117 protein-coding genes, 4 tRNA genes and 1 pseudogene (2 of these 122 cut by a window edge) are annotated in these 113341 nt (G+C 56.9%); 89 read left to right on the top strand and 33 right to left on the bottom strand.

The genetic code is table 11. The features are described from left to right. The 49 genes from birA to bfr form a co-directional block, all read left to right on the top strand. Positions 1–755, top strand: partial view of a bifunctional biotin--[acetyl-CoA-carboxylase] ligase/biotin operon repressor BirA gene (birA, locus tag PspS35_RS26875; protein WP_159937467.1) — the 3' portion only. 205 nt of this gene lie to the left of the window's left edge; the window shows 755 of its 960 coding nt (coding positions 206–960); its start codon lies off the left edge, out of view; it ends in the stop codon at positions 753–755. Beyond that, positions 745–1494, top strand: a complete 750-nt coding sequence (locus PspS35_RS26870; protein WP_159937466.1) for a pantothenate kinase — start codon at positions 745–747, stop codon at positions 1492–1494. The genes birA and PspS35_RS26870 overlap by 11 nt, the downstream gene beginning before the upstream one ends. A 7-nt stretch (positions 1495–1501) precedes the next feature. Continuing rightward, on the top strand, positions 1502–1948 hold the full coding sequence (locus PspS35_RS26865) for a hypothetical protein (RefSeq protein WP_159937465.1): 447 nt from the start codon (positions 1502–1504) through the stop codon (positions 1946–1948). A 142-nt stretch (positions 1949–2090) separates the two neighbouring features. Next, positions 2091–2175: transfer RNA gene (locus PspS35_RS26860), tRNA-Tyr, on the top strand. Positions 2176–2199: 24 nt separating this feature from the next. Next, positions 2200–2273: transfer RNA gene (locus PspS35_RS26855), tRNA-Gly, on the top strand. 26 nt (positions 2274–2299) lie between these two features. Next, positions 2300–2375: transfer RNA gene (locus PspS35_RS26850), tRNA-Thr, on the top strand. Positions 2376–2537: 162 nt separating this feature from the next. After that, positions 2538–2613, top strand: a tRNA-Trp gene (locus PspS35_RS26845). 45 nt (positions 2614–2658) lie between these two features. Further along, on the top strand, positions 2659–3027 hold the full coding sequence (secE, locus tag PspS35_RS26840; protein ID WP_003194658.1) for a preprotein translocase subunit SecE: 369 nt from the start codon (positions 2659–2661) through the stop codon (positions 3025–3027). Between the two features lie 9 nt (positions 3028–3036). Continuing rightward, positions 3037–3570 carry a transcription termination/antitermination protein NusG gene (gene nusG, locus PspS35_RS26835; protein WP_003176436.1) on the top strand — a complete coding sequence of 178 codons (534 nt, stop codon included), beginning with the start codon at positions 3037–3039 and terminating at the stop codon, positions 3568–3570. Positions 3571–3687: 117 nt separating this feature from the next. After that, a complete protein-coding gene (gene rplK, locus PspS35_RS26830; protein ID WP_003176435.1) occupies positions 3688–4119 on the top strand; it encodes a 50S ribosomal protein L11 in 432 nt (143 codons plus the stop codon). Next, a complete protein-coding gene (rplA, locus tag PspS35_RS26825; RefSeq protein ID WP_003176434.1) occupies positions 4119–4814 on the top strand; it encodes a 50S ribosomal protein L1 in 696 nt (231 codons plus the stop codon). The genes rplK and rplA overlap by 1 nt, the downstream gene beginning before the upstream one ends. Before the next feature lie 200 nt (positions 4815–5014). After that, positions 5015–5515, top strand: a complete 501-nt coding sequence (gene rplJ / locus PspS35_RS26820) for a 50S ribosomal protein L10 (RefSeq protein WP_003232405.1) — start codon at positions 5015–5017, stop codon at positions 5513–5515. A 78-nt stretch (positions 5516–5593) separates the two neighbouring features. After that, positions 5594–5959, top strand: a complete 366-nt coding sequence (gene rplL / locus PspS35_RS26815) for a 50S ribosomal protein L7/L12 (RefSeq protein ID WP_053138313.1) — start codon at positions 5594–5596, stop codon at positions 5957–5959. A 219-nt stretch (positions 5960–6178) separates the two neighbouring features. Beyond that, complete coding sequence (rpoB, locus tag PspS35_RS26810; RefSeq protein WP_116629462.1) at positions 6179–10252, top strand: DNA-directed RNA polymerase subunit beta; 4074 nt, start codon at positions 6179–6181, stop codon at positions 10250–10252. Positions 10253–10316: 64 nt separating this feature from the next. Further along, complete coding sequence (gene rpoC / locus PspS35_RS26805) at positions 10317–14516, top strand: DNA-directed RNA polymerase subunit beta' (protein ID WP_065924112.1); 4200 nt, start codon at positions 10317–10319, stop codon at positions 14514–14516. A gap of 216 nt (positions 14517–14732) precedes the next feature. After that, a complete protein-coding gene (gene rpsL, locus PspS35_RS26800; protein WP_002555494.1) occupies positions 14733–15104 on the top strand; it encodes a 30S ribosomal protein S12 in 372 nt (123 codons plus the stop codon). A 118-nt stretch (positions 15105–15222) separates the two neighbouring features. Then, the gene (gene rpsG / locus PspS35_RS26795) at positions 15223–15693 is read left to right on the top strand and encodes a 30S ribosomal protein S7 (RefSeq protein WP_002555493.1); all 471 of its coding nucleotides are present in this window, start codon (positions 15223–15225) and stop codon (positions 15691–15693) included. 30 nt (positions 15694–15723) lie between these two features. Beyond that, the gene (gene fusA / locus PspS35_RS26790) at positions 15724–17829 is read left to right on the top strand and encodes an elongation factor G (RefSeq protein WP_122307023.1); all 2106 of its coding nucleotides are present in this window, start codon (positions 15724–15726) and stop codon (positions 17827–17829) included. Positions 17830–17859: 30 nt separating this feature from the next. Beyond that, a complete protein-coding gene (tuf, locus tag PspS35_RS26785) occupies positions 17860–19053 on the top strand; it encodes an elongation factor Tu (protein WP_057010371.1) in 1194 nt (397 codons plus the stop codon). A 157-nt stretch (positions 19054–19210) separates the two neighbouring features. Then, positions 19211–19522, top strand: a complete 312-nt coding sequence (rpsJ, locus tag PspS35_RS26780; RefSeq protein WP_003186070.1) for a 30S ribosomal protein S10 — start codon at positions 19211–19213, stop codon at positions 19520–19522. A gap of 81 nt (positions 19523–19603) precedes the next feature. Beyond that, a complete protein-coding gene (rplC, locus tag PspS35_RS26775) occupies positions 19604–20239 on the top strand; it encodes a 50S ribosomal protein L3 (RefSeq protein ID WP_003194649.1) in 636 nt (211 codons plus the stop codon). A 12-nt stretch (positions 20240–20251) separates the two neighbouring features. Beyond that, positions 20252–20854: a 50S ribosomal protein L4 gene (gene rplD / locus PspS35_RS26770; protein ID WP_003176424.1), complete on the top strand. Its 603-nt coding sequence runs from the start codon at positions 20252–20254 to the stop codon at positions 20852–20854. Further along, complete coding sequence (rplW, locus tag PspS35_RS26765; protein ID WP_002555488.1) at positions 20851–21150, top strand: 50S ribosomal protein L23; 300 nt, start codon at positions 20851–20853, stop codon at positions 21148–21150. The genes rplD and rplW overlap by 4 nt, the downstream gene beginning before the upstream one ends. Positions 21151–21164: 14 nt before the next feature. Then, positions 21165–21989 (top strand): 50S ribosomal protein L2, encoded by an 825-nt coding sequence (gene rplB / locus PspS35_RS26760; RefSeq protein ID WP_003176423.1) that lies wholly within the window; start codon positions 21165–21167, stop codon positions 21987–21989. A gap of 16 nt (positions 21990–22005) precedes the next feature. Continuing rightward, on the top strand, positions 22006–22281 hold the full coding sequence (gene rpsS / locus PspS35_RS26755) for a 30S ribosomal protein S19 (RefSeq protein WP_003232420.1): 276 nt from the start codon (positions 22006–22008) through the stop codon (positions 22279–22281). Between the two features lie 11 nt (positions 22282–22292). After that, on the top strand, positions 22293–22625 hold the full coding sequence (rplV, locus tag PspS35_RS26750) for a 50S ribosomal protein L22 (RefSeq protein ID WP_003103908.1): 333 nt from the start codon (positions 22293–22295) through the stop codon (positions 22623–22625). A 13-nt stretch (positions 22626–22638) separates the two neighbouring features. Beyond that, positions 22639–23325, top strand: coding sequence for a 30S ribosomal protein S3 (rpsC, locus tag PspS35_RS26745; RefSeq protein WP_003176422.1), 687 nt, complete (start codon positions 22639–22641; stop codon positions 23323–23325). 12 nt (positions 23326–23337) lie between these two features. After that, complete coding sequence (rplP, locus tag PspS35_RS26740) at positions 23338–23751, top strand: 50S ribosomal protein L16 (protein WP_003232424.1); 414 nt, start codon at positions 23338–23340, stop codon at positions 23749–23751. Next, positions 23751–23942 (top strand): 50S ribosomal protein L29, encoded by a 192-nt coding sequence (gene rpmC, locus PspS35_RS26735; RefSeq protein WP_002555481.1) that lies wholly within the window; start codon positions 23751–23753, stop codon positions 23940–23942. Before rplP ends, rpmC begins: the two co-directional genes overlap by 1 nt. 2 nt (positions 23943–23944) lie before the next feature. Further along, complete coding sequence (gene rpsQ, locus PspS35_RS26730) at positions 23945–24211, top strand: 30S ribosomal protein S17 (protein WP_003176419.1); 267 nt, start codon at positions 23945–23947, stop codon at positions 24209–24211. Positions 24212–24234: 23 nt separating this feature from the next. Continuing rightward, entirely contained in the window at positions 24235–24603 is a 369-nt protein-coding gene (rplN, locus tag PspS35_RS26725) for a 50S ribosomal protein L14 (protein WP_002555479.1), read from the top strand. Positions 24604–24614: 11 nt separating this feature from the next. Then, positions 24615–24929 carry a 50S ribosomal protein L24 gene (gene rplX / locus PspS35_RS26720; protein ID WP_003176416.1) on the top strand — a complete coding sequence of 105 codons (315 nt, stop codon included), beginning with the start codon at positions 24615–24617 and terminating at the stop codon, positions 24927–24929. Positions 24930–24949: 20 nt separating this feature from the next. After that, positions 24950–25489 carry a 50S ribosomal protein L5 gene (gene rplE / locus PspS35_RS26715; protein WP_003176415.1) on the top strand — a complete coding sequence of 180 codons (540 nt, stop codon included), beginning with the start codon at positions 24950–24952 and terminating at the stop codon, positions 25487–25489. A 13-nt stretch (positions 25490–25502) separates the two neighbouring features. Further along, positions 25503–25808 (top strand): 30S ribosomal protein S14, encoded by a 306-nt coding sequence (gene rpsN / locus PspS35_RS26710; RefSeq protein WP_003176414.1) that lies wholly within the window; start codon positions 25503–25505, stop codon positions 25806–25808. Positions 25809–26015: 207 nt separating this feature from the next. Further along, positions 26016–26408, top strand: coding sequence for a 30S ribosomal protein S8 (gene rpsH, locus PspS35_RS26705; RefSeq protein ID WP_003176413.1), 393 nt, complete (start codon positions 26016–26018; stop codon positions 26406–26408). A 12-nt stretch (positions 26409–26420) separates the two neighbouring features. Next, positions 26421–26954, top strand: coding sequence for a 50S ribosomal protein L6 (rplF, locus tag PspS35_RS26700; RefSeq protein WP_003176412.1), 534 nt, complete (start codon positions 26421–26423; stop codon positions 26952–26954). Positions 26955–26964: 10 nt separating this feature from the next. After that, positions 26965–27315, top strand: a complete 351-nt coding sequence (gene rplR / locus PspS35_RS26695; protein WP_017135964.1) for a 50S ribosomal protein L18 — start codon at positions 26965–26967, stop codon at positions 27313–27315. 3 nt (positions 27316–27318) lie between these two features. Beyond that, positions 27319–27819, top strand: a complete 501-nt coding sequence (gene rpsE, locus PspS35_RS26690; RefSeq protein ID WP_003186035.1) for a 30S ribosomal protein S5 — start codon at positions 27319–27321, stop codon at positions 27817–27819. 2 nt (positions 27820–27821) lie between these two features. After that, complete coding sequence (gene rpmD, locus PspS35_RS26685; RefSeq protein WP_003176408.1) at positions 27822–27998, top strand: 50S ribosomal protein L30; 177 nt, start codon at positions 27822–27824, stop codon at positions 27996–27998. A 3-nt stretch (positions 27999–28001) separates the two neighbouring features. Further along, positions 28002–28439, top strand: a complete 438-nt coding sequence (rplO, locus tag PspS35_RS26680; protein ID WP_003176407.1) for a 50S ribosomal protein L15 — start codon at positions 28002–28004, stop codon at positions 28437–28439. Beyond that, complete coding sequence (secY, locus tag PspS35_RS26675) at positions 28440–29768, top strand: preprotein translocase subunit SecY (protein WP_003194637.1); 1329 nt, start codon at positions 28440–28442, stop codon at positions 29766–29768. A gap of 28 nt (positions 29769–29796) precedes the next feature. Further along, positions 29797–29913: a 50S ribosomal protein L36 gene (rpmJ, locus tag PspS35_RS26670; RefSeq protein WP_002555468.1), complete on the top strand. Its 117-nt coding sequence runs from the start codon at positions 29797–29799 to the stop codon at positions 29911–29913. Between the two features lie 129 nt (positions 29914–30042). Further along, positions 30043–30399, top strand: coding sequence for a 30S ribosomal protein S13 (gene rpsM / locus PspS35_RS26665; protein ID WP_003210063.1), 357 nt, complete (start codon positions 30043–30045; stop codon positions 30397–30399). Between the two features lie 30 nt (positions 30400–30429). Further along, entirely contained in the window at positions 30430–30819 is a 390-nt protein-coding gene (gene rpsK / locus PspS35_RS26660) for a 30S ribosomal protein S11 (protein ID WP_002555466.1), read from the top strand. 18 nt (positions 30820–30837) lie between these two features. Then, complete coding sequence (gene rpsD / locus PspS35_RS26655; RefSeq protein ID WP_003210056.1) at positions 30838–31458, top strand: 30S ribosomal protein S4; 621 nt, start codon at positions 30838–30840, stop codon at positions 31456–31458. Between the two features lie 22 nt (positions 31459–31480). Beyond that, entirely contained in the window at positions 31481–32482 is a 1002-nt protein-coding gene (gene rpoA / locus PspS35_RS26650; protein WP_003176403.1) for a DNA-directed RNA polymerase subunit alpha, read from the top strand. Between the two features lie 41 nt (positions 32483–32523). Continuing rightward, complete coding sequence (gene rplQ, locus PspS35_RS26645; protein ID WP_003176402.1) at positions 32524–32910, top strand: 50S ribosomal protein L17; 387 nt, start codon at positions 32524–32526, stop codon at positions 32908–32910. Positions 32911–33147: 237 nt separating this feature from the next. After that, a complete protein-coding gene (locus tag PspS35_RS26640) occupies positions 33148–34596 on the top strand; it encodes a catalase (protein ID WP_159937464.1) in 1449 nt (482 codons plus the stop codon). Between the two features lie 155 nt (positions 34597–34751). Further along, on the top strand, positions 34752–35216 hold the full coding sequence (gene bfr, locus PspS35_RS26635) for a bacterioferritin (RefSeq protein ID WP_017525959.1): 465 nt from the start codon (positions 34752–34754) through the stop codon (positions 35214–35216). A 65-nt stretch (positions 35217–35281) separates the two neighbouring features. On the opposite strand, the gene uvrA is transcribed toward bfr, so the two are convergent. Next, positions 35282–38116 carry an excinuclease ABC subunit UvrA gene (gene uvrA, locus PspS35_RS26630; protein WP_159937463.1) on the bottom strand — a complete coding sequence of 945 codons (2835 nt, stop codon included), beginning with the start codon at positions 38114–38116 and terminating at the stop codon, positions 35282–35284. A gap of 178 nt (positions 38117–38294) precedes the next feature. Between uvrA and PspS35_RS26625 the strand changes: the two genes are divergently transcribed. From PspS35_RS26625 to PspS35_RS26590, 8 genes are all read left to right on the top strand, one after another. Next, positions 38295–39689 carry an MFS transporter gene (locus tag PspS35_RS26625; protein ID WP_159937462.1) on the top strand — a complete coding sequence of 465 codons (1395 nt, stop codon included), beginning with the start codon at positions 38295–38297 and terminating at the stop codon, positions 39687–39689. 9 nt (positions 39690–39698) lie between these two features. Next, on the top strand, positions 39699–40214 hold the full coding sequence (locus tag PspS35_RS26620; RefSeq protein WP_003232445.1) for a single-stranded DNA-binding protein: 516 nt from the start codon (positions 39699–39701) through the stop codon (positions 40212–40214). A 132-nt stretch (positions 40215–40346) separates the two neighbouring features. Further along, on the top strand, positions 40347–41633 hold the full coding sequence (locus PspS35_RS26615) for a site-specific integrase (RefSeq protein WP_159937461.1): 1287 nt from the start codon (positions 40347–40349) through the stop codon (positions 41631–41633). Further along, the gene (locus PspS35_RS26610; protein WP_159937460.1) at positions 41626–43191 is read left to right on the top strand and encodes a site-specific integrase; all 1566 of its coding nucleotides are present in this window, start codon (positions 41626–41628) and stop codon (positions 43189–43191) included. Before PspS35_RS26615 ends, PspS35_RS26610 begins: the two co-directional genes overlap by 8 nt. Continuing rightward, complete coding sequence (locus PspS35_RS26605) at positions 43181–45247, top strand: integrase (protein ID WP_159937459.1); 2067 nt, start codon at positions 43181–43183, stop codon at positions 45245–45247. The genes PspS35_RS26610 and PspS35_RS26605 overlap by 11 nt, the downstream gene beginning before the upstream one ends. Beyond that, entirely contained in the window at positions 45240–45680 is a 441-nt protein-coding gene (locus PspS35_RS26600; protein WP_159937458.1) for a hypothetical protein, read from the top strand. The genes PspS35_RS26605 and PspS35_RS26600 overlap by 8 nt, the downstream gene beginning before the upstream one ends. Before the next feature lie 35 nt (positions 45681–45715). After that, complete coding sequence (locus PspS35_RS26595) at positions 45716–46327, top strand: GNAT family N-acetyltransferase (RefSeq protein ID WP_159937457.1); 612 nt, start codon at positions 45716–45718, stop codon at positions 46325–46327. A 180-nt stretch (positions 46328–46507) separates the two neighbouring features. Beyond that, entirely contained in the window at positions 46508–46789 is a 282-nt protein-coding gene (locus PspS35_RS26590) for a hypothetical protein (RefSeq protein ID WP_159937456.1), read from the top strand. A 38-nt stretch (positions 46790–46827) separates the two neighbouring features. Here the strand turns inward: PspS35_RS26590 and PspS35_RS26585 are convergent, their stop codons facing one another. Next, positions 46828–47232 carry a hypothetical protein gene (locus tag PspS35_RS26585; RefSeq protein ID WP_159937455.1) on the bottom strand — a complete coding sequence of 135 codons (405 nt, stop codon included), beginning with the start codon at positions 47230–47232 and terminating at the stop codon, positions 46828–46830. Positions 47233–47516: 284 nt separating this feature from the next. After that, entirely contained in the window at positions 47517–48902 is a 1386-nt protein-coding gene (locus tag PspS35_RS26580) for an ATP-binding protein (RefSeq protein WP_159937454.1), read from the bottom strand. A gap of 319 nt (positions 48903–49221) precedes the next feature. On the opposite strand from PspS35_RS26580, the gene PspS35_RS26575 reads away from it, so the two are divergent. From PspS35_RS26575 to PspS35_RS26560, 4 genes are all read left to right on the top strand, one after another. After that, the gene (locus tag PspS35_RS26575; RefSeq protein WP_159937453.1) at positions 49222–50133 is read left to right on the top strand and encodes a hypothetical protein; all 912 of its coding nucleotides are present in this window, start codon (positions 49222–49224) and stop codon (positions 50131–50133) included. A gap of 202 nt (positions 50134–50335) precedes the next feature. Continuing rightward, the gene (locus tag PspS35_RS26570) at positions 50336–52762 is read left to right on the top strand and encodes a DEAD/DEAH box helicase (RefSeq protein WP_159937452.1); all 2427 of its coding nucleotides are present in this window, start codon (positions 50336–50338) and stop codon (positions 52760–52762) included. A gap of 226 nt (positions 52763–52988) precedes the next feature. After that, positions 52989–55298: an AAA family ATPase gene (locus PspS35_RS26565; protein ID WP_159937451.1), complete on the top strand. Its 2310-nt coding sequence runs from the start codon at positions 52989–52991 to the stop codon at positions 55296–55298. After that, positions 55295–57169 (top strand): UvrD-helicase domain-containing protein, encoded by a 1875-nt coding sequence (locus tag PspS35_RS26560; RefSeq protein ID WP_159937450.1) that lies wholly within the window; start codon positions 55295–55297, stop codon positions 57167–57169. Before PspS35_RS26565 ends, PspS35_RS26560 begins: the two co-directional genes overlap by 4 nt. A 21-nt stretch (positions 57170–57190) precedes the next feature. Here PspS35_RS26560 and PspS35_RS26555 read toward each other — a convergent pair. Then, positions 57191–57463, bottom strand: a pseudogene (locus PspS35_RS26555) (DDE-type integrase/transposase/recombinase); the annotation flags it as partial. A 439-nt stretch (positions 57464–57902) separates the two neighbouring features. Here PspS35_RS26555 and PspS35_RS26550 point away from each other — a divergent pair. Both PspS35_RS26550 and PspS35_RS26545 read left to right on the top strand, forming a co-directional pair. Next, positions 57903–59126: an ATP-binding protein gene (locus tag PspS35_RS26550; protein WP_159937449.1), complete on the top strand. Its 1224-nt coding sequence runs from the start codon at positions 57903–57905 to the stop codon at positions 59124–59126. A gap of 3 nt (positions 59127–59129) precedes the next feature. After that, positions 59130–59858, top strand: a complete 729-nt coding sequence (locus PspS35_RS26545) for a hypothetical protein (RefSeq protein ID WP_159937448.1) — start codon at positions 59130–59132, stop codon at positions 59856–59858. A 621-nt stretch (positions 59859–60479) separates the two neighbouring features. Here the strand turns inward: PspS35_RS26545 and PspS35_RS26540 are convergent. Both PspS35_RS26540 and PspS35_RS26535 read right to left on the bottom strand, forming a co-directional pair. Next, positions 60480–61034, bottom strand: a complete 555-nt coding sequence (locus PspS35_RS26540) for a hypothetical protein (RefSeq protein WP_159937447.1) — start codon at positions 61032–61034, stop codon at positions 60480–60482. After that, entirely contained in the window at positions 61027–62145 is a 1119-nt protein-coding gene (locus PspS35_RS26535; protein ID WP_159937446.1) for a hypothetical protein, read from the bottom strand. The genes PspS35_RS26540 and PspS35_RS26535 overlap by 8 nt, the downstream gene beginning before the upstream one ends. A gap of 929 nt (positions 62146–63074) precedes the next feature. Here PspS35_RS26535 and tam point away from each other — a divergent pair. Next, a complete protein-coding gene (gene tam, locus PspS35_RS26530; RefSeq protein ID WP_159937445.1) occupies positions 63075–63836 on the top strand; it encodes a trans-aconitate 2-methyltransferase in 762 nt (253 codons plus the stop codon). Between the two features lie 21 nt (positions 63837–63857). Here the strand turns inward: tam and PspS35_RS26525 are convergent, their stop codons facing one another. Beyond that, positions 63858–64421 (bottom strand): cysteine hydrolase family protein, encoded by a 564-nt coding sequence (locus PspS35_RS26525; protein ID WP_159937444.1) that lies wholly within the window; start codon positions 64419–64421, stop codon positions 63858–63860. 96 nt (positions 64422–64517) lie between these two features. Between PspS35_RS26525 and PspS35_RS26520 the strand changes: the two genes are divergently transcribed. The 3 genes from PspS35_RS26520 to PspS35_RS26510 all read left to right on the top strand — a co-directional run bounded on the left by PspS35_RS26520 (position 64518) and on the right by PspS35_RS26510 (position 67503). Next, a complete protein-coding gene (locus PspS35_RS26520) occupies positions 64518–65477 on the top strand; it encodes a GlxA family transcriptional regulator (RefSeq protein ID WP_159937443.1) in 960 nt (319 codons plus the stop codon). A 171-nt stretch (positions 65478–65648) separates the two neighbouring features. Further along, a complete protein-coding gene (locus tag PspS35_RS26515; RefSeq protein WP_159937442.1) occupies positions 65649–66758 on the top strand; it encodes a DUF3182 family protein in 1110 nt (369 codons plus the stop codon). Next, complete coding sequence (locus PspS35_RS26510) at positions 66748–67503, top strand: alpha/beta fold hydrolase (RefSeq protein WP_159937441.1); 756 nt, start codon at positions 66748–66750, stop codon at positions 67501–67503. Before PspS35_RS26515 ends, PspS35_RS26510 begins: the two co-directional genes overlap by 11 nt. Before the next feature lie 5 nt (positions 67504–67508). Here the strand turns inward: PspS35_RS26510 and PspS35_RS26505 are convergent, their stop codons facing one another. Genes PspS35_RS26505 through PspS35_RS26495 form a run of 3 tightly spaced genes read right to left on the bottom strand, consistent with a single transcriptional unit; the run spans position 67509 to position 70487 of the window. Next, positions 67509–68453, bottom strand: a complete 945-nt coding sequence (locus PspS35_RS26505) for a lysylphosphatidylglycerol synthase domain-containing protein (RefSeq protein WP_159937440.1) — start codon at positions 68451–68453, stop codon at positions 67509–67511. Further along, a complete protein-coding gene (clsB, locus tag PspS35_RS26500; protein ID WP_159937439.1) occupies positions 68443–69711 on the bottom strand; it encodes a cardiolipin synthase ClsB in 1269 nt (422 codons plus the stop codon). Before clsB ends, PspS35_RS26505 begins: the two co-directional genes overlap by 11 nt. Beyond that, entirely contained in the window at positions 69708–70487 is a 780-nt protein-coding gene (locus PspS35_RS26495; RefSeq protein WP_159937438.1) for an endonuclease/exonuclease/phosphatase family protein, read from the bottom strand. The genes clsB and PspS35_RS26495 overlap by 4 nt, the downstream gene beginning before the upstream one ends. 287 nt (positions 70488–70774) lie before the next feature. Here PspS35_RS26495 and PspS35_RS26490 point away from each other — a divergent pair, with 287 nt between their 5' ends. From PspS35_RS26490 to PspS35_RS26470, 5 genes are all read left to right on the top strand, one after another. Continuing rightward, positions 70775–72217, top strand: coding sequence for an OmpA family protein (locus PspS35_RS26490; RefSeq protein ID WP_159937437.1), 1443 nt, complete (start codon positions 70775–70777; stop codon positions 72215–72217). Between the two features lie 17 nt (positions 72218–72234). After that, positions 72235–73776: a hypothetical protein gene (locus tag PspS35_RS26485; protein ID WP_159937436.1), complete on the top strand. Its 1542-nt coding sequence runs from the start codon at positions 72235–72237 to the stop codon at positions 73774–73776. Continuing rightward, the gene (locus PspS35_RS26480) at positions 73777–74607 is read left to right on the top strand and encodes a hypothetical protein (RefSeq protein WP_159937435.1); all 831 of its coding nucleotides are present in this window, start codon (positions 73777–73779) and stop codon (positions 74605–74607) included. A 59-nt stretch (positions 74608–74666) separates the two neighbouring features. Then, positions 74667–76748: a mechanosensitive ion channel domain-containing protein gene (locus PspS35_RS26475; RefSeq protein WP_159937434.1), complete on the top strand. Its 2082-nt coding sequence runs from the start codon at positions 74667–74669 to the stop codon at positions 76746–76748. A gap of 112 nt (positions 76749–76860) precedes the next feature. Continuing rightward, the gene (locus tag PspS35_RS26470) at positions 76861–77745 is read left to right on the top strand and encodes a sugar nucleotide-binding protein (RefSeq protein WP_159937433.1); all 885 of its coding nucleotides are present in this window, start codon (positions 76861–76863) and stop codon (positions 77743–77745) included. A 75-nt stretch (positions 77746–77820) separates the two neighbouring features. Here PspS35_RS26470 and PspS35_RS26465 read toward each other — a convergent pair whose 3' ends face one another. The 5 genes from PspS35_RS26465 to PspS35_RS26445 all read right to left on the bottom strand — a co-directional run bounded on the left by PspS35_RS26465 (position 77821) and on the right by PspS35_RS26445 (position 81736). Further along, positions 77821–78519, bottom strand: coding sequence for an OmpW family outer membrane protein (locus PspS35_RS26465; protein ID WP_071489849.1), 699 nt, complete (start codon positions 78517–78519; stop codon positions 77821–77823). A 94-nt stretch (positions 78520–78613) separates the two neighbouring features. Beyond that, a complete protein-coding gene (locus tag PspS35_RS26460) occupies positions 78614–79135 on the bottom strand; it encodes a DUF3299 domain-containing protein (protein ID WP_159937432.1) in 522 nt (173 codons plus the stop codon). A gap of 11 nt (positions 79136–79146) precedes the next feature. Next, complete coding sequence (locus PspS35_RS26455; protein ID WP_159937431.1) at positions 79147–80412, bottom strand: ABC transporter permease; 1266 nt, start codon at positions 80410–80412, stop codon at positions 79147–79149. Position 80413: 1 nt separating this feature from the next. Then, complete coding sequence (locus PspS35_RS26450) at positions 80414–81124, bottom strand: ABC transporter ATP-binding protein (protein WP_122681791.1); 711 nt, start codon at positions 81122–81124, stop codon at positions 80414–80416. Between the two features lie 6 nt (positions 81125–81130). Continuing rightward, positions 81131–81736 carry a DUF2796 domain-containing protein gene (locus tag PspS35_RS26445; protein WP_159937430.1) on the bottom strand — a complete coding sequence of 202 codons (606 nt, stop codon included), beginning with the start codon at positions 81734–81736 and terminating at the stop codon, positions 81131–81133. A 133-nt stretch (positions 81737–81869) separates the two neighbouring features. Here PspS35_RS26445 and PspS35_RS26440 point away from each other — a divergent pair, with 133 nt between their 5' ends. After that, positions 81870–82217 (top strand): hypothetical protein, encoded by a 348-nt coding sequence (locus PspS35_RS26440; protein WP_159937429.1) that lies wholly within the window; start codon positions 81870–81872, stop codon positions 82215–82217. On the opposite strand, the gene trxA is transcribed toward PspS35_RS26440, so the two are convergent. Genes trxA through PspS35_RS26425 form a run of 3 tightly spaced genes read right to left on the bottom strand, consistent with a single transcriptional unit; the run spans position 82214 to position 84233 of the window. Continuing rightward, positions 82214–83086 (bottom strand): thioredoxin, encoded by an 873-nt coding sequence (gene trxA, locus PspS35_RS26435; RefSeq protein WP_159937428.1) that lies wholly within the window; start codon positions 83084–83086, stop codon positions 82214–82216. The genes PspS35_RS26440 and trxA overlap by 4 nt on opposite strands. A gap of 32 nt (positions 83087–83118) precedes the next feature. Further along, positions 83119–83781: a 50S ribosomal protein L11 methyltransferase gene (locus PspS35_RS26430; protein ID WP_159937427.1), complete on the bottom strand. Its 663-nt coding sequence runs from the start codon at positions 83779–83781 to the stop codon at positions 83119–83121. After that, positions 83778–84233: a YbaY family lipoprotein gene (locus PspS35_RS26425; RefSeq protein ID WP_159937426.1), complete on the bottom strand. Its 456-nt coding sequence runs from the start codon at positions 84231–84233 to the stop codon at positions 83778–83780. The genes PspS35_RS26430 and PspS35_RS26425 overlap by 4 nt, the downstream gene beginning before the upstream one ends. A 139-nt stretch (positions 84234–84372) precedes the next feature. On the opposite strand from PspS35_RS26425, the gene nrdR reads away from it, so the two are divergent. The 11 genes from nrdR (at position 84373) to PspS35_RS26370 (ending at position 92576) form a co-directional block, all read left to right on the top strand. Then, positions 84373–84843 (top strand): transcriptional regulator NrdR, encoded by a 471-nt coding sequence (nrdR, locus tag PspS35_RS26420; RefSeq protein ID WP_160385008.1) that lies wholly within the window; start codon positions 84373–84375, stop codon positions 84841–84843. Continuing rightward, positions 84840–85976 carry a bifunctional diaminohydroxyphosphoribosylaminopyrimidine deaminase/5-amino-6-(5-phosphoribosylamino)uracil reductase RibD gene (gene ribD / locus PspS35_RS26415; protein ID WP_159937424.1) on the top strand — a complete coding sequence of 379 codons (1137 nt, stop codon included), beginning with the start codon at positions 84840–84842 and terminating at the stop codon, positions 85974–85976. The genes nrdR and ribD overlap by 4 nt, the downstream gene beginning before the upstream one ends. Positions 85977–86024: 48 nt before the next feature. Then, positions 86025–86687: a riboflavin synthase gene (locus PspS35_RS26410; protein WP_032861639.1), complete on the top strand. Its 663-nt coding sequence runs from the start codon at positions 86025–86027 to the stop codon at positions 86685–86687. A gap of 15 nt (positions 86688–86702) precedes the next feature. Then, on the top strand, positions 86703–87794 hold the full coding sequence (gene ribBA / locus PspS35_RS26405; protein WP_159937423.1) for a bifunctional 3,4-dihydroxy-2-butanone-4-phosphate synthase/GTP cyclohydrolase II: 1092 nt from the start codon (positions 86703–86705) through the stop codon (positions 87792–87794). Positions 87795–87882: 88 nt separating this feature from the next. Beyond that, positions 87883–88359, top strand: coding sequence for a 6,7-dimethyl-8-ribityllumazine synthase (ribE, locus tag PspS35_RS26400; RefSeq protein ID WP_003176356.1), 477 nt, complete (start codon positions 87883–87885; stop codon positions 88357–88359). Next, positions 88356–88856 (top strand): transcription antitermination factor NusB, encoded by a 501-nt coding sequence (gene nusB / locus PspS35_RS26395; protein ID WP_159937422.1) that lies wholly within the window; start codon positions 88356–88358, stop codon positions 88854–88856. The genes ribE and nusB overlap by 4 nt, the downstream gene beginning before the upstream one ends. 18 nt (positions 88857–88874) lie before the next feature. Further along, complete coding sequence (thiL, locus tag PspS35_RS26390) at positions 88875–89840, top strand: thiamine-phosphate kinase (RefSeq protein ID WP_159937421.1); 966 nt, start codon at positions 88875–88877, stop codon at positions 89838–89840. Between the two features lie 66 nt (positions 89841–89906). Further along, positions 89907–90635 (top strand): transporter substrate-binding domain-containing protein, encoded by a 729-nt coding sequence (locus tag PspS35_RS26385; protein WP_159937420.1) that lies wholly within the window; start codon positions 89907–89909, stop codon positions 90633–90635. 128 nt (positions 90636–90763) lie between these two features. Then, positions 90764–91381 (top strand): GTP cyclohydrolase II, encoded by a 618-nt coding sequence (gene ribA, locus PspS35_RS26380; RefSeq protein WP_016978544.1) that lies wholly within the window; start codon positions 90764–90766, stop codon positions 91379–91381. Next, positions 91378–91794 (top strand): MFS transporter, encoded by a 417-nt coding sequence (locus PspS35_RS26375; protein ID WP_159937419.1) that lies wholly within the window; start codon positions 91378–91380, stop codon positions 91792–91794. The genes ribA and PspS35_RS26375 overlap by 4 nt, the downstream gene beginning before the upstream one ends. Next, on the top strand, positions 91791–92576 hold the full coding sequence (locus tag PspS35_RS26370) for a cobalamin-binding protein (protein WP_159937418.1): 786 nt from the start codon (positions 91791–91793) through the stop codon (positions 92574–92576). The genes PspS35_RS26375 and PspS35_RS26370 overlap by 4 nt, the downstream gene beginning before the upstream one ends. A gap of 59 nt (positions 92577–92635) precedes the next feature. Here PspS35_RS26370 and dxs read toward each other — a convergent pair whose 3' ends face one another. The 6 genes from dxs to ycaC form a co-directional block, all read right to left on the bottom strand. Next, positions 92636–94534 carry a 1-deoxy-D-xylulose-5-phosphate synthase gene (gene dxs / locus PspS35_RS26365; RefSeq protein WP_159937417.1) on the bottom strand — a complete coding sequence of 633 codons (1899 nt, stop codon included), beginning with the start codon at positions 94532–94534 and terminating at the stop codon, positions 92636–92638. A 111-nt stretch (positions 94535–94645) separates the two neighbouring features. Further along, a complete protein-coding gene (ispA, locus tag PspS35_RS26360) occupies positions 94646–95533 on the bottom strand; it encodes a (2E,6E)-farnesyl diphosphate synthase (RefSeq protein WP_159937416.1) in 888 nt (295 codons plus the stop codon). Then, a complete protein-coding gene (locus tag PspS35_RS26355) occupies positions 95530–95772 on the bottom strand; it encodes an exodeoxyribonuclease VII small subunit (RefSeq protein WP_003176346.1) in 243 nt (80 codons plus the stop codon). Before PspS35_RS26355 ends, ispA begins: the two co-directional genes overlap by 4 nt. A gap of 74 nt (positions 95773–95846) precedes the next feature. After that, a complete protein-coding gene (locus tag PspS35_RS26350; RefSeq protein WP_159937415.1) occupies positions 95847–96281 on the bottom strand; it encodes a MerR family transcriptional regulator in 435 nt (144 codons plus the stop codon). Then, a complete protein-coding gene (locus tag PspS35_RS26345) occupies positions 96220–96864 on the bottom strand; it encodes an NAD(P)H-dependent oxidoreductase (protein ID WP_159937414.1) in 645 nt (214 codons plus the stop codon). The genes PspS35_RS26350 and PspS35_RS26345 overlap by 62 nt, the downstream gene beginning before the upstream one ends. A gap of 143 nt (positions 96865–97007) precedes the next feature. Beyond that, positions 97008–97640, bottom strand: coding sequence for an isochorismate family cysteine hydrolase YcaC (gene ycaC, locus PspS35_RS26340; protein ID WP_159937413.1), 633 nt, complete (start codon positions 97638–97640; stop codon positions 97008–97010). Positions 97641–98089: 449 nt separating this feature from the next. Here ycaC and PspS35_RS26335 point away from each other — a divergent pair, with 449 nt between their 5' ends. Next, positions 98090–98326 (top strand): hypothetical protein, encoded by a 237-nt coding sequence (locus PspS35_RS26335; RefSeq protein WP_159937412.1) that lies wholly within the window; start codon positions 98090–98092, stop codon positions 98324–98326. A gap of 139 nt (positions 98327–98465) precedes the next feature. Continuing rightward, on the top strand, positions 98466–99569 hold the full coding sequence (locus PspS35_RS26330; RefSeq protein ID WP_159938120.1) for a nuclease: 1104 nt from the start codon (positions 98466–98468) through the stop codon (positions 99567–99569). 242 nt (positions 99570–99811) lie between these two features. Here PspS35_RS26330 and PspS35_RS26325 read toward each other — a convergent pair whose 3' ends face one another. The 9 genes from PspS35_RS26325 to PspS35_RS26285 form a co-directional block, all read right to left on the bottom strand. Beyond that, positions 99812–100588: a S24 family peptidase gene (locus tag PspS35_RS26325; protein WP_159937411.1), complete on the bottom strand. Its 777-nt coding sequence runs from the start codon at positions 100586–100588 to the stop codon at positions 99812–99814. A gap of 214 nt (positions 100589–100802) precedes the next feature. After that, a complete protein-coding gene (ppa, locus tag PspS35_RS26320; RefSeq protein ID WP_049711351.1) occupies positions 100803–101330 on the bottom strand; it encodes an inorganic diphosphatase in 528 nt (175 codons plus the stop codon). 108 nt (positions 101331–101438) lie between these two features. Continuing rightward, positions 101439–102254, bottom strand: coding sequence for a M90 family metallopeptidase (locus PspS35_RS26315; RefSeq protein ID WP_159937410.1), 816 nt, complete (start codon positions 102252–102254; stop codon positions 101439–101441). A gap of 6 nt (positions 102255–102260) precedes the next feature. After that, complete coding sequence (locus PspS35_RS26310; protein ID WP_159937409.1) at positions 102261–102917, bottom strand: DedA family protein; 657 nt, start codon at positions 102915–102917, stop codon at positions 102261–102263. A gap of 332 nt (positions 102918–103249) precedes the next feature. Next, positions 103250–103708 carry a GNAT family N-acetyltransferase gene (locus PspS35_RS26305; RefSeq protein WP_017528964.1) on the bottom strand — a complete coding sequence of 153 codons (459 nt, stop codon included), beginning with the start codon at positions 103706–103708 and terminating at the stop codon, positions 103250–103252. Between the two features lie 92 nt (positions 103709–103800). Then, entirely contained in the window at positions 103801–104634 is an 834-nt protein-coding gene (gene eutC / locus PspS35_RS26300; protein WP_159937408.1) for an ethanolamine ammonia-lyase subunit EutC, read from the bottom strand. Beyond that, positions 104631–106025: an ethanolamine ammonia-lyase subunit EutB gene (locus PspS35_RS26295; protein WP_159937407.1), complete on the bottom strand. Its 1395-nt coding sequence runs from the start codon at positions 106023–106025 to the stop codon at positions 104631–104633. Before PspS35_RS26295 ends, eutC begins: the two co-directional genes overlap by 4 nt. Before the next feature lie 52 nt (positions 106026–106077). After that, positions 106078–107511 (bottom strand): ethanolamine permease, encoded by a 1434-nt coding sequence (gene eat, locus PspS35_RS26290; RefSeq protein WP_159937406.1) that lies wholly within the window; start codon positions 107509–107511, stop codon positions 106078–106080. A 208-nt stretch (positions 107512–107719) separates the two neighbouring features. Further along, positions 107720–109240: an aldehyde dehydrogenase family protein gene (locus PspS35_RS26285; RefSeq protein ID WP_159937405.1), complete on the bottom strand. Its 1521-nt coding sequence runs from the start codon at positions 109238–109240 to the stop codon at positions 107720–107722. Between the two features lie 272 nt (positions 109241–109512). Between PspS35_RS26285 and PspS35_RS26280 the strand changes: the two genes are divergently transcribed. The 3 genes from PspS35_RS26280 to ubiX form a co-directional block, all read left to right on the top strand. Continuing rightward, on the top strand, positions 109513–111408 hold the full coding sequence (locus PspS35_RS26280; protein WP_159937404.1) for a sigma-54-dependent Fis family transcriptional regulator: 1896 nt from the start codon (positions 109513–109515) through the stop codon (positions 111406–111408). A gap of 86 nt (positions 111409–111494) precedes the next feature. Beyond that, positions 111495–112844: a UDP-N-acetylmuramate:L-alanyl-gamma-D-glutamyl-meso-diaminopimelate ligase gene (gene mpl, locus PspS35_RS26275; protein WP_159937403.1), complete on the top strand. Its 1350-nt coding sequence runs from the start codon at positions 111495–111497 to the stop codon at positions 112842–112844. Beyond that, positions 112841–113341, top strand: the 5' portion of a protein-coding gene (ubiX, locus tag PspS35_RS26270; protein WP_159937402.1) for a flavin prenyltransferase UbiX. 129 nt of this gene lie beyond the right edge of the window; only the first 501 of its 630 coding nucleotides appear in the window; its start codon is at positions 112841–112843; its stop codon lies off the right edge, out of view. The genes mpl and ubiX overlap by 4 nt, the downstream gene beginning before the upstream one ends.

Genomic DNA, 113341 nt, shown 5'->3' with positions numbered 1-113341 from the left:
TAAACGCGCCTACACAGGCATGGCCTGTTCACATCTCTGATTCCATTGACTCAACTAATGCTGAGGCGCTGCGTCTTGTTGGCGCGGGTGCGGCGGCGCCGTTCCTGGTGCTTGCAGAGCAGCAAACAGCGGGAAGGGGAAGGCGCGGTCGCAAGTGGGTCAGTCCGTTCGCGCAGAATGTGTATTACAGCCTTGTGTTACGCATCGAGGATGGCCTTCGACAGTTGGAGGGCTTAAGCCTTGTGGTTGGCTTGGCGGTCATGCAGGCGCTGCATGAGTCGGGTGTGCGCGGGGCGGCCTTGAAGTGGCCAAACGACGTCCTGGTGGGGCAAAAGAAAATTGCCGGAATTTTGCTGGAGCTCGTAGGCGACCCTGCGGATATTTGTCACGTTGTCCTTGGAATAGGTATCAACGTGAACATGCAAAAGGCTTCAGAGGTTGATCAGCAATGGACTTCTGTGCAACTTGAGACGGGGTCGCCTATGGATCGCAACGCTTTGGTCGCGCAGTTGGGCTTGCAGTTGCAGAGCTACCTTGATCGACATCGGGTGGCTGGTTTTTCGGGGCTTCGCCAGGAGTGGGAGAAAAGCCATGCCTGGCAAGGCCGATCTGTATCTCTCATCGCAGGCATAAATCAGGTTAACGGCGTGGTGCTGGGTGTCGACTGTCAAGGCGCGTTGCGTTTAAGTGTTGATGGCGTTGAGAGAACATACAGTGGTGGCGAGCTAAGCCTGAGGTTGCGTGATGATTCTTGAGCTCGACTGTGGGAATAGCTTTATCAAATGGCGCGTCCTTGATTCAGGCAAGCTGAAGGCGGGCGCAGAGGGTGTTGCAGGCTCGAACGAAGCCTTGATTGACAGTCTTCTGGCGCTGCCTGGCGTGCTGCTCACGCGCTGCAGGTTGGTGAGTGTTCGCGCGCAGGAAGAAACGAACAAGCTGGTCGAGGCGCTTGTCGAGGTCTTTGGCGTTGCCGTTTCCTGCGCGACTTCCTCCCGGGAGATGGGCGGGGTGCGCAACGGCTACGAGGAATTCGACCGTCTTGGTCTTGATCGTTGGCTGGCGATGCTCGGCGGTTTTAAATTAGCGTCGGGCGCCTGTCTGGTCCTTGATTTTGGTACGGCGGCAACTGCTGATTTCATTGCGGTCGATGGCGAGCACCTGGGCGGTTTTATTTGTCCCGGGATGCCTCTCATGCGGAGCCAGCTGCGAACGCACACGCGCAGGATAAGGTATGGCGATGCGGCGGCTGAACGGGCCCTGGAGCTTCTGTCGCCAGGTAGAACGACCGTAGAGGCGGTCGAGCGCGGCTGTATGTTGATGCTCAGGGGGTTTGTCTTAACCCAGCTTGATCTGGCTCGCAGCTACTGGGGGGATGACTTCACTGTCTTCCTGACTGGCGGGGACGCTGATTTGGTGTCGGATGCTGTGCCGCAGGCTCAGCTCGTTCCGGATTTGGTTTTCGTTGGGTTGGCGATGGCGTGCCCTTTGTCCTGAGGTATTTATGCGTTGGCTTTTCTTGCTTTTACTGATCCTTAACGTTTTCTACTACATTTGGCATCAACAAGAGGCGCCGTTGCGCGCTAAAGACGTTACGCCTCTGAGCCTATACCGTGGCGCCCAGCAGGATATTCGCCTGTTGAGCGAGTCCACTGATGCTGTGGCTCGGAGCGAGCGGGCAAAGGGGGGGGAGGCGCAGAGTACCTGCTTGTACATTGGCGGGTTTACGGACCAGAGCCAGGCGCAATCGGTCGAGCAGCGCCTCACTAGCCTGGATATAAAGGTCAAGGTTCAGTTGCTCAATGCTCCTGATGCATCGGGTTACTGGCTTCGCGTGGCCCCTGAAAGCCGGCGCCTGGCTGACGATCTGCCCTTTGAAAACCTTGCTAAGGAATTCAATGAGTTAAAACATAAAATAATGTTGTGCGAAGGCGTTGCAACTCTCGAATAGTTTGCATAGAATGGCGCCCGCTTCGCAGTGAAGACCTTTAAGGGGATTTGATGCGAAGCAACGTCAATGCAGCTAACCTCATAATTTAAATGAGAAAATGCTTGACAGAAGGTCGGCGTGATGTAAAATGCCGGCTCGCTTAGGAGGGGTTCCCGAGCGGCCAAAGGGATCAGACTGTAAATCTGACGTCTACGACTTCGAAGGTTCGAATCCTTCCCCCTCCACCATTTTTAGCGTGAGCTGCAAGCTCCGCGGGTATAGTTTAGTGGTAGAACCTCAGCCTTCCAAGCTGATGATGCGGGTTCGATTCCCGCTACCCGCTCCAAGTTTGCAGGTTGTGCAATGTGTTTTGCTCTTGTAGCTCAGTTGGTAGAGCACACCCTTGGTAAGGGTGAGGTCAGCGGTTCAAATCCGCTCAAGAGCTCCATATAACAAGGCAGATATGAAAATATCTGCCTTTGTTTTAACGGCTGCCTCGGCTTGAGTGTGTTGTATCTGGCTTTTATTGTCAGGTGATTTCAGGTCTATTGGGGTTGGTTGTTGTAAAGTCTTTTTCAGGCCTGCATAATGGTCGGCCTGATTTTGTTTTAGGTCAGTAGCTCAATTGGCAGAGCGACGGTCTCCAAAACCGTAGGTTGGGGGTTCGATTCCCTCCTGACCTGCCAGATTCACATGGTGTGTCTGGCTTTCTTTTCACAGGATCTTCATAGATGACTCCTAAGGCTGAAGCTCAAAGCTCTCGTTTCGATCTCGTCAAGTGGCTCGCTGTGGTCGCATTGGTGGTCGTTGGCGTTGTTGGCAATCAGTACTATTCTGCTTCGCCGATCCTGTACCGTGTACTCGCTTTGCTTGCCCTTGCTGCTGTAGCTGCCTTTGTAGGCCTGCAGACTGCTAAAGGCAAGTCTTTCGCGGTCCTGGTAAAGGAAGCTCGCACCGAAATTCGTAAAGTCGTTTGGCCGACTCGCCAAGAAACCACGCAGACCACGTTGATTGTTGTGGCTGTTGTTCTGGTTATGGCGTTGCTGTTGTGGGGGCTTGATTCCCTGCTCGGCTGGCTTGTTTCCTTGATTGTTGGCTAAGGGTGTCCCGTGGCTAAGCGTTGGTACGTTGTGCATGCTTACTCGGGTTACGAGAAGCATGTTATGCGCTCTTTGCTGGAGCGCGTAAAGCTGGCAGGCATGGAAGATGGCTTCGGCGAAATTCTGGTTCCCACTGAAGAAGTGGTTGAAATGCGGAATGGTCAGAAGCGCAAAAGCGAACGTAAGTTCTTCCCTGGCTACGTGCTGGTGCAGATGGACATGAATGAAGGTACTTGGCACTTGGTCAAGGATACCCCTCGTGTCATGGGCTTTATCGGCGGTACTGCTGACAAGCCTGCTCCGATCACTGACAAAGAGGCAGAAGCAATTCTGCGTCGCGTTGCTGACGGTAGCGACAAGCCCAAGCCGAAGACCTTGTTCGAGCCGGGTGAGGTTGTTCGTGTCACAGATGGTCCGTTCGCTGATTTCAACGGCACCGTCGAAGAAGTTAACTACGAAAAGAGCCGGATCCAAGTGGCAGTGCTCATTTTCGGTCGCTCTACTCCGGTAGAGTTGGAGTTCAGCCAGGTCGAAAAGGTCTAGCTGGGCAAGCATCCCAACCCCGCAGCCCTAGGCTGTGGGGTTTTGTCGTCACTGGGATAAACGCGCAAGTAACCGGGGAGCCTTTCGAGGCGTTTGAACCCGTAATTGGAGTGCCTCATGGCCAAGAAGATTACCGCTTACATCAAGCTGCAAGTGAAGGCCGCTCAGGCCAACCCAAGTCCACCCGTAGGCCCGGCTCTGGGTCAGCACGGCGTGAACATCATGGAATTCTGCAAGGCCTTCAACGCCCGTACTCAGGGTCTTGAGCCAGGTCTGCCGACTCCAGTGATCATCACTGTATACAGCGACCGTAGCTTCACTTTCGAAACCAAGTCGACCCCGGCTTCGGTTCTGCTGAAGAAAGCTGCTGGTCTGACTAGCGGTTCCGCTCGTCCTAACACCGTTAAGGTTGGCACCGTCACTCGTGCTCAGCTGGAAGAAATCGCGAAAACCAAAAACGCGGATCTGACTGCAGCTGATATGGATGCAGCCGTGCGTACCATCGCCGGTTCTGCTCGTAGCATGGGCCTTAACGTGGAGGGTGTGTAATGGCTAAGCTGACCAAGCGCCAAAAGGCTATCGCCGGCAAAATCGAAGCGGGCAAGTCCTACAATTTTGTAGATGCTGCTGCTCTGCTGACCGAGCTGTCGACTGTCAAGTTCAGCGAGTCTGTTGACGTTGCTGTAAACCTGGGTGTTGACCCACGTAAATCCGACCAGGTCGTTCGTAGCGCTACTGTGCTGCCACACGGTACTGGCAAGACTGTACGTGTAGCCGTCTTCACCCAAGGTCCAGCTGCTGAAGCAGCTCTGGCTGCTGGCGCTGATCGCGTTGGTATGGACGACCTGGCTGCCGAAATGAAAGGCGGCGACCTGAACTACGACGTAGTTATTGCTTCCCCGGATGCAATGCGCGTTGTAGGTCAGTTGGGTCAGATCCTGGGCCCGCGCGGCCTGATGCCTAACCCTAAAGTCGGCACCGTAACCCCAGACGTAGCTACCGCGGTTAAAAACGCCAAGGCTGGTCAGGTTCGTTATCGCACCGACAAAAACGGCATCATTCACACCTCCGTTGGCAAAGTCGGCTTTGATGCCGTCAAGCTGAAGGAAAACGTTGAAGCCCTGATCGCTGATCTGAAGCGTATCAAGCCAGCTTCCTCGAAAGGTATCTACGTCAAGCGCGTTACCCTGAGCACCACTATGGGCCCAGGTCTGGTCATCGACCAAGGCTCGCTGGACGTATAAGACACAAATTGGCGCAAGCGATTGCGCCAATTGGAAAAAATTGGGGTCCCTGCCTGGCGGGGGCTATCCAAGACCGTAGGCGACGCAAGTCTTAAACCAAAAGCCTACGCAGATGGTGCTCCCGGTTCCTTACCGAATCAGACACCAAAACGACATCCGGCTCCGGCCAGATGAAACGGTAACAAGCAGGAGTTAAACCCGTGGCAATTAATCTCGAAGACAAGAAGGCCATCGTCGCTGAAGTCAACGAGGCTGCCAAAGCTGCTCTGTCCGCTGTCGTGGCTGATGCCCGTGGTGTGACAGTAGGCGCTATGACCGGACTCCGTAAAGAGGCTCGTGAAGCTGGCGTATACGTACGTGTTGTACGTAACACCCTGCTCAAGCGCGCTGTTGCTGACACTGAATACAGTGTTCTCAACGACGTGTTCACTGGCCCGACTCTGATCGCGTTCTCCAAGGATCATCCAGGCGCTGCTGCCCGTTTGTTCAAGGAATTCGCCAAGAGTCAGGATAAGTTCGAGATCAAGGCAGCTGCGTTCGAGGGCAAGTTCCTCGCAGCTAACCAAATCGACGTACTGGCAACACTGCCGACCCGCGACGAAGCCATTTCGCAGCTGATGAGCGTGATTCAAGGCGCTACCAGCAAGCTGGCTCGTACTCTGGCTGCAGTTCGCGAGCAAAAAGAAGCTGCCGCAGCCTAAGGCTGAGCATTTTCTCTCGCGTATTTTTGTTTATTTCGATGGCCGCGTAGGCCGTCCCCCAATTCAGGAAATACAGCAATGTCTATCTCCCAAGACGATATCCTCAACGCCGTAGCTGAAATGTCGGTTCTGCAGGTTGTTGAGCTGATCAAAGCTTTCGAAGAAAAATTCGGCGTTTCCGCTGCCGCTGCTTCCGCTGGCCCAGCTGCTGCTGCTGCCGTTGTTGAAGAGCAAACCGAATTCAACGTCATGCTGCTGGAAGCTGGCGAGAAGAAAGTAAACGTGATCAAGGCAGTACGTGAACTGACCGGTCTGGGCCTGAAAGAAGCCAAGGCTGTAGTTGACGGCGCTCCTGCTATGGTCCTGGAAGCAGTGACCAAAGATGCAGGCGACAAAGCCAAGGCAACTCTGGAAGAAGCAGGCGCTAAAGTCGAGCTGAAGTAAGCATCGACATTGCGTCTCCAGCCCAAGCGTTAAGCTGAAGGCTGATGGCTGGTGGCTCTTGCCACCGGCCTTTTTCCGTTCTTGGCTGCCGACTCGGTCGCCGCCATGAACGCGCTGTAGCCACCCGATGCGGTGGTGCAAACCAAGGGGTTTGCAAGATTTTCTGGCTGCTCCCGTCGGAGGGGCCAAACAAGCAGGTGACCAAGCTGGGGAACGCTGATGGCTTACTCATATACTGAGAAAAAACGTATCCGCAAGGACTTTAGCAAGTTGCCGGACGTCATGGATGTCCCGTACCTTCTGGCTATCCAGCTGGATTCGTATCGTGAATTCTTGCAGGCGGGAGCGACCAAAGATCAGTTCCGCGACGTGGGCCTGCATGCGGCCTTCAAATCCGTTTTCCCGATCATCAGCTACTCCGGCAATGCTGCGCTGGAGTACGTCGGTTATCGCCTGGGCGAACCGGCATTTGATGTCAAAGAATGCGTGTTGCGCGGTGTTACGTACGCCGTACCTTTGCGGGTAAAAGTCCGCCTGATCATTTTCGACAAAGAATCGTCGAACAAAGCGATCAAGGACATCAAAGAGCAAGAAGTCTACATGGGCGAAATCCCACTGATGACTGAGAACGGTACCTTCGTTATCAACGGTACCGAACGTGTAATCGTTTCCCAGCTGCACCGTTCCCCTGGCGTGTTCTTCGACCACGACCGCGGCAAGACGCACAGCTCCGGTAAACTGCTGTACTCCGCGCGGATCATCCCGTACCGCGGTTCGTGGTTGGACTTCGAGTTCGACCCGAAAGACTGCGTGTTCGTGCGTATCGACCGTCGTCGCAAGCTGCCGGCCTCGGTACTGCTGCGCGCGCTCGGTTACACCACTGAGCAAGTGCTGGACGCTTTCTATACCACCAACGTATTCAGCCTGAAGGATGAAACCCTCAGCCTGGAGCTGATTGCTTCGCGTCTGCGTGGTGAAATTGCCGTTCTGGATATCCAGGATGAGAAGGGCAAGGTCATTGTTGAAGCGGGTCGTCGTATTACTGCGCGCCACATCAACCAGATCGAAAAAGCCGGTATCAAGTCGTTGGACGTGCCTCTGGACTACGTCCTGGGTCGCACCACCGCCAAGGCCATCGTTCACCCAGCCACAGGCGAGATCCTGGCTGAGTGCAACACCGAGCTGAACACCGAGATCCTGGCAAAAATCGCCAAGGCCCAGGTTGTTCGTCTCGAGACCTTGTACACCAACGATATCGACTGTGGTCCGTTCGTCTCCGACACGCTGAAGATCGACTCCACCAGCAACCAATTGGAAGCGCTGGTCGAGATCTATCGCATGATGCGTCCTGGCGAGCCACCAACCAAAGACGCTGCCGAAACCCTGTTCAACAACCTGTTCTTCAGCCCTGAGCGTTATGACCTGTCTGCGGTCGGCCGGATGAAGTTCAACCGTCGTATCGGTCGTACCGAGATCGAAGGTTCGGGCGTGCTGTGCAAGGAAGATATCGTTGCGGTCCTGAAGACCCTGGTCGACATCCGTAACGGCAAAGGCATCGTCGATGACATCGACCACCTGGGTAACCGTCGTGTTCGCTGCGTAGGCGAAATGGCCGAAAACCAGTTCCGCGTTGGCCTGGTACGTGTTGAGCGTGCGGTCAAAGAGCGTCTGTCGATGGCTGAAAGCGAAGGCCTGATGCCGCAAGACCTGATCAACGCCAAGCCAGTGGCTGCGGCGGTGAAGGAGTTCTTCGGTTCCAGCCAGCTCTCGCAGTTCATGGACCAGAACAACCCGCTCTCCGAGATCACCCACAAGCGCCGTGTTTCCGCACTGGGCCCGGGCGGTCTGACCCGTGAGCGTGCAGGCTTTGAAGTTCGTGACGTACACCCGACGCACTACGGTCGCGTATGCCCGATCGAAACGCCGGAAGGTCCGAACATCGGTCTGATCAACTCCCTGGCCGCTTATGCGCGCACCAACCAGTACGGCTTCCTTGAGAGCCCGTACCGTGTGGTGAAAGACGCTCTGGTCACCGACGAGATCGTTTTCCTGTCCGCCATCGAAGAAGCTGATCACGTGATCGCTCAGGCTTCGGCCACGATGAACGACAAGAAAGTCCTGATCGACGAGCTGGTAGCTGTTCGTCACTTGAACGAGTTCACCGTCAAGGCGCCGGAAGACGTCACCTTGATGGACGTATCGCCGAAGCAGGTAGTTTCGGTTGCTGCGTCGCTGATCCCGTTCCTGGAACACGATGACGCCAACCGTGCGTTGATGGGTTCCAACATGCAGCGTCAAGCTGTACCAACCCTGCGCGCTGACAAGCCGCTGGTAGGTACCGGCATGGAGCGTAACGTAGCCCGTGACTCCGGCGTTTGCGTCGTGGCTCGTCGTGGCGGCGTGATCGACTCCGTTGATGCCAGCCGTATCGTGGTTCGTGTTGCCGATGACGAAGTTGAAACTGGCGAAGCCGGTGTCGACATCTACAACCTGACCAAATACACCCGCTCGAACCAGAACACCTGCATCAACCAGCGTCCGCTGGTGAGCAAGGGTGATCGCGTTCAGCGTAGCGACATCATGGCCGACGGCCCGTCCACCGACATGGGTGAACTGGCACTGGGTCAGAACATGCGCATCGCGTTCATGGCATGGAACGGCTTCAACTTCGAAGACTCCATCTGCCTGTCCGAGCGTGTTGTTCAAGAAGACCGCTTCACCACGATCCACATCCAAGAACTGACCTGCGTGGCACGTGACACCAAGCTTGGGCCTGAAGAGATCACTGCAGACATCCCGAACGTGGGTGAAGCTGCACTGAACAAGCTGGACGAAGCCGGTATCGTTTACGTAGGTGCTGAAGTAGGCGCAGGCGACATCCTGGTCGGTAAGGTCACTCCGAAAGGCGAGACCCAACTGACTCCGGAAGAAAAACTGCTGCGTGCCATCTTCGGTGAAAAAGCCAGCGACGTTAAAGACACTTCCCTGCGTGTACCTACCGGTACCAAAGGTACTGTCATCGACGTACAGGTCTTCACCCGTGACGGCGTTGAGCGTGATGCTCGTGCACTGTCCATCGAGAAGACTCAGCTCGACGAGATCCGCAAGGACCTGAACGAAGAGTTCCGTATCGTTGAAGGCGCGACCTTCGAACGTCTGCGTTCCGCTCTGGTAGGCCACAAGGCTGAAGGCGGCGCAGGTCTGAAGAAAGGTCAGGACATCACCGACGAAATTCTCGACGGTCTTGAGCACGGCCAGTGGTTCAAACTGCGCATGGCTGAAGATGCTCTGAACGAGCAACTCGAGAAGGCTCAGGCCTACATCGTTGATCGCCGCCGTCTGCTGGACGACAAGTTCGAAGACAAGAAGCGCAAACTGCAGCAGGGCGATGACCTGGCTCCAGGCGTGCTGAAAATCGTCAAGGTTTACCTGGCAATCCGTCGCCGCATCCAGCCGGGCGACAAGATGGCCGGCCGTCACGGTAACAAAGGTGTGGTCTCCGTGATCATGCCGGTTGAAGACATGCCGCACGATGCCAATGGCACCCCGGTCGACGTTGTCCTCAACCCGTTGGGCGTACCTTCGCGTATGAACGTTGGTCAGATCCTTGAAACCCACCTGGGCCTCGCGGCCAAAGGTCTGGGCGAGAAGATCAACCGTATGATCGAAGAGCAGCGCAAGGTCGCTGACCTGCGTAAGTTCCTGCACGAGATCTACAACGAGATCGGCGGTCGCAACGAAGAGCTGGACACCTTCTCCGACCAGGAAATCCTGGATCTGGCGAAGAACCTGCGCGGCGGCGTTCCAATGGCTACCCCGGTGTTCGACGGTGCCAAGGAAAGCGAAATCAAGGCCATGCTGAAACTGGCAGACCTGCCAGAAAGCGGCCAGATGCAGCTGTTCGACGGCCGTACCGGCAACAAGTTTGAGCGCCCGGTTACTGTTGGCTACATGTACATGCTGAAGCTGAACCACTTGGTAGACGACAAGATGCACGCTCGTTCTACCGGTTCGTACAGCCTGGTTACCCAGCAGCCGCTGGGTGGTAAGGCTCAGTTCGGTGGTCAGCGTTTCGGGGAGATGGAGGTCTGGGCACTGGAAGCATACGGTGCTGCATACACTCTGCAAGAAATGCTCACAGTGAAGTCGGACGATGTGAACGGTCGTACCAAGATGTACAAAAACATCGTGGACGGCGATCACCGTATGGAGCCGGGCATGCCCGAGTCCTTCAACGTGTTGATCAAAGAAATTCGTTCCCTCGGCATCGATATCGATCTGGAAACCGAATAACACGTGACGCGAATCGAGAGCGGGGCTGCTTAGCCCGCTCTCTGCTCCGCCAGGAGGAAAGGCCTTGAAAGACCTACTGAATTTGCTGAAAAACCAGGGTCAAGTCGAAGAGTTCGACGCCATCCGTATTGGATTGGCATCGCCTGAGATGATCCGTTCGTGGTCGTTCGGTGAAGTTAAAAAGCCGGAAACCATCAACTACCGTACGTTCAAACCTGAGCGTGACGGCCTGTTCTGCGCCAAGATCTTTGGCCCGGTAAAGGATTACGAGTGCCTGTGCGGTAAGTACAAGCGCTTGAAGCACCGCGGTGTGATCTGCGAGAAGTGCGGCGTTGAAGTCGCGCTGGCCAAGGTTCGTCGTGAGCGCATGGCGCACATCGAGCTGGCTTCGCCGGTTGCCCACATCTGGTTCCTGAAATCGCTGCCGTCCCGTATCGGCTTGCTGATGGACATGACCCTGCGTGATATCGAACGCGTTCTCTACTTCGAGAGCTATGTCGTTATCGATCCAGGCATGACCACCCTTGAAAAAGGTCAGTTGCTGAACGACGAGCAGTACTTCGAAGCGCTGGAAGAGTTCGGCGACGATTTCGATGCCCGCATGGGTGCCGAAGCTGTCCGTGAGCTGCTGCACGCTATCGACCTGGAGCACGAGATTGGTCGTCTGCGCGAAGAGATTCCGCAAACCAACTCCGAAACCAAGATCAAGAAGCTGTCCAAGCGTCTGAAGTTGATGGAAGCCTTCCAGGGTTCCGGCAACTTGCCAGAGTGGATGGTGCTGACCGTTCTGCCGGTTCTGCCGCCAGACCTGCGTCCGCTGGTACCGTTGGACGGTGGTCGTTTCGCGACGTCCGACCTCAACGACCTGTACCGCCGCGTGATCAACCGTAACAACCGCTTGAAGCGCCTGCTTGATCTGTCCGCTCCGGACATCATCGTGCGCAACGAAAAGCGTATGTTGCAGGAAGCTGTCGATGCCCTGCTCGACAACGGTCGTCGTGGCCGCGCTATCACCGGTTCCAACAAGCGTCCTCTGAAATCCCTGGCTGACATGATCAAGGGTAAGCAGGGTCGTTTCCGTCAGAACTTGCTCGGTAAGCGTGTTGACTACTCGGGTCGTTCGGTAATTACCGTAGGCCCGACCCTGCGTCTGCACCAGTGCGGTCTGCCTAAGAAGATGGCACTTGAGCTGTTCAAGCCGTTCATCTTCGGCAAGCTGGAAATGCGCGGTCTCGCGACCACCATCAAAGCGGCCAAGAAAATGGTCGAGCGCGAACTGCCAGAGGTTTGGGACGTTCTCGCTGAGGTGATTCGCGAACACCCGGTTCTCCTCAACCGTGCACCGACCCTTCACCGTCTGGGTATCCAGGCTTTTGAACCGGTACTGATCGAAGGTAAGGCTATCCAGCTGCACCCTCTGGTCTGTGCTGCGTACAACGCCGACTTCGACGGCGACCAAATGGCCGTGCACGTACCGCTGACACTGGAAGCCCAGTTGGAAGCGCGTGCGTTGATGATGTCGACCAACAACATCCTGTCGCCAGCCAACGGTGAGCCAATCATCGTTCCGTCGCAGGACGTTGTACTGGGTCTGTACTACATGACCCGTGAAGCGATCAACGCCAAAGGCGAAGGTCGAGTATTCGCTGACTTGCAAGAAGTTGACCGTGTGTTCCGTGCCGGCGAAGCCGCACTGCACGCCAAGGTCAAAGTGCGGATCAACGAAACCGTCAACGACCGTGACGGCGGCAGCGTGAGCGGCACCCGTATCGTCGACACCACTGTCGGCCGTGCGCTGCTGTATCAGGTTGTGCCAAAAGGTCTGTCGTACGACGTCGTCAACTTGCCGATGAAGAAAAAGGCGATCTCCAAGCTGATCAACCAGTGCTACCGCGTGGTTGGTTTGAAAGAGACCGTGATCTTCGCTGACCAGTTGATGTACACCGGTTTTGCTTATTCGACCATTTCCGGCGTTTCCATCGGTGTTAACGACTTTGTTATCCCGGATGAAAAAGCCCGCATCATCAGTGCTGCCACTGATGAAGTGAAAGAGATCGAAAGCCAGTACGCCTCGGGCCTGGTAACACAGGGCGAGAAGTACAACAAAGTGATCGACCTTTGGTCCAAGGCCAACGACGAAGTTTCCAAGGCAATGATGGCCAACCTCTCGAAAGAGAAAGTCATCGACCGTCATGGCGACGAAGTTGACCAAGAATCCTTCAACTCGATGTACATGATGGCCGACTCGGGCGCACGGGGTTCTGCTGCGCAGATCCGTCAGCTCGCCGGTATGCGTGGCCTGATGGCCAAGCCGGACGGTTCCATCATCGAAACGCCGATTACTGCGAACTTCCGTGAAGGTTTGAGCGTACTTCAGTACTTCATCTCCACTCACGGTGCTCGTAAGGGTCTTGCGGATACCGCGTTGAAAACCGCTAACTCCGGTTACCTGACTCGTCGTCTGGTAGACGTCGCACAAGATCTGGTTGTAACCGAGATCGATTGCGGCACCGAGCACGGCCTGCTGATGACACCGCACATTGAAGGCGGTGACGTTGTAGAGCCACTGGGTGAGCGCGTATTGGGTCGTGTTATTGCCCGTGACGTATTCAAGCCAGGTACCGAGGAAGTTATCGTTCCTGCCGGCACTCTGGTTGACGAGAAGTGGGTCGAGTTCATCGAGCTCAACAGCATCGACGAAGTGATTGTTCGCTCGCCGATCAGCTGCGAAACCCGCTACGGCATTTGCGCCAAGTGCTACGGCCGTGACTTGGCTCGTGGTCACCAGGTGAACATCGGTGAAGCGGTCGGCGTTATCGCTGCCCAGTCCATCGGTGAGCCGGGTACCCAGCTGACCATGCGTACGTTCCACATCGGTGGTGCGGCAAGCCGGACCTCCGCAGCCGACAGCGTTCAGGTGAAGAACGGCGGTACTGTCCGCCTTCACAACCTCAAGCACGTTGAGCGAGTGGATGGTCACCTGGTTGCTGTGTCCCGTTCCGGTGAGCTGGCAATCGCTGATGACTACGGTCGTGAGCGTGAGCGCTACAAGCTGCCGTACGGTGCTGTGATTTCGGTTAAAGAAGGTGACAAGGTCGACGCTGGCGCAATCGTGGCCAAGTGGGATCCGCACACTCACCCAATCGTTACCGAAATGAAAGGTACCGTGACCTACGTGGGCATGGAAGAAGGCATCACGATCAAGCGTCAGACTGACGAATTGACCGGTATGACCAACATTGAAGTACTCGACGCGAAAGATCGTCCGGCTGCCGGTAAAGACATCCGTCCTGCCGTGAAGATGGTTGATGACAACGGCAAGGATCTGTTGCTGCCAGGCACTGACGTAATCGCTCAGTACTTCCTGCCAGCCAACGCCCTGGTCGGTGTAGCGGATGGTGCGAAGATCGCGATCGGTGATGTTATCGCGCGTATTCCGCAAGAAACTTCGAAGACTCGAGACATCACCGGTGGTCTGCCGCGTGTTGCCGACTTGTTCGAAGCTCGTCGTCCGAAAGAAGCGTCGATTCTGGCTGAAGTCAGCGGCACCATCGCGTTCGGTAAAGAGACCAAGGGCAAGCGCCGTCTGGTTATTACCCCGAACGACGGTACCGATCCGTACGAAGAGCTGATTCCGAAGTGGCGTCACCTGAACGTGTTCGAAGGCGAACAGGTAAACCGCGGCGAAGTTATCTCCGACGGTCCGAGCGATCCACACGACATCCTGCGTCTGCTGGGTGTGAGTGCGCTGGCCAAGTACATCGTTAACGAAATCCAGGACGTTTACCGTCTGCAGGGCGTGAAGATCAACGATAAGCACATCGAGACCATCCTGCGTCAGATGTTGCGTAAAGTTGAAATCGCTGAATCCGGCGATTCGAGTTTCATCAAGGGCGACCAGATGGAACTGACTCACGTACTGGTAGAGAACGAGCGTCTGGCGGGTGACGAGAAATTCGTTTCCAAGTTCACGCGCGTTCTGCTGGGTATCACCAAGGCGTCGTTGTCCACTGAATCGTTCATCTCGGCGGCCTCCTTCCAGGAGACCACTCGCGTACTGACCGAAGCAGCGGTAACCGGCAAGCGCGACTACTTGCGCGGCCTGAAGGAAAACGTGGTTGTGGGTCGTCTGATCCCGGCCGGTACCGGTTTGGCTTACCACAGCGAGCGCAAGCGCCGCCGTGATGCTGACAAGCCGTTGCGCGTAAGCGCCAGTGAAGTGGAAGCTGCACTGACCGAAGCGCTGAACTCAAGCGGTAACTGAGTTCTGCGGTAGATAAGACTGGGCCCTGGCACCCCCGTTCGTCGGATCAAGGCAATTTTGCTGCGGTTGGACGAGAGGGGAGGTCGGGGCCTTGCCTTGACTGGGGGCAAGATCCTCTTTAGACTCTTGTACCCCTAAATTTGGCGGGAATTCGTTCCTGCCATTTTGCTTTTCTTGCAAGACAATAGCGTCGCAAGACAACAGTGGAGCTAGTAGATGGCAACTATCAACCAGCTGGTACGTCAGCCGCGTAAGCGTATCGTCGAGAAATCCGACGTGCCTGCGCTGCAGAACTGCCCGCAACGTCGTGGCGTATGCACCCGTGTGTATACCACCACGCCGAAAAAACCTAACTCGGCACTGCGTAAAGTATGCCGTGTGCGTCTGACCAACGGTTTCGAGGTTTCCTCGTACATCGGCGGTGAAGGCCACAACCTGCAAGAGCACAGCGTGGTACTGATCCGCGGCGGTCGTGTAAAAGACTTGCCAGGTGTTCGTTACCACACCGTACGCGGATCCTTGGATACTTCCGGCGTTAAAGGTCGTAACCAGGGTCGTTCGAAGTACGGTACCAAGAAGCCTAAGTAGTAGCGGCTTTTTGTAAAACTGAATCATCTTATTTTCTGAGTCGATAAGAGTAAGGTCGGAGGCGTCCCGAAAGGGCACCGATTCCGAGCGAACCTGAAGACCGTTTGAGGGCTTATCCATGCCAAGAAGACGCGTAGCAGCCAAGCGCGAAGTGCTTGACGATCCAAAATACGGAAGCCAAATCCTGGCCAAGTTCATGAACCACGTGATGGAAAGCGGCAAGAAAGCCGTTGCCGAGCGTATCGTTTATGGCGCGCTGGAAAAGGTTAAAGAACGCAAGAACAGCGACCCCCTGGAAATCTTCGAGAAAGCTCTCGACGCCATCGCTCCGCTGGTCGAAGTGAAGTCGCGCCGTGTAGGCGGTGCTACTTACCAGGTTCCGGTCGAAGTTCGTCCGTCCCGTCGTAACGCTCTGGCAATGCGCTGGTTGGTAGACTTCGCCCGTAAGCGTGGCGAGAAGTCTATGGCTCTGCGTTTGGCCGGCGAACTGTTGGACGCTGCTGAAGGTAAAGGTGCTGCTGTTAAGAAGCGTGAAGACGTGCACCGTATGGCTGAAGCTAACAAAGCTTTCTCGCACTACCGCTTCTAATCTTAGCTTCACTAATTTTGCGAGGGCTTTATGGCTCGTACTACTCCGATTAGCCGCTACCGTAACATCGGTATCGTTGCTCACGTGGATGCTGGTAAAACCACCACCACCGAGCGCGTACTGTTTTACACCGGCAAAAGTCACAAGATGGGCGAGGTGCATGATGGCGCCGCGACCACAGACTGGATGGTTCAGGAGCAGGAGCGTGGTATTACCATTACTTCTGCTGCTATTACCGCCTTCTGGAAAGGTTCCGAGAAGCAGTACAAAGATGAGCACCGCTTCAACGTAATCGATACTCCGGGCCACGTTGACTTCACCATTGAAGTTGAACGTTCCCTGCGCGTACTCGACGGCGCTGTCGTTGTGTTCTGCGGTACCTCGGGTGTTGAGCCTCAGTCGGAAACCGTATGGCGTCAAGCCAACAAATACGGCGTTCCACGTCTTGTTTACGTAAACAAGATGGACCGTGCTGGTGCCAACTTCCTGCGCGTGATCGGTCAGATCAAGCAGCGTCTGGGTCACACCCCGGTTCCAATCCAGTTGGCTATCGGTTCCGAAGACAACTTCCAAGGCCAGATCGATCTGCTGACCATGGAAGCTGTTTACTGGAACGATGCTGACAAAGGTATGGTTCCTGTTCGTAAGCCAATCCCTGCTGAATTGCAGGAGCTGGCTGATGAGTGGCGCAACAACATGGTTGAGGCTGCTGCCGAAGCCAATGAAGATCTGATGAACAAGTACCTCGAAGGTGAAGAACTCACCAACGTGGAGATCAAGGCTGCTCTGCGTCAGCGTACTATCGCTGGCGAAATCGTCTTGGCTGTTTGCGGTTCTTCCTTCAAGAACAAGGGTGTTCCTCTGGTTCTCGATGCTGTGATCGACTACCTGCCGGCGCCAGTTGATATTCCTGCCATCAAGGGTACTGACCCGGATGACGAGACTATCGAGCTGGAGCGTCATGCAGACGACGCAGAACCGTTCTCCGCTCTGGCATTTAAAATTGCCACTGACCCATTCGTGGGTACCTTGACCTTCGTCCGTGTTTACTCGGGCGTGTTGAACTCCGGCGACGGCGTGATCAACTCGGTTAAAGGTAAGAAAGAGCGTGTGGGTCGTATGGTGCAAATGCACGCAAACGCCCGTGAAGAGATCAAGGAAGTGCGCGCTGGTGACATCGCGGCCCTGATCGGCATGAAGGACGTCACCACTGGTGAGACTTTGTGCAATGCTGACAAGCCAATCATCCTGGTTCGCATGGACTTCCCGGAGCCGGTTATTTCGGTTGCCGTAGAGCCTAAGACCAAGGATGACCAGGAAAAAATGGGTATCGCTCTGGGCAAGCTTGCTCAGGAAGATCCATCTTTCCGCGTCAAAACTGATGAAGAGACTGGTCAAACGATCATCTCCGGCATGGGCGAGTTGCACCTGGACATCCTGGTTGACCGGATGCGCCGTGAGTTCAACGTCGAAGCCAACATCGGTAAGCCTCAGGTTTCCTATCGTGAGCGCATCACGAAGAACTGTGAAATCGAAGGCAAGTTCGTTCGTCAGTCCGGCGGTCGTGGTCAGTTCGGTCACTGCTGGATCCGTTTTGCTCCTGCTGACGAAGGTCAGGAAGGTCTGCAATTCGTGAACGAAGTAGTAGGTGGTGTTGTTCCTAAGGAATACATCCCTGCTATCCAGAAGGGTATCGAAGAGCAGATGAAGAACGGTGTTGTTGCCGGCTATCCGCTGATCGGCCTGAAAGCAACCGTTTTTGACGGTTCTTACCACGACGTCGACTCCAACGAGATGGCGTTTAAGGTGGCTGCTTCCATGGCAACCAAGCAACTGGCCCAAAAGGGCGGTGGTGAGTTGCTTGAGCCAATCATGGCGGTAGAAGTTGTTACACCTGAAGACTATATGGGTGATGTCATGGGCGACCTTAACCGTCGTCGCGGCATGATCTTGGGTATGGAAGACACGGTTTCCGGCAAAGTGATTCGCGCCGAGGTTCCGTTGGGTGAGATGTTCGGTTATGCGACCGACGTTCGCTCCATGTCCCAGGGTCGCGCAAGCTACTCTATGGAATTCAAAAAATACAACACAGCTCCGGCGCACATCGCTGAAACTGTATCCAAAAAACAAGGCTGATTCAGTCCTTTAGGCAAGGAGTTAATTGTCGTGGCTAAAGAAAAATTTGATCGTTCCCTACCGCACGTCAACGTTGGCACTATCGGTCACGTTGACCACGGTAAAACCACTCTGACCGCAGCTCTGACTCGCGTCTGCTCCGAAGTTTTCGGTTCCGCAGTCGTTGATTTCGATAAAATCGACAGCGCTCCAGAAGAAAAAGCTCGTGGTATCACCATCAACACCGCGCACGTAGAGTACAACTCTTCGATTCGTCACTACGCTCACGTTGACTGCCCAGGTCACGCTGACTACGTGAAGAACATGATCACTGGTGCTGCCCAGATGGACGGCGCGATCCTGGTTTGCTCGGCCGCTGATGGTCCGATGCCACAAACCCGTGAGCACATCCTGCTGTCCCGTCAGGTAGGCGTTCCGTACATCGTGGTCTTCCTGAACAAGGCTGACCTGGTAGACGACGCTGAGCTGCTGGAACTGGTTGAGATGGAAGTGCGCGATCTGCTGAGCACTTACGACTTCCCAGGCGACGACACTCCGATCATCATCGGTTCTGCTCGTATGGCGCTGGAAGGCAAAGACGACAACGAAATGGGCACTACCGCTGTTAAGAAGCTGGTAGAGACTCTGGACAGCTACATCCCAGAACCAGTTCGTCTGACCGACAAGCCATTCCTGATGCCAATCGAAGACGTATTCTCGATCTCCGGTCGTGGTACTGTTGTTACCGGTCGTATCGAGCGCGGTATCGTTCGCGTTCAAGATGCTCTGGAAATCGTTGGTCTGCGTGACACCACCAACACCGTCTGCACTGGTGTTGAAATGTTCCGCAAGCTGCTCGACGAAGGTCGTGCTGGCGAGAACTGCGGCGTTCTGCTGCGTGGTACCAAGCGTGACGACGTTGAGCGTGGCCAGGTTCTGGTTAAGCCGGGTTCGGTTAAGCCGCACACCAAGTTCACCGCTGAAGTCTACGTTCTGAGCAAAGAAGAAGGCGGTCGTCATACTCCTTTCTTCAAAGGCTACCGTCCACAGTTCTACTTCCGCACTACTGACGTGACTGGTAACTGCCAGCTGCCAGAAGGCGTTGAAATGGTAATGCCAGGTGATAACATCCAAATGGAAGTTACCCTGATCAAAACCATCGCAATGGAAGACGGTCTGCGCTTCGCAATTCGTGAAGGCGGCCGTACTGTTGGCGCTGGTGTTGTAGCTAAAATCATCGAGTAAGCATCTCTTTTGAGATAGCTTCGATGCTTTGAAAAGCCCCCGCTCAGCGGGGGCTTTTTTATTGGGTTGACACCTATCTGGGGCGTCTATAGAATTGCGCCTCCTTTTAACGGGCGTATTGCGCTCGCTGGGAATAGCAGCCGGAGTCTGAAATCCAATGCAAAATCAGCAAATCCGTATCAGGTTGAAGGCTTTTGACCATCGCCTGATCGACCAATCCACCCAGGAAATCGTGGAAACCGCGAAACGTACTGGTGCTCAAGTGCGTGGTCCAATTCCACTGCCTACCCGTAAAGAGCGGTTCACCGTTCTGGTCTCCCCGCACGTCAACAAAGACGCGCGTGACCAGTACGAGATCCGTACTCATAAGCGCGTTCTGGACATCGTCCAGCCAACGGATAAAACCGTTGATGCACTTATGAAGCTTGATCTGGCGGCCGGTGTGGAAGTACAGATCAGCCTCGGCTAAGACTTGGGTCTTAGTCGTGTAACGCTCTGAAATGGGCGGCCATAGCGGGTGAAAGCCCCGTACACTCATGAGGTTTACAACATGACTATTGGTGTAGTCGGTCGTAAATGCGGTATGACCCGTATTTTCACCGAAGAAGGTGTCTCCATTCCGGTTACGGTCATTGAGATCGAACCGAATCGCGTCACCCAGTTCAAAACTGAAGAAACCGATGGCTATCGTGCAGTGCAAGTCACTGTCGGCGAGCGTCGTGCTTCGCGCGTGACTGCTGCTCAAGCAGGTCACTTCGCTAAAGCAAACGTTGCAGCTGGTCGTACTGTCATGGAGTTCCGTCTTGAAGATGGTGACTACCAGGCTGGCGATCTGATCAACGCTGAAATCTTCGCCGCTGGTCAACTGGTTGATGTAACCGGTCAGTCCAAGGGTAAAGGCTTCCAGGGTACGATCAAGCGTTGGAATTTCCGTGGTCAAGACAACACTCACGGTAACTCCGTTTCCCACCGCGTCCCGGGCTCTATTGGCCAGTGCCAGACTCCTGGTCGTGTATTCAAGGGCAAAAAAATGTCCGGTCATATGGGCGCTGAGCGCGTGACCGTGCAGTCCCTCGAAGTAGTGCGCGTCGACGCTGAACGCAATCTGTTGTTGGTCAAGGGTGCTGTTCCTGGCGCTACTGGCGGCAACCTGGTTGTACGTCCAGCGGCCAAGGCTCGCGGTTAAGGGGAAGCTGACATGCAATTAAATGTAAATGACGCTCAAGCGATCGAAGTTTCCGAACTGACATTTGGCGGCGAATTCAACGAGACGCTCGTTCACCAAGCAGTCGTGGCCTACATGGCCGGCGGCCGTCAAGGTAGCAAGCAGCAAAAGACCCGTTCCGACGTACGTGGTGGCGGTAAGCGCCCTTGGCGTCAGAAAGGTACTGGCCGTGCTCGTGCCGGTACTATCCGTAGCCCAATCTGGCGTGGCGGTGGTACCACTTTCGCAGCTCGTCCACAGGATCACTCTCAGAAGCTCAACAAGAAGATGTATCGCGCAGCACTGCGCTCCATCCTTGCTGAACTCGTGCGTACTGATCGTCTGGTCGTGGTTCAGGACTTCGCTGTTGAAAGTCCAAAAACCAAAGATCTGCTGGGCAAACTGAACAACATGAGCCTGACCGACGTTTTGATCGTGTCCGAAGCTGTTGATCAGAACCTGTACCTGGCTGCTCGCAACCTGCCGCACGTTGATGTACGTGACGTGCAAGGTTCCGATCCAGTTAGTCTGATCGCATACGACAAGGTGTTGATCACCGTGTCGGCCGTGAAGAAATTCGAGGAGCTGCTGGGATGAACCAGGAACGCGTATTTAAAGTTCTGCTTGGCCCGCACGTTTCCGAAAAGGCTACGGTTCTGGCTGACAAGAAAGGCCAGTTCGTTTTCAAGGTTGCAACTGACGCAACCAAGCTGGAAATCAAGAAGGCCGTCGAAAGCCTGTTCAGCGTGAAAGTTGAGCGTGTTACTACCCTGAATGTTCTGGGTAAGAGCAAGCGCACTGCTCGCGGTCTGGGCAAGCGTAATGACTGGAAGAAGGCAGTTATCTCCCTTCAGCCAGGCCAAGATCTCGATTTCAGCAGCAGTGCTGAGTAAGGAAGGGGTGCATCATGGCAATCGTTAAATGCAAACCGACTTCCCCTGGCCGCCGTTTTGTGGTCAAGGTGGTCAACCAGGAGCTGCATAAAGGCGCTCCTCACGCACCGCTGCTCGAGAAGAAATCGAAGACTGGTGGTCGTAACAACAATGGTCGCATTACCACTCGTCACATCGGTGGTGGCCATAAGCAGCATTATCGTCTGGTCGACTTCCGTCGCAACGACAAAGATGGCATCTCTGCCACTGTCGAGCGTATCGAATACGATCCAAACCGTACTGCTCACATCGCTCTGCTGCTGTACGCAGATGGCGAGCGTCGCTACATCATCGCCCCTAAAGGCGTGAGTGCTGGTGACCAGCTGATCGCAGGTGCTTTGGCGCCGATCAAGCCGGGCAACGCTCTGCAACTGCGTAACATTCCAGTTGGTAGCACCGTACACGGCATCGAATTGAAGCCAGGTAAAGGCGCGCAAATCGCTCGTTCCGCTGGTGCTTCGGCTCAGCTGATCGCTCGTGAAGGTGTCTACGTGACCCTGCGTCTGCGTTCTGGTGAGATGCGTAAAGTGCTGGCTGAATGCCGCGCGACCCTGGGTGAAGTCTCGAACTCCGAGCACAGCCTGCGTTCGCTGGGTAAAGCTGGTGCCAAACGCTGGCGTGGCGTTCGCCCAACCGTTCGTGGTGTTGCCATGAACCCGGTTGACCACCCACACGGTGGTGGTGAAGGTCGTACCTCTGGTGGTCGTCATCCGGTATCGCCATGGGGCTTCCCGACTAAGGGCGCGAAGACTCGTGGTAATAAGCGTACCGACAAAATGATCGTCCGTCGTCGCAAGTAAATAGAGGGATACGACAGTGCCACGTTCTCTGAAAAAAGGTCCTTTTATTGATCTTCACCTACTGAAGAAGATCGAAGTGGCGGCGGAAAAGAACGATCGCAAACCAGTTAAGACCTGGTCGCGTCGTTCGATGATCCTGCCACAAATGGTCGGTTTGACCATCGCTGTACACAACGGTCGTCTGCACGTCCCAGTTCTCGTGAACGAAGACATGGTTGGCCACAAACTGGGCGAGTTTGCCGGTACCCGCACTTATCGTGGGCACGTGGCAGACAAGAAAGCCAAGCGTTAAGGGGTTAGGAAATGGAAGTAGCCGCTAAGTTGTCGGGCGCTCGAATCTCCGCCCAGAAAGCCCGCTTGGTCGCCGACCAGATCCGCGGGAAGAAGGTGGGCGAAGCGCTCAACCTGTTGGCTTTCAGCAGTAAGAAAGCCGCCGAGATCATGAAGAAAGTGCTGGAGTCGGCCGTAGCCAACGCCGAGCATAACGAAGGCGCAGACGTTGATGACCTGAAGGTCAGCACCGTTTTCGTCAACGAAGGGCGTTCGCTGAAGCGCATCATGCCACGTGCCAAAGGCCGTGCTGATCGCATCGTCAAGCGGTCTTGCCATATCACTGTCAAGGTTGCTGACAAGTAACGGAGTCGAAGAGATGGGTCAGAAAGTACATCCCATTGGCATTCGCCTGGGAATCGTCAAGGAGCACACCTCCGTCTGGTACGCAGACGGTCGGACTTATGCGGACTATTTGTTCGCTGATCTGAAGGTGCGTGAGTATCTCCAAGACAAACTAAAAAGCGCGTCCGTAAGCCGTATCGATATCCATCGTCCGGCCCAAACTGCACGTATCACCATCCACACCGCTCGTCCAGGTATCGTTATCGGGAAGAAAGGTGAAGATGTTGAGAAACTGCGTCAGGACCTGACCAAGCAAATGGGTGTGCCTGTGCACATCAATATCGAAGAGATCCGCAAGCCGGAGCTCGACGGTATGCTGGTTGCGCAGAGCGTAGCTCAGCAGCTGGAGCGTCGCGTAATGTTCCGTCGCGCTATGAAGCGCGCCGTACAGAACGCCATGCGCATTGGTGCCAAAGGCATCAAAATCCAAGTGAGCGGTCGTCTCGGCGGTGCTGAAATCGCACGTACTGAATGGTATCGCGAAGGTCGTGTGCCATTGCACACCCTGCGTGCCGACATCGACTATGCCAACTACGAAGCTCACACCACTTACGGTGTGATCGGTGTAAAGGTTTGGATCTTCAAGGGCGAAGTAATTGGTGGTCGCCAAGAAGAACTGAAACCACAAGCACCAGCGCCTCGTAAAAAAGCTGCTAAGTAAGGGGTACGCCAAATGTTGCAACCTAAGCGTACGAAGTTCCGCAAGCAGATGACAGGCCACAACCGTGGTCTGGCTCAGCGCGGTAGCAAAGTCAGCTTCGGCGAGTTCGCGCTGAAGTCTGTAGCTCGTGGTCGTCTCACCGCTCGTCAGATCGAGTCAGCGCGTCGTGCACTGACCCGTCACGTTAAACGTGGCGGCAAGATCTGGATCCGTGTATTCCCGGACAAGCCGATCTCCAAAAAACCTCTCGAGGTTCGGATGGGTAAAGGTAAGGGTAACGTGGAATACTGGGTAGCCCAGATTCAGCCAGGCAAAGTCCTGTATGAAATCGAGGGTGTAACTGAAGAGCTGGCGCGTGAGGCTTTTGCCCTGGCTGCTGCAAAGCTGCCGCTCGCCACCGCCTTTGTTAAACGGACGGTGATGTGATGAAAGCGAATGAACTTCGTGAAAAATCCGCACAGCAGCTGAACGAGCAACTGCTCGGCTTGCTGCGCGACCAGTTCAATCTGCGTATGCAGAAAGCAACTGGCCAGTTGGGGCAGTCTCATCTGCTCTCGCAAGTTAAGCGTGACATCGCTCGCGTGAAGACTGTGCTCAACCAGCAGGCAGGTAAGTGATCATGGCTGAAGCCGAAAAGACTGTCCGTACGCTGACTGGCCGTGTTGTCAGCGACAAGATGGACAAAACCATCACCGTTTTGATCGAGCGTCGCGTTAAGCACCCGATCTACGGTAAATATGTTAAGCGTTCGACTAAGCTGCACGCGCACGACGAAACCAATCAGTGCCACATCGGCGACAAAGTCACTATTCGTGAAACTCGTCCGCTGGCCAAGACCAAGTCTTGGGCACTGGTTGATGTTCTCGAACGCGCTGTGGAAGTCTAAGGACTAGGGGTCGGAGAAATTATATGATTCAGACTCAATCCATGCTCGATGTGGCCGATAACAGCGGCGCTCGCCGTGTTATGTGCATCAAGGTGCTGGGTGGCTCCCATCGTCGTTACGCTGGTATCGGTGACATCATCAAAGTTACCGTCAAGGAAGCAATTCCTCGCGGTAAAGTGAAAAAAGGCCAAGTGATGACTGCTGTTGTAGTCCGCACTCGTCACGGCGTACGTCGTGCTGATGGCTCCATTATCCGCTTTGATGGCAACGCTGCTGTTCTTCTGAACAACAAGCAAGAGCCGATCGGCACCCGTATCTTTGGGCCAGTGACCCGTGAACTTCGTACTGAGAAGTTCATGAAGATCGTCTCGCTCGCCCCAGAAGTGCTGTAAGGAGATCCGACATGCAAAAGATTCGTCGTGACGACGAGATCATCGTGATCGCCGGCAAAGACAAAGGTAAGCGCGGTAAGGTGCTTAAGGTTCTCGCCAATAACCGTCTGGTTATCGGTGGTCTGAACCTGGTCAAGCGTCATACCAAGCCTAACCCGATGTCGGGCGTGCAGGGCGGTATCGTCGAGAAAGAAGCTCCGCTGGATGCTTCTAACGTCGCCATTTTCAACGGCGAAACCAACAAGGCTGACCGCGTTGGTTTTAAAGTAGAAGACGGCAAGAAAATTCGTGTCTTCAAGTCGACCCAAAAAGCGGTTGATGCTTGAACACTGCTAGGTAGAAGACCATGGCACGACTAAAAGAGATTTACTGGAAAGAAATCGCACCGAAACTTAAGGAAGAACTTAAGCTTTCGAACGTGATGGAAGTTCCACGCGTTACCAAAATCACCCTGAACATGGGTCTGGGCGAAGCTGTCGGCGACAAAAAAGTCATCGAGCATGCTGTTGCTGACCTGGAAAAGATCACCGGCCAGAAAGTCGTTGTGACCTACGCTCGGAAATCCATCGCTGGCTTTAAAGTCCGTGAAGGTTGGCCGATCGGCGTCAAAGTGACCCTGCGCCGTGAGCGTATGTATGAATTCCTGGATCGTCTGCTGTCGATCTCCCTGCCTCGGGTTCGCGACTTCCGCGGCCTGAATGCCAAGTCCTTCGATGGTCGTGGTAACTACAGCATGGGCGTGAAAGAGCAGATCATCTTCCCGGAAATCGACTACGACAAGATCGATGCTCTCCGCGGTCTGGACATCACCCTGACCACCACTGCCAAGAACGATGATGAAGGCCGCGCTCTGCTGCGTGCTTTCAAATTCCCGTTCCGCAACTGATTGGAGTAGGACCATGGCCAAGATGAGCATGAAAAACCGCGAGCTGAAGCGTCAGCTCACGGTTGCCAAGTACGCCAAGAAGCGTGCAGCACTGAAAGCAATCATCGTTGATCTGAACGCAAGTCCAGAAGCGCGTTGGGAAGCAACAGTTGCTCTGCAGAAGCAGCCACGTGACGCAAGCGCTTCGCGCATGCGTAACCGCTGCCGCCTGACCGGTCGTCCACACGGCGTTTACCGCAAGTTCGGCCTCGGCCGTAACAAACTGCGTGAAGCGGCAATGCGTGGTGACGTACCTGGTCTGGTTAAAGCCAGCTGGTAAGTACTTTCAACGTCCGGGCGGCCGGAATCGCAAGATACTGACCGCCGGTGACCTTGAATCTGGAACAAGCCCCTTTTGGGGCTTGTTTCATTTCCGGAGTGTGTCTAAAATACGCGGCTCGCCTGAGCCCGTGTTTTTTTACCCGGAGATTCTCGGCGACATATGTAGCCGCAAGGCTAATTTTTTTGTATTAGGAGCGTCTAGCCCATGAGTATGCAGGACCCGTTAGCGGACATGCTAACTCGTATCCGTAATGCCCAGATGGCTGAAAAGTCCGTCGTAAGCATGCCATCTTCCAAGTTGAAGGTAGCTGTTGCCAAAGTCCTGAAAGACGAAGGCTACATTGCGGGTTATCAGATCAGCAGCGAAATCAAACCACTGCTGTCCATCGAGCTGAAGTACTTCGAAGGCCGTTCGGTCATCGAAGAAGTGAAGCGCGTTAGCCGTCCAGGCCTGCGTCAGTACAAGTCCGCTGAAGATCTGCCGAAAGTTCGTGGCGGTCTGGGCGTGTCTATCGTCTCCACCAACAAAGGTGTGATGACGGATCGTGCTGCGCGCGCTGCCGGTGTCGGCGGCGAAGTTCTTTGCACTGTGTTCTAAGGGGGGATAAGCATGTCTCGCGTCGCTAAGAACCCCGTTAAGCTGCCAGCCGGTGTCGAAGTCAAATTCGCAGGCCAACAGCTTTCGGTGAAGGGTGCCAAGGGCACTCTTGAACTGAACATCCATTCGTCCGTTGAGATCGTTGAAGAAGCTGGTGAGCTGCGTTTCGCTGCTCGCAATGGCGATCAACAAACTCGCGCAATGGCAGGTACCACGCGTGCGTTGGTAAACAACATGGTCCAGGGCGTAAGCCAAGGCTTCGAGCGTAAGCTCCAGCTGGTCGGTGTTGGTTACAAAGCGCAAGCAAAAGGCACGGTTTTGAACCTGGCCCTTGGCTTCTCGCACCCAGTGGATTACGAACTGCCGGAAGGCATCACCGCTGAGACCCCTAGCCAGACCGATATCCTGATCAAGGGCATCGATAAGCAGCTGGTAGGTCAGGTGGCCGCTGAGATCCGCGACTTCCGTCCACCAGAGCCGTACAAAGGCAAAGGTGTGCGCTACGCGGACGAAGTCGTCCGTCGTAAAGAAGCCAAGAAGAAGTAGGGCATAGCAAATGACCGACAAAAAAGTTACTCGACTGCGTCGCGCTCGCAAAGCACGCCTGAAAATGCACGAACTAGAAGTCGTGCGTCTCTGCGTGTACCGCTCGTCGCAGCACATCTACGCCCAGGTCATCTCGGCCGACGGCAACAAAGTCCTGGCAAGCGCCTCGACTTTGGATAAAGAACTGCGTGATGGTGCCACTGGCAACATCGACGCGGCCACAAAGGTTGGCCAGCTGGTCGCTACACGTGCTAAGGCCGTGGGCGTCTCGCAAGTGGCTTTCGACCGCTCTGGCTTCAAGTACCACGGCCGCGTTAAAGCGCTGGCTGATGCTGCTCGTGAAGCTGGGCTGGAGTTCTAAGTTATGTCAAATAACGACCAAAAGCGCGACGAAGGCTACATTGAGAAGCTGGTTCAAGTTAACCGCGTAGCCAAAACCGTTAAAGGCGGCCGTATCTTCACTTTCACCGCGTTGACCGTGGTAGGTGATGGTAAAGGGCGTGTTGGCTTCGGCCGTGGCAAGTCACGTGAAGTGCCTGCTGCGATCCAGAAGGCGATGGAAGCTGCTCGTCGCAACATGATCCAAGTTGATCTGAACGGCACCACGCTGCAGTACGCTATGAAGTCCGCTCACGGCGCTTCGAAGGTGTACATGCAGCCTGCTTCTGAAGGTACCGGTATCATCGCTGGCGGCGCTATGCGTGCTGTCCTCGAAGTTGCTGGCGTTCAGAACGTTCTGGCCAAGTGCTACGGTTCGACTAACCCGGTAAACGTGGTTCACGCCACTTTCAAAGGTTTGAAAGCTATGCAGTCTCCTGAATCCATTGCCGCCAAGCGTGGCAAAAGTGTCAAGGAGATCTTCTGATCATGGCTACCGTTAAAGTAACGCTGATCAAAAGCATGACCGGCCGCATTCCTAACCACAAACTGTGCGTTAAGGGTCTGGGTCTGCGTCGCATCGGTCACACTGTAGAAGTCCAGGATACTCCCGAGAATCGCGGGATGATCAACAAGGCTTACTACATGCTGCGTGTAGAGGGTTAATCGATGAAACTCAATGATCTGAGTCCAGCGCCGGGTTCCCGTCGCGAAAAGCATCGTCCGGGCCGTGGTATCGGTAGCGGTTTGGGTAAGACTGGTGGCCGTGGCCACAAAGGTCAAACCTCCCGCTCCGGTGGCACCATTGCTCCAGGCTTTGAAGGCGGTCAACAGCCGCTGCATCGTCGCCTGCCTAAGTTCGGTTTCGTATCCCTGAAAGCCATGGATCGCGCAGAAGTGCGTTTGTCCGAGCTGGCCAAAGTGGAAGGCGACATCGTTACTGTGCAGACCCTGAAAGATGCCAACGTGATCAACGTCAACGTACAGCGTGTGAAAATCATGCTGTCCGGTGAAGTGACTCGCGCTGTCACTATCGGCAAGGGAATCGGCGCCACCAAAGGTGCGCGTTCGGCTATCGAAGCAGCTGGCGGCAAGTTCGAGGAATAAATGGCTAAGCAAGGTGCTCTCTCAGCGCTCGGCAAAGGCGGTATGTCTGAACTTTGGGCTCGTCTGCGTTTTCTGTTCCTGGCGATTATCGTCTACCGAATAGGCGCACACATCCCGGTTCCAGGTATCAACCCGGACCGACTCGCAGACCTGTTTCGACAGAATGAGGGGACCATTCTTAGCTTGTTCAACATGTTTTCCGGCGGCGCGCTGGAACGGATGAGCATCTTTGCACTGGGGATCATGCCGTACATTTCGGCATCGATCATCATGCAACTGATGACCGCCGTCAGCCCGCAGTTGGAGCAGTTGAAGAAGGAAGGTGAAGCTGGCCGTCGCAAGATTAGCCAGTACACCCGCTACGGCACTGTCGTCCTTGCCCTGGTTCAAGCTATCGGCATGTCCGTTGGTCTGGCCGGGCAGGGCGTTGCGTTCACTGGTGACTTTGGCTTCCATTTCGTCGCGGTATCCACGTTTGTGGCTGGTGCGATGTTCATGATGTGGCTGGGTGAGCAGATTACTGAGCGTGGTGTTGGTAACGGTATCTCGATGTTGATTTTCGCAGGTATCGTCGCCGGTCTTCCGAGAGCAATCGGGCAGTCTTTCGAGTCTGCACGTCAGGGTGATATCAACATTTTTGCCCTGGTTGCCATCGGTTTGCTGGCAGTAGCGATTATCGGTTTTGTGGTGTTCATTGAGCGTGGCCAGCGTCGTATTGCTGTTCACTACGCCAAGCGTCAGCAGGGCCGTAAGGTATTTGCTGCGCAGACCAGCCACTTGCCGCTGAAAGTGAATATGGCCGGTGTTATTCCGGCAATTTTCGCGAGCAGCATTTTGCTGTTTCCGGCTTCGTTGGGTACCTGGTTTGGTCAGTCTGAAAATATGGGCTGGCTGCAGGACCTCTCTCAGTCGATCGCTCCTGGTCAGCCGTTGAATATTCTGCTGTTTAGTGCAGGGATTATTTTCTTCTGCTTCTTCTATACGGCGTTGATGTTCAATCCGAAAGACGTAGCGGAAAACCTGAAGAAGTCCGGTGCCTTTATTCCGGGCATCCGTCCAGGTGAGCAGTCTGCACGCTACATTGATGGCGTTCTGACTCGTTTGACCCTGTTCGGTGCTCTATATATGACGGCCGTATGCTTGTTGCCCCAGTTCCTGGTGGTTGCAGCAAACGTTCCGTTCTACCTTGGCGGGACCTCGTTGCTGATCGTCGTCGTGGTTGTGATGGACTTCATGTCCCAAGTACAATCGCACCTCGTTTCGCACCAGTACGAATCCCTGATGAAGAAAGCCAACCTGAAGGGCTACGGCAGCGGCATGTTGCGCTGAGTACCCCATAAGGTTCGAGGAGTTGGTGATGAAAGTTCGTGCATCGGTGAAAAAGCTGTGCCGTAACTGCAAGATTATTCGCCGCGAAGGTGTTGTTCGAGTAATTTGCAGCGCGGAACCGCGTCACAAACAGCGCCAAGGCTGAGTGTGATCCGCTTGAAGCCCGGCAGCTAGTGCGCTGCCGGGTTGATTATTTGTTATTACAGCGATATTATCTCGCGCCCTATTTCTTGGCTTCCGGGGCGTAGGTAGCTGTCAATTGGAGTCCCACTGAATGGCCCGTATTGCAGGCGTTAACATTCCAGATAACAAGCACACTGTTATCTCGCTGACCTACATCTATGGTGTTGGTCGCACTACTGCGCAGAAGATTTGTGCAGACACTGGGGTAAACCCAGCCGCAAAGATCAAAGATCTGAGCGACGAGCAGATTGAGCTGTTGCGTGGCGAAGTGGCGAAGTTCACCACTGAAGGTGACCTGCGTCGCGAAATCAACATGAAAATCAAGCGTTTGATGGACCTCGGTTGCTACCGTGGTCTGCGTCATCGTCGTGGTCTTCCAGTACGCGGTCAGCGTACCAAGACTAACGCGCGTACCCGTAAAGGTCCGCGTAAGCCGATCCGCAAGTAATCGCCCACGCGAATCGACAGGAAAATTATCATGGCAAAACCTGCTGCTCGTCCTCGTAAAAAAGTTAAAAAGACAGTGGTTGATGGCATCGCCCACATCCATGCATCTTTTAACAACACAATCGTGACCATCACCGACCGTCAAGGTAACGCGCTTTCTTGGGCTACCTCCGGTGGTTCGGGTTTCCGCGGTTCCCGCAAGTCCACCCCGTTTGCTGCTCAAGTAGCTGCTGAACGTGCTGGTCAAGCTGCGCTGGAATATGGCCTGAAAAACCTCGACGTTAACGTCAAGGGTCCAGGTCCAGGTCGTGAGTCTGCTGTCCGTGCTTTGAACGGCTGTGGCTATAAGATCGCCAGCATCACCGACGTGACGCCAATCCCGCACAACGGGTGCCGTCCGCCGAAGAAGCGCCGCGTGTAATCCAGGAGATTGTAAAGAATGGCTCGTTACATTGGTCCAAAATGCAAACTCGCTCGTCGTGAAGGCACCGATCTCTTCTTGAAGAGCGGCGTGCGCGCGATCGAATCGAAGTGCAACATTGAAGCAGCACCTGGTATCCACGGCCAACGCCGCGGTCGCCAGTCCGATTACGGCACCCAACTGCGTGAAAAGCAGAAGGTCCGTCGTATCTACGGCGTTCTCGAGCGTCAGTTCAGCGGCTACTACAAAGAAGCTGCTGGCAAGAAAGGTGCAACCGGTGAAAACCTGCTGCAACTGCTCGAATGCCGTCTGGACAACGTTGTATACCGTATGGGCTTTGGTTCGACTCGTGCCGAATCCCGTCAGCTGGTATCGCACAAATCCGTAAGCGTGAACGGCCAAACCGTTAACGTCCCGTCCTACCAGGTTCGTGCTGGTGACGTGGTCGCGATTCGCGAGAAAGCAAAAAACCAACTTCGCATTGTCCAAGCTCTCGATCTGTGTGCCCAACGTGGCCGCGTAGAATGGGTAGAAGTAGACACTGAGAAGAAGTCGGGCGTTTTCAAGAACGTTCCTGCTCGCAGTGATCTGTCCGCCGACATCAACGAAAGCCTGATTGTCGAGCTCTACTCCAAGTAAGGGCTAGAAAATAGGTGCATCCATGCAGATTTCGGTAAATGAGTTCCTGACACCCCGCCACATTGATGTGCAGGTTGTCAGTCCAACCCGCGCCAAGATCACTCTCGAGCCTCTCGAGCGTGGTTTTGGCCACACCCTGGGCAACGCGCTGCGCCGCATCCTGTTGTCCTCAATGCCCGGCTGTGCAGTAGTCGAGGCCGAGATTGACGGTGTGCTCCACGAGTACAGCGCCATCGAAGGTGTACAGGAAGACGTAATTGAAATCCTGTTGAACCTTAAAGGTCTGGCTATCAAGCTGCACGGCCGTGACGAAGTTACGCTGACCTTGTCGAAGAAGGGTTCGGGGGTGGTTACCGCTGCCGATATTCAGCTGGATCATGATGTCGAGATCGTTAACCCCGATCACGTAATCGCTAACCTGGCGTCTAACGGCGCCCTGAACATGAAGCTCACTGTAGCTCGTGGTCGTGGTTATGAACCGGCCGACTCGCGTCAGAGCGATGAAGACGAAAGCCGCAGCATTGGTCGCTTGCAGCTTGACTCTTCGTTCAGCCCGGTTCGCCGTATCGCATACGTGGTGGAAAACGCCCGTGTCGAGCAGCGTACTAACCTGGACAAGCTGGTTATTGATCTGGAAACCAACGGTACTCTGGATCCTGAAGAGGCTATCCGCCGCGCTGCAACCATTCTGCAACAGCAGTTGGCTGCGTTCGTCGACCTCAAAGGTGACAGCGAACCAGTGGTAATCGAGCAGGAAGACGAGATCGATCCGATCCTGCTTCGCCCGGTTGACGATCTGGAACTGACTGTACGTTCGGCTAACTGCCTTAAGGCGGAAAACATTTACTACATCGGCGACCTGATTCAGCGTACCGAAGTAGAACTGTTGAAGACTCCGAACCTGGGCAAGAAATCCTTGACTGAAATCAAGGACGTTCTGGCCTCCCGCGGTCTGTCCCTCGGCATGCGCCTCGACAACTGGCCGCCTGCAAGTCTTAAGAAGGACGACAAGGCGACTGCCTGATCGTCGTAATCACCGAACGTGAGTTTGGTAAGGAATGAACCATGCGTCATCGTAAAAGTGGTCGTCACCTGAGCCGTACCAGCTCGCACCGCAAGGCCATGTTTCAAAACATGGCGGTGTCGCTGTTCGAGCACGAGCTGATCAAAACTACACTGCCGAAAGCTAAAGAACTGCGTCGCGTTGCTGAGCCGCTGATCACTTTGGCCAAGACAGACAGCCTGGCTAACCGCCGTCTGGCTTTCGACCGTACTCGCTCGAAAGCTATCGTTGGTAAGCTCTTCAACGACCTGGGCAAGCGTTACGCTACCCGTGAGGGTGGCTACCTGCGCATCCTCAAGTGCGGTTTCCGCGCTGGCGACAACGCGCCTATGGCGTACGTCGAGTTGGTTGATCGTGCTACTGCCGGCGAAGCTGTAAGCGCCGAGTAAGACGACAAGCTGTAACGAAGAACCGGGCCTAGTGCCCGGTTTTTTGTGCGCGTAATAAAAGCGCGATCTGTACAAGCTTCCGCAGGCAGTGCTGGTCACTATAGTGACAAGGGTTGTATTAGTTATTTTCTATCGAAGCCTGCAATTTAATGAATTTGTAGGCGTCATGTTGATGATCAATACTGCCTCCAAGCCGATTAGCCGGCAGTTCCAAGTCCGACCTGAGGAAAATTGAGCATGAGCCAGAATAAAATCCTTACCACCGCCAGCGGCGCTCCCGTTGCGGATAACCAGAATTCCCGTTCCGCCGGCCCGCGCGGTCCGTTGCTGCTCGACGATTTTCACCTGATCGAGAAGCTTGCTCACTTCAACCGTGAAAACATCCCGGAGCGTCGAGTACACGCCAAAGGTTCGGGTGCTTACGGTACGTTCACTGTTACCCAGGACATTACCCAGTACACCAGCGCAAAGCTGTTTGATGCCGTTGGCAAGCAAACCCCAACCTTCCTCCGGTTTTCCACTGTTGGTGGTGAGCGCGGTTCGGCCGACACCGAGCGCGACCCGCGGGGCTTCGCTTTGAAGTTCTACACCGAAGAAGGCAACTGGGACATCGTCGGTAACAACACCCCGGTGTTCTTCATTCGTGACCCGCTGAAATTCCCGGACTTCATCCACACCCAAAAGCGCCTGCCGCAAAGTAACCTCAAAAGCGCGCAGATGATGTGGGACTTCTGGTCGCACTCCCCAGAGGCATTGCACCAGGTCACCATCCTGTTCTCGGACCGTGGCATCCCGGATGGCTATCGTCACATGCACGGCTTCGGTAGCCACACCTACAGCCTGATCAACGCCAAGGGCGAACGGCATTGGGTGAAATGGCACTACAAGACCAAGCAGGGCATCAAAAACCTGGCGCCGGCCGACGCCGCTCGCTTGGCGGGTACTGACCCTGATTACGCCCAGCGTGATCTGTTCGGTGCAATCGAACGTGGCGATTTCCCGAAATGGCGTGTCTGCATCCAGATCATGACCGAGGCCCAGGCCAACGCTCACTACGAGAATCCGTTCGACGTGACCAAAACCTGGTCGCAGAAGGAATTCCCGCTGATCGAAGTCGGTGAGCTGGAGCTCAATCGCAACCCGCAGAACTACTTCGCTGAAGTGGAACAGGCGGCATTCGGTCCGAGCAACATGGTGCCCGGTGTTGGCCTGTCGCCCGACCGCATGCTGCAGGGTCGTGTTTTTGCCTACGCTGATGCCCATCGCTACCGTGTCGGCACCAACCACCAGCAACTGCCGGTGAATGCCCCGCGCAGTCCAGTCAATAGTTACCAGCGCGACGGCTCGATGGCTTTTGGCAGCAATGGTGGTGCTACGCCTAATTACGAGCCAAACAGCTACGCCGAAGCACCGAAGCAAGCGCCGCAGTACGCCGAGCCAGCCCTGGCGCTGAGCGGCAACGCTGATCGTTACGATCACCGCGAAGACACGGACTACTACAGCCACGCCGGTGCGCTGTTCCGTCTGATGAACGATGAGCAGAAAGCTCTGCTCACCAATAACATCGCCGGTGCAATGGCCGGGGTTTCCAGTGATGTGGTTCAGCGCCAACTGGCGCACTTCTACAAGGCAGATGGTGCTTATGGAGAAGCAATCGCAAAGGCACTGGGTGTATCGCTTAACTGACTCTAAACGATAAGCAGAACCGCCCTCATTTGGGCGGTTTTTGCGTTATTTCAGCTACTTTTCTCCGCAAATCTGCATTTTTATGCCGTTGATCCCGTGACCTCCGAGTCATGATGGTTCAAACTACAGTCTTTCAAGCAGGGAGATGTAGGGCGATGCAAGGTCACCCCGACGTAATCGATTACCTCAACACGTTGCTGACGGGCGAACTGGCAGCTCGTGACCAATATTTCATCCACTCGCGTATGTACGAGGACTGGGGCTTTACCGAGCTCTACGAGCGTATCAACCACGAAATGGAAGAAGAGGCACAGCACGCCGACGCACTGATGCGCCGTATCCTGATGCTCGAAGGCACGCCACGTATGCGTCCTGACGATCTGGATGTGGGCACCAGCGTACCTGACATGCTCGCAGCCGATCTTCGTCTCGAATACAAGGTACGTGCCGCACTCTGCAAGGGCATCGAGTTGTGCGAGCAGCACAGCGACTTCGTCACGCGGGAAATCCTGCGGGTGCAGTTGAACGACACCGAAGAAGATCACACCTACTGGCTGGAAAAGCAGTTGGGTCTGATCAAGCTCATTGGCCTGGAAAACTACCTGCAATCGCAGTTCTGATTTCCGGTTACAAAAAAGCCCCTGTCACCGCAAAGTGACAGGGGCTTTTTGTTGAGCCCGAAAACTCAGGCCCGATCGCGTTCCAGCAGCGGTTTCAAATAGTAACCGGTATGCGATTGTGGCATTTCGGAGACCTGCTCCGGCGTGCCCACCGCGATGATCTGCCCGCCCTTGGAGCCACCTTCTGGCCCAAGGTCTACCAACCAGTCGGCAGTCTTGATCACATCAAGGTTGTGCTCAATCACCACCACCGTATTGCCGTGGTCGCGCAGGCGATGCAGTACATCCAGCAACTGCTGGATGTCCGCGAAGTGCAGGCCCGTGGTTGGCTCGTCGAGGATGTACAGGGTTTTGCCGGTGTCGCGCTTTGACAGCTCGCGAGACAGCTTCACCCGCTGCGCCTCACCACCGGACAGCGTGGTCGCTGACTGCCCCAGCTTGATATACGACAGGCCTACATCCATCAACGTTTGCAGCTTGCGCGCCAACGCCGGAACGGCATCGAAGAACACCCGCGCTTCCTCGATGGTCATTTCCAGGGTTTCGTGGATGCTCTTGCCCTTGTACTTGATCTCCAGGGTTTCGCGGTTATAGCGCTTGCTCTTGCACACATCGCACGGCACGTAGATATCTGGCAGGAAGTGCATCTCCACCTTGATCAAACCGTCGCCCTGGCATGCTTCGCAGCGCCCGCCCTTGACGTTGAACGAGAACCGGCCAGGCCCGTAGCCACGCGAGCGAGACTCCGGTACGCCGGCGAACAGCTCGCGAATCGGTGTAAACAACCCGGTATAGGTTGCCGGGTTGGAACGCGGCGTACGGCCAATCGGGCTTTGGTCGATATCGACCACTTTGTCCAGATGCTCCAGGCCCTTGATGCTGTCATGCGCAGCGGCTTCCAGGGTTGTCGCGCCGTTCAGGGCTGTCGCACTCAGGGGGAACAGCGTGTTGTTGATCAGCGTCGATTTGCCAGAGCCCGAGACACCGGTCACGCACGTCAGCAGGCCCAGCGGAATCTCCAGGTCGACATTGCGCAGGTTGTTTCCGCGCGCGCCCTTGAGATGCAATGCCAGTTTCTTGTTGCGCGGCGTACGCTTGGCCGGCACTTCGATTTTTACGCGACCGGACAGGTATTTGCCGGTCAAGGAGTCCGGATGAGCCATGACTTCGGCTGGCGTACCTTCGGCGACAATATGCCCGCCATGCACGCCGGCGCCCGGGCCGATATCGACCACGTAATCCGCCAGGCGAATCGCGTCTTCATCGTGCTCGACCACGATCACCGTGTTACCGATATCCCGCAGGTGTTTCAAGGTGCCCAGCAGGCGGTCGTTGTCCCGTTGGTGCAAGCCAATGGACGGCTCATCAAGGATGTACAGCACGCCCACCAGGCCGGCGCCAATCTGGCTGGCCAGGCGAATCCGCTGGGCTTCACCACCGGACAGAGTGTCGGCACTGCGGTCCAGCGAAAGATAATCCAGGCCCACGTTAACCAGGAACTGCAACCGCTCGCGAATCTCCTTGAGGATCTTGTCGGCGATTTCCCCACGACGTCCGGTCAGCTTGAGCACACCAAAGTATTCACAGGCATCGCCGATGGGCAGGTTGGTCACGGCCGGCAAGGTTTTCTCGCCAACCCACACATGTCGGGCCTCGCGACGCAAGCGAGTGCCGCGGCAATCCGGGCACGGCTGGGTGCTGAGGAATTTCGCCAGTTCTTCGCGCACGCTCGCCGATTCGGTCTCGCGGTAGCGTCGCTCCAGGTTCGGTACGATGCCTTCGAATGGATGGGAGCGTTTGACGATATCGCCGCGGTCGTTCAAATACTTGAAGTCGACGTTCTGCGAACCACTGCCATTGAGGATGACCTTCTGCTGATCCGCCGGCAGTTGGTTGAATGGCACTTCCAGGCTGAACTTGTAGTGGGACGCCAACGACCCCAGCATCTGGAAGTAGTAGACGTTACGCCTGTCCCACCCGCGTATCGCGCCCTCCGCCAGCGTCAACTCGCCATTCACCAGGCGCTTGATGTCGAAGAACTGCTTCACGCCCAGGCCATCGCATGTCGGGCAGGCGCCAGCCGGGTTGTTGAAGGAAAACAGCTTGGGTTCGAGCTCGCTGATGGCATGGCCACAGATCGGGCAGGCAAAACGTGCCGAGAAGATGATCTCCTCGCCCGGCTCGTCATCCATCGGTGCCACCAGGGCAATGCCGTCCGCCAGCTTCAGCGCAGTCTCGAACGATTCTGCCAGGCGCTGCTGCAGGTCGGCGCGTACCTTGAAGCGGTCGACCACGACATCGATGGAGTGCTTCTTCTGCTTGTCGAGTTTCGGCGCTTCATCCAGCTCATACAGCTTGCCGTTGATGCGCGCGCGCACAAAACCCTGTGCCCGCAATTCTTCGAAGACAGAAAGGTGTTCGCCCTTGCGCTCACGAATCACCGGGGCCAGCAGCATCAGCTTGGCGCCTTCGGGTTGGGCCAGCACCAGGTCGACCATCTGGCTGACGGTCTGGGCTTCCAGCGGGATGTCATGGTCCGGGCAGCGCGGAATACCGACCCGTGCATACAGCAGGCGCAGGTAGTCGTAGATTTCGGTAATGGTGCCCACGGTGGAGCGTGGGTTATGGGAGGTCGACTTCTGTTCGATGGAGATCGCCGGCGACAGCCCTTCGATGGTGTCGACGTCCGGCTTTTCCATCATCGACAGGAACTGGCGGGCATAGGCCGATAGCGATTCCACGTAGCGGCGCTGACCTTCGGCATACAGCGTGTCGAACGCCAGGGACGATTTGCCGGAGCCGGACAAGCCGGTGATGACGATCAGCTTGTCCCGGGGCAGGGTCAGGTCGATGTTCTTCAGGTTGTGGGTTCTAGCCCCACGAATCAGGATCTTGTCCAAGATGGCCTCGCACGGCGGGCGTAAATAATGCGGGAGTATACGACGGAAGACTGGATGAATATACACTGTCAAAGTGCCGGGTGCAGCCTTACATGAAAGCTGCGCGGCAAAGCGCCGCATATACCCTCTCAATCGATGGGACTGGTAGAATCGCCGCCGGTTCACACGAGGTTTTTCCATGCACGATCCCCACAGCGAACGCATGAGTAGCGGCGAGACCCGAGCAGCAAGCGGTCTGGCCCTGGTGTTCGCCTTCCGTATGCTGGGCATGTTCATGGTGTTGCCGGTGCTGGCGACCTATGGCATGGACCTCGCCGGCGCGACCCCAGCACTGATCGGCCTGGCGATTGGCGCCTATGGCCTGACCCAGGCGATTTTTCAGATTCCGTTCGGGATCATTTCCGATCGCATCGGCCGTCGCCCGGTGATTTACCTGGGGTTGATCGTCTTTGCCTTGGGCAGTGTGCTTGCGGCCCAGTCCGATTCGATCTGGGGCGTGATCGCCGGGCGCATCCTGCAAGGTGCCGGCGCGATTTCTGCCGCCGTGATGGCGCTGCTCTCGGACCTGACCCGCGAGCAACACCGCACCAAGGCCATGGCCATGATCGGCATGACCATCGGGCTGTCATTTGCCGTGGCCATGGTGGTCGGCCCCTTGCTGACGCGTGCGTTTGGCCTGCACGGTTTGTTCCTGGCCACCGGCGGCATGGCGTTGTTCGGCATCGTGATCGTGGCCTTTATGGTGCCGCGCTCCACCGGTACGCTGCAGCACCGCGAGTCAGGCGTCGCGCGCAAGGCGCTATTGCCGACGCTCAGGCATCCGGACCTGCTGCGCCTGGATTTGGGTATCTTCGTATTACACGCGATGCTGATGTGCAGCTTCGTCGCCTTGCCCTTGGCGCTGGTGGAAAAAGCCGGCCTGCCCAAGGAGCAGCACTGGTGGGTCTACCTGACCGCGCTGTTGATTTCATTCTTCGCCATGATCCCGTTCATCATCTACGGCGAGAAAAAACGCAAAATGAAACGAGTTCTGCTGGGCGCCGTCGCGACATTGATGCTCACTGAACTATTCTTCTGGCAGTTCGGCGACAGCCTACGGGCGCTGGTAATCGGCACGGTGGTGTTTTTCACTGCGTTCAACCTGCTGGAGGCTTCATTGCCTTCGCTGATCAGTAAAGTTTCACCGGCCGGTGGCAAGGGCACTGCAATGGGGGTGTATTCCACCAGCCAGTTCCTGGGTTCTGCGTTGGGCGGCATCATGGGCGGCTGGATGTTCCAGCATGGCGGTTTGTCGGTTGTGTTCCTCGGATGCGCCGGGCTGGCTGCACTTTGGCTGGCCTTTGCTGTTACCATGCGCGAACCTCCGTACGTCACAAGCCTGCGCCTGCCGTTGTCGCCCGAAGCAATTCGTGAAGCTGGCCTGGTAGAGCGCCTAAAGGCTGTCGCTGGGGTAACGGATGCCGTGGTTATTGCTGAAGAAGCCGCCATCTACATCAAATTGGACACCGAATTATTGGATCGCGCGACGCTCGAGCAACTGGTCAACCCAGTGCCGACAGCGCGCCCAGCTTAGGAGAACGTTATGGCCCGTGGGGTTAACAAAGTCATATTGGTCGGTACATGCGGCCAGGATCCCGAAGTTCGCTACTTGCCTAACGGTAACGCCGTGACCAACCTGAGTCTGGCGACCAGCGAACAGTGGACCGACAAGCAAACCGGTCAGAAAGTCGAAAAAACCGAATGGCACCGTGTGTCGATGTTCGGCAAAGTCGCAGAGATCGCCGGTGAATACCTGCGCAAAGGTTCGCAGGTCTACATCGAAGGCAAACTGCAAACCCGCGAGTGGGAAAAAGACGGTATCAAGCGTTACACCACTGAAATCGTGGTCGACATGCAAGGCACCATGCAACTGCTGGGCGGCCGTCCACAGGGCGACCAACAGGGCCAAGGCGGCATGTCCAACTCGGCGCCACGTCCACAGCAGTCGCGTCCACAGCCAAGCCAGCAGCCACAGCGTGAGTCGCGTCCAGCGCCCCAGCAGGCCGCTCCGCAGCCGGCTCCGGACTTCGACAGCTTTGATGACGATATCCCGTTCTGAAAAACAGCTAGATAAGAAGTGACAACGTCTGAAGCGAAGCCATTGATTTGGCTTCGCTTTTTTATTGGTTACAGATTTTTTCGGAGTTAGAGCTACATTTGTTAAGCGTTTACCTTGCGTAGGTGTAAACAAATGGCTCTGAACCCGTATGCGGTAAAGAAGATTGTCTTGAGCTCAGGCGAGCGCTTGCCAGTGCTGATTGCACTTGCTACCGGCGCGCCCTTGTTCGAACCCTCTGTCTACGTGCTCAGTGAAATTCGAGCTACTAACAGAGCGAGCAATACGATTGACCAGGTATTGAGGTCAATCATGATATTGCAGCTATTCCTTGACTCGAGTCAGATTGATATTGAACAGCGGATTCGAGAGGGAAGTGTTTTTCGTCTGAGCGAGTTGGATGAGCTCGTTCGACACTGTAGGCGACCTGTCGCTGATCAACTGAAGTGCAATTTAATTCCTCCTTCCCATAAATCCACTCGTAGAAGCGCCGCTGAAAGTGTGCGCCTTGTTCAACGACAATTTGCACCAACTGAAGTGGCGGGTCATACCGCAGCTAACCGTATTCGGGTCATCAGGAACTATCTTGATTGGCTCGTGAGATACCGCATGACTCGCTATCACTCGGGTGCAACTGATGGCGAGCGACTTTGGAGTGAATGGACGTGTTGCAAGGATTCTCTGGATGCGCGACTTCCGCGTCACAAGGGCCGTAACACGATTGGACAGCGGGAAGGGCTTCCCCCTGAGGTGGCCGAGAAACTCCTAAGTGTCACGTCGCCAGAGTCACCTGAGAACCCCTGGGATGGGGAAGGCACGCGTGTTCGGAATTCCGTTCTGATTCGTTGGTTTTACGAACTCGGGCTACGTCGCGGCGAACTTCTGAACGTAAAAATTCCCGATATCAACTTCCAGTCGGAAGAGCTGACTGTTGCCAGACGGGCAGATGACCCGGAGGACCCCCGAAAAAACCAACCATTGGTGAAGACGCGCGACCGAAAGATCCCGCTATCCCCAGGTCTTTGTAGGCTGACGCATGAATATATAACCAATACACGCCGAAGCACTGAAGGTGCAAGGCGGCACCCATTTCTGTTCGTCGCCATGGGCACAGGGGCACCCCTGTCGCTAAGTGCCGTGAATGCTGTTTTCGCCTCACTTCGGGATGCCTTCCAAGGAGAGTTCAATGCTGTGACTCCACATGTTCTGCGCCACACGTGGAATGATCGTTTCTCGGAAACGATGGATAGCGTAAAGGTTTCTGGCTCCGAAGAAGAGCGTATGCGCTCGTTCTTGATGGGGTGGTCGCCGACCTCGAAAACCGCTGGGCAATACACTCGGCGACACGTTCGACTAAAAGCTCAACAGGTGTCTCTAGAAATGCAGGCTAAGCAGACAGAAGGTTGGGGGAATAATGACTGAAGAAGCTGTCTTACCCTCCCGTCTTCCTGGCCACCACAGGCTTCCGCCCATCGTGAATACTCTAAGCGGGGCAATCTTCGATCCAAGTGGAAAACGCTGGACGTTCCACGATGGCCTCAGTGCAATTTGCGTGAACTTCAGCAGATTGAATGAGTATGCAACAGAGGGGTTTGTTGAGGCTGTAAAGATCCCCTTGATCTGGTACGCCGAGAACACTGAAGCAGCGACCGTCGCAGCCATATTCGAAAACCTGAGGGTTTTATTGGCGTCGATAGCTACTGGTCGGAAGCGATTGGTAGATGAAATTGACGCACCAATTCTTGTTACTTATAGAGCATCGTTGAGCTCCGATAGCGAGTGGAAGTTGGGGGGCTTGAGGGCTTTCCTCAAGAAGTGGTACCGCCTTGGAGCGCCAGGTGTAACGGGCGACGCCGTTCGTTTCCTAAATAGCGTTCGCCTTAAAGGAGTCCGCAAAGGAACTGCCGTCCTGACCATGGACCCTCTTAAAGGACCTCTTACGGACGTTGAACGTTCTGCTGTGCACGCGGCACTAAATGATGCCTTTGCCGTTGGCAGGATTCCTCTCGATGACTACCTTTTAGCTTGGCTCTGTTTGCTCTTGGGGCAGAGGAACATTCAGTTTGCAATGCTCAAGGTTTGTGATGTAAGTGAAATAGATAAGTCCGATGGGCGCCAGGAATACGTGCTGAGAGTTCCACGGGTTAAACAAGCCACTGCCGGGGCACGGCGGGAGCAGTTCAAGGACCGTTTGATAACGCCAAGCATAGGGAAGCTCCTAGTTTCCCATGCGAGCAGTATCTTGGAGATATTCAAGGATAAAAGAGGGTTCCTGGATACCCCGTCGCAAGCTCCTTTGTTTCCCAAAAAGAACTCAATGAGTTGTGCTCGTCCAAATTTCCATCATCATTCATCACCTGAGGCGATCGGACGCAGAGTTAAGTCAGTGTTCAGTGCGCTGCAGGTGCACTCTGAACGCACAGGGGAACTGATTAAGGTCACATCAAAAAGGCTACGACATACGGTTGCTACATCCGCTGCACGGGAAGGGCACGGGGAGCTCATCATCGCTGAACTGCTCGACCACAGTGATACGCAGAATGTTGGTGTTTATGTGAAAGCAACGCCGGAGATCGTTGAGCGACTTGACCAAGCTATAGCGCTTCACATGGCACCCCTGGCTCATGCTTTTGCCGGCGTCATCATCAGTGACGAGTCGGTGGCAATCCGTGGCGATGACCCTAGAAGTCGCATAGTTGACCCCAGTTTCGACGCAAGCATGAAGCCAATGGGTAACTGCAGTCGCTGTGGTTCGTGCGGTTTTATGGCCCCAATTGCTTGCTACACCTGTAAGAGCTTTCAAGCGTGGATTGATGGCCCTCACGAAGCGGTACTGGAGTACCTAGTTTCCGAGCGTGATCGGTTAATGTCGGAAGTCGATACTCGAATTGCAACCATAAATGATCGAACGATTCTTGCCGTTGCTGAGGTGGTAAGACAAATTCGGGAAACTCGGAAGGAGGATGGTGATGTCTGTTGATATCGCAGTATTCACGCCAAAGGCCGAGATAAATGCTTCAGCGAACTTAGCCGCGTTCGTCACTATGTGCAGATCGCAGCTCACCATTTTCGGTGCCGATCTGAATTTTGATGATATGGCTTGGGACGTAACCAACACGACGCAGTTGAAGGGGCATGGGAAGAAGCGGGTCCGCGTCTACTTCTCTACTCAAGATACGGTAGACGACATACTACCAACTCAGATGGCTGAGCCGTTTGTTTCGTTTGCCAAGGCTTACGTCCGATACATGCAAGGTATGCGACCGACGAAGAATCCTGCTTTTCGCGTCACTGCGCTGCGCGCTCTTTATGCTGCCCTTAGGACTAGCGGTCACTTGGTTCCTGTGATGGTGGATGGCGATACGTTTAATCGAGCTGCGCGATCTATCGCTGAGCGGCTTTCAGAATCTACGGCCTATCGGGTTGGTTCTCAGCTTGAGTTAATTGCTAAGTTCATGTCAGAACATCGTCTGATAGCAATTCCACTGTTGTGGCGTAGCCCTATCAAACGTCCGCTCGATACCGTCCGTGTGGGGCGGGAGTTTGACAAGCGCCGTAACGAAAAAATGCCATCGCAGGCCGCATTGGAAGCGCTTCCTGAGACGTTTCGCATCGCAACCCACCCAAAAGACGTACTGTTTTCGTCGATTGCCGCCATTCTCTGTTCTGCTCCGGATCGCATCAATGAGGTGTTACTACTTGCCGAGAACTGTGAGGTTCGTGACAAAACTTCAGGAGGTAACGATGCCTACGGCCTGCGGTGGCAATCGGCTAAGGGGGCCGATCCAATGGTTAAGTGGATTATTCCCTCGATGGCTCCCGTTGTCGCTGAGGCAATCGCCAAAATTAGGTGTTTGACGGAACCTGCTCGTCGTATTGCTCAATGGTACGAGCTGAATCCTGAAAGGCTGTATTTACTCCAGGATTTGGAGCACCTTAGAAGCCAAGAGCTGCTGACAATGGATGAAGTTCAACAAGTGATTTTGCTTGATCACGGAGCGGATTCATTTGCGAGGCTATGGTGCTCCGCAAATAATGTGTTGTTAGTTAAGAACGATAGCGGCGTTTGTGCGCGATTTTCTGATGTCGAAAAAGCCGCAATAGCGCAGCTTCCATCTGGGTTTCCCTTGTTGAACGCGGAGGTGGGGCTCAAGTACTCGGACGCGCTCATCGTGGTGCGGCGTAACGAACTTCACTCTGCAAAAGGCACATTTGGCTGTGTCATAGAGCCGGTCGGTATCAATCAGGTGAATACCGCACTCGGTACCAGAAGTCAGCATGGCTTTGAGTCGATGTTTGAGCGCCTTGGTTTCGTTGAGCCAGACGGCAGTCAAATTCGAGTATCTACCCATCAGTTCCGTCACTACCTGAATACCCTGGCGCAGGCGGGGGGCATGAGTCAGTTGGACATTGCGAAGTGGTCAGGGCGCTTAGACGTCCGTCAGAATGAGGTTTATGATCATGTGAGCGCAGATCAAATGGTGGCGAGGATTCGCGAGTCCGTTGGCGACGAGCACCTTATGCTCGGCCCTCTGGCAAAGCTGCCGATGAATATCCCGATTTCACGAGATGAGTTTGCACGGCTTAAAATTCCAACAGCTCATACGACGGACTTTGGATTCTGCGTCCATGACTACACGATGATGCCTTGCGACAGACATGCTGACTGCATCAACTGCAACGAGCATGTATGCGTGAAGGGAGACGAAATTAAATCCAAGAAGGTAAGGCGTCGGTTACAGGATGCTCAGCAATTGCTAGCGCATTCTGAAGAGGCCGTGATTAAAGGTTATTACGGCGCTGACCGTTGGATGGAGCACCACAAGAAGACTGTACAACGTCTTACGCAGCTAACAGATATTCTTGATAACCCAGCTGTCCCAGCTGGCTCTGTCATTCAGCTAGCCGATATCCCCGTTGTTTCATGGGGCATTGAGCAAGCGCTAGAAGACAGGGGCGCGGTGGACCGCCAATCGGCGACAGACCTTGTGGGAAATGTCGACCGCCCTAGTTTGAAAGGGAGGGAGAATGACTAAAACGCGGGGAAAGAACCTCGATGATGATGCCATTGCCCTCATCGTGGGTATGTTGGATGGCTGGTCAGGCAAGCTTACTTGGGATCTACTGATTGAAGCAATTCAGAAACGATTACGTGTGCGCTACACGCGGCAGGCCCTCGATAAGCGAGCGCGTATAAAAATAGCGTACCAGGTTACCAAGGCGCGTATTAGTAAGATAAGCACCTCTAAGTATCGTCGAAAACTGTCTGCTGCAGAGCTTGACGCCTTTATACAGCGTACTAATCGGTTAGAGGCTGAAAATGTTCGTTTGAGGGCCGAGAACGAAAGGCTTCTTGAACAGTATGTGACCTGGGCCTACAACGCTTACTTAAAGGGACTGACAAAAGAGTATCTGAATACCCCACTTGCTGGGGTAGACCGTGAAATCACTAAATTTTATTTGCTTTAGCTTTGATAGCGATTAAATTGATAAATGTTCGGTGAGTGGGTGAGCTTCTGAAAAGTCATATGCAAATGCTCAGGGCGGTAGCTGTAAGATGGTTTAATGCGTGCTTTAGGATGGGAGCCAAGGATTCTATGTCAAAAAAAATGAATCAAGTCGACGTTATTGTTCCGGCTAATGGGTTTAGTTTTAGAAATGCGGAAGAAAAGGATCTGGATTTTATATACAGGTTGATAATTTCCGGCTCGGAGCGTGGACATTTTTCTGAGGCGTTTCTTACTCCGGAAGGCTCCAAAGGTCTTAAGTTAAATTTGCGTTCGATTTTAACAAAAAAACAGCGTCTAGATGCACGCAAGCCAGCGTATGGTGTTGTCTATCATAACGAAGGAACTCCTGTCGGATTCTTGATTAATAGCTCAATTTATGAATCCAAGGGTACGGAAATTTGGATGATGGCTATATCCGAAGACTTTCAAGGCCATGGACATGGTTCAGCTTTGCTAGATGAGGTTTTGAGGAATTTTGCGGATTACCGTGGACTTTTGATGGCAAGGTGTCATACGGCCTCGGAGGTGATGTTTAAAATGTTTATTAAACGCGGCTTTACCCATAAGGATACCGGCGATGAGGGTACAAGAATTCTCATAAGATAAAATTATTCCAAGGTGAAAGCTCTCTTGATAGTTTAATTTGAGGTGGGCTGATTTGAACGTATTGAAACAGATCATGCGAGAGGGTAGGTGCACACTTGCAAAAATGCCCGATTGAATATTCTATTTCCACTCTTGCAGGCTTTAAGTTTTCGGTAGTTATTTTTTTATGAGGGGCATAATATGTCGTTGAATCAAGAGTTTGAATCTGTTTGGGATGCTATTGAGCCTACTGCCGGAGCCGCGTCAGTAATGAAGATTCGCTATATGATTATGTCTGCCATGATTAAAAAGTGCCGAGCTTTTAAGGTTTCGCGTAGTGTTGCGTCGAAAACGCTTAATATTGATATTCTTCGTTACGACCAGCTACTTGCGGGTGATATAGCGAGTTTTAATATTGATGAACTGGTCGAGCTGAGTTTAAGGATCGGCCTAAATGTACACGTAGAGGTTCTAGGTGCTTAATGTTTTTAGCGGGTAGAGTCCCGAAGTTGGTTTTGGGCTTATGTGCTGCCTGGTTGGGGATCAGCTAATCCTTCCGTAGCGGCTGAGACTATGGTTTCAATTTTACTGATGGACTTTAAAATAGCACGAAAGTCCGACTCCAGTATCTCTGATGTGAAATTGGTTTCTTTTGTTAGTAGGTACAACGCGGTTAGTGCCATAGTTTGCATTATTGAGTCTTTCTCATTTATTTGAGACTTCTGTTTAAGGTTTGAGCCAATGAAGCGGCATATGTCGGTGATTTTTGTTATGTGGCATGGTATCTTTAAAAATAAACTAATTGCGTGATGGTCCGGAGTTATCGTGCTTTCGTGGTGCACTTCTGTTTTTAGATGGCTACGGTTTATATTGTTTTTTTTCTTTTTGAGCTTTTCTCGCTTGGTGCGCTTCAGTTGATTACTCATTTTCTCAATTCCTTATGAAATTTGGCATTGCTTGCCGCTGAATCGTCCCGCTTAATTTCGGGAGTGAACTAAACGTCGCGTCCGGGACTAGTTGATCACTACACCTCTGCAGATACGCGATCTAAAGTCACGGTGGTGAATACCTGTCGCGCTCTAAGACGTTTTTACACAGCCTCGGCTGCTTGCAGCCTTTCTCGATAGACAACAATCGGCCAGAAGCCTGTTCCGAATATTATCTAATGGCCTTTCATCAGCTTCAATGGCTGGCAGCACCTGTAAACACTTCAATCTTCTTCATGTAACTCTTCCTCTCCCCTGAATTTTATACGAGGAGTATTGTCTTTTCCCGCAGAAGTGGGTCGCTTAGCTTTTGCCATTGCAGTTGGTGCTTTAGGGGCGTCCGGTATATTTCCTTGCAGTTCCACCCCTCCTTCAAGAGCCTTCATAGCTATAAAGCCTCGCAGTATATTTTCCCTATAGGTGTAAATTCCTTTTCTGTCTAGTGCGTTCTCAATTATCTCGCCATACTGTTTCTTCTTCAAGTCGCGTAATTTTGTAAGAAAGCTTGACTGGGATAATGGGCGATATTCTACCGACGGATTTTTTCCGTGCAGCTTTTCATGTATGCGGATATATGACAAAAAGATACTCTCGCCATATCTGATAATATCCTCCGAGTCACTTGTCGCCCAAAGTATTTCGGTGTAGTCAGGAGATCTGTGAGATGTTGCTTGTTCGTAGGGCCGTTTGAGATGAGCGCCGATACTTAAAATCGCATCTTCAAGTGCTTTTTCAAAAGTCGCGCCGTCCAAGCGGCTGATATAAGACTCTTCGTTAAATGCGAGCCAGAGAAGTTTTTCCGTAATTAGATGTGCATAATATGGAAAGCCGTTAGAGATTTTAGCAATTTTGAAACACACGTCGTCATCTACCAAAAGCGAGAACGCAGCGGCAGCATCTCGGACGATATCCTCACGCGCTGACCATCCTAGACGCTCAAGTCCAATGGTGTGCAACTGTCGGAAGCTCGACTCGTGTGAACCTAAGAGTTTTTCTAGTGATGTAGATACCCCAGTAAAAATAAATTTTACATTCACTCCTCTATCCCCTAGATCTTTAAGGAACGTAGCGAATAATTTTCTTTCGACCTCCGAATCTATCTGATCGAATTCATCGATGATTACAACAGGGTTCTCAGAGTGATATTTTGCAATCTCTTCAGTGGCGTTCACCGCTGAGTACATTGAGTCTACCTTAGAAATTTCAACTTTTTTGGCAGTGTTCTTCCAGCTAATAGAGTAAATCTTGATGTTAATGGTTTGGCTTATTACATGGTCGTATTTTCCGGCAAGCGATTTCATCACCCTGTCGACTAAATTCTCAATGGTTTCATAGAACTTAGTATCAGGCCCGCAACCTATTTGTATAGGTGAGTTGTCGGGAGACTGATACTGAGCGGCAGCGGCGGCTGCTAGTGAGGATTTCCCTACACCCCGATCTCCATAAATAAAGACATGACGTCCATTGGCATATAGAGCCTCTTCTATCAAAGATAACTCTTTTTCGCGGCCGAAAAGCTGTTGTATACTCTTAACTGGGCCTGACGCTGAAATATGCTCGTTCAGCTTTGTAGTAAAGTCGGTTTTATTCTCAAAGCCTGCAATCGACATAAGACCCCTTTCAGCACATGATTGGCGATTCTAGATTCACAGGTTAGCAGCTTGGAACTTGGGCGCACAATCACTCAAAGCAGTTGGAGGGGGCCGAGACTGCTGCCAGTCTAAGATAGACTGTCTGCTCGTCCGTGTTGAGGCGTTCCTTGCCTCTCGCGATGGGTCGAAATTGGCCAAAATAAGCCAGTCAGTTGTATCGGTGATACCATGCTCTGCTAGATTTTCTAGGGATTGCGCTCATGCTATGAGTGAATGCGTCGATACCGTATGGGACAGCTTTAAAAGGCTACTACTCCCACGTCACAGATATGAGCTGATGAAAACAGTTATTTCCTCTCTTGAGTCCACTACTGAAAGTCTTTTGAAGTTAACCGGTGCTGCACTGAAGTTCAGTATCGCCTTAGGCAGTGCCTGCGTGATCATTTATGCACTTAGGGTTGGTCATTTCCCCCAGGGCTTGACGCTGGGGGACGGACTACTGTTCCTACTGGCCGCGAGTTGTTTTGGTGTTGTATACGCAATGTTCGTCGTTTGCCTAGTGTCGCTCGGAATTTTTTTGTCGATTGTAACGCGACCTGTTTTCAACTTCGTATTTAAGCGTATACATAAGAAAGTTAATCCGAAAAAAGAAATAGCACATGAAATGGCGCTATTTCATTGGGGGGCGACTCCTTTCGCAGTGGTGGCTATAGTACTGATCTGGGCATTTGGACAACGTGACATCGTGGCCTACTGGAATTTGCCGTTGCTCTCGATAGCGCTCTACATCTTCTATTCGATAGCGAAGTCAGCAGGAGCCCAGTACCGTCGTCATGAGCGGATGCTCAACTCTGTTATCGTCACTCCCGAGAAGGATGAGCTCCTGAGTTCTGGTGCAGCTGGAAAACAGAAAAGTGCTTATTTGGTAAGCATTACCGTCGTCATGCTGCTGCCATTAGTGCTGGGTGGTGTTTCAGGTCTACTCATGGATGGGGCGATGCGTATGGCCCAGGTTCGCATTGAGCACGCCGTTGTGTACGTAAAAGCACCTTATAACGCTTTAATGCCAGATGCGCTGGTAGCCAAAGAAGTTAAGGTACCAGAAGGCTACAGGGCTTATGCTGGTGTGACCGTGCAATTCAAGGGTTTTGGCAATACAACCGTTATTGCTTTCAAGGATGGCGGACTTTCACGTCAGCTGGATGTTCCAAATGCTCAAATTATTGTGGAGAAGAAGACCAGTGAATGAGAGAGCGTTGTTGGCTGGATCGCGTGTTTCCAGCATGGCAGAGCAGAACAAATAATCGTTAATGATGAAATGCAACCCAACGATCATGAGCGACTGAAGCTCAACGACGACTGCGAGGTAAACAAGGATGGTGGACTTCAACAAACTCAGATCGCAGTCTCAGCGACCTGCACCGATAGATCCCCTGGAAATTTTCAGGCGCATGCCCAAGCCTCAGGGCATCAATGATCTGTACACCAGTCAAGCTGAGGTGCTGGAGGCATGGTTCGAGCGAAAGGATGAGCGTGACACGGTGGTCAAGCTCCACACTGGGGGCGGGAAGACTCTGGTTGGTCTGCTGATTGCTCAGTCGACCCTGAATGACCTCAAAGAGCCCGTTCTGTATCTGGCTCCGACCACGCAGTTAGTCAAACAGACCTTGGAGAAAGCGAAATCGTTGGGGATTCTTGCTGTCCCATACACCCGAGGTCAGCCCCTGCACGACGACTTTGTGAACGGCAAGGCGGTTATGGTCGCCTCGTACAAAGCTTTGTTCAACGGCCATAGTAAGTTTGGGGTTCGTGGGCAAAAAATGCCCATCAGAGTGGGTGCAGTCATCCTCGATGACGCCCACGTAGCATTCTCCGTGGTGCGCGAGTCGTTCACCCTTGAGGTTTCCTCTGAGGATGACAACGAAACGTACAAGGCGCTGTGCACCTTGTTCCGAACTGCTTTTCGAGACATCGATCGGCTAGGCACCTTTGACGATACCGTTTCAGGGCTGAATAACGGCGTCGTGGAAGTCCCTTATTGGGCCTGGAATGAGCAGTTGGATACCGTAAGAGGAATGTTGCGAGGCGACGGTGTGAACGTTCCCTTTGCTTGGCCATTGTTGCGAGACAATCTGCATCTGTGCCATGCGCTGATCAGTAGCAAAGCCTTCACCATTACGAGCGTTCTGCCCCAGGTCAACAATTTCCCCACATTTGCTGATGCCCCTCGGCGTATCTATATGTCGGCAACCATCGCTGACGATAGCGAAATTGTCCGTACATTCGACGCCGATCCTCAGCTTGTGAACAACGCTTTAACCTCTAGGTCTCTCGCGGGGATCAGTGAACGGATGATCCTGATCCCTAGCCTGATGCCGTTTGATTTCGACCCGCAACAGGTCGCCAAGTCAACTCTTAAGCAAGTGGCTGGAATGAACCTGGGGGCTGTTGCGTTGGTGCATGCCAACTATGCCGCGCAGGCATGGACTGACACTGCGCAGTTCGCCGAAGGCTCAGACCAGGTGGAGAATGCGATCGAGGCGTTGCAATCGCGTAGAACCAATGGGCCGTTCGTATTTGCCAACCGATACGATGGAATCGATCTACCAGGTGACTCTTGCAGAGTCCTGGTGATGGAAGGGCTTCCCTCCGGCACGTCTGATTATGAGCTTTTACGTGCTGCGACCCTCTACGGTGGAGCTACCATCAGTCGCATGCTCGCTCAGCGCATAGAGCAGGGGATCGGACGCGGAGCACGTGGGGCTGGCGACCATTGCGTAGTGCTGCTTCTTGGCTCGGATTTAGCCGGCTGGATTGCCAAGGACGCGAACTTTAGGCTGCTCACGAGCGCAACTCGGGCACAGCTCGAAATGGGGTCGACAGTCAGCAAGGAAGTCAGTGACGTCAACGATCTGACAAATACAATTGCGCTTAGCATCAATCGGGACATCGGATGGATTGAGTACCATGCTGCTACCCTCGCGGAGAACGTGGGGCCAGAGGCGCCAGACCCGAAGCGGTTCAATACGGCCTCAACAGAACGCAAGGCCTTCAACCTGTGGGCCGATGGATTTTATGACAAGGCGATCGCGCGCCTGGATCAGGTAGCAGGCTCTCAGGACGCGGTGGATGACCAGACGCGCGGTTGGCTGTACCAATTGGCAGGCCGTATCGCGGATAACTGGGGACAAGCCGAGCGCAGTGACGAGCTTCAACGATCGGCATTTTCCGCAAACCGTAACCTTTTACGCCCGCGCACCTCTCCTCCCTACCGCCCTCTGCCGTCTCCCGGTGCGCAAGGCGCAGCGATTGCCGCTCAGCTCCGTGGATACCGTATCAGACGTGGTCTGCTTCAACGCTTCGAGGAGGTGGTATCCAGGTTACACGGCAACGCTTCTGCTAATCAGTTCGAGCAGGCGCTTGCAGACCTTGGTAGCTTGATAGGGCTTACTACAGAGCGCCATGACGTCGGCGGGGAAGGGCCTGATGTTCTATGGCTTTTACCCAACAAGGCTGCCCTGATTCTGGAAGCAAAAAGTCGCAAAAAGGACAAAAATCCGTTGACCAAGGAGGAGCATGGTCAGCTTCTGGTCGCAGAACAGTGGTTTGTTCAAAACTACCCCGGCTACTCGAGTCACCGTGTGGTTGTGCACCCCACTAACAAGGCAACCGCTGCAGCGTCAGCGCACGAGAGCTATGCGCTCACGCTTGATCGGTTGAATCAACTGGTTGCCGAATCTCGGGTATTGCTGAGAGAGCTATGTGAGTCTCAATTAACCGACATCGAGCTTGAAGGGCAGTGTCAGCATTCAATCGAGCACTCGCCGATACGGGCGGACAGGTTGGTCAACTACCTGGTGCCTTTCGTGGAGGGGTAGTAGAGACCCAGGCAAAGCGCGTCTGACATCAGTGTACGGCGGGCGCAAGGTGCGTCAGCCGTGCATGTGCGCGCTTATTGAACCTGGCTCGTGATCACTGCCGTCCTCTTACCACAACGCAGTGGCGGAAACTCACTACGTCTATTGGAGCGCTGCAGGTACTGGGCTAGAGTTTCAGAATTCATCAGCCCGGCGAATTACCTTCAGCCGTTACAAGGAAGAGGCTATGCAGATCCAGTATTTGGAGATCGCGAATTTCCGCAAGCTCCTGTCCGTTCGAATCGACCTGGCGAGCACCACCACCCTGTTGGTCGGGGCCAACAACAGTGGTAAGTCCTCCGCAATGTTGGCGTTGCGTAAATTCCTGCTCTCGAAAGCGACTGCTTTTCGCCTCCAGGATTTAACGCTTGCTCACCTCACGACCATTAATGACATTGGTGCCGAGTGGGAAGAGGCTGACGAAACCTTCGAGATACCAGCGGCAAACCATTGGACGCATTGGTTACCCACTCTCGATCTATGGGTGGAAGCCTCGAAAGGGGAGTTGCACTACATCAAGGATCTGATTCCCAATTTTGCCTGGAAAGGTGGCTGCGTCGGGATGCGTTTTCGACTTGAGCCCAAGGACATGGCCAAACTCTTCACCGATTACCGGAAAGAGCGTAACCGGGTCAAAACGTTGTTGCAGGAGATCTTGAGCAAGACCGAGGAAGGAAAAAAACCGCCCACGCTGTCACTTTGGCCGCAAACCCTGCATGACTACCTTAACCGGCGCTTGGGAGCGATGTTCACCATACGCTGGTATCGTCTCGACCCGGCGCAGCTCTGCGACCCAGATCCCGAGACACGTCACGCCAGCCTGCAAGCACTGTCTGCGAATGCACTTCCGCTGGAGAGCAATCCGCTGACCGATCTTATACGCGTGCACGAGATCAATGCGCAGCGCGGCTTCGGTGATAGCGCCGAGGAGTCCATCACTGAGGGGCGAGGTGGTTCAGGGAAAAAACTGACTGAGCAATTGCGTGCTTACTACAGTCGGCATCTCGATCCTGGTGACAGCCCTGATATTTCGGACTTGGAGGCGCTGACAGCCATTCAAGCTGCACAGTCGGCTTTCGATTCCCGACTAACCTCCAGTTTCGCTCCTGCACTTGCGGAGGTCGCAGGCCTGGGCTATCCGAACACTACTGATCCGGCGATTAGGGTAGAAACCCGGCTTTCCCCTACGGACGGCATGAACCATGAAGCTGCGGTGCTGTTCGAGTTGGATTCAGTCGCAGGCGCACCTGGTGCTCCTCCCATGCGGCTCCCCGAAACATCCAACGGCCTCGGTTATCAGAACCTGATCTCGATGATTTTCCAGTTGATGGCATTTCGGGATGAGTGGCTGAGGAAGTACAAAAATATCGAGGAGCAGTCCGACGCCGGCATCGAACCGATCCACCTTGTGCTGGTTGAGGAGCCTGAGGCTCATCTCCATGTCCAAGTGCAGCAGGCCTTCATCAAGCACGCGTATCACGTCCTATGTAATGAGCCGCTTCTCAAGAAATACCCGAGGCTCAAAACACAGCTGGTGGTCAGCTCCCACTCCAGCCATGTTGCTCACGAGACGGATTATGCAAACCTTCGGTATTTCCGAAGGTTACCCGCAGGAATGGCCTGTGTACCCATCCCGGTGTCCACCGTTTCTAACTTGAGCACAGTGTTCGGTGACAAAAACAGTCACAGGCAAACTAAGGAGTTCGTGACTCGTTACCTGCGGGCGCAGCATGCAGATCTCTTCTTCGCTGACGCGGTGATCTTGGTTGAGGGCGCTGCGGAACGAATGATGTTGCCGCATTTCTTACGCAGTCAATTTCCGTTCCTTGATCGTTGCTACATCACCATCCTGGATATTGGAGGTAGTCACGCACATCGCCTAAGGCCATTAGTCGATGCGCTGGGAATTGTGACCCTGGTGATCACGGATTTGGACGCCGGACTGAAGAAATCAGCGGTACCCGTCAAGCGCAAGGCCAAACAAGAAACCAACAACCCCACCCTGCGTAGTTGGGTGACCGCGCTGGGAATAGGGCACGATGTCGACACACTGCTGGATCTGGATGGGGAGCAAAAATCGCAGCAGATAGACCACTTGTTTGCAATCCGCATTGCGTATCAGACCCCCATCAACATTGTTCTGCCTAAGACTAAAGGTGAAGCCCAGGCGCTGCCCAACACGTTTGAGGACAGTCTGGTGCTGAGCAACGTGCAGCACTTTGCAACCAAGCAGGGGCGGGGTCTGACCAAGGCTTTCGCCAAAGCGCTGCGTGATTGTGCAACTGCAGACGACCTAGGTAAGGCTTTGTTCGACGCGCTCAGGTCGGGTGACAAGGCGGAATTCGCGCTACAGGTGCTTGGAGATCCCGACTTCGCCAAGGTTGCTGTTCCAGAGTACATCCGGGAAGGGCTCGTCTGGTTAGAGGAAAAGCTGCAAAAGAAGAGTAAGGAGCTCTTGATTATCCCGACGGCCAGTGTCGAGGTGACTCCCGAATGAGTACCATAAAGGATGTCGCCGATGAAGTTACGCTGAATGCGGATGACGTTATCCAGGAATGCCTGAACCTGGAGACGCCACGTAGCTTCTTCCTATACGCCGGTGCCGGCTCAGGTAAGACCCACTCACTCGTCGTAGCCGTGAAATCACTCAAGGAACGTGAGCGTCAGCGCCTCACCTTTGAGGGGCGGCAAATAGCGATCATCACGTACACCAACGCAGCCTGTGAGGAAATCGCACGTCGCCTTGAGCACGATCCGCTGGTTGAGGTTTCAACCATTCATGCTTTCTCTTGGAAGATGATCAAGGGCTTCAACGACGATATTCGTGAATGGTTACGTATCAAACTTGCGAGCGACGTCGCTGAATTGGACGACAGGCTCGGTCGGGCGAGAACAGTGAACAAGACTTCCCAAGCTAACCAGGCGAGCCGGGATAGCAAAGCTCGTCGTTTGGCGGCCCTAGATGAAATTCCTGAATTTACCTACAGTCCGACGGGAGATAACGTAAGTAGGCAATCGCTGAACCACAGTGAAGTCATCCAGATGGCTGCAGCGTTTTTACCCCAGCCGCCTTTACTCGATGTTATGGCGGATCGGCACCCGGTGCTGCTCATTGATGAAAGCCAAGATACGAATGGCGCGCTCATGGATGCATTTCTGAAAGCTCAGGCAGCGATTCCTGGGAGATTTTGCTTAGGACTGCTCGGCGACACGATGCAGCGTATCTATAACGACGGGAAGCCAGGGCTTGATGAGGCGATACCACCAGATTGGGCCAAGCCTGAAAAACGTATCAATCGCCGTTGTCCGATTCGAGTTGTCAAATTGATCAACGATATCCGCGCCGGCGCCGATGATCATCTGCAGATACCAAAGCCGGAAGCTGCCCAAGGTTCCGTACGTATGTTCTGCACCCGGCAAGCGCCCGGGCTGGATTTCAGCTTGGAAGACCAGATCGCTGAGCAAATGGTAGAGATTACGGGTGATGCTCAGTGGGCCACCGGCAGGGATGGCCGCAAGACGCTGATCCTAGAGCACAAGATGGCTGCCCGTCGGATGGGGTTTGAAGGCGTGTTCGCTCCGCTCTATGCAGTTGCACATCTGAATACCGCGCTGATGGACGGTACGCTACCCATCCTCAAGGTTTTCTTCGATGGGGTCGCTCCAATCGTCGCCGCAGCCCGTTCGGATGATTTCACGCTCATGGAGGCGGTGCGGCTGCGCTCTCCTTTGCTTGATCCTAAGCACCTGGAGGCGGCTGGCAACAATCAATTCGAGCTGCTGGAGTCTGTTGGAGTAGCGACCCATGCACTCTGCGAGATGCTCAAAGATAACAATCCCTTGATTGAAGAGGTGGCTCAAATCCTCCAGAGTTCGGGTTTGCTTGCGCTGCCTGATCGACTCGTTGCTGCAATGGCTCAAGGTGCCACTGCAGACCGAGCACCAGAAACGTCCGATCGTGAGGCGCTTGAAATCCATGCTTATCGGGTTGTCCTGGGGCGTCGTTACTCAGAGATGGCGGCGTTCGCAGGCTACGCAAATGGTCTCTCGCCCTACGGTACCCACCAGGGAGTCAAAGGCCTGGAGTTTCCCCGGGTGATGGTCATCCTGAACGACGAAGAAGCCGGTGGCTTTCTGTTTAGCTATGAGAAATTGCTCGGTGTTACACCTGCCTCCGCCACAGATATGAAGAATCAGAGCGAGGGCAAAGACACGTCGCTGTCACGCACACGTAGGCTCCTGTACGTCACCTGCAGTCGTGCAGAGGAGAGCTTGGCCATCGTGGTCTACAGCGCCCAGCCAGAGGTTGCGAGGGATAGAGTCATTGACGCTGGCTGGTTGACAGCCGAAGAGGTCGTAGTGCTTTAAAGCCGCTCTTGAGGGAGCAGGTACGGCGTTGTCGTGGCAATTACCTCGACGGCTCATGCTGGCGATAAGGTTGTTGGCGTTTAAAAAGCTGCGCCAGTCAGAGTTGCTGTAATGGCTGCCCTGATCAGAGTGAACTATTACCTACTGCTTCGGCTTACGCCTCCACACTGCCATCAGCAGTGCATCAATGGCCAAGTCGCTAGTCATTTGTGACTTCATTGACCAGCCAACGACTTGGCGTGAAAACAGATCGAGCACCACGGCCAAGTACAGCCAGCCTTCATAGGTTTGGATGTCTACGAAACTAGGGGCGATTCAGCCTTTGTCGCCGCTGGTGCTTCGAGGCTCAGGCATACCGTATGGATTAGTCACTTATTTGCTGCCGTTCGCGCATCAATTCTGGGCCAAAGTGACCGCAGGTACCTACATTCCGTCTATGATTGGTGCTCATCGTTGCTTCGATAAGAGAGCGACGCTTAGTCACGATGCTGATCTGATGCCCTGGGGTGCCGGTCACGAAAGCCCGACAACCGCAAGGGGCGCAGGCTGCGCATCGTCATTTGCGGAGCAAGCCCATCTGTTTTCTGGCGAGGGCTCGACGTACGAATTGAAGAAGCGCACGATTCAGCAATCGAAGCATCATAGGAATAGGAGATCAGTGGATGGTTAACCTAAACGAATAACCTAAGGAATTTAAGGTTTTTTTCATTCCTGTCACACTAAGAATTAATTAATGCCCATGATTAAAAAGCTAGAAATCAAAGGATTTAAATCTATATCTCAAGATACTTTGGATTTAGGTCGGTTGAATGTTTTTATCGGTACTAATGGTGCTGGTAAGAGCAACCTGCTTGAGGCAATAGCAATGCTTTCTTCTTCACTAGAGGGAGGGGTTGACTATGAAAAATTACAGCGTCGCGGTGCGCGTCTTTCATCTTCCGCAATTTTTCGTAGCGCATTCAAAAATAAAGAAAGAAACAAGACTTTTAAGCTCTCGGCTGACTTCGGTTCTGTCAAGTATACCACAGAGATAAACGCTGAAGGTGGATTCCATTACCTTACCGAGTCGATCAAGCGGAAAAATAAATCTATCGCTGAGAGGACGTTGGAAGACTCTTCAGTATATGGAAATGTATTTTCTTCGAAAATCGATAAATCTAAAAGTATTTATCCTTATGTAGAGGCGTTTGGGAAGTTTAATACTGGTGAGGGGATTGGAGACGTTCTGGCGCCACTCAACTCACTCATAAACTACGCAATTTTTTCGCCTACTACTCCCATTCTGCGCGGTGTCGAAAATGATTCGAGCGCGAAAGCCCCACTTGGGCTATATGGAGGTCGACTGGCCGATGCTCTTAGTGAAGTCATTGAAGACTACTATCGCGATGGTAACAAGGGGCTACTCGCGTTCTTCCAGTTAATGAACTGGGTGCATAGTTTTACTACGACCGAAGAAACTGACTCTGAACTGCTATCTGGGCAGTTGAATATAGCAGGTCGTAAAATTTGCTATCATGACAGATTCATGCCTGATGACTTCAACAAGCTTTATGCTTATGATGTCAGCGAAGGGGCATTGTATGTTATATTTTTCTTGGTTTTACTGATTCATAAAGAGTCTCCTGATATATTCGCGCTAGATAATATTGATACGGCTTTAAATCCAGGATTGGTCCGTGATCTTATGGCTCAAGTATCTAGTTTGTTGCGAAAAATGCCTCAAAAGCAGGTTTTTTTAACTACTCACAATCCAAGTGCATTAGATGCTCTTGATCTGTTTGACCCTGATCATAGATTATTTGTGGTTGAGCGCGATAAGCTTGGACGCACTAAGAGTCGTAGGATTTCCCCTCCTGAAGATATGACCAAGAAGGATTGGGAAAATAAATATTTCGGAATGAAGTTGTCTGAAATTTGGCTGTCAGGCGCTATTGGTGGACTCCCGGTAGGCTTTTGAAAGATGAAGAAAAAATTTTTGCTGGTCTCGGAAGGCCCCACTGATCACGTGATAATCAAGGAAGTGGCAAAGACAATATCTTCTGCTACGGGAAAGGAGATCGAGGTGATTGAGTTGTCGCCTCAGCGTGATGCCACAAGCGGCACATATCCTGGCCATGGCTGGAATGGAATTCAAGCTTGGTGTAAAAAATTTAGCAAAAAAACTCCTGAGTCCCTTTCTCATCTGCCGCCTACGGCTCAACAATATTTGATGAGACAAAACTGGCGTGCACTTCTCGCCTTTGATTCTGCTGATGGTTTAATAATTCAATTGGATACCGATATTGCGGAGCAACTCACCGAACTGAAAAATATCCAGCCGGGGGAGTGTAGGAAAACGCATTGTTCAGAATCTGTCTTGGCTTGGCTAAATGAAAGTTCAATCAGCACAGAGCTGTATCTGGCGCTGACTTCACATTCAATTGAGACATGGATACTGGCTACCCATGCCCCGTCAGATGATGTATTTAAAGATCTTTCTGCGAATTTTAATTACGAAGAAATAACAGATGTTGAAGATAGACTGTTATCTATGGGGTATGCCTCTAAATTCAAACGGGGGAGGAATCGCATTCGTAAAACTCCGTATCATATCTATATCCCCTATGCACAATCGATTGCTGAAAATATGAGTGCGGTTAGGCAAAGATGCGAATCCGCAGACAACCTCTGCAAGCATTTCGAATCATAGCAACTTGTAAGTTAGGCAGTTTGATAGTCGAGAGATTATGCGATGTGTAGGAGGGGACATTTCGTAACTCCCAGGTCGTGCAAAAAACGAACAAAGCACGTCGCAATTTCTCTTATATCCGAGCGATGAAGAGGATCCCACTGCTCGCGGCGATGAAGGTGAGTGCTTCAAGTCGATTCGGATCAAAGTGGCTTAGGCGATTCATCCAGCCCTTTTAGCCCCGGCTTAGGACTAGCGGAGCGACGTGCAGAATTAGGAAAAAGAAAAAACTGCGTTGTTGACGTTTTTTAGATAAATAGAACCGTTTAGTCCGTAGCTTTTTCAATACTGTAAAAACTAGAGCGAAGTCATTGATTTCGCTCCACTTTTTTATTGGTTGCAGATTTTTACGGAGTGGGGGGCTATATTTGTTAATCGTTTACCTTCAAAAGGCGTAAACAAATGGCCCTCAATCTCTACTCCCTACGCTGTTCTCTGTGTCAAAGCGCGGATACTCCGCTTAGGCCGCTCCGAAGGAGGTAGTTGAGCGCCTGTAAATCCGCTCAGCGCTATTTCTGTGACCTGGGCGATGGGGTAGATGAAATGTCCATCTTTCTTTATTAGTAGCAATGTCCTGCCGACCTAGTTTTGTTTTTTTGGGAGCTCCTGCCTTTCAAGTCCTTCAGAGGCACTCCTATGTATTATCTTTTCAGCATAAGAGAAAAAAACCCTTAATGTGGTTTTAGCCGCCCATATCGCACAAAAGCATTGAATAACATAGCATATCGATAAAGGATAAAGAGAGTAATAGCCAACCTGATTCTTAAGATCCACTACTCCTGAAAGTCCATAGGCATACGAAATCACGAGCAATATTATCAGGACGATTAGACTAAGAACTGCAGTTGTGGATATGTCCTTGAAAGCTACAACTTCATCGTTTGAAACGATATCCTTTACATTGCTTCTTGTAAGGGATTTCAATGCGCGTGGAAAAACTAGCGCAATCCACGCTCCGCTAATCCCGAATAAAATCATTGCGATATTGATTAGCGAGTTCGTCAGATTCACAATGTCAATGTCCTTTTTTTCAAAGGTCATCAAAACTTCTGTTTTGTATTGGTATATAAAAATGCATAAAACCGCAGCGATAATAACGTGAATAATTATTGCCGCGGCTGTGCTTTTTTTAAGCATTATATGCCTCTATTTCATTCTCTGAAATTTGAGTTTTGGGTAAAGCGGCAGCTGAATCACTAATTTCTGACTTTTGCGTAGTGGCTCCAAGTGGATTGCGTGACATCTCTATAAATTCTTCAATTTTGTTATTCTTGTTGAAAAATGAGACCAAGTCATGTGCTTTGTATGGCCACTCCTTGCCGTTCAAATCAATAGAGGACGCTTTGCGCGCTTGAGTGCCATTCAGGTAGTAAATATGTTGCGATGTGTCAGTTGTGGTTCTTTTCGTTACCTTGAATCCAACGGTGTCTTGTTTGCCATTTAGCTTTACGCATTCAATGTATTCGTCAACTTCACTCAAGCTTGTGAAATTTACTGGGACACTTATGCTAACAGTGCTCGATTTTCTCACTTCGCCAACGGTTTTCCGCACCCATGGACGCAACGCGTTGAAAACAGGACCTAGATCCCTGGTTACGGTTTCAGTAGCTGTAATTTTATCTTTCATTACCACGCATGAGATTGCCGAAAAATTCATTCTCAAGTATTCTTCAATCGTCTTGCTCGTAAATTTATTAATGCTGAAAGAGAAGTAGCAAGGTTTATCCTCTTCATTCGCAGGGTCGGCTTTCAGTACAATTTCTTTATCTTTTTTAACGCCGTGCCCAGAAAAGTTATGAATGAAATCTGATAAATAGTTTGTTAGCAATGACGAGTCGCCAGAAGCGCCGGGAAATTCCATTACCACAACTGAGTTGGTTTGAGCGGAGATATAAAAATAGGAAGGCATGCCGATTATTCCAGAAGCGTCGCCTTTTGCTTGCTTCAAGTCGCAGCCAATAACTCCATTTTTTGGTAGAGATAAAATCTTCCTGCTTCCATAACTTGTGACTCCAAGCCACAATATTACAATAAAATCGCCATTTGCCAGTTTTTCAATGTCGTAACAATATACTTCTTCCTTTCGCGCCGAACTCATGCGACTATTTTTTGCCGTCCTCCCCTTGATAAATGAGTTCAGTAGGTCTAGGAAATACGAAATGTTTGTTATTTTTGGCGTGTGCGTATAGTCAAACAAACCTATCTTTTCAATTTCAAAAAGCTTTAATTTACACTCGCTCAATTTCATTCTCGTCCGTGATGGTAAAAGGCCATATAAGCACATTTTTTTTATTCGGACTAGATAATTTCCTCGATAGAATTTGCTGACCCAGCGGCAGCGAGGTAAGTCACTGTGCCAGGATCGTCCATCGAACGAAACGTCTTGGAGAATCTCGCGCTAATGGTGAAGTTCATGCAGCGAAATACCGGTGATTAGGCAGCTAGCTAGAGTCTTGGCATCCCCTCAAGGGCCACTGTTCATTTCGCTCCACATGGCAGCTTCGCAACCTCGCGATGAGTCACGGGGATCTAGAGCCACACCGCGTGCATGACCATAGGTCTCATTGCGCCGCTGTCCTGTCTTGTAGGGGGGAACGCTACCTATAGAGGCCTGACCGTAATGCCGGTCAAGCCAGCAACCTATGATCAGGCGCTGTTGGGACAATCTGCCTGCAGCTGAGATGGTCATTACCGAACGGGCGTGAGCGAGTTTTTTATGTCGTCGAGGACAGCCCGGGCTTGACAATCCCGATCCGGCCGAGGGGTAGCGAGTTAGGTGCTGAATCAGGAAAAATGTAAACAACCCGTGCCTCCAATCCTGTTGTGTTTACGGTTTTTTGGAAGCAGCCACGCTTATGATGTCTATGGCCTTGATCTCAAAGATAATCCGCGTTGTTGACAGTTTTCAGGTGAATAGAACCTTTCTAGGATATAGCTCGGAGCAATCCGTAAAGCGGTGCCGAAAAGCCTCGTGAGCCTTGCTCCCGGGGCTTTTTTTTGGCGATCAGGCACGACTTTGAAGCCGCCGACGAAGTTGATCTGGTGTGCGAACGCTACCCGCCGCTCATGATAGACAGCAGCGATTTTAAGGCCCCCGTATGTGCCGCTCCTGGCATTTGTCCTCGTGGGTCACAAGATTTAGGCTGTAGCCAACCTCTAAAAAGAAGGAAAGCCACGATGACCTGGTCTGCCAAGCAGTACACGATGTTCGAGCAACAGCGCACCCGTGCGGTGCGTGATCTGGTTGCCGCTATTCCCAATAGTGAGGTGAGCACTGCCGTCGACTTGGGTTGCGGCCCTGGCAATTCCACGCAAGTGTTGGCTGAGCGCTTCCCTCAAGCGCATGTCACCGGTATGGACAGCTCTGATGACATGCTGACCGATGCCCGCCAACGCTTGCCGAAACTGAGCTTTGAACTGGCAGACATCGGCGCCTGGAACCCCGCGCAATCATTCGATGTGATCCTCGCCAACGCCTCCCTGCAATGGCTGCCGGACCACGCCACGCTCTATCCACACTTGGTCAAGCAACTGAACCCCGGCGGTACGCTAGCGGTGCAAACCCCGGACAATCTCGACGAGCCTGCACACCGGCTGGCTCGCGAAGTGGCGGCACACGGGCCGTGGGCGGCCAGGATCGGTGCGGTCAAACACAATGAGCGCCACCCCGCGAGCTACTACTACGAACTGCTGAGCAAACACTGCAGCACCGTGGATGTATGGCGCACCACCTACCAGCACCCGCTGGCGGATCACGCTGCGGTGGTCGAGTGGTTTAAAGGGACCGGGTTGCGGCCATTTCTCGCGCCGCTATCCGATAGCGAAAAAGTCGCCTTCCTACAGGAGTATCAGGCACGGATTACCCAGGCATATCCAGCCCTGGCGGATGGCACCGTATTACTGCCATTCCCGCGCCTGTTTATCGTCGCGACCCGCTGATCGCACAGAGGCAAGCAGTGGTCAGGCTGCCGCTGCTTGCGCCTTCAAATACTCATCCGCCGACACCACACCGGCATAACCAAACGCCAGCGACGCCATGTATGCGGCATGCACCTGCGCGGCCGGAATCACCTGGCCATTGAATTCCAGATCGCGGGTGGCACAGGCGTCATGAATCACCGTGACCGTGTAGCCCAGGTCTGCCGCCGCCCGCACCACGGCATCGACGCACATGTGGCTCATGCTGCCGACCACCACTAACTCGGTGATGCTGCGTTGTTCCAGCAGGGCACGTAGATTGGTTTCGCGAAACGAATTCACGAAGTGTTTAAGCACCACGGGTTCATTGCTTTCGTTCAGTACCTTCGGATGCAAATGGGCGCCTTGCGACCCTGGCGTGAAGAACGGTGCATCCTCGGACGTGAACTCATGGCGCACATGAATCACCGCATCGCCCGCCTGGCGAAAAGCCTGGAGCACTTGTACCGCCTTGTCTGCCGCCGCTTCCACGCCATCAAGCGGCCACTTGCCCTGAGGGAAGTAGTCGTTCTGGATATCGATTAGGATGAGCGCTTGCTTGGCCATGAGTATTGCCTCGTGATGGGTTGATGGGCCCAGTATCTTAGCTGGCGCCGACGCCGGGCATTGGCTGCGCCGACAATAACAGGGGGAAAACTGACAATGGCCGTGGTTGAGCTAGGGGTGTTGATCTACCAGGGGGCGCAGTTGGCGGCCGTGCATGGCCTGACCGATCTGTTTGGGGTGGCCAACCGGATCGCCGCCGAGCATCAATCTGCACAACTGCCGCTGCTGCGGATCAGTCATTGGCAGGTGGATGCCGCTGGCAATCCGACGCGAGTCTTCGACAGCCACCCAGGCCCCGACCAGCCAATGATGGCCGTGCTGGTGCCACCGTCGATTGGCGAATTCACCGAAGAACAAACGCCGCCTGCGCTGTTGGAATGGATTCGCCAGCAACACGCGGCCGGCACGGTGCTCGGCGGGGTGTGCATTGGTTCGATCATGCTGGCGCGCAGCGGTCTGCTGGATGGGCGCAGCGCCACGACCCACTGGTCCTCCGCCCAGTCCTTTGCCGCGCGTTACCCGGCCGTGCGCCTGGAGGCGGACAAACCCATCGTCGATGACGGCGACCTGATTACCACGGCCGGGCTGATGGCCTGGTCGGAGCTGGGCCTGCGCCTGGTCGATCGGCTGATGGGGCCGAGCATCGCTGCCGACACGGCACGCTTTCTGGTGATCGAACACAGCGACAGTGCCAGCCAATGTGGCAGTAACTTCGCGCCGATCCTCGGGCATGGCGACGGGGCCATCCTCAAGGTTCAGCACTGGTTACAGGCCAGCGGCGCGGTGGATGTGTCCGTCACGTCGATGGCGCAGGAGGCGGGGCTGGAGCAGCGCACCTTCCTACGGCGTTTTCGCGGCGCCACAGGCCTGAAACCCACCGAATACTGCCAACACCTGCGCGTGGGCAAAGCACGGCAAATGCTGGAGTTCACCAACGGCACCATCGACTATATCGCCTGGACGGTGGGCTACCAGGACCCCAGCGCCTTTCGCGCCACCTTCAAGAAAATCACCGGTCTGGCGCCTAGCGAGTACCGCAGCCGTTTTGGGGTGTGAATCGTGCAGAACACCGTGCAGCCGCCGGCCTGTCGTGCAGAATAAAACAGGCCAACTGCCATCGGTTTTTCAGTAACTGATTGATTTCAAAACGCTCCCACCCACACCTGTTTTGGCCTGATCCCTGCAGCCTTCCTGATACACACATGGCGGGAAGGCCAAGGGGGACGCATGACCCCGACACAACGCAAGCAATGGGTGGTCGCTCACTCCACGCGAGAGGGCGCGCCCCAGCATGAGGTCGACACCAACCACGCCCTGGCCCGCTGGCTGGCGCATATTCTCGGGCTTAAATTCGGTGGCCACTACAACCCGCAAAAACATGCGGGTCGTGAGCTTTACCTGCTGCCCACGCAAACCCTGGTGGGGCCGGCGCACGCCCGTGCACTTAACATCAAAGGCCCCGAAGACTTGTGGGGCGGCTATGTCGATCACGACTTCATCTGCACCAAAGCTATCAGCCACGGTGTGCTGAGCTCTGAGGCCACAGCGCCAGAGGGCTGGTCACCGTTGTTCTGCGAGCGGGTGAGGAACGTCGTGTTGGACGGCCTCAGTGTATTCGCGCTTGAAGACGCACTCCCTGCCGCCGCCCATTTGCTCGACGACGGGCCGATCCGCTTGAAACCGGTACACGCCTGCGCCGGCCGTGGCCAGGAAGTTATCCACAGCCTTGACGCCTTCAAGGTCGTGCTGGCCCGACCCGAAGCTGCGCAGCTGTTCAATGAAGGCGTGGTGCTGGAACAAGACCTGCACGATGTGGTCACCCATAGCGTGGGCCAGAGCTTTATTGGCGATCACGTATTCAGCTACTGCGGCCAGCAATACCTGACCAAGGACGGGCAGGGCGAAGGCGTCTATGGCGGCTCCGACCTGCTGATCGTGCCGGGTTATTACGAAGATTTGCTAAAGCTCGATCTGCCCGACGACGTACGCCTGGCCATTGAGCAAGCCCAAGTCTTCGATGCGGCGGCGGACGAAGCCTACCCTGGCTTCTATGCCTCGCGGCGGAACTACGACATCGCCCAAGGCCTCGATCACCACGGCCAGCGCCGCAGTGGCGTGCTCGAACAATCCTGGCGCATGGGCGGCGCCAGCAGCGCGGAGGTCGCGGCGCTGCAGAGCTTCGTCAACAATCCGGGCCTTAACGCCATTCATGTGTCTTCGGTAGAAACCTACGTGGACCAGGCGCTGCCAGCGGATGCCATTGAGGTGTACCGCGGCCCGGCCGAGAACAGCGACTTTCTTCTCAAGTACGTGACGGTTAAATCTTATGACGGCTAGAAGCGAAAGCATTGCGATCGACATCGACGACGAGCAAATGAGCGGCACCTTCCTGAGCCCCAAATCCAAAGTGCCGGGCGTGTTGTTCGTGCACGGCTGGGGAGGTAGCCAAGAGCGGGACCTGGAGCGCGCCAAGGGCATCGCCGGCCTCGGCTGTGTGTGCCTGACCTTCGACCTGCGCGGCCACGCCGGCACCGGCATTCCATTGAACCGCGTCACCCGCGAAGACAACCTGCGTGACCTGTTGGCGGCCTATGACCGGCTGCTCGCCCACCCGGCCATCGACACCTCGGCGGTGGCGGTGGTGGGTACCAGTTACGGCGGTTACCTGGCCGCAATCCTCACCTCACTGCGTCCGGTGCGCTGGCTGGCGTTGCGCGTACCGGCGCTGTACCGCGATCAGGAATGGCTCAAGCCCAAGCGCGACCTGGATAAGATCGATCTGATGGATTACCGCAACACCCTGGTGCATGCCCAGACCAATCGCGCCTTACACGCCTGCGCAGCGTTTACCGGTGATGTGCTGATTGTCGAATCGGAAACCGACGACCACGTGCCCCACGCCACCATCATGAGCTACCGCGCGGCGTGCCAGCAGACGCATTCCCTGACTCACCGCATCATCGATGGCGCTGACCATTCCCTCAGCGACCCGGTGTCCCAGCAGGCCTACACCTCGATCCTGGTGGACTGGATCACCGAAATGGTGGTCGGCGAGCGGTTGAGCATCATCCAATCCCGGTAGTGCGTTCAGGCGGGTGTTTTTTTCACCCGCAACGCCTTGGCCTTGGCTTCCACGCCCAGGTACATCACCAAGGCGATCAGCAGCGGGCAGATGAAGTAGATCGCCCGGTACGCAATCAACCCGGCCAACAAGCTGCCTCGCGATGCCTCATGCTGTAACAACCCGATAAACACTGCCTCCAGCACCCCCAGCCCGGCGGGGATGTGCGTTATCACCCCGGCAATCGCGCTGATCAGCAACACGCCAAGGACCAGCGGGTAGTCCAATTTGGCCGGCAGCAGGGTAAAAATCACCGCAGCCATCAGTGACCAATTCAAGGCGCCCAAGGCCAGTTGCAAGCACGCCATGCGCAGCGACGGCAGGTTGATCTCGATGCCGCGAATCGACCATGCACGCTTGGTCGAAAACTGGCACGCCGCCAGATAACCCAGGCTGGCCAACACCAGCACCACGCCCACCCCTTGCAACGCGCCGCTGCTCAGTTTCCAGCCCGGCGGCATGGTCACCAGCCCGCTGCTGAACACCACGCCGGCCAATGCCATGTAGCCAAACCAATTAGTCGCCAGGCTCAGGCCGAGGATCTTGGCGATATTGCCGTTGCTCACCCCCAGGCGCGAATACAGGCGGTAGCGCATGGCGATGCCGCCGACCCACGCGCTGAGGTTGAGGTTGAACGCGTAGCTGATGATCCCCACCGGCAGGATCTGCTTGCAGCGCAACGGCTGGCGGATGTAGGTGCGGCCGATCAGATCGAAGCAGGCGTAGACGATAAAGCTGCACAGGGTCAGCGCGCCTGCGATCAGCAAGGTGCGCAGTTTGAACTCACCCAGTGTCTGGACCACCTCGCTCCAGTCGATCCGGCGCGCAAGCAAGGTGAACAGCACGATCAGCAGCAGGAAGAAGGCGAGGGTCAGTGGTTTTTTCCAGCGCTTGAAACGCTCAGCTGTCATGGGGCTGACCCTCGTGCACAAAGGGTTTCAAACGCGGCTTGTGTGCGGGCAACCAGCCGGTCAGCGCGGGGAAATGGCGCATCACATGAAACACCAGGAAACCTACGGTCAATCGCCACAACCACAGGCGGGGCTTGCGGTTTTCCGGCATGGTCTGGCAGTGATTTTTACTGAGCACTTCAAGGCGCTCGTACAGGTGCTGATTGAACCCTCGATCGCGGATCAACACGTTGGCTTCCAGGTTCAGCGCCAGGCTCAGCGGGTCAAGGTTGCTCGAACCCACCGTGCTCCACTCGTCATCCACCAGCGCGACCTTGCCGTGTAGCGGGCGCTGGCAGTATTCGTGAATCACCACGCCGTCCTTGAGCAGGTAGTCGTAGAGCATGCGCGCCGCCAGCTTGGCCAGCAGCACGTCGGGTTGGCCCTGCATGATCAATTGCACCTGCACGCCACGGCGCGCCGCGTTGCGGATTTCCCGCAACAGGCGGTAGCCGGGGAAGAAATACGCGTTGGCGATCACTGCGCGGTGTTGGGCCTTGCTCAAGGCATGGATATACGCCTCTTCGATATCGTCGCGGTGTTGCAGGTTGTCGCGGTAGATCAGCCGCACCAAGCCGTCGCCGCTCTCGCTCGACCACGCGCAAGGCCGTTGCTGGCGCCGCCGCCAACCGCGCCGCTTGCGCACCTGGCGACCACTTTGCGCCAGGGCGAAATGATGCAGGTCGGCCACCGCCGGGCCAACGACCTGCACCGCATAATCCTGTTTGGCCTCGGGGCCGAAATCCGCCAAGTGGTCGGCAGAGAAATTGATCCCGCCGATAAACCCCACGCTGGCGTCCACCACCACGATCTTGCGGTGCAGCCGGCGAAACCAGTTGGTGCGCATCCCCAAGGTCTTGGACGCCGGGTCGAACATCTGCACCGTTACCCCGGCCTCGGCCAGTTCACCGAGAAACCCCGGGCTCAACTCGCCGCAGCCAAACCCATCCAGGCTGACCACCACCTTCACCCCACGCTGCGCTGCCTCGATCAGGATGCGTTGCAGCGCATGGCCGACCTTGTCTTCGAAGAGAATAAAGGTCTCCAGCAGGATCTCACTCCGGGCCTGGCGCAGGGCTTCGAAGACCTTGGGGAAGTAGGCTTCGCCGTTCTCCAGCAACTCGATTTGATTACCGCTTTGCCAGCCGTAATCCAGGTCGCGGGCCTTGGCTTCGTCCGGCGGCTGGTCGGTGGAAATATGCTCGACCACAACGTTCATAGCTCGATCTCCACCGACAGCGGTACGTGGTCTGACAGATGGGACCACGGCCGAGTGGTCAGTACCCTAGGGTTGTGCACCTTCACGTTGCGCACATAAATGCGGTCCAGCGGTAGCAACGGCAGGCGCGCCGGGAAGGTGCGCGCCGGTTTGCCCAGGGTGTGCACGAACACCTCGGTAAGACCGCTTTGGTTCAAGTCGGCACGCTGGCGCCAGTCGTTGAAATCGCCGGCGACCACCAGCGGCGCATCGGCGGGAATCTCGCGGATGCGTTGCTCCAGCAGGCGCAACTGCTGCTGGCGATGCACCTCGCGCAAGCCTAGGTGAATACAGATCGCGTGCACCTCCTGCCCAGTCCCTGGCAGGCGCAACACGCAATGCAGCAGGCCACGGTTTTCATGGCCGCTTTGGGAGATGTCGAGGTTGTCGTAGCGCACGATCTGGAATTTCGACAGCAGCGCGTTGCCGTGGTCGCCGTGGGGGTAGACCGCATTGCGCCCGTAAGCGAACTGCGGCCAGATGCTGTCGGCGAGAAACTCGTACTGCGGCATGTTCGGCCAATCGCTGTAGCGCTGTGGATGGCGCTCGTGGGTGCCGTGGATTTCCTGCAGGAACACCATGTCCGCGCCCACACTGCGCACCGCTTCGCGCAGTTCGGGCAGGATGAAGCGTCGGTTCAGGGCAGTGAAACCCTTGTGGATATTGACCGTCAGTACCGTAAATCGGCTGATGGCGACGCTGGGGGTTACGGGCACCCAGTCGGGAATCGCAGTCATGAGTACTCCTCTTCAGCGTGGCAAGGCGTCTTACATGGCTGACTGCGCACAGCGTGGGAAAGTTTCGAGCGTCCTACAGGCGGCGTGGGTGCGGGATGACAAGTCCGCTTTGTAATAAACAAAGAGTTACACTTGGTGTTGAAATGCCATCAGTGACGTGATCAAATTCCGCGCGATTCACTCTTTTCAACGATTTTGCAGGGCCTGTTCATGGATGATGCCGCTGACGCCGTTCTAGCGTTGGCAGTGGGGTCGGCGGCTCTTTTTATGAAGGCCGGACCCATCACGTGAATACTTCCCTTACCCGAAAGATCAGCCTGCTGGCCGGCGCCATCGCGCTCAGTGGCTGCGCGACGCTCAACGATGCGGGCAAAAACTACGGCACGGCCATTGGCTGCGCCGGTGGTGCACTGCTTGGTGCCGGCCTGACCTACGCGATCACCGGTGATGCAAAAAAAGCCATCATCGGCGGCGGAGTGGGCGGTGCCGCGGGCTGTGTGGCGGGCAACCTGTGGCAGAACCGTTTGCAGGAACTGGAGCGCGTCGCCAAGGAAGAGAACCTGAATATCCAGGTGCAAACCTTGCAAAGCCAGGAAGTCGCCACCGGTACCGCACGGGCGCCTGCGCCGACCGAAGCGGGCATCGTTGCCCAGGTGCAGGACGAAGGCATGTTCGCCACCGGCAGCGCGCAATTGAGCACCAACGGCCAGCGCCAGGTGCGCAAGTTGGCCGCCGCGTTCGCGCCCAAGCAGGGCCAGAACAGCCAGGCGGCGATTCTGGTCGTCGGCCACACCGACGCCACCGGCAGCGCCGCCACCAATCAACGGTTGTCCGAGCAGCGTGCCCGCGCCGTGGCGTCGATCCTCGCCGAGCAAGGCATCGCGCCGCAGCGCATGTTCTTCCAGGGAGCGGGGGCTTCGCGGCCGATCGCCGACAACAGCGACGTGCAGCAACGCGGCAAGAACCGTCGGGTTGAGATCGTTGAAGTGACCGACCGCAACATGCTGGTCAAACGGGTCAATGCCGAACAAAACAACAGCAAGTACCTGGCGCACGGCACCTCGACCGAGCCCACGCGTACTGTCGCCAGTGCACCGAAAAACAAGCCCGCTGCCACAACCAAGCCGGCTGCCGAGAGCAAACCCGCTGACGCCGGCACCGCGCTGGTCGACTTCGGCGGCCAGCCGGCCAGCGATGCGCGCTGGACCCTGGCCCAAGGCATCGCGCCGAAAAAAGCCGGGTTTGCCCTGGTCAGCAGCGCACACGCCAACGACCTGCCCAACAGCAGTTGCGAGGCCGACCGCCCGCGTGAAACCGGCAAAGTGTTCAACCTCGCCAGCGGCAAGGCACTCGACACCCAAGTCACCACCGAATACCTGCCGGGCTACAACAACCGCGTGTGGGCCAATTTGGTCAATGGTCACCTGGTGACCTTGTCGCCGGTTTCGATCCTGCGCGATGGCGCCAGCGTCGACCGCCAACCCTTCATCGAAGTGGTCAAGGGTTACAGCGAAGGCAATCGCAAGTCGATCAAGAGCAAGGCCGTGGCCAACACCTATGAAGGTGAGGACCTAGTGCTCTATCGGGTGTTCATCCAGGACCCCAAGGCACCGGTGTCGTGTATCGACGTGGTGTTCAGCAAGAAAAATTCCGAAGCCACTGACGGTGCGTTGTTCTACCCCCGCAGCCGTGAAGCCTTCACCACCCGTTTCGTGCCGATTCGCGCATAAGTCTCAAGGAATACACCATGGAAGAGTTCAGCTTCAATGCGCTGACGGCCCTGCTCTGGGCCAACAAGTTGATCACCGGGCTGGTGATTTCCACCCTGCTGGCCGCCATCCTGATTCAGGCGTACTGGGACAAGGTGGGCTATTTCGTCATGCGCGTGTGGCATGGCGTGCCGGTGATCGGCAAGGTTGCGCGCTTGTCCAAGCAAAGCCTGATGCTCGACGCTCACGGCTGGCCTAAATCCGAAAGCGAACTGTGCGATGCCTACTATTCGCGCTACGAAAAGATTGGCGCGGCAAACGTCGATTTCTTCAACAAAAGCGAATCCTACCTGCGCACCATCGGTGAGCGTGGCCGCCGCGAGCGGCCGTTCTGGGTATTTGCCCTGATCTTCATGCTGATCATGTTCGAGGCCGTGGGTTTCGCCTACGTGCTGGTGCCGTTCATCAACCAGAACCTGTCGGCCAACGACCAAAGCTGGATGGGTTGGTTGTTTGCCTTCCTGCTGGCGGTCGCCTCGGCGATCCTGGCGGAAGTCACCGGCCGCGCCGCCCACAAGAACGCGCTGATCAGCAAGGCCCGCCACTGGTGGGAAAACGACAGCGACAGCGATCGCCCAAACCAGCTCAAAGAGTTGCCGGGCATCGGTATCAAAGACACCGACAGCGACAAGGACGGCAAGGATTACAACCGCATCCTGGCGCGCATCAACACCAACCACACCGTGACGCCGAGCCGTGGCTGGATGATCACCACCGGTATCTGGATTGCGATTATCGCGGTCGCGGCGTTCGGTATCCGCACCATGCAGCTCAAGAGCATCGAGACCGAAATGGTCGGCAGCCCCCATGCCTTCGCCCAGCAGAATTACGACTCGGCCAGCCCGTTCGAGCTGCCGGCCGATTCGGCGGCGATCAACGATCAGGCCGACAAGCAAACCCTGACCGACAAGATGGACGCGATCCGCAAAGCCTCGCTGATCACCTTCATCGTGCTGTCGGTGATCTACATCGCGATTCAGATCACCAGCATCTGGCTGGCCTCGATCTTCGGGTTTGCCGGGGTTGAATCCAAGACCGCCTGGGAGCACACCCACAAGTTCTCCAGCGGCGAAGCCCTGGAAAACTGGATGCAAAGCCAGCGCGTGGAAATCGCCTCCCATGCCGATCACAAACTGAGCAAGTTGCAGCTCAAGCTCGCCGGGCGCACCACCACCAACGCCCAGCAGCAGGCAGCGTTGACCACCGCACACAATCGCAGCTTCGAGACCTTCGTGGCGCGCAAGCAGGCGTTGCCGGCCAATCCGCAACCGGTGGCCAAACCCGCCAGTGTTCCGGTGGCCCCGGTGGTCGCGGAAGTCGCGGCACCAGCACCAGCACCTGTGCAGGTACCTGTCGCGTCGTCGGAAGGTCTCGATGCCCTTCGCGGCAAAGACCTGACGGCCTACAGCGAAGAACAACTGGCAACCATCAGCCGCGCCAAAGGCCACGCCCTGGAAGATGTGCTGGCGCTGCGTGCTGAACAACAGTTGCTCAAAGACTTTGACGCCACAGGTGCCTGAATGATGATCCCGCGCTTTTTCTGTGCCCTGTTGCTGGCGCCTTTGATGGCGGTGGCCGGCGAACGCAACGACATCCCGGATTGCTACCCGTACGCCAAGGTCACTGAGTTTCGTCCGGTTGCTGCTGGCCGCGAGTTGACGGTGATCATTGATCAAACGATCCCGATGCCCGAGGTGATCCAAAAGGCCACCTGGGCCCAGGTGCAGCGCTTTGTACAGCCGGGCGACAAGGTTCGGCTGTACAGCTTCTCGGCGTTTTTGCCGGGGCAATTCATGCAATTGCGCTTTGCCGGTGAGCTCAACCAGGGCATTGACGAAAAAGTCCGCGAGCGGGTCGGCATGCAATCGCTGCGCACCTTCGACACCTGCCTTGCCGAGCAGCGTGGTTTTTTCAACAAGACCTTTGGCAAGGTGTTCGTGACCACGCTGCGCGAAGCCTCCGAAGATATTGCGCGCAGTGAGATCTTCCAGTCGCTGCGTGATATCGGCAACGACCTGGGCCAGCAACCGGCCCAGGAGCGTGTGGTGCTGTTGATCTCCGACATGCTGGAAAACAGCGACTTCGGCAGCTTCTACGCCAACAACCGGATTCGTGACCTGCAACCCGACGCCGAGCTCAAGCGCATCGCGGACAAGGGCCTGTTCGCCGACCTGCAAGGTGCGCGGGTCTACGTGGCCGGTGCGGCGCTGGTGACCAAGGACGTCAAGCAGGCCTATCGCTCCGGTAAGACCATTCAAGCGCTGGAAGGCTTCTGGAAAGGCTATTTCGCCGGCTCCAACGCACAGTTGGTGGCGTTTGGCGCGCCGAGCCTGAATGTCGACCTGAAGTGAACGATCCCCGCTGAAACCCGTCAGTTCCTTACAGACCCTGCTGTAAGGAACCCGGTGTTTTGCTGAATCTAAAAACTGCATTACTGCTCGGCGCGCTGCTGTTTTGCGGCAGCAGCGCACTCTACGCGGCGGCGGCGCCCGAACCCGAGGCGCCGGCCAAGCCGGAGCTGCTGGTGGAGGGCGGCCTGCTCGGGGCGATCAGTTCGAGCATCGATGATGTGCAGGACAAGCTCGATCTCAATCAAAACCTCGTCGACGCCTGGCGCCTGCGTGCGGACCGGGCGGCGGATGAAGTAGGGCGGTTGGTCGACCAAACGTCAGCACGTTCGCCGTGGAGCGTCGCCGGGGATTTCTTGTTGCTGTCCGGGGTGTGGGTTGGCGCGTTTACGCTGTTGACCTTGCTGGCGCGGTTTTTCGTGCGGCGCTTGAGCCGCCGCCGTTTTTTTGAACAGCGCGCACGTCTGCAAGCGGTGCTGGGCTATGTATTGCCCTACACGCTACCGGCACTGGTCTGCCTGCCACTGACGCTCTATGTCAGCCACTTCCTTGCCACCTCGGTCGGCCGGGCGCTGGCGCTGTGTTTTGCCTACGCGACCAGCAGCGGTATTTTTTCCACCTCGATGTTGTTGTGCGTCATCGTCATGTTCAACGTCGGCCACAAACGTCCGGCGGTGCAGATCATCCGCGATTACTGCCCCAAGCCGCTGTTCCTGATCGGCTTCCTCGCCGCCCTCAGCGATGCCCTGACCAGCCCGCAGATCGCCCGCCAGATCGGCGGCAATATCACCAGCAGCATCGCAGTGTTTACCGGGCTGTTCGCGGCGGTGATCTTCGGTGTGCTGGTGGTGCGTTTGCGTCGCCCGGTCGCGCATTTGATCCGTAATCGACCGCTGGCCCAGCGCCTTAAACACCCTGCGTTGCAGCAATCGCTGCGGGTGTTTTCCGGGCTGTGGTATTGGCCGATTCTGTTGATGGTGCTGGTCTCGGCGATCAACCTGATCGGCGCCGGTGACGATAACCAGAAAGCCCTGCGCTGCGCGTTGTTCACCACGATTCTGCTGATCGGCACCGTGTTCCTGAGTACCGTGCTGCAACACCTGTTCAAGTCGCCCAGCCAGGTGGCGATCCAGCGCAGCAGCGCCTACAAGGAGCGCTTTCTCAGCTTGTTGCACGCGATCCTGCGCATCGTCATGGCCATCGCGTTTATTGAAATCCTCGGGCGGATCTGGGGTGTGTCGCTGTTCGAGTTTGCCCAGCGCAACTCGGTAGGGCGGGCGATCAGCGACTCCTTGAGCAGTATCGGCCTGATCCTGCTGATGACCTGGCTATTCTGGGTGGTGCTCGACACGGCGATCCAGGAAGCGCTGAAACCGCCGGTCAACAAGCGCTCCAGCCGCCAACCGAGCACACGGGTGAAAACCATCCTGCCGCTCCTGCGCAATGCGGTGAAAATTATTCTGGTGGTGATCTGTGCAATTACCACGATGGCCAACCTGGGCATCAACGTCGCGCCGCTGCTGGCCGGTGCCGGGGTGGTCGGCCTGGCGATCGGTTTCGGTTCCCAGCAGTTGGTGCAGGACGTAATCACCGGGCTGTTCATCATCATTGAAGACACGCTGTCCATCGGCGACTGGGTGGTGCTCGACTCCGGCCACGCCGGCACCGTCGAAGGCCTGACCATCCGTACCTTGCGCCTGCGCGACGGCAAGGGGTTTGTGCATTCGGTGCCGTTTGGGCAGATCAAGGCCGTCACCAACCAGTCGCGGCAATTTGCCTATGCGTTCTTCTCGGTGCAGTTCACCTACGACACCGATGTGGACAAGGCGGTGGAGTTGATTCGCGAGGCGGGGCAGTCGATCCGCGACGATGTCTTCCTCAAATACAACCTGCAAGGCCCGCTTGAAGTGTTTGGCGTCGACAAGATGGACCTCAATGGCGTGGTGCTTACCGCGCAGTTCCGTACGGTATCGGGTGGGCAATATGCGGTGAGTCGCGCGTTTAACCAGCGCTTGAAAAAGCTTGTGGATAACTGTGCCGAGGTGCACTTCGCACAAACTTATCCACAGCAGGTCATGGTGCCCCAGCGTGCAGCGCTGGAGCATGAGCCCGCAGAGCCCGGTGCCAAGACACTTAATCCGTGACGGTTGCGCTACAAACCCGCAAAATGCAACGATTCTGGCAAATGCCAGCGGCAAGGCCCACGGGCCTGTCGACCATAGCCATCGTTCCAAACAGACCGGGCCTGCTCAATCTATGCGAATGCGCCTTATGTTACTGGGCGGCGGGAATGCCCTCGGGCAGGCGCTGATTCGCCTCGGTGCAGAGGAAGACATCGGTTTCCTCGCCCCCAAACCGCCCCAAGACGGCTGGGATGCCGCGAGCCTCACCCAATTGCTCGACGACACCCGTCCCGATGCCTTGATCAACCTCGCCTACTACTTCGACTGGTTCCAGGCCGAAGCCGTCAGCGAAACCCGTCTGGCCGCCCAGGAGTTCGCCATCGAACGCCTGGCCGAACTGTGCCAGCACCACAACATCACCTTGCTGCAACCGTCCAGCTACCGCGTTTTCGATGGCTCCCGCGCCACCGCCTACAGCGAAAAGGATGAGCCGGTGCCCCTGGGCTTGCGTGGCCAGGCGTTGTGGCGGATCGAACAGAGTGTGCGCGCCACCTGCCCGCAACACGTGCTGCTGCGTTTTGGCTGGCTGCTCGATGACAGTGTTGACGGTACCCTCGGGCGCTTTCTGGCCCGGGCCGAGAAACCCGATGAATTGCTGATGGCGGATGACCGGCGTGGCAACCCTACGCCGGTGGATGATGCGGCGCGGGTGATCATCTCGGTGCTCAAGCAACTCGATTGCGCGGCGCCGCTGTGGGGCACTTACCATTACGCTGGCCAGGAGGCGACCACGCCGTTGGCGCTGGGTCAGGCGATTCTTACCGAGGCGCGCAATTTCCACCCGTTGCCCATTGAATCACCCACCGCCCAGGCCCACGCGGCCCGGCCGGACGCGGCGGATGAACCGCAACACGCGGTGCTGGCCTGCAAGAAAATCCTGCATACCTTTGGCATCAAGCCACGGGCGTGGCGGGCGGGGCTTCCGGCACTGTTGGATCGGTTCTACCGCCACAGCTGACACACCACAAAACCCAATGTGGGAGGGGGCTTGCCCCCTCCCACATTGGGTTTTGTGGTGTTTGTGAAATGTGGCTTAGAACTTGTAGCCGATACCCACCATGTAGACCATCGGGTCCACGTCCACATTGACCTTGGCGCGAGTGCCCGGCGCCACGGCGTTGTTTTCCACTGTGGCCTTGGTGCTGATATCGATGTAGCGCGCCTGGGCGTTGATCATCCACTTGTCGTTGATCATATAGTCCGCACCGATCTGCGCGGCCCAACCCCAGGAGTTCTCGGCCTTGAAGTTGCTGAAGCCTGCGCCCTGGGCACGGCTGCCGACGTGTTCGTCGTAGATCCAGGTGTAGTTGATGCCGGCGCCAACATACGGTTGGAAGGCGGACTTGTTGTCCAGTGGGTAGTACACGACGCTCAGGGTCGGCGGCAGGTGTTTCAGGGTGCCGAGCTTGCCGTTGGCAGCGCCGAGTGCGGTGCCCTTGATCTTCACGTCATGCTCGAACGGCGTGGCCGCCAGCAACTCGATACCAACGTGGTTGGTCAGCATGTAGGCGAAGTTCAAGCCCAACTGGGTGTCGCTGCTCATGGTCGCCTTGCCGCCCAGGTTGGCACCGGCCAAGGGGCCCTGGTCGACCTTTACGTGGCCACTGTCGGCCTTCGGGTTCACGGTGATTGCACCGGCACGAACCAGAATGTCGCCGGCTTCGTGAGCATGGGCAACGGGGGCGACGAGGGCGAGCGCGAAGAGGGACGCGCCGAGCAGAGACTTGTTCATGGGAGCTCCAAAGGACGTTTAAAAGTTGTACGTCCAATGGTAAAGATCGTTCCGTTCGGTCTGTTGACTCAGCTCAATGAAAGGGCGATCAGCGTTATTCCGGCAGTTCGTAGATGTAAATCTTCTCGGCATCCATCTGGTAGCCGGCGTCGGCCAACTCGCTGGTAGACGGTTTGACCTGCATCGCACCTTCGATCCAATACGGCTGATACAACTCATCGAGCTTCACGCCGATTTCGCTTTTCACATGCACGATCTGGTTCGACGGCGGTGGCGGTACGTGGATGCACGCGCCGAAATACGGCACCAGCAAAAACTCGGTGGTGCGGCCTTCCTCGCTGACTTCCAACGGCACGATATAACCTGGCAGGCGAATGTGCTGGCCATCGAGGCTCTGCACCACCGGGGCGTTGGGCAGGTCCTGTTTGGCCGCAGGCGCGGCTTCGACGGACAGGGCGTCAGCCATGTTCGACAGGTCGTGCAGCGGTTTCATATTGGGAACTTCCGGCGGCGCGTCCGCTGGGATCATCTCCTGCCAGGACAGATCCTTGGGCTGCTCTTCGGCCCAGGCGGGCACCGCCATCAGCAGCAACAGGGCAAACAGGGCACGACGCATGGGAGCCTTCCTCATAAACGTATGGACAGGCCATCGGCCAAGGATTGTCGATAGGCACGCCACGCAGGCACGCTGCCCATCAACAGCGCAGCGGCCAGGATACCGGCGAGCAAGGTCCATTCATATTCGCTCGGCCAGGACATCGGCAGGTCCAGCCCATAATTGGCTTGCAAATACCCGCGCGAGGCGCCGATGCACACGTACAGCAAGCCGACGCCGGCGATCACGCCGGACAAAGCCAGGGCGAACGCTTCGAAGATCAGCAATGTCGCGATATGCCACGGCCGTGCACCCACCGAGCGCAGGATCGCCATTTCGCGCCGCCGCTCGTTGAGGCTGGTGAGGATGGCGGTGAGCATGCCAATCAAACCGGTCAGCACCACGAACAGCGAGATCACGAACAGCGCTTTTTCGGCGGTGCCCATCATGCTCCACAGCTCTTGCAACGCCACGCCCGGCAGGATCGCGAGCATCGGCTCACCGCGAAATTCGTTGATCTCCCGTTGCAGGGCAAAGGTGGAAATCTTGTTGTTCAGGCCGAGCATGAACGCGGTGATGGCTTGCGGGGTCAGGTCCATGTTGCGCGCTTGGTCGGCACTGATGCGGCCTTTGCCCTGGGCCGGCACACCGTTGTGCCAGTCGATATGGATCGCTTCCATGCCGCCGAGGCTGATATGCAGCGTGCGGTCCACCGGCGTGCCGGTGCGCTTGAGAATACCGACCACGGTGAACGGTTTGTCATCGTGCTTGACCAGGCTGACCACCGCCACGCCGTGGGCCAGGACCAGTTTGTCGCCGAGCTTGTAATGCAGCGCCTCGGCCACTTCGGCACCGAGCACCACTTCGAACGGGTCGGTGGCGAAGGCGCGGCCGCTGGCCAGTTCAAGGTTCTGCTTACGACCGTATTGGTAGTGCTCGAAGTAGGATTCGTTGGTGCCCATCACCCGGTAGCCGCGATGGGAGTCGCCGAGGGAGATGGGAATCGCCCATTTCACTTGGGGGCTGGCGGCGAAGTGCGCGTAGCTGTCCCAGCGGATATTGTTGGTGGCGTTGCCGATACGAAACACCGAATACAGCAGCAGATTGACCGAGCCGGAACGCGCGCCGACGATCAGGTCGGTGCCGCTGATGGTGCTGGCGAAACTGTTGCGCGCCTCCACGCGTACGCGTTCCACGGCGAGCAACAAGCAGACTGAAAGCGCGATGGCGAACGCGGTGAGGATCGCGGTAAAGCGGCGGTTAGCCAGGCTGGCCATAGCCAGACGAAACAAATACATCTCAAACCTCTGCGGGCGTGGCGGCGCGATTGAGTTCGGCCAGCGACAGGTTGCGGTCGAACAGCGGCGCCAGGCTCTGGTCATGGCTGACAAACAACAGGCTGGCGCCGGCGTCGCGGCATTCAGCGAACAACAGCTGAAGGAAGGCTTCGCGGGCGTCGTAGTCCAGGGCCGAGGTGGGTTCGTCGGCGATCACCAGTTCCGGTTGGCCGATGAGCGCACGGGCGGCGGCCACCCGCTGCTGCTGGCCGATGGACAGCGAATCGGCGCGACGCTCCAGCAGGTCTTTGTCCTTCAAGCCCAAATGCGCGAGTAACGTGGCGGCGGCTTGGTCGACACTGCCGTGGCGCTGCTTCGCCCGCTGCGCACGCAGTTTGGAAAAGTGGCAAGGCAACTCGACATTTTCGCGCACCGACAAAAACGGCAGCAGGTTGAACTGCTGGAAGACGTAGCCGGTGTGGTCGACGCGAAAGCGATCACGGGCGCCGGCCGAGAGCTCGGTCAGCTCCTGGCCGAGCAGGCGGATGCTGCCCCGGCTGGGTTTCTGCACGCCGCCCAACAGGCCCAGCAGCGTGGTCTTGCCACTGCCGCTCGGGCCTTTGAGAAACAGGGTTTCCCCCGCTTCCAGGCGGAACGCGGGGATGTCCAGCAACTGTGGGTGACCGGGCCAGTTGAAGCCCAGGTCGGACAGTTCGATCAGTGCTTGGGTCATGTGAACTCAGAACTTCAGGGTGGCTGCTGTGGCCGTGGCGTCGATACCTTGCTGGCCGCTCGGGCCGATCAGTTGTACCTGAATTTTCTGGGTGGCGGGGAAGGTCTTGAACACCTGGGTCAGGTCCAGGTTGCTCAACGCCGTCGGCGTGGCGCAGGTGAACTGGTAATGGGCGTGGATTTCGCTGTGGTCGTGGTGATGCTCGTGGGCGCCGTCTTTGGCGTCGTGGTCATGGTCATCATCCTCGTCGTGGTCGGCTTCTGGCTTGTCGCCGAACAACGGGCTGTTGAGTTCCTGGCTGCTGACCACACAACCGGCGGCCTTGGGCAGGTTGAACAAGGCCGCAGGGTTTTCCAGCTGTTTGCGCGCCGCGGCGACCTTGGCCTTGTCGGCAGCGGTGGTGGCAACGTGCTCGAAACCCACCAGGTTCATGGCCGGGCTGTCCAGCTCAAGCTCCAAGGCCTTGCCGTCGAGTACCGCGTTGAGGCGACCGACACCGTGCTCGTGGGCGCCGAGGCTGCCGTGTTCGTGGTCGTGATCATGTTCCTCGGCCGCATGGGCGATGGCCAGTGGCAGCAGGGCAAACGGCAAAGCGAGCAGCAGACGGCGCATGAGAGGTCTCCAGAATATGAAAGTTATGTTATGTGATCTTATAACAATTTGGCCGAGAGTTTGACCGCCCGCTTGGCGTTGCGCAAGCCGCATGGGAGCATGTCCGTCAGAAAAAAGTGCAGGAGTAAGGACGATGTTGCGAATTCGTGGAACCATCGGCGACCTGCCGGTGGACTTGACCCTGGAACTGGATGACGGCGATTGGGCTAAGTTGGGCGCGCAATTGCAGGCGACGCCAATGGCCAGCGCGGCCGCCGCGCCAGGCGCCCCGGTCAAACACACTGATGACCAATGGCAGAACGCCCAGGAGCTGTTGCGCAATGCCTCGCAACTCAGCGGCCTGGAACTGCTCGATCGATTGGAAGGTTTGGCGGGCGATGCCGCAGCGGGCAAGCGCCTGTTGGTGCGCCTGCGCCACAGCGCCAAGGTCAAGGTCAGCAGCGGCGGGGATACGCCGCTGTACAGTTGGATCGGCGATTAGTACAGCGCGGCAAACAACTTGCGGCGGTACACAGTGACCAGCGGGTGGTCATTGCCGAGCAGTTCGAACACCTGCAGCAAGGTCTTGTGCGGCAAGCCTTCGCTGTAGCTGCGGTTGCGGATAAACAACTTGAGCAGGCCTTCCAGCGCGGCGTCGTACTGCTGGCGCGCCAGTTGCTGGATGCTCAACTGATAGGCGGCTTCATCGTCCTGCGGGTTTTGCGCCAGGCGGCTTTTCAGGTCCGCGGCGTCTGGCAGGTCGGCCGCTTGGCGCAGGAAGGTGATCTGCGCCTTCGCGCCGGCGAGCGCGGCTTTGTGGTCGTCGCTTTTCACTGCGTCGAGCACGGTTTGCGCTTCACCCAGCTCACCGCGCTCGGCCAGGCAACGTGCGTACAGGATCAGCGCGGCGGCGTTGGTGTTGTCCTCGCCCAGCAGGGCAACCAGCACGGCTTCGGCGTCACTGATGCGGCCTTCGGCGAACAACGTTTGGGCCTGCACCAATGGATCAGCCGCCTTCGGCGCCGGCATTTGCACATGGGGCTCCAACAGCGCACGCACCGCCGACTCCGGTTGTGCACCGGCAAAACCGTCCACTGGCTGGCCATCCTTGAACAGCACTACGGTTGGCAGGCTTTGAATGCCAAAGCGCGCAACGATGTCCTGCTCGGCCTCGCAATCGACCTTGGCCAACAGCAACTCACCCTGATAACTCTCGGCAATCTGTGCCAGCATCGGCATCAACGCCTTGCACGGCGCGCACCACTCGGCCCAGAAATCCACCAGCACGGGCGTTTCGAAGGATTTTTGAATGACGGCCTGGTCGAAGGTGGCGGTGGTAGCGTCGAAGATGTACGGCGTGGGCTCACTCATGGGGCGTCTCGAATAAAGCGGGAATGGGGCAACTATAAGGGCTGGCGCCGCGAATGGTACAGGCTCACCTTGCGAAACTCCCAAGGCTCGGCCAAGTCGGGCAATGTCAGTGCATCGAGGATTTCCAGGCGCTGATAAGCCGGGTGTTGGAAGTCGCGCACCCGTGAATCGGCCACCAGTGCTTCACGGCCGCGGCTGAGGAAGTGATCCAGCAGCGGCAGGTTGGCGCGGTCGTAGAGGACGTCGGCCACCAGGATCAGGTCGAAGCGGTCGGCTTCGGCGAAGAAGTCCGGCGAGTAGGTCAATTGCACCTCATTGAGCTCGGCATTCGCCCGGCATGCCGCCAGCGCCAGCGGGTCGAGGTCGCAAGCCACCACTTCCAACGCGCCCGCCTTGACCGCCGCAATCGCGGCTACGCCAGAACCGGCGCCGAAATCCAGCACGCGTTTGCCCGCGACCCACTCGGGGTTGGCCGCCAAATACCGCGCCAATGCCAGGCCGCTGGCCCAGCAGAAGCTCCAGTAGGGCGGCTCATGCAGGATGCGCCGGGTTTCTTCGGGGCTGAAGGCGCGGTCCATGTTGTCCGCGTCCAGCAGCCACAACGACAACTCGGTGCCTGGCAGCGGGCAGGGCACCAATTGGGCGTCGCCGATCAACTCGCTCAGGGCGCGCTGTAAGTGCAGCGGTGGCGTCATGGTGCCTTGACGAGTTCCAGGGGGCCGGTGGTCTGGGTGATTGCCTGGGTGATGCGTACGGCGGGCAGGTGCAGGATCAACTGGCCGGACTGGCTGGCGCGACCACGCAGTTCAACCCGCGCACCGGCCGGGAAGGCCTCGGGGTTGAAGCGCAGGCGGAAGGCCAACGGCTTGCCGTTGCCAGTCAGCACGCTGCTGGCGAGCAATTGTTGCGGGCGCGAACGGTCGTCGATCACCAGCAGGGCCATCTCGACCTCGGCGCCGGCGGGTACGTTGGTCAGGCTGCCGTTGATTTCACGCTGATAGGCGGGCAGTGGGCCGAGGTCTTCAATGCCAGGCACTTTTTTCTCTTGCGCGGGCGCAGGTTGCGGTGCCGACGGCTTGGGGGCTTCGCTGCTGCAGGCGACCAGGACACTGAACAGGGTGAGCAAAATAAGTGGTCGTAACTGCATGTACGGCTCCAGAAAGGACAAAATCCGTGACTTGAAAAGTAAGAAACATAATAGCCCGCCTGTATACCGTAAAGGCTATGGCTTGTCTTGCCACGGGGATGCGCTAACATGGCCCTCCCTTTTTTTGTTGCCTGCCACCATGCACTGTCCCTTCTGCGGTGCCAACGACACCAAGGTCATTGACTCGCGTCTGGTCGCCGAGGGCGATCAAGTGCGTCGCCGGCGCGAATGCCTGGCCTCTGGCTGCGGTGAACGTTTCACCACCTTCGAAACCGCCGAACTGGTATTGCCACGTCTGATCAAGTCCGACGGCAGCCGCCAGCCTTTCGACGAAGAAAAACTGCGCGCCGGTATGCAGCGCGCCCTGGAAAAGCGCCCGGTGAGTGTCGAGCGGCTGGAAGCGGCACTGGTGCACATCAAGCACAAGCTGCGAGCCACCGGCGAGCGCGAGGTCAAGAGCCTGGTGGTGGGAGAGTTGGTGATGGGCGAGCTGCAAAAGCTCGACGAAGTCGCCTATATCCGTTTCGCTTCGGTGTATCGACGCTTCCAGGACCTCAATGAGTTCCGCGAAGAGATCGACCGCCTGGCCCGTGAGCCGGTCAAACCATGATCCCGCCTTCTGCTGAACAAGCTGTCCTCGACGCCCATTACATGGCCCGCGCCCTCGAACTGGCCCGCAAGGGCCTGTACACCACCCACCCCAACCCTCGGGTGGGCTGCGTGATTGTGCGCGACGGGCAGATTGTCGGCGAAGGCTGGCATGAGCGCACCGGCGAACCCCATGCCGAGCCGAATGCCCTGCGCGCCGCCGGTGACAAGGCCCGTGGCGCCACGGTGTACGTGACCCTCGAACCGTGCAGCCATCACGGCCGCACGCCGCCGTGCGCCGATGCGCTGGTGAGTGCCGGTGTGGCGCGTGTCGTCGCCGGCATGCAGGACCCCAATCCGGAAGTGGCGGGGCGCGGTATGCAGCGCTTGGCCCAGGCCGGGATCGAAGTGCGCAGCGGTGTGCTGGAAAGTGAAGCGCGGGCGCTGAACCCGGGCTTTCTCAAACGCATGGAACACGGCTTGCCGTTTGTGCGGGTCAAGCTGGCGATGAGCCTGGACGGCCGCACCGCGATGGCCAGCGGCGAAAGCCAGTGGATCACCGGCCCTGCCGCCCGCGCCGCCGTGCAGCGCCTGCGTGCCGAAGCCAGCGTGGTGCTGACCGGCGCCGACACGGTGTTGGCCGACGGCGCGCGCCTGACCGTGCGTGCCGCCGAACTGGGCCTGGATGAAGAAACCACCGCGCTGGCCATGTCGCGCCCGCCGCTGCGGGTGTTGATCGACGGTCGCCTGCGGGTGCCGCTCAACGCGCCGTTCTTCAAGGCCGGCCCGGCGTTGGTCATCACCTGTGTCACTCCGGAAAACCAGTTCCCCCGTGGCCCCGAGTGCCTGGTGGTGCCGGGTGTGGAGGGCCAGGTCGACCTGCGTTCGGCACTGGTGGCCCTGGCGGCCCGTGGCGTCAACGAGGTGCTGGTGGAAGCCGGCCCAAGCCTGGCGGGGGCGTTTGCCCAGCAGGGGCTGGTGGACGAATACGTGATTTTCGTCGCAGGCAAGTTCCTCGGCTCCGCCGCCCGGCCTTTGCTGGACTGGCCGCTTGAGAAACTGGCCGATGCCCCCCAACTCAAGATCACTGACATGCGCGCTGTAGGCGACGACTGGCGAGTCACTGCCATCCCTGTGCCAGCAGCGAGCGTATAATTCCCGGCCTGCGCTTGCGCGTCAGCCCCTCGTTTTCAGGAGAACGAAATGTTCACCGGCATTATCGAATCCATCGGCAGCATCCGTGCAATGACCCCCAAAGGCGGCGACGTGCGCCTGTTGGTTGAAACCGGCAAGCTCGACCTGGGCGACGTCAAGCTGGGCGACAGCATCGCCGTCAGCGGCGTGTGCCTGACCGTCATCGAGTTGCCAGGCAACGGCTTTGCCGCCGACGTCAGCCGGGAAACCCTGGACTGCACCGCGATGAACGACCTTGCGGCCGGCAGCCCGGTCAACCTGGAAAAAGCCCTGACCCCCACCACCCGTCTCGGCGGTCACCTGGTCAGCGGCCACGTCGACGGTGTCGGCGAAGTGGTTGCCCGCAGCGAAAATGCCCGCGCCGTGGAGTTTCGCATCCGCGCGCCCAAAGAGCTGGCCAAGTACATCGCCCACAAAGGCTCGATCACCGTCGACGGCACCAGCCTGACCGTGAACGCCGTGAATGGCGCCGAATTCGAGCTGACCATCATTCCCCACACCCTGAGCGAAACCATCATGGCGTCGTACCAGCCTGGTCGCCGGGTGAACCTGGAAGTCGACTTGCTTGCCCGTTACCTGGAGCGCCTGTTGTTGGGCGACAAGGCCGCAGAGCCTGCTGCGGGTAACATCACCGAGAGCTTTCTGGCCGCTAACGGCTACCTGAAATCCTGACCAAGGGGGTGCCGCGTGGCGCTCAATAACATCGAAGAACTGGTTGAAGACATCCGCCAAGGCAAGATGGTCATCCTGATGGATGACGAAGACCGCGAGAACGAAGGCGACATCATCATGGCCGCCGAGGCCTGCAAGCCTGAGCACATCAACTTCATGGCCAAGCACGCCCGTGGGCTGATCTGCATGCCCATGAGTCGCGAGCGCTGCGAGTTGCTCAAGCTGCCGTTGATGGCGCCGCGCAATGGCTCCGGGTTTGGCACCAAGTTCACCGTGTCGATTGAAGCGACCACCGGCGTCACCACCGGCATTTCCGCTGCCGACCGTGCGCGCACCGTGCAAGCCGCTGCCGCGAAAGACGCCAAGGCCGAAGACATCGTCAGCCCTGGGCATATCTTCCCGTTGATGGCGCAACCGGGCGGCACCCTCGCTCGCGCCGGCCACACCGAAGCCGCTTGCGACCTGGCGCGCATGGCCGGTTTCGAGCCGAGCGGGGTGATCTGCGAAGTGATGAACGACGACGGCACCATGGCCCGTCGTGCTGAGCTCGAAGCTTTTGCCGCCGAACACAACATCAAGATCGGCACCATTGCCGACCTGATTCACTACCGCATGATCCACGAACGTACCGTTCAGCGGATTGCCGAGCAGCCACTGGACAGCGAACTGGGCCAATTCAATTTGGTGACCTACCGTGATTCGGTGGAAGGCGACGTGCACATGGCGCTGACCCTGGGCAGCATCAGCGGCGACGAGCCGACCCTGGTGCGCGTGCACAACATGGACCCACTGCGCGACCTGTTGATGGTCAAGCAACCAGGCCGTTGGAGCCTGCGCGCCGCTATGGCAGCGGTGTCCGAGGCGGGCAGTGGCGTGGTGTTGTTGCTGGGTAACCCGGTGGACGGCGACGTGCTGCTGGCGCATATCCGTGAAACCGCCGAGCAGACCCAGGCTAAAACACCGACCACCTACAGCATTGTCGGGGCCGGTTCGCAGATCCTGCGCGACCTCGGTGTGCGCAAAATGCGCCTTATGAGCGCACCGATGAAATTTAATGCGATATCCGGATTCGATCTGGAAGTTGTAGAATACGTGCCCTCCGAATAAAGGCTGGCGCTGTTTGCCCCTTGTTCGCGGTTAAATCATCACTGAGGGACGCACTTTTCGCGTCCCGGCTCTTTAAGAGATTTGTCGAATGACCCTGAAGACCATCGAAGGTACCTTCATCGCCCCCAAAGGCCGCTATGCCCTGGTGGTTGGCCGCTTCAACAGCTTCGTGGTTGAAAGCCTGGTAAGCGGTGCCGTGGATGCCCTGGTTCGCCACGGTGTGAGCGAGAGCGACATCACGATCATCCGCGCCCCTGGCGCCTTCGAAATTCCACTGGTTGCGCAAAAAGTTGCTCAACAGGGTGAATACGCGGCGATCATCGCCCTGGGCGCTGTGATTCGTGGCGGCACCCCGCACTTCGAATACGTGGCTGGCGAATGCACCAAGGGCCTGGCCCAAGTGTCCATGGAGTTCGGCGTGCCAGTCGCTTTCGGCGTACTGACTGTTGATTCCATCGAGCAAGCCATCGAGCGTTCCGGCACCAAGGCCGGCAACAAAGGCGCTGAAGCTGCTCTGTCCGCCCTGGAAATGGTTAGCCTGCTGTCGCAGTTGGAGGCCAAGTGATTTCCGACGAGAGCGATCGTTTCAACCCGCGCGACGAGCGTCCAGCCGACGCTGGCAAGCCATCGAAAAGCGAAAAGCGCCGTGCTGCCCGCCAGCTCGCGACCCAGGCGCTTTACCAGCGCCACATGGCCGGCACTTCGCTGAACGAGATCGAAGCGCAGTTTCGCGTCGATAACGACTTCACCTTCGCCGACCAAAGCTACTTCCACGACATCCTGCATGGCGTCCCGGCCAACCTGACCGAGATCGATGCGGCGCTGTCGCCGTGCCTGGACCTGACCCTTGAAGAGCTGGACCCGGTTGAACTGGCCGTACTGCGCCTGTCCACCTGGGAACTGCTCAAGCGCGTCGACGTGCCATACCGCGTGGTGATCAACGAAGGTATCGAACTGGCGAAAGTCTACGGTTCGACCGACGGTCACAAGTTCGTCAACGGCGTGCTCGACAAGCTGGCCCCACGCCTGCGCGAAGCCGAAGTGAAGGCGTTCAAGCGCTAACCTGCGCTTGAGTCCTGAATGGGCGAGTTCGAGCTGATCCGCAAGTTCTTCGCCGCCGCGCCCTGTGCGCAGGGCGGCGAAGGCATTGCCTTGGGGATCGGCGACGACTGCGCCTTGCTGGCGCTCCCTGCTGGGGAGCAACTGGCAATCTCCACCGATACCCTAGTGGCCGGCGTGCACTTTGCCGACCCGTGTGATCCGTTCCTGCTCGGCCAGCGTTCGCTGGCCGTGGCGGTGAGCGATCTGGCCGCCATGGGCGCCAACCCCCTCGCGTTTACCCTTGCCCTGACTACGCCGACGGTCGATGCCGACTGGCTGCAACGCTATGCCCAGGGTTTGAATGCTATGGCGCAAAGCTGCGGCGTAGGGCTGGTGGGCGGCGATACCACGCGCGGGCCCCTGAGCCTGACCCTCACGGTGTTTGGCCGTGTACCGGCCGGGCAGGCGTTGACGCGCAGTGGTGCGCAGCCGGGTGATCTGCTGTGTGTGGGCGGCGACTTGGGCAACGCCGCTGGCGCCTTGCCGCTGGTGTTGGGCCAGCGCAGCGCCGATGCAGCCATTGCCGATCCGTTGCTGGCGCATTACTGGTCGCCGCAACCGCAGTTGGCCCTGGGCCTGGCCCTTCGGGGCAAGGCGACGGCGGCGATGGATATCTCCGACGGTCTGCTGGCCGATTGCGGGCATATTGCCAAGGCATCGGCCGTCAGCTTGTTGATCGAGCGTCACAGGTTGCCGTTGTCCGACGCCTTGCTGGCGTTTGTCGGTGACGACGAGGCGCGGGTGGCCGCATTGAGCGGCGGCGACGACTACGTGCTGGCGTTCACCCTGCCGCCCGTCGAGCTGGCGCCCTTATTGGCCGCGGGTTGGCCGGTGCACGTCATCGGCCGCGTCCAGGCGGGGCAGGGCGTCACGCTGTTTGGTGCGACTGGGCAGGACATCACACCGGCCATCCGGGGTTACCAACACTTTCGCGACACGCCCTGAACCGGTGTGCTGCGCTACCCTCTATAACGTCATTGTCGACGCAAGGTTTTGCAGGAGGTCGTACTCATGGATGTGCGCCGCTGGCTGCTGATACTGCTGTGCATGATTCCGGCATGGGCGCAGGCGCAGGACGGGCCTGTGGTCCCCGGCAAGATCATGCTCGCCAGTGAGGCCTGGGACGACTACACCAATGCCGACGGCAGCGGGCTGGCCTGGGATGTGTTGCGTCAAGTATTCGAGCCGGCCGGGGTGACCCTGCAAACCCGTATCGAACCCTATACCCGCTCGGTGGGCCTGGCCCAACGCGGCGAAGTGGACGGCTGGGTCGGTTCTTACCGTGACGAGGTCCAGGGTGTGTTGTACCCGCGCTGGAACTTCGATTCTGATCCTATCTACGCCCTTGGGCTGGCGACCTCGCCGACACCGAGTGTTGCGAAGCTGGGCGAGTACCGGCTGGCCTGGGTGCGCGGCTACCGATACGAGGCGTACTTGCCCAACGTGCGTCGGTTCAACCAGATTCAACGCCGCGATGGGATTTTGCCGATGCTCCAGCACGGCCGTGCCGACTTCTACATCGACGCGCTCACCGAAGCGCAATATGTGCTCAGTCAGGCGCAAGACCGTTCCACGTTCCGCCTCACCCACCTCATCGACCTGCCGCTCTACGTCGGCTTTGCTGATACCGAGCGTGGCCGTGCGTTGCGCACCGTGTTCGACCAGCGCATGGCCGTGCTGGTTAAAAATGGCGAGCTGAAACCGATTTTCCTGCGCTGGAAACTGCCGTATCCGTTCTGACTGCATAGAACCGAGATGAAGGCCAATCGAACCGATTGATCTTTATCAGCGATCATTCAGCTTAAGCGTCTGTAGGAACCTGCTGTTACAATGCGCGTCTCTGTGAAATCTGAAATCAGGAGCACACGGTGCCCGTCGTTTTCGTCGCCGCTTCCAAGCTGCCTACCCCTTTTGCCACGTTCACCATGAACGGCTTCCTCGAAGAAGCCACCGGGCGCGAGCACGTTGTGCTCAGCCTGGGCGATATCGCCGATGGCGCGCCGGTGCTGGGGCGTGTGCATTCCGAATGCCTGACTGGCGATGCATTGTTCAGCCAGCGCTGCGACTGCGGCTCACAACTGGAAGCAGCGATGCGCGCTATCGCCCGTGAAGGCCGTGGCGTGTTGCTGTATCTGCGTCAGGAAGGCCGTGGCATCGGCCTGATGAACAAGATTCGCGCTTACGAGCTGCAAGACGGCGGGGCCGACACGGTCGAGGCCAACGAACGCTTGGGCTTCGCTGCCGACCAGCGCGACTACGCGATTTGCCTGCCGATGCTGGAGCACTTGGGCGTGAAATCCCTGCGCCTGATGACCAACAACCCGCGCAAGGTCAAGGCCTTGACCGAGATGGGCATCACCGTGGCCGAGCGCGTGCCCCTGCACACCGGGCACAACCCGCACAACAAACTCTACCTGGCGACCAAGGCCAGCAAGCTCGACCACATGATGGGCAACGAGCACCAGGGCGAGGTCGACCGCGCGTGACCCGTGGTCAGGTCAAACGGCGACTGTCCTTTAACTGGTGGCAGTACTTGGCCCTGGCGCTGCTTCCATTGTTCGTGCTCAACCTGGTGTTTGGCCAGGTAGCCCTGCTGCCCGTGCTGGCCATGCCGTTGTTCATCGCTGGTGTGGCCTCGATGTTCCTCAGCCTGCGTTACTTCCACGGTTATAAACACGCGCTGATTGCCACCTCAAAAGCCCTCGACACCACCGAAGAGCCGGCTGCCTGGATCACCTTGGCGGCGCGTCGACGTACGGCGTTGCTGGTGGCGGCGATCCCTGCGTGGGTCGGCGCGCTGGCGGTGTTCGTCGGCCTGGAAGCGGTGCCGTTGTTCCTGCTGGCGCTGTCGACGATGGTGCTGTTCTATCTCTATCGCATTCCCCGCCAACTGGGATGAGGCGTCGTTGGCTGGCGCTGTTGCTGGTCTTCAGTGCCCAGGCATTCGCGGCCGAACGCGTCGTCAGCCTGGCGCCATCCCTCTCTGAAATCGTCGCTGAACTAGGCGCTGCGCACTTGCTGGTGGGCGTGCTCGATGGCGGCGACCGCCCGGCGGCGCTAGCGAAAGTGCCCTCTGTGGGGCATTACGGCCAGTTGGACATGGAGCGCCTGCTCAGCCTCAATCCCGACCTGATCCTGCTGTGGCCCGGCAGTGTCGGCCCGGCCCAGCGCGAACAGCTGCGACGCCTGAATATCCCGGTGTACGTCGCCGAACCCCATAGCCTTGAACAGCTTGCCACCCAAGTCCAAGCCATCGCCGAGCAATTGGGACGCGCCGAGGCCGGTCGGCAGTTGGCTGCACGACTGCGCCAGCGCCTGGCCGGGCTGCGCCAGCGTTATCAACAGGCCGAGCCAGTGCGGGTGTTTTATCAGGTGTGGAACCAGCCGCTGTATACCGTCGGCGGCGGGCAGATCATCAGCGACGCGTTGGGTGTCTGCGGCGCGCGCAACGTGTTTGACGACCTGAAGCTACCCGCGCCACAGGTGAATATCGAGTCGGTGTTGCAGCGTAATCCGCAGATGATCCTGGTGGGGGATCAGGCTCAACTGGAGGCCTGGAAGGCCTGGCCATTGATGGCTGCGCGGGTACGCCTGGTGCCGGACAAAGGCCTGGAACGGCCTAGCGGGCAAATGCTGGAAGCGGTAGCGCGGCTGTGTCAGGTGATTGCTCCGAGCCGCTGAGACCGCTATCGGGGGAAAATGTGGGAGGGCGCACGCCCTTCCACATTTTGATGCGATTTCTACCGGCAGAGCAGCGCCATGCGCTCGCGCACCGATGCCTCTATCCCTGCTTCGTCCAAGCCGCACTCGGCCAGCATTTGCGCCGGCTTGGCGTGTTCGACGTACGCATCCGGCAAGCCCAGGTGCAGCACCGACTTGAGGATGTTCTCTCGCGCCAGGAACTCACTGACCGCCGCACCGGCGCCGCCCATGATGGCGTTCTCTTCAACGGTCACCAGCAACTCATGGCTACCGGCGATTTCACGCACCAGGGCTTCATCCAGCGGTTTGACGAAACGCATGTCGACCACGGTGGCATCGATCTTCTCGGCGACTTTCAGCGCTTCGGCCAATTGCACGCCGAACACCAGGAACGCAACCTTGCTGCCCTGGCGACGCACGATGCCTTTGCCGATCTCGATCGGCTCCAGGTCTTTTTCGATCACGGCATTCGGGCCATTGCCGCGTGGGTAACGCACGGCGGCCGGGCCGTTGTACAGGTGGCCGGTGCTGAGCATTTTACGCAGTTCGTTTTCGTCGCTCGGCGTCATCACCAGCATGCCCGGGATGCAGCGCAGGTACGACAGGTCAAAGCTGCCGGCGTGGGTCGGGCCGTCTTCGCCCACAAGGCCTGCGCGGTCGATGGCGAACAGCACGTCGAGGTTCTGTACCGCCACATCGTGGATAAGCTGGTCATAGCCGCGTTGCAGGAACGTGGAGTAGATCGCCACCACCGGCTTGGCGCCTTCGCAGGCCATGCCGGCCGCGAACGTCACCGCGTGTTGCTCGGCAATCGCCACGTCGAAGTAGCGCAGCGGGAAACGCTCGCTGAACGCCACCAGGTCCGAGCCTTCCTTCATCGCCGGGGTAATGCCCACCAGGCGTGGATCGGCGGCAGCCATGTCGCACAGCCATTCGCCAAACACACCGGAATACTTCGGCCCGCTGGCCTTTTTCGGTGCGGCGGCGGGGGCGTCCACCGGTTCCAGCTTGGTGATCGCGTGGTAGCCAATCGGGTCGACTTCCGCCGGGGCGAAGCCTTTGCCTTTCTTGGTGACGATATGCAGGAACTGCGGGCCCTTGAGGTCACGCATGTTGCGCAGCGTGGCGATCAGCGTCGGCAGGTCGTGGCCGTCGATCGGGCCGATGTAGTTCCAGCCCAGCTCTTCGAACAGGGTGCCGGGGACCAGCATGCCCTTGGCATATTCTTCGGTACGTCGGGCAATTTCCCACGCGCCGGGCAGGCGCGAGAGCACCTTCTTGCTGCCTTCGCGCATGCTGGCGTAGGTACGGCTGGAGAGAATCTTTGCCAGATAATTCGACAGACCGCCGACATTGCGCGAGATCGACATGTCGTTGTCGTTGAGGATCACCAACATGTTGGCGTCCACTTCCGGCGCATGGTTCAGCGCTTCAAAGGCCATGCCGGCGGTCAAGGCGCCGTCACCGATCACCGCAATCGCCTTGCGCTCGCTGTTTTGCAGACGGGCGGCTATCGCCATGCCCAGCGCTGCGCTGATGGAGGTGCTGGAGTGGCCGACGCCAAAGGTGTCGTACTCGCTCTCGGCGCGGCGCGGGAAGGCAGCAACGCCGTCCTTCTGACGCAGGGTGCTCATGCGCTCGCGGCGGCCCGTGAGGATCTTATGCGGATACGCCTGATGGCCCACGTCCCACACCAGCCGGTCGTCCGGGGTGTCGAACACGTAATGCAAGGCGATGGTCAGCTCGATGACGCCCAGGCCGGCACCGAAATGCCCACCGGTCTGGCCGACCGTGTAGAGCAATTCCAGGCGCAACTCATCGGCCAGGGTTTCCAGCTCGGCTTCACCCAGACGACGCAGGCCGTCCGGCGTGGCAGCACGGTCGAGCAGGGGCGTGGACGGGCGCTTGCGGGGAATCTCTTGAAACGTCGTGGGCATCAGGCGAATCGTTATAGGTATAAGAAGAGGCGGCAGTTTACCTCAAGCATCGCAAACTGCCCACGCAGAGCGCCGAACTTGGCCGATATGCGGCTGCAATGGCCGCCGTTTTCAGTGGCGGCGTTCGACGATATACCGCGCTAGGTCACGCAGTGGCTTGGCTGCCGCGTCGAAAGGTCGCAGGGCGTCCAGGGCTTGATCGCGCAGTTCCAAGGCGTATGCCTTGGCTGCATCGAGCCCAAGCAGTGCAGGATAAGTCGGTTTGTCCCGTGCGATATCGGCACCTTGGCGCTTGCCCAGGGTGGCCGTGTCACTTTCTACGTCGAGAATGTCGTCCTGCACCTGGAACGCCAGGCCGATGGCCCGGGAGTAGGTCTGCAAGGCCGCCAACTGCGCAGCTTCGGCACGGCCACTGGCCAGGGCACCGAGGTGCACGGCGGCTTCGATCAGCGCGCCGGTCTTGTGGCGGTGCATATGTTCGAGAGCTTGTTGATCCAGCTTGATGCTGACCGAGCCCATGTCGATTGCCTGCCCGCCGACCATGCCGGCGGGGCCCGCAGCGTGGGCCAGGGCGGTGACCATGCGCAGGCGGATCTCGGCGTTGACGCTGCTGAGCGCCGGGTCCAGCAGGGCGCTGAATGCCAGGCTTTGCAGGCCATCACCGGCCAGGATCGCGTAGGCTTCATCAAAGGCTTTATGGGTAGTGGGCTGGCCGCGACGCAGATCGTCGTCATCCATCGCCGGCAAATCGTCATGGACCAGGGAGTAGGCGTGAATCAACTCGACCGCACAGGCTGCGCCGTTGGCCTCTTCGGCGGGTGCGCCCAAGGCCTCACACGCTGCATACGCCAGCAACGGGCGCACACGCTTGCCGCCATTCATCACGCTGTAGCGCATGGCGTCGTAAAGACGGTTCATTTGCGGGCTGGGCGCAACAAACAAGGGCTCCAGCGCCGCATTCACCCGGGCTTGGCTACTGGCCTGATACGCGTCGATCATTCGGGCTGTTCCGCATCGAAAGGTTCTTCGGCCAACTCCCCGTCACGCTCCAGCAATACCTGCACCTTCTGCTCCGCCTGCGCGAGTGCGCTCTGGCAGTCGCGAGTCAGGCCTATGCCTTGCTCAAACGCCGTCAACGAGTCTTCCAGCGACAACTCGCCGTTCTCCAGACGCTCGACCAGGGTTTGCAGGTCGGCGAGGGATTGTTCGAAATCGAGTGCAACTTTTTTGCGGGCCATGGCGGCTATTCCGGTAGACGGTAAACCGGCGGGACACTAGCAGACATGGGGACTCTGGGCAAATGAGGGGGGGCTCACTCGCCCGCTGTATTGAGGTGATTGTGCGTCCTGATCGGCTCATCGTCCGTGCGGATGAGCATCGTTTTGGTTTGAGCGCATCGCCCTTGGGCGTGTGTGAGCTGGGCTTCGAACTCAAGCAGTCCCGCTTGCATGTTCTGTAGCGCAGTCATTTGTGCGGTGATTTGTTGCTTTTTGTTTGCAATGACCTGGCCTGCCTTTTCCCAAGGCAGCGCACCACCTTGGTGACCCTGCATAATTTCCTGCAATTCCTTGAGCTTGAAGCCCAACTGCTGCGCGCACTTGATAAACATCAGCAACTCAACGCTCTGCTCCGAATAAACCCGATACTGGCCCTGACGTTGCGGTGCCGGCAGCAGCCCAATCGCTTCATAGTGACGAATCGCCTTGATGGTCGTGCCCGACTGTTGCGCGGCTTTGCCGATGTACATTAAAGCGCCCTTTTTCAACTAATCCGCCGGCTTGCTTAAGCCACTTGCTGCGCTGCGCTGGCGTAGACCCCAACACTGGCCCAAACAGCAACGTCTTGATCGACTTGATGCCACAGAATGCCAGTGTGGTCTTACGCATCTGATGCACGCCAGGCATGCGATATAACCAGCGGTAATACCATGGCGGCGTGTCCAGGGTCACTAACAAATGCGCCGTCCGGCCTGCGAGCAACTTGTCGGGGAATGCCTTGCCCGCACGGTATTTGAAGGCAAAACCGGGTAGAAAAATACGGTCGATGAAGCCCTTCATCAACGCCGGAATGCCGCCCCACCAGATCGGGAAAACGAATGTCAGGTGAGTCGCCCAGAGAATGTCGGACTGTGCGCTGAGCAGGTCGGGTTCCAGCGGTTGCGTTTGGGTATAGCCGTGGCGAAGGACGGGATCGAAACTCAGGGCACCCAAGTGCAAGAAGCGCACCTCATGGCCGGCGGTTGTCGCGGCGTGTAGGTAAGTGTCTGCGAGGGCTGAACAGAAACCGGTGCTGGAAGGATGGCCGAGGATAACCAGGATGCGTTGAATCATGACATGGATGCCTGAACATTGGGCTTTCAGGGTAGGGGCTGCTGTATAGGGGAGAGTCAAGGGTTGGCATCTGCGCAAACACACCTTGGACCCAACGACGAAAGCCTGCTTTCAAGGCAGGCTTGTCGCGAATCCAGATTGACTTACTTCTGATGAGCCGTCAGCGCCGCATACCCATTCATCAGGTTGCGATAGTTGGGAATGCGCTGGGACAACAGATTACCCAGGCCTTCGATATCGTTGCGCCAGTCGCGGTGCAGCTCACACGCCACCGAGAACCAGTTCATCAACTGCGCCCCGGCCTGCGTCATCCGGCTCCACGCCGCCTGCTGCACCGTGGTGTTGAACGTGCCCGACGCATCAGTCACCACAAACACCTCAAACCCTTCCGCCAGCGCCGACAAGGTCGGGAACGCTACGCACACATCCGTGACCACACCGGCAATGATGATCTGCTTACGGCCAGTGGCCTTGATCGCCTTGACGAAGTCTTCGTTGTCCCACGCATTGATCTGGCCAGGGCGTGCGATGTACGGCGCGTCCGGGAACATCTCTTTGAGCTCTGGCACCAGCGGGCCGTTGGGGCCTTGCTCGAAGCTGGTGGTGAGGATAGTCGGCAAGTTGAAGAACTTCGCCAGGTCAGCCAGGGCCAACACGTTGTTCTTGAACTCGTTGGGCGAGAAGTCCTGCACCAGCGAGATCAGCCCGGTCTGGTGGTCGACCAGCAGAACTACGGCGTCCTCTTTGTTCAAGCGGTTGTAGGTTGGAGTGCTCATGGTTGAATCCTTTTTTGTTTAGGTTGGTTGGGCGTTGCGTTCAACATGGGCATAGATTAATGGGTGGGACGGGAGGGATAAATCGGGTGGGATGAGTCTTACTGTCAACCTGAGAGGGACAGTGGTTTGAACGGCCAGCAGGTTCGATCCCTTTCATTTGCAGGACGTTTCCGAGAGAATCCCAGCGGCTTGCGCCAGCGAAATGGGGTGACTAGGCTTCGGCCCGTCACTGCATATTCAGTGATCGGGTTTAGTCGCCCGGATTCGATTGGCGCAAAAGCAACTCATGAGTCAGGCACCCCTTCGCCTGCATCTTATGGTGGCTGTGCGCAGGGCACCTCCGGGTGCGCCGGGTTACCAATCGACCGGTCGACTAACCTGCGTACAGCTGCCGCCTTTTGTTTAGTCGCGGGAAGTGGCAGCTCCAAATTATCGATTGGAGTATTGCTATGGATAACGTTGTTTCGGATTCGCGCTCATCGCCTGTAACCAACCCATTTACTGTCAATGAAGAGCTGAGCTTCGAGGATGCTTGGGTGCGAGTGGCTGAGTTGCTGCAGTGTGCAGTGGCGACGTCGCAAATGCTCGGTGAGCCCGTGGCTGCGCCGCAGAGGGCGGTGATGCATTTGGTGGACATGGCGAAGATGGTGGCGGATCGGGCGGTGGAGTGTATGCAGCCGAGGTGATGTGATATTTGCATTTGGTCAGCAAGGCGCTGACCAAATGCCGTACTGGCCTGGATATTTACGTATCGTGCCCTTGTCGACAGATTGGGTTGCGACGGTGTTAGAGTCGCGAAACTCCACCTCGCCAAGGATGTACCACTTGCCCATAAAAACGGATGTTTGGACCGTCGGTGTTGCGCCGAGCAAGCTCCCTTTGAGCCGATTGGTCAGTGAGCAGTTGCTTGAAGACATGATCCTCAACTCGCCAGGCATCCTCTCAGACGAGTGGATGCTGATAGGCAAGCAAGAGAAAACCAGCTCAGGTGGACGCATTGATCTGCTGGCTATAGCCCCCGATGGGAACCTCGTATTGGTTGAGCTCAAACGCGACCGCACCCCACGGGACGTTGTCGCCCAGACACTTGACTACGCTGCGTGGGTTCAAGGTTTACAGCCTAATGAGATCGGCGCGATTTACGAGCGATTCAGACCAGGAAATACCCTCTACGCTGACTTTTTAGCTCGTTTTGGACGTGTCCTAGACGATGACGAGCTAAATCAAAGCCATCAACTGGTCATTGTCGCTACGGAGTTAGACGCAAGCAGCGAGCGGATTGTTGAATACCTCAGTAAACGAGATATACCGATCAACGTGCTGTGTTTTCAGATTTTCCAAATGGGTGAACAGCAACTGTTGAGTCGGTCCTGGCTACTCGATCCCGTTCAGACACAAGTGAATGCGGTGTCGGCGAGCGAGGGGCATAACGAGCCTTGGAACGGTGAGTTCTATTGCTCGTTCGGAGATTCGACATCTCGCTCATGGGAGGACGCCAGGGAGTTTGGCTTTATCTCAGGCGGCGGCGGGGCTTGGTATAGCAGAACGTTGCAGCTGCTTTCGCCGGGTGATCGTGTGTGGGTGAACATTCCGCAGCAGGGTTATGTCGGCGTTGGAAGGGTGCGTGGAAAATCGACTCCTGCGAACGAATTCACAGTGACTGTGAACGGTGAGGAGCGCCCGGTGCTTGAGGTTGCCAAGCGTGCAAATTATCACGCTGAGTTTTTGGACGATCCGGAGCGGTGTGATTACTTTGTGTCGGTTGAGTGGTTGGATACCGTTGCAGTGAGCCAGGCTGTGCGGGAGACAGGGATGTTTGGGAATCAGAATACAATTTGTAGGCCTAGGACACAGAAGTGGCGGTCGACGATTGAGCGGTTGAAGGAGAGGTTTGCTGATTTTGATAAGGTGGTTGCGAGTATGTTGTAGTGGTATCTGCTTGGCTGGAAATACGGTAGAGCACACATTAAAAAGCCGGCTTGTGGCCGGCTTCTCGGGGACTGCTTCAGCTTGTTTTTGACAAGCCTCATCAGCCTTCAAATCGCTCAGCCCACATTGCGTCGGGCTGAATAGTAGGGGCATCCGCGGGAACTCCTCCGCATCGCCGAGCAGGGTGAATAGCTTTGAGCCACCCCCTGCCAAATGTGCGGCGCATGATACCCGTATTCACTTCAAATGCCCACCTCCGGGTCCGATTTAGAGCCTTCCCAGCCTAATAACTGCTCATCCTGGGGGACTGGAGGACGGCGGTTGTTGAGGGTGGACCACCAGAATACCCAGCCTATGATTTTGAAGTTCTGTTCAAACCGTTCTTCATGGTTCAGGTATTCATCCGGGTGTTCGCCGGCATTGTGGCTGCGCATGCGCAGGCCGCCGCCAGGGCGGTTGTAGAGGTATTTGATGCGCAGCATGCCGTCGTGTTCGACGGCGTAAATCTCGCCGTCGATGATTTGGGTGCGGCCTTTGTCGATGGCGAGGGTGGAGCCTTGCTGGATGATGTCGATCATGCTGTTGTCGACCATGTAGGCGCCTACCGCGCGGTCGGGGTTGACGTTGAGGGTTTCGAGCGTGTGCAGGGAGAGGCGGATGCGCAGGGTTGAGGTGAAGGTGGGGTGGAGGGGGATCTCCACGTCGATCTTTTCCGGCGGGCAGGCTGGGCCTGGGAGGTATTTGCCGCTTCCTTCGCGGGTGGTGGGCAATCCTTTGCGTGTTTCCGGGCCTTCGAGCAGGAAGTTGGCCGGAGGGTGTTTGGGGCCTTCGCCGGTGCGCAGCCAACGGCTGGAGACGCAAAGCAGTTCTGCGATCTCGTTGAGTCGGCCCATGGGTACACCGCGCTTGAACCAGTTGTTCACGTGTTGAGGCGTGACACCACGATTCTTGGCGAAGTCGGAGGCGGAAAGATGAACTTCCCGTAATAGCGCTTTTAAACGATCACCTGATGTATTCATAAACGCAGAGTTTACTGGCCAAGAAAACTAATCAAATAAACCATGCGTTGAATTGCGCGTGTAGGTTTTTGCTTAGTTGTGGCTCGATCTTTCGGTAATAGTGCTTGGTTAAACTCTGCGTATTAGATGTTGAACTTGTTGTTTAATTTTTCCCACAAAAAAAGCCCCGAATGATCGGAGCTTTTTTGATTGCCAGAGCAATGAGGACTCAGTGTCAGCCTTTGTAGGCGGCAACCGACTTCATGATCTCGGCGCGGGCTGCTTCTGCATCGCCCCAGCCGTCGATCTTCACCCATTTGCCTTTTTCGAGGTCTTTGTAGTTCTCGAAGAAGTGCTTGATCTGTTCCAGCAGCAGTGGCGGCAGGTCGGTGTATTCCTTCACGTCCACGTACAGCTGCGACAGCTTGTCGTGAGGTACCGCGATAACCTTGGCATCGCCGCCGCCGTCGTCGGTCATGTTCAGGATGCCGACTGGACGAGCGCGGATGACCGAACCTGGGGTAACCGGGTAAGGGGTCACGACCAGCACGTCGAGGGGGTCACCGTCGTCAGCCAGGGTGTTCGGGATAAAACCGTAGTTGGCCGGGTAGAACATCGGGGTGGCCATGAAACGGTCAACGAACAGGCAGTCGCTGTCTTTGTCGATTTCGTATTTGATCGGCGCGTGGTTGGCCGGAATCTCGATGGCGACGTAGATGTCGTTCGGCAGGTCTTTGCCAGCCGGAATCTTGCTGTAGCTCATTGGGCGTTGCCCCCGTAGTTGGCCATATGACATGGCCGGATTGGCCTAAAAGTGGCGGCGATTATAGGCATATTCTGACGGCGATGCCATGCGCCAGACGTCGTACGGTCATTCGCCTTGTGGCTGATAACGCGGGTCGTGGGCTTGCAGGTGGGTCAGGCGGGCCAAGGGGTCCTGGCGGTAAAAGCGGCTGAGTTGGGCGTACACCTGTGGATATGTGCTGACCAGCAAATCCGGGGCGCTGAAAAAATATTCGCTGGTGACGGCGAAGAATTCCGCGGGGTTTTCGGCGGCGTACGGGTCTATCTCCGTCTCGGCGTCGGGGTTGGCGTCCAGTTGGCGATTGAGGTCGTCGTAGGCGCCCTGCATCACGCTGGCCCATTCCTGCACGCGCATGTCGGCGTGCAGCGGTGGCAGGCCGTTGGCGTCGCCGTTGAGCATGTCGAGTTTGTGCGCCAGTTCGTGGATCACCAGGTTGTAGCCTTCCCACTGGCCGCTGGCGAGCACGCCGGGCCAGGCAAGAATCACCGGGCCTTGTTGCCAGGCTTCGCCGCTGTGTTCGCCGTCCCATTCATGTTCGATGCCACTGCTGTCGCGATGGCGCTGGGGGCTCAGGAAGTCGTCGGGGTACAGCACGATTTCGTGGAAGCCTTGGTACCAGTCGAGGTCGCCCAGATGCATCAGCGGCAATTGCGCCTGAGCGGCAAGCAGCAGGCGTTGTTCCTGGTGCAGTTCGACGCCGGGCAGGGCGGTGAGGTGTTTTTCGGCGAGGAACACCACGCAGGCTTCGCGCAGCCACTGGTCCTGCTCGGCGCTGATGCCGTCGAGGAAGGTCAGGTGATGGCGCACCCGCTGCCAGGTGTCATCGGCAATCGGGTGCTTGGCCAGCAGGCGCCGGCGACGCCAGGCGCTGAGGGACCACATCGGCGGTTACTGCGGCTTGGCTTCGGAGGAGGTGCGGCCAAAACGGCTGCGGAACACGCCGATGATCATCGGCACCAAGGACAGCAGGATGATGAACACCACCAGCAGCGACAGGTTTTTCTTGATAAACGGTACGTTGCCGAAGAAGTAGCCCAGGGTCACCAGGCCGCCGACCCAGAGGATCGTGCCCAGCACACTGAAACCGAAGAACCGTGGGTACGGCATTCTCGCGATACCGGCGACGAACGGCGCAAAGGTGCGCAGGATCGGCAGGAAGCGCGCCAGGGTGACGGTTTTGCCACCGTGCTTGTCGTAGAAATCGTGGGTTTTTTGCAGGTAGTCGCGGCGGAAGATTTTCGAGTTGGGGTTGTTGAACAACCGTTCGCCTACCGTTCGCCCGATCACGTAGTTGGTGCTGTCGCCGAGGATGGCTGCCAGCATCAACAGGCCGCCCAGCAATACCGGGTCCATGCCGCCGCCTGCGGCTACGGCTCCGGCAATAAACAGCAACGAATCACCCGGCAGGAACGGCATGACCACCAGGCCGGTTTCGCAAAAGATGACCAGGAACAGAATGGCGTAGATCCACGGACCGTAATTGGTTACCAGCAGGTCGAGATAGACGTCGAGATGCAGGATAAGGTCGAGCGGGTTGAAATCCATGGATGGCACCTGTGTGAATGGCCCGGCTCAGCAGGCTTGTGCGGAAGCTCGGGTTAATAAGGCTACAAGTGTATGCCGCATTTCTTACAACCCTGAAAGGTCCGCATTATACGGATTGAGAGGTGAAAAGCCTGTTGGTTTTGTAGCGGGGGATGTCGTGGTGCAAGGTCTACAGAGCGCTGGAGATTCAATGTGGTCGGGGCGGTGCGACGATTCGACTTGCCCCCGATGATGGCGTGTCAGTTATAAATAGTCTGGCTGATACGCCGCTATCGGGGGCAGTCGAATCGTCGCACCGCCCCTCTCACAGTGAATGTGCAGGGTTTGGTTGGTTAGTCTTCGCTGATCGGCAAGGTGTAGTTCTTGAATTCGGTGTCTTCACGAAACCCGATCGACTCGTACGTTTTTTGCGCCACTTCATTGTCACTGCTGGTGGACACCCGCAAGCGCACCGCATGGGTCTCCTTGGCCATTTTTTTCGCCGTACGCATCAGGTTGTCTGCCACCAGTTGCCGGCGCGCATCTTCGGCCACGTAGATGTCATTGAGTATCCACACCCGCTTGAGCGACAGCGAAGAAAAGCTTGGGTACAGCTGGCAGAACCCAAGCAGTTTCTTGTCATCGTCATCGGCCAGGGCCAGGTAGATCACCGACTCCTTGCGGCGCAGGCGCTTTTCCAGGAAGGCCCGCGACGAATCCGGAAAGGGCAATGCCCCGTAAAACTCGCGGTATTTGACGAACAGTGGGGTCAACAGGTCCAGGTGTTCCAGGGTCGCTTGAGTAATCCGCATGCCAGGCCTCAACTTCCAAATGGGGTATGACCACACGCGCGGCCGTGACTTGATGCTGCCTAAAGACGCCAAAAAGCGCAATCGTGCCGGGATCAGTCCTCGGGTGGGCTGAGCAGGAAATTACCTCTCATCAGGTCAGGCTCGTCGGATTCGATGGTCTGAACCTGCGCTTCGTCCTTGAGGTTTACACCTGACAGCTGCCGGCGGCACGCCTCCTTCATCAAGTACAGCAAACGATGCGCCGCCATGCCATAACTCAAGCCTTCCAGGCGCACATTCGAGATGCAGTTGCGGTAGGCGTCGGTTAGGCCGACCTTGGGGTTGTAGGTGAAATACAGCCCCAGGCTGTCCGGCGAACTGAGGCCAGGCCGCTCGCCGATCAGGATCACCACCATTTTGGCGCCGAGCAACTGGCCGATCTCATCGGCTACAGCCACACGGCCTTGCTCCACCAGGATCACCGGTGACAAGGACCAGCCTTCGGCGTGGGTCTGTTCCTCCATGCGTGTAAGAAACGGCAGCGTATGTTTATGCACCGCCAGCGCCGAAAGACCATCGGCCACCACCACCGCCAGGTCCACGCCGCCGGGGTTGGCGTCGGCATGGTCGCGCAGCGCCTGGGCCGATTCATCACTCAAGCGCCTCCCCAAGTCCGGACGTTGCAGGTAGCTATGCCGGTCCACGGCGGCGCTATGCAACAACAGGCTGTCGCGCCCGCGCTCTGCCAATTGGCTGCTGAGCCCGGCATGGTCGAAGGGCAGGTGCACTGCGTCCCGTGCCTGGGCGTGGGCGAACTGGAAATCAAGCTGGGCGCTGGTGGGAATGCTGGTGCCGGTACGGCCCAGGGCAATACGCGCTGGGGTCAGGCGGCGCAGCTCCAGCCACGGGTTGTCTGGCAGGTCTGGTTGCACGGTCGGCTCCTTCATCCCAATTGCGCCAAGGCGTGGCGAAACGCCGGTGGCAGGCTTTTGCCGAAGTGCACCTTGCCGTCGGCTTGCGTAAAGATGCCCATTTTCGCCAGCCACTGTTCAAACTCCGGCGCCGGTTTTAAACCCAGTGTCTGGCGGGCGTACAGCGCGTCGTGGAACGAGGTGGTTTGGTAGTTGAGCATGATGTCGTCGGAGCCGGGGATGCCCATGATGAAGTTGATTCCGGCCACGCCGAGCAGGGTGAGCAGGGTGTCCATGTCGTCCTGGTCGGCTTCGGCGTGGTTGGTGTAGCAGATGTCGCACCCCATCGGCACGCCCAGCAACTTGCCACAGAAGTGGTCCTCGAGGCCGGCGCGGATGATCTGCTTGCCGTTGTACAAGTACTCGGGGCCGATAAAGCCGACCACGGTGTTCACCAAAAACGGCTTGAAGTGCCGGGCGACTGCATAAGCGCGGGTTTCGCAGGTTTGCTGGTCGACGCCAAAGTGCGCGTTGGCCGACAGGGCACTGCCTTGACCGGTTTCGAAATACATCAGGTTTTGGCCCAGGGTGCCGCGATTGAGGCTCAAGCCCGCGTCGTAGCCTTCCTGCAAGACGTTCAGGTTGATGCCGAAACTGGCATTGGCTGCTTCGGTGCCGGCAATCGACTGGAACACCAGGTCCAGCGGTACGCCCCGGTTGATCGCCTCGATGGAGGTGGTGACGTGGGTCAGTACGCAGGCCTGGGTTGGAATCTCGTAGCGCTGGATGATCGCGTCGAGCATCTCCAGCATGGCGCAGATCGAGGCGATGCTGTCGGTGGCCGGGTTGATGCCGATCATGGCGTCGCCGTTGCCGTAGAGCAGGCCGTCGAGAATGCTCGCGGCGATGCCTGCCGGTTCATCCGTCGGGTGGTTGGGTTGCAGGCGGGTCGACAGGCGACCACGCAGGCCCATCGTGCCGCGAAACTGGGTGACTACGCGGATCTTCTGCGCCACCAGCACCAGGTCCTGCACGCGCATGATCTTGGACACGGCAGCGGCCATTTCCGGTGTCAGCCCCGGCGCCAGGGCGCGTAGGGAATGTTCGTCGGCCGCGTCACTGAGCAGCCAGTCGCGCAGCCCGCCGACGGTCAAGTGGCTGACGGCGGCAAACGCCTGCTTGTCGTGGGTGTCGATGATCAGCCGAGTGACCTCATCGCTTTCATACGGAATCAGCGCTTCTTCAAGGAAATGCTTGAGCGGGATATTCGCCAGCGCCATTTGCGCCGCCACCCGTTCGCCGTCGTTCTGCGCGGCCACGCCAGCGAGGAAGTCCCCAGAGCGTGCGGGGCTGGCCTTGGCCATCACGTCCTTGAGGCTGTCGAAGCGGTAGGTCTGTGCACCGACCGCGTGGGAAAAGCTTGCCATACAGTGTCTCCTTGACGACGCGGGCTGCTGCCCGCGTCGAGGTTTACGGCAGTTAGTGCAAGGCGGCCTCTGCGGCCTGGATCGCCGCGAATTCCTCTTCGGGCGTGCCTGCTACCAAGTGATGCCGGCTGTAGAAAGCAAAGTAAGCAATTAATACTCCATAGATGATCGCGGCGCCAATCACCACCCGTGGATCCACCAGAAAGCCCGCCACCACGGCCACGCAAGCCAGTACCAGTGCAACACCGGAAGTGAAAATGCCACCCGGCGTGCGGTAAGGACGTTCCATTTTGGGGCGACGGATGCGCAGGGTGATGTGCGCGGCCATCATCAGCACGTAGGAAATCGTCGCGCCAAACACGGCTACCAGGATCAACAGATCACCCTGGCCGGTCAGCGAAAGGCCAAAACCGATGATGCCCGGGATCACCAAGGCCAGTACCGGCGCCTTGCTTTTGTTGGTTTCAGACAGCTTGCGCGGCAAGTAGCCGGCACGCGACAGCGCAAAGATCTGCCGCGAATAGGCATAGATAATCGAGAAAAAGCTCGCGATCAGGCCCGCCAGGCCCACCAGGTTGACGAAGCTGCCCATCCAGGTCGAGCCGCCGTAGGACAATGCCAGCGCTTCAACCAGCGGGTTACCGGATTTGATCAGCGCATACGTGCCCGCGCCGCCCGGTGCAATCACCAGGATCAGCAGGGCAAAACTGGTCAGCACCACAATGGCGCCGATCAGGCCGCGAGGCAGGTCGCGCTTGGGGTTCTTGGTTTCTTCGGCGGCCAGCGGCACACCTTCGACCGCCAGGAAAAACCAGATCGCATAGGGGATTGCGGCCCACACGCCGACGTAGCCGAATGGCAGGAAGGTGCTGGCGCCCTTGGCTTCGGTCACTGGAATGTCCAGCAGGTTGGCGACGTTGAAGTGCGGCACCATTGCCACCAGGAACACGCCCAAGGCAATTGCGGCGACGGCGGTGATCACGAACATCAGCTTCAGGGCTTCGCCGACCCCAAAAATGTGGATGCCGATAAAGATGATGTAGAACGCCAGGTAGATCATCCAGCCGCCAATGCCGAACAACGACTCGCAATAGGCGCCGATAAACACGGCGATGGCGGCGGGGGCGATGGCGTATTCGATCAGGATCGCAGTGCCGGTCAGGAAGCCGCCCCAGGGGCCGAAGGCGCTGCGGGCGAAGCCGTAGCCACCGCCGGCGGTAGGAATCATGGAAGACAACTCGGCCAGGGAAAAACACATGCACAGGTACATGGTGGCCATCAGCAATGTGGCGAGGAACATCCCGCCCCAGCCACCCTGGGCCAGGCCGAAGTTCCAGCCGGCGTAGTCGCCGGAGATCACGTAGGCAACGCCAAGGCCAACTAACAGCACCCAGCCGGCGGCACCTTTTTTCAGTTCGCGTTGTTGGAAGTAGTCGGTGCCGACTTTTTCAAAGTCGACGGAAGATCCAGTGGGTTCGCTAGGCATGGGGAAGTACCGTCCATTGTTATTGTTCTAGCTCGACCTCGTTGTGTCGAACGTGAGTTGCGAGTACTTGCGAAGATCAAAATGTGGGAGCTGGCTTGCCTGCGATGACGGTATGTCAGTCAATATGTTTGCTGGCTGAACCACCGCGATCGCAGGCAAGCCCGCTCCCACACTTGATTGCATTTCAAATGTGGGAGCGGGGAGTCAGTTAGAAAAAGCCCAGCGGATTAATGTCGTAGCTCACCAGCAGGTTCTTGGTCTGCTGGTAATGATCCAACATCATCTTGTGGGTCTCGCGGCCTACACCGGACTTCTTGTAACCGCCGAACGCGGCATGCGCCGGGTACAGGTGGTAGCAGTTGGTCCACACACGGCCCGCCTTGATCGCCCGGCCCATGCGGTAGGCGCGGTTGATGTCGCGGGTCCATACGCCGGCGCCAAGGCCGAACTCGGTATCGTTGGCAATCGCCAGGGCTTCGGCTTCGTCCTTGAAGGTGGTGATGCTCACCACCGGGCCGAAGATTTCTTCCTGGAACACGCGCATGTCGTTGGTGCCCTTGAGCAGGGTCGGCTGGATGTAATAACCGCCGGCCATGTCGCCGGTGAGTTGCTCGACCTTGCCACCGGTGAGCAGCTGCGCGCCTTCGCCCTTGGCGATTTCCAGGTAGGACAGGATCTTGTCGAACTGCTGCTCGGATGCCTGGGCGCCGACCATGGTGTCGGTGTCCAGCGGATCGCCGCGCTTGATCTGCTCGATCTTCTTCATCACCACTTTCATGAAGTCGTCGTAGATCGACTCTTCCACCAGCGCACGGGATGGGCAGGTGCACACCTCGCCCTGGTTGAAGAACGCCAGCACCAGGCCTTCGGCGGCCTTTTCGATAAACGACGGTTCGGCTTTCATGATGTCGGCGAAGAAGATGTTCGGCGACTTGCCGCCCAGCTCGACGGTGGACGGAATGATGTTCTCGGCCGCCGCATGCATGATGTGCGCGCCCACCGGGGTCGAGCCGGTAAAGGCGATCTTGGCGATGCGCTTGCTGGTGGCCAGGGCTTCGCCAGCTTCTTTGCCGAAACCTTGCACCACGTTGAGAACGCCTGGCGGCAGCAGGTCGCCGATCACTTCCATCAGAACCGTAATGCCCAGCGGCGTTTGCTCGGCGGGCTTGAGCACTACGCAGTTACCGGCGGCCAGGGCTGGCGCGAGTTTCCACGCAGCCATCAGGATCGGGAAGTTCCACGGGATAATCTGGCCGACCACGCCAAGGGGTTCATGGAAGTGGTAGGACGCGGTGTGTTCGTTGATCTCGGCGCTGGTGCCTTCCTGGGCGCGGATGCAGCCGGCGAAGTAGCGGAAGTGGTCGGCGGCCAGCGGGATGTCGGCGTTGAGGGTTTCACGCACGGCCTTGCCGTTGTCCCAGGTTTCGGTGATGGCCAGCAGTTCGAGGTTCTGTTCGATGCGGTCGGCGATTTTCAGCAGCACCAGCGAGCGGTCCTGGGCCGAGGTCTTGCCCCAGGCGTCAGCGGCGGCGTGGGCGGCGTCGAGCGCCTTGTCGATGTCTTTGGCAGTGGAGCGCGGGAATTCGGCGATAGGCTTGCCGTTGACCGGCGAGGTGTTGGTGAAATAGTTGCCGTCGACCGGCGCAACGAATTCGCCACCAATAAAGTTGCCGTACTTGGCCTTGAACGAAACGATCGCGCCTTCAGTACCGGGGTGTGCGTAACGCATGGTGGGTATCTCCTGGCTTTTATGTTTATTGGAGTGCAGCGCTCAAGCGCTTGATAAGCGTAGAGCAAAGGTTGGGCCACCGCTTTGCAGGCCAAGTAAATCAAGGGGTTGGGCATTGTTGTGACGCGTTGCTGTGACAAGGTTGGTACAGCCGGTGTGACAGTTTGTGCCATAAACAGTACAGCCCGTGACCGGTGGGTCGGCCTGGGATTGCATTGGCAGGATGCCTGGGGGATGCTGGGCGTTCTCACGCAGGGAGAATAATAAGAACCATGCACAACGATCATTTCAGTCGCCATGCCCAGCAAGTCCTCACGGTGGCGCGTGGCCGCGACCCGTCCAGCGATCCGTCCATCGCCCGTTCCTGGCTGCGGTGCCTGGAGGACTACCACCTCGACCCTGCGCAAACCATCGCTCCCACTGTGCTTGAGCACGGCCGCGTGCTGGAAAGCCGCGAGCGCTTGCAACAGGTGCTGCATATTGCCGGCAGCGAGATGAACAGCCTGCACCAGCAGCTTTCCGGCGCCGGCCACGCGGTGCTGCTGACCGATGCGCGCGGGGTGATCCTCAATTGCGTCACCGCGCCGTCCGAGCGCAAGATTTTCGAGCGCGCCGGGTTGTGGCTCGGTGCCGATTGGAGTGAAGCCTGCGAAGGCACCAACGGCATCGGAACCTGCCTGGTAGAGCGCCAGGCGCTGACCATTCATCGCGATGAGCACTTTCGCGGCCGTCACACCGGCCTGACGTGTTCGGCGAGCCCGGTGTTCGACCCGCAGGGTGATTTGCTGGCGGTGCTGGATGTGTCGTCGGCCCGGGAAGCGGTCTCGCGCCAGAGCCAGTTCCACACCATGGCGCTGGTCAACCTGTCGGCGAAGATGATCGAGAGTTGCTACTTCCTGCGCCACTTTGAACACCACTGGTTGCTGCGTTTTCATCTGCAGGCCGAGTCCGTGGGTCTGTTCAGCGAAGGGCTGCTGGCGTTCGATGGCGAAGGACGGATTTGCGCGGTTAACCAGAGCGCACTTAACCTGCTGGGGCAGGTTCGCGGCGGCCTGCTGGGGTTGCCGGTAGAGGCGTTTTTCGAGTGCTCGCTGGACCAACTGCTGGGGCGCGCCAGTGCCAATGCCACCGCCAGCTGGCCGCTGCGTACCCGGGACGGCCGGCACGTGTTTGCAGCCTTGCGCGGTCAACCGCGCAGCGTGCTGGCGCCCATCGCAAAACCTGAGCCTGCACGCCTGTCGGGCATCTGTTTGGCGGATCCAGCGCTGCAAACAGATTTTCGCAAGGCGCTGCGGGTGTTTGAACGTGATGTTCCGTTATTGATCAATGGCGAAACCGGCAGCGGCAAAGAGGCCTTTGCCAAGGCAGTGCACCAGGGCAGCCAGCGTGCCGACAAAGCCTTCGTTGCGCTCAACTGCGCCGCCATCCCGGAAAGCCTGATCGAAAGTGAACTCTTCGGCTATCGCGGCGGCAGCTTTACCGGTGCCCGCAAGGAGGGCATGCAGGGCAAGTTGCAGCAGGCCGATGGCGGCACGCTGTTTCTCGATGAAATCGGCGATATGCCACTGGCGTTGCAGACTCGTCTATTAAGAGTGTTGGAGGACCGCATGGTGGTGCCTCTGGGCGGCGAGCCCCAGGCGGTGAATGTCAGAATCATCAGTGCCACGCACCGCAATTTGCTGGAGCGCGTGCAGGACGGCAGTTTCCGCGAAGATCTGTACTACCGGCTCAATGGCCTGGAGGTTGGTTTGCCACCGTTGCGCGCGCGCAGCGATAAATCTCAATTGCTCGAGTTTTTGCTGGCTGAAGAGGCGGGTGGGCAGACCGTGCAGCTTGACCCGGCGGCGCGTTCGGCACTCTTGGCGTTTGCCTGGCCCGGTAATGTGCGACAACTGCGTACCGTGCTGCGTACGCTGGCGGCGCTGTGTGACAACGGGACGGTCGGCTTGGAAGATTTACCCGCGCAGATCCGCCAGGCTCGGCCACAACCGATCGCCGAGGCTCTGCCCGCGGAGTCTCCCCTCGAGGGCGCGGAGCGACTGGCCCTGCTGACGGCGCTGGAGCAACAACGCTGGCACATGACTCATACGGCGGAGCAGTTGGGGGTCAGTCGCAATACCTTGTATAGAAAGCTGCGCAGGCACGGCATCGCACGCCTTTCCCAGTAGACGTGATCGTGGATCGGTCCTACAGCTAAAGAGTGCGATTTTCCCCCCCCTGCGCTAACCTGCCTCGATGTTTTACGAGGTCGACTATGCACATTCATATTCTTGGTATTTGCGGCACCTTCATGGGTTCAATGGCGGTTCTGGCCAAAGAGCTGGGCCATCACGTGACAGGCTCCGATGCCAATGTTTACCCGCCCATGAGCACGCAGCTCGAAGCCCAAGGCATTGAGCTGACCCAGGGTTACGACCCGGCGCAATTCGATCCGGTCCCGGACCTGGTGGTAATCGGCAATGCCATGTCCCGTGGCAACCCGGCCGTCGAATATGTGCTCAACAAAGGTTTGCCTTATGTGTCCGGCCCGCAGTGGCTGGCCGACCATGTGTTGCAAGGTCGCTGGGTACTGGCCGTTGCTGGCACCCACGGCAAGACCACCACCAGCAGCATGCTGGCCTGGGTGCTGGAGCACGCGGGCATGAGCCCGGGCTTCCTGATCGGCGGCGTGCCGCAGAACTTTTCGGTCTCCGCGCGCCTGGGTGATACCCCGTTCTTCGTGATCGAGGCCGACGAATACGACAGCGCCTTCTTCGACAAGCGCTCCAAGTTCGTCCACTACCGCCCGCGCACCGCGATCCTGAATAACCTCGAATTCGATCATGCCGATATCTTTCCCGATCTACCGGCTATTGAGCGGCAATTCCACCATTTGGTGCGGACCATTCCGAGCGAAGGCCTGGTCATTCACCCCACCACCGAACCTGCTTTGCAGCGCGTGATCGAGATGGGCTGCTGGACCCCGGTGCAAACCACCGGTGTCGGTGGCCAGTGGCGGGTCAAGTTGCTTCGCGAAGACGGCTCCAAGTTTGAAGTGCTGTTCGAAGGCCAAGCCCAAGGCATCGTCGAGTGGGACATGACCGGCCAGCACAACGTTGCCAACGCCTTGGTCACCCTGGCCGCCGCTCGCCATGTGGGCGTGGTGCCGTCCATGGGCATCGCCGCCCTGAGCGCGTTCAAAAGCGTGAAGCGGCGTATGGAAAAGGTCGCCGACGTGAATGGGATTACCATCTACGACGACTTTGCCCACCACCCGACAGCCATCGCCACCACCCTCGACGGCCTGCGCAAACGCGTTGGTGATGCCCAGGTGATCGCGATTGTCGAGCCGCGCTCCAATTCGATGAAGCTGGGTGCGCACCGCGATGGCCTGCCGGAAAGCGTCAACGATGCCGATCAAGTTGTCTGGTACGCGCCTGTGAACCTCGGCTGGGACCTGCCGGCGGTTGCCGCCCTGTGCACGGTGCCATCCATTGTGTGTGACTCCCTCGACGCCATCATCGAGCACGTCAAGCATCAGGCCAAACCGGGTACCCATGTGGTGATCATGAGCAACGGCGGTTTCGGCGGCCTGCACGGCAAATTGGCCGAGGCGCTCAAATGAGTGGGCCGGAACGCGTCACCCTGGCGATGACCGGCGCATCGGGCGCGCCCTATGGCCTGCGGCTGTTGGACTGCCTGGTGCGTGAAGACCGCGAGGTGTACTTCCTGATCTCCAAGGCCGCGCAATTGGTGATGGCGACCGAGACCGACGTGGCGCTGCCGGCCAAGGTGCAGATGATGCAGGCGTTCCTCACCGAGTACACCGGTGCGGCGGCGGGGCAGATCAAGGTCTACGGCAAGGAGGACTGGATGTCGCCGGTGGCCTCGGGCTCCGGCGCGCCAGCCGCGATGGTGGTGGTGCCGTGCTCCACCGGCACCTTGTCGGCGATTGCCACCGGGGCCTGCAACAACCTGATCGAGCGTGCGGCGGACGTGACCTTGAAAGAGCGCCGCCAGTTGATCCTGGTGCCCCGCGAGGCGCCGTATTCGAGTATTCATCTGGAGCACATGCTCAAGTTGTCGAACATGGGCGTGACCATCTTGCCTGCGTCGCCAGGC

Source organism: Pseudomonas sp. S35 (genome assembly GCF_009866765.1).
In the GTDB taxonomy this organism is placed as follows: domain Bacteria; phylum Pseudomonadota; class Gammaproteobacteria; order Pseudomonadales; family Pseudomonadaceae; genus Aquipseudomonas.
This window is presented reverse-complemented; position numbering and strand designations above follow the sequence as displayed.

Coding starts and splice junctions, on each gene's coding strand:
- PspS35_RS26870 (WP_159937466.1), top strand. CDS start 745: ATGATTCTTGAGCTCGACTGTGGGAATAGCTTTATCAAATGGCGCGTC.
- PspS35_RS26865 (WP_159937465.1), top strand. CDS start 1,502: ATGCGTTGGCTTTTCTTGCTTTTACTGATCCTTAACGTTTTCTACTAC.
- secE (WP_003194658.1), top strand. CDS start 2,659: ATGACTCCTAAGGCTGAAGCTCAAAGCTCTCGTTTCGATCTCGTCAAG.
- rplK (WP_003176435.1), top strand. CDS start 3,688: ATGGCCAAGAAGATTACCGCTTACATCAAGCTGCAAGTGAAGGCCGCT.
- rplA (WP_003176434.1), top strand. CDS start 4,119: ATGGCTAAGCTGACCAAGCGCCAAAAGGCTATCGCCGGCAAAATCGAA.
- rplL (WP_053138313.1), top strand. CDS start 5,594: ATGTCTATCTCCCAAGACGATATCCTCAACGCCGTAGCTGAAATGTCG.
- rpoB (WP_116629462.1), top strand. CDS start 6,179: ATGGCTTACTCATATACTGAGAAAAAACGTATCCGCAAGGACTTTAGC.
- rpsL (WP_002555494.1), top strand. CDS start 14,733: ATGGCAACTATCAACCAGCTGGTACGTCAGCCGCGTAAGCGTATCGTC.
- rpsG (WP_002555493.1), top strand. CDS start 15,223: ATGCCAAGAAGACGCGTAGCAGCCAAGCGCGAAGTGCTTGACGATCCA.
- fusA (WP_122307023.1), top strand. CDS start 15,724: ATGGCTCGTACTACTCCGATTAGCCGCTACCGTAACATCGGTATCGTT.
- rpsJ (WP_003186070.1), top strand. CDS start 19,211: ATGCAAAATCAGCAAATCCGTATCAGGTTGAAGGCTTTTGACCATCGC.
- rplC (WP_003194649.1), top strand. CDS start 19,604: ATGACTATTGGTGTAGTCGGTCGTAAATGCGGTATGACCCGTATTTTC.
- rplD (WP_003176424.1), top strand. CDS start 20,252: ATGCAATTAAATGTAAATGACGCTCAAGCGATCGAAGTTTCCGAACTG.
- rplW (WP_002555488.1), top strand. CDS start 20,851: ATGAACCAGGAACGCGTATTTAAAGTTCTGCTTGGCCCGCACGTTTCC.
- rplB (WP_003176423.1), top strand. CDS start 21,165: ATGGCAATCGTTAAATGCAAACCGACTTCCCCTGGCCGCCGTTTTGTG.
- rplV (WP_003103908.1), top strand. CDS start 22,293: ATGGAAGTAGCCGCTAAGTTGTCGGGCGCTCGAATCTCCGCCCAGAAA.
- rpsC (WP_003176422.1), top strand. CDS start 22,639: ATGGGTCAGAAAGTACATCCCATTGGCATTCGCCTGGGAATCGTCAAG.
- rplP (WP_003232424.1), top strand. CDS start 23,338: ATGTTGCAACCTAAGCGTACGAAGTTCCGCAAGCAGATGACAGGCCAC.
- rpmC (WP_002555481.1), top strand. CDS start 23,751: ATGAAAGCGAATGAACTTCGTGAAAAATCCGCACAGCAGCTGAACGAG.
- rpsQ (WP_003176419.1), top strand. CDS start 23,945: ATGGCTGAAGCCGAAAAGACTGTCCGTACGCTGACTGGCCGTGTTGTC.
- rplN (WP_002555479.1), top strand. CDS start 24,235: ATGATTCAGACTCAATCCATGCTCGATGTGGCCGATAACAGCGGCGCT.
- rplX (WP_003176416.1), top strand. CDS start 24,615: ATGCAAAAGATTCGTCGTGACGACGAGATCATCGTGATCGCCGGCAAA.
- rplE (WP_003176415.1), top strand. CDS start 24,950: ATGGCACGACTAAAAGAGATTTACTGGAAAGAAATCGCACCGAAACTT.
- rpsN (WP_003176414.1), top strand. CDS start 25,503: ATGGCCAAGATGAGCATGAAAAACCGCGAGCTGAAGCGTCAGCTCACG.
- rpsH (WP_003176413.1), top strand. CDS start 26,016: ATGAGTATGCAGGACCCGTTAGCGGACATGCTAACTCGTATCCGTAAT.
- rplF (WP_003176412.1), top strand. CDS start 26,421: ATGTCTCGCGTCGCTAAGAACCCCGTTAAGCTGCCAGCCGGTGTCGAA.
- rplR (WP_017135964.1), top strand. CDS start 26,965: ATGACCGACAAAAAAGTTACTCGACTGCGTCGCGCTCGCAAAGCACGC.
- rpsE (WP_003186035.1), top strand. CDS start 27,319: ATGTCAAATAACGACCAAAAGCGCGACGAAGGCTACATTGAGAAGCTG.
- rpmD (WP_003176408.1), top strand. CDS start 27,822: ATGGCTACCGTTAAAGTAACGCTGATCAAAAGCATGACCGGCCGCATT.
- rplO (WP_003176407.1), top strand. CDS start 28,002: ATGAAACTCAATGATCTGAGTCCAGCGCCGGGTTCCCGTCGCGAAAAG.
- secY (WP_003194637.1), top strand. CDS start 28,440: ATGGCTAAGCAAGGTGCTCTCTCAGCGCTCGGCAAAGGCGGTATGTCT.
- rpmJ (WP_002555468.1), top strand. CDS start 29,797: ATGAAAGTTCGTGCATCGGTGAAAAAGCTGTGCCGTAACTGCAAGATT.
- rpsM (WP_003210063.1), top strand. CDS start 30,043: ATGGCCCGTATTGCAGGCGTTAACATTCCAGATAACAAGCACACTGTT.
- rpsK (WP_002555466.1), top strand. CDS start 30,430: ATGGCAAAACCTGCTGCTCGTCCTCGTAAAAAAGTTAAAAAGACAGTG.
- rpsD (WP_003210056.1), top strand. CDS start 30,838: ATGGCTCGTTACATTGGTCCAAAATGCAAACTCGCTCGTCGTGAAGGC.
- rpoA (WP_003176403.1), top strand. CDS start 31,481: ATGCAGATTTCGGTAAATGAGTTCCTGACACCCCGCCACATTGATGTG.
- rplQ (WP_003176402.1), top strand. CDS start 32,524: ATGCGTCATCGTAAAAGTGGTCGTCACCTGAGCCGTACCAGCTCGCAC.
- PspS35_RS26640 (WP_159937464.1), top strand. CDS start 33,148: ATGAGCCAGAATAAAATCCTTACCACCGCCAGCGGCGCTCCCGTTGCG.
- bfr (WP_017525959.1), top strand. CDS start 34,752: ATGCAAGGTCACCCCGACGTAATCGATTACCTCAACACGTTGCTGACG.
- PspS35_RS26625 (WP_159937462.1), top strand. CDS start 38,295: ATGCACGATCCCCACAGCGAACGCATGAGTAGCGGCGAGACCCGAGCA.
- PspS35_RS26620 (WP_003232445.1), top strand. CDS start 39,699: ATGGCCCGTGGGGTTAACAAAGTCATATTGGTCGGTACATGCGGCCAG.
- PspS35_RS26615 (WP_159937461.1), top strand. CDS start 40,347: ATGGCTCTGAACCCGTATGCGGTAAAGAAGATTGTCTTGAGCTCAGGC.
- PspS35_RS26610 (WP_159937460.1), top strand. CDS start 41,626: ATGACTGAAGAAGCTGTCTTACCCTCCCGTCTTCCTGGCCACCACAGG.
- PspS35_RS26605 (WP_159937459.1), top strand. CDS start 43,181: ATGTCTGTTGATATCGCAGTATTCACGCCAAAGGCCGAGATAAATGCT.
- PspS35_RS26600 (WP_159937458.1), top strand. CDS start 45,240: ATGACTAAAACGCGGGGAAAGAACCTCGATGATGATGCCATTGCCCTC.
- PspS35_RS26590 (WP_159937456.1), top strand. CDS start 46,508: ATGTCGTTGAATCAAGAGTTTGAATCTGTTTGGGATGCTATTGAGCCT.
- PspS35_RS26585 (WP_159937455.1), bottom strand. CDS start 47,232: ATGAGTAATCAACTGAAGCGCACCAAGCGAGAAAAGCTCAAAAAGAAA.
- PspS35_RS26580 (WP_159937454.1), bottom strand. CDS start 48,902: ATGTCGATTGCAGGCTTTGAGAATAAAACCGACTTTACTACAAAGCTG.
- PspS35_RS26575 (WP_159937453.1), top strand. CDS start 49,222: ATGAAAACAGTTATTTCCTCTCTTGAGTCCACTACTGAAAGTCTTTTG.
- PspS35_RS26570 (WP_159937452.1), top strand. CDS start 50,336: ATGCCCAAGCCTCAGGGCATCAATGATCTGTACACCAGTCAAGCTGAG.
- PspS35_RS26565 (WP_159937451.1), top strand. CDS start 52,989: ATGCAGATCCAGTATTTGGAGATCGCGAATTTCCGCAAGCTCCTGTCC.
- PspS35_RS26560 (WP_159937450.1), top strand. CDS start 55,295: ATGAGTACCATAAAGGATGTCGCCGATGAAGTTACGCTGAATGCGGAT.
- PspS35_RS26550 (WP_159937449.1), top strand. CDS start 57,903: ATGCCCATGATTAAAAAGCTAGAAATCAAAGGATTTAAATCTATATCT.
- PspS35_RS26545 (WP_159937448.1), top strand. CDS start 59,130: ATGAAGAAAAAATTTTTGCTGGTCTCGGAAGGCCCCACTGATCACGTG.
- PspS35_RS26540 (WP_159937447.1), bottom strand. CDS start 61,034: ATGCTTAAAAAAAGCACAGCCGCGGCAATAATTATTCACGTTATTATC.
- PspS35_RS26535 (WP_159937446.1), bottom strand. CDS start 62,145: ATGAAATTGAGCGAGTGTAAATTAAAGCTTTTTGAAATTGAAAAGATA.
- tam (WP_159937445.1), top strand. CDS start 63,075: ATGACCTGGTCTGCCAAGCAGTACACGATGTTCGAGCAACAGCGCACC.
- PspS35_RS26525 (WP_159937444.1), bottom strand. CDS start 64,421: ATGGCCAAGCAAGCGCTCATCCTAATCGATATCCAGAACGACTACTTC.
- PspS35_RS26520 (WP_159937443.1), top strand. CDS start 64,518: ATGGCCGTGGTTGAGCTAGGGGTGTTGATCTACCAGGGGGCGCAGTTG.
- PspS35_RS26515 (WP_159937442.1), top strand. CDS start 65,649: ATGACCCCGACACAACGCAAGCAATGGGTGGTCGCTCACTCCACGCGA.
- PspS35_RS26510 (WP_159937441.1), top strand. CDS start 66,748: ATGACGGCTAGAAGCGAAAGCATTGCGATCGACATCGACGACGAGCAA.
- PspS35_RS26505 (WP_159937440.1), bottom strand. CDS start 68,453: ATGACAGCTGAGCGTTTCAAGCGCTGGAAAAAACCACTGACCCTCGCC.
- clsB (WP_159937439.1), bottom strand. CDS start 69,711: ATGAACGTTGTGGTCGAGCATATTTCCACCGACCAGCCGCCGGACGAA.
- PspS35_RS26495 (WP_159937438.1), bottom strand. CDS start 70,487: ATGACTGCGATTCCCGACTGGGTGCCCGTAACCCCCAGCGTCGCCATC.
- PspS35_RS26485 (WP_159937436.1), top strand. CDS start 72,235: ATGGAAGAGTTCAGCTTCAATGCGCTGACGGCCCTGCTCTGGGCCAAC.
- PspS35_RS26480 (WP_159937435.1), top strand. CDS start 73,777: ATGATGATCCCGCGCTTTTTCTGTGCCCTGTTGCTGGCGCCTTTGATG.
- PspS35_RS26470 (WP_159937433.1), top strand. CDS start 76,861: ATGCGAATGCGCCTTATGTTACTGGGCGGCGGGAATGCCCTCGGGCAG.
- PspS35_RS26465 (WP_071489849.1), bottom strand. CDS start 78,519: ATGAACAAGTCTCTGCTCGGCGCGTCCCTCTTCGCGCTCGCCCTCGTC.
- PspS35_RS26460 (WP_159937432.1), bottom strand. CDS start 79,135: ATGCGTCGTGCCCTGTTTGCCCTGTTGCTGCTGATGGCGGTGCCCGCC.
- PspS35_RS26455 (WP_159937431.1), bottom strand. CDS start 80,412: ATGTATTTGTTTCGTCTGGCTATGGCCAGCCTGGCTAACCGCCGCTTT.
- PspS35_RS26450 (WP_122681791.1), bottom strand. CDS start 81,124: ATGACCCAAGCACTGATCGAACTGTCCGACCTGGGCTTCAACTGGCCC.
- PspS35_RS26445 (WP_159937430.1), bottom strand. CDS start 81,736: ATGCGCCGTCTGCTGCTCGCTTTGCCGTTTGCCCTGCTGCCACTGGCC.
- PspS35_RS26440 (WP_159937429.1), top strand. CDS start 81,870: ATGTTGCGAATTCGTGGAACCATCGGCGACCTGCCGGTGGACTTGACC.
- trxA (WP_159937428.1), bottom strand. CDS start 83,086: ATGAGTGAGCCCACGCCGTACATCTTCGACGCTACCACCGCCACCTTC.
- PspS35_RS26430 (WP_159937427.1), bottom strand. CDS start 83,781: ATGACGCCACCGCTGCACTTACAGCGCGCCCTGAGCGAGTTGATCGGC.
- PspS35_RS26425 (WP_159937426.1), bottom strand. CDS start 84,233: ATGCAGTTACGACCACTTATTTTGCTCACCCTGTTCAGTGTCCTGGTC.
- nrdR (WP_160385008.1), top strand. CDS start 84,373: ATGCACTGTCCCTTCTGCGGTGCCAACGACACCAAGGTCATTGACTCG.
- ribD (WP_159937424.1), top strand. CDS start 84,840: ATGATCCCGCCTTCTGCTGAACAAGCTGTCCTCGACGCCCATTACATG.
- PspS35_RS26410 (WP_032861639.1), top strand. CDS start 86,025: ATGTTCACCGGCATTATCGAATCCATCGGCAGCATCCGTGCAATGACC.
- ribE (WP_003176356.1), top strand. CDS start 87,883: ATGACCCTGAAGACCATCGAAGGTACCTTCATCGCCCCCAAAGGCCGC.
- thiL (WP_159937421.1), top strand. CDS start 88,875: ATGGGCGAGTTCGAGCTGATCCGCAAGTTCTTCGCCGCCGCGCCCTGT.
- PspS35_RS26385 (WP_159937420.1), top strand. CDS start 89,907: ATGGATGTGCGCCGCTGGCTGCTGATACTGCTGTGCATGATTCCGGCA.
- PspS35_RS26370 (WP_159937418.1), top strand. CDS start 91,791: ATGAGGCGTCGTTGGCTGGCGCTGTTGCTGGTCTTCAGTGCCCAGGCA.
- dxs (WP_159937417.1), bottom strand. CDS start 94,534: ATGCCCACGACGTTTCAAGAGATTCCCCGCAAGCGCCCGTCCACGCCC.
- ispA (WP_159937416.1), bottom strand. CDS start 95,533: ATGATCGACGCGTATCAGGCCAGTAGCCAAGCCCGGGTGAATGCGGCG.
- PspS35_RS26355 (WP_003176346.1), bottom strand. CDS start 95,772: ATGGCCCGCAAAAAAGTTGCACTCGATTTCGAACAATCCCTCGCCGAC.
- PspS35_RS26350 (WP_159937415.1), bottom strand. CDS start 96,281: ATGTACATCGGCAAAGCCGCGCAACAGTCGGGCACGACCATCAAGGCG.
- PspS35_RS26345 (WP_159937414.1), bottom strand. CDS start 96,864: ATGATTCAACGCATCCTGGTTATCCTCGGCCATCCTTCCAGCACCGGT.
- ycaC (WP_159937413.1), bottom strand. CDS start 97,640: ATGAGCACTCCAACCTACAACCGCTTGAACAAAGAGGACGCCGTAGTT.
- PspS35_RS26335 (WP_159937412.1), top strand. CDS start 98,090: ATGGATAACGTTGTTTCGGATTCGCGCTCATCGCCTGTAACCAACCCA.
- PspS35_RS26325 (WP_159937411.1), bottom strand. CDS start 100,588: ATGAATACATCAGGTGATCGTTTAAAAGCGCTATTACGGGAAGTTCAT.
- ppa (WP_049711351.1), bottom strand. CDS start 101,330: ATGAGCTACAGCAAGATTCCGGCTGGCAAAGACCTGCCGAACGACATC.
- PspS35_RS26315 (WP_159937410.1), bottom strand. CDS start 102,254: ATGTGGTCCCTCAGCGCCTGGCGTCGCCGGCGCCTGCTGGCCAAGCAC.
- PspS35_RS26310 (WP_159937409.1), bottom strand. CDS start 102,917: ATGGATTTCAACCCGCTCGACCTTATCCTGCATCTCGACGTCTATCTC.
- PspS35_RS26305 (WP_017528964.1), bottom strand. CDS start 103,708: ATGCGGATTACTCAAGCGACCCTGGAACACCTGGACCTGTTGACCCCA.
- eutC (WP_159937408.1), bottom strand. CDS start 104,634: ATGAAGGAGCCGACCGTGCAACCAGACCTGCCAGACAACCCGTGGCTG.
- PspS35_RS26295 (WP_159937407.1), bottom strand. CDS start 106,025: ATGGCAAGCTTTTCCCACGCGGTCGGTGCACAGACCTACCGCTTCGAC.
- eat (WP_159937406.1), bottom strand. CDS start 107,511: ATGCCTAGCGAACCCACTGGATCTTCCGTCGACTTTGAAAAAGTCGGC.
- PspS35_RS26285 (WP_159937405.1), bottom strand. CDS start 109,240: ATGCGTTACGCACACCCCGGTACTGAAGGCGCGATCGTTTCGTTCAAG.
- PspS35_RS26280 (WP_159937404.1), top strand. CDS start 109,513: ATGCACAACGATCATTTCAGTCGCCATGCCCAGCAAGTCCTCACGGTG.
- mpl (WP_159937403.1), top strand. CDS start 111,495: ATGCACATTCATATTCTTGGTATTTGCGGCACCTTCATGGGTTCAATG.